A 115,343-nucleotide genomic window follows, 5' to 3' on the forward strand; every position below is an offset into this window, starting at 1 on the left:
GCTCCTTCCCCCTCCACTGGATGGCCGCCGACCGCTCCGTGCTGGCCACCGACTCCGCGTGGACCGACCAGGGCCGCCCGGTCCCCGCCGCGCAGCTCGTCGCCCGGCACGCCCCGGGCCTGCCCTTCCCCGAACACACCACGCTCATCCCCCTCCACCCCTGGCAGGCCCGCGAACTGCGCGGCAGGCCCGAAGTCGCCGCCCTGATCGACTCCGGCCTCCTGCACGACCTCGGCCCGTACGGCGCGCCCTGGCACCCCACCTCCTCGGTGCGCACCGTGCACCGGCCGGGCACCGACCTGATGCTGAAGCTCTCCCTCGGCGTCCGCATCACCAACTCCCGCCGGGAGAACCTCCGCAAGGAGCTCCACCGCGGCGTGGAGGTCCACCGGCTGCTGCGCACCGGGCTCGCCCGCCAGTGGCACGTGGAGCACCCCGGCTTCGACATCGTGCGCGACCCCGCCTGGCTCGCGGTCGACACCCCGGACGGCACACCGGTGCAGGGCCTCGACGTCATGCTGCGCCACAACCCCTTCGAGCGGTACGACGACGCGGTCTGCATCGCCGGTCTCACCGCGCCGCGCCCCTGGCCGGGCCGGACGGGCCTGCACTCCCGGCTCGCCGACGTCGTCCACCGCCTCGCCGCCGCCACCGGACGGACCACGACCGCGGTGGCCGCCGAGTGGTTCCTGCGCTACCTCGACCGCGTCGTGCAGCCGGTGCTCTGGCTCGACGCCCACGCCGGCGTCGCGCTGGAGGCCCACCAGCAGAACACCCTGGTCCTGCTCGACGCCGACGGCTGGCCCGCCGGCGGCCGCTACCGTGACAATCAGGGCTACTACTTCCGCGAATCCCACCGCGCCGCACTCGACCACAGGCTCCCCGGCATCGGATCGGTCAGCGACACCTTCGTCTCCGACGCCGTCACCGACGAACGCTTCGCCTACTACCTCGGCATCAACAACGTATTCGGACTGATCGGCGCCTTCGGCGCCCAGCGCCTCGCCGACGAACAGATGCTCCTCGACGCCTTCCGGCGGTTCCTGAAGTCGGCGGGCGATCTGGGCTCACCGCTCCCCGCCCACCTGCTCGACACCCCGCGCCTGCGCTGCAAGGCCAACATGCTGACCCGCCTGCACGGACTGGACGAACTCGTCGGCCCCGTGGACACCCAGTCCGTCTACGTCACCATCACCAACCCCCTGCACGGCTGAGTAAGGAGCGCCCCACCCGTGCCTCTTCCTGATGCGCACACCGGTCTCGCCCCCCGGGCGGACACGGGCGCCGAGGACACGCTCGAACTGCGGATCACCGCTGAACTCCGCGCGCTCTTCCAGGAGGAGGCACCCACGCCCCGGCACGGCGCCACCCCGCCCGAACCCCTCGGCCGGCCGGCGGACTGGCAGCCCGTCGCCACCCCGGCCGGGGCGTTCCAACTCGTCCCCGTCCGCCCGGAGCGCGACCTCGCGACGATCAGCCGCTGGATGAACGACCCCGTGGTCGCGGCCTTCTGGGAGCTCGCCGGCGACGAGAGCGTCACGGCCCGGCACCTCGCCTCCCAGCTCGACGGCGACGGCCGCAGCATCCCCTGCCTCGGGGTGCTGTCGGGTACGCCCATGAGCTACTGGGAGATCTACCGGGCCGACCTCGACCCGCTGGCCCGCCACTACCCCGCCCGGCCGCACGACACCGGCGTCCACCTCCTCATCGCCGAAGGGCACCGCGGCCGGGGCACCGGCACGACGCTGCTGCGCGCCGTGGCCGGTCTCGTGCTCGACCACCTTCCGCTCTGCACCCGGATCGTCGCCGAGCCCGACCTCCGCAACGTCCCATCCGTCTCCGCGTTCCTGAGCGCCGGATTCCGCTTCTCCGCCGAGGTCGACCTCCCCGAGAAGCGGGCCGCGCTGATGATCCGCGACCGAGCCCACCGCACCCGCCCATGAACGCTTCCCCGACCCGTCCGCACCGCTCGAACCCCATCGGTTCCATCCCGAGGAGTCCCCGTGCCGAAATACCCTGCCCATGACGACGCAACGGAGCCGCCCGCACTGCTCGATACCCCGGAGCTGAACCGGGCGGCCTGGGACCGGGCCGCCGCCCGGATGCTCGCGAAGATGCTCGGCGAGTTCGCCTACGAGGAAGTCATCGAGCCGGCCCCGCACACCTCCGACGGCTCCACCTACACGCTCGGCCTCGACGACGGCGGCAGCCTGAGCTTCACCGCCCGGCGCGGCGTCTACGGCAGCTGGCGCGTGGACCCCGACTCGATCCGCGCGGCAGAGAACCCCGGGCTCCGGGACGCGGGCAGCGTTCCCTTCCGCGATCCGCTGCTCTTCCTCACCCGGGCCCGCCGCCTCCTCGGGCTCGACGGCGCCACCCTCGGCCACCTCGTCCGCGAGCTGACCACCACGCTCACCGCGGACGCCCGCCTCGACCACACCGCGCTCACCGCCGCCGAGCTGGCCGACCTCGGCTACGCGGAACTCGAAGGCCACCAGACCGGCCACCCCTGGATCGTCGCCAACAAGGGGCGCCTCGGCTTCTCCGCCACCGACGCCTCCCGCTACACCCCCGAGGCCAGGAAACCGGTCAGGCTGCCGTGGCTCGCCGTCTCCCACCGGATCGCCGCCTACCGGGGCGTGGGCGCGGTGGCCACCCCCGGGCAGCTCTACGCACAGGAGCTGGACACCGACGTCCGCGCCTCCTTCGCCGACGCCCTGCGCGCCCGCGGCCTCGACCCGGACACCTACCACTACCTGCCCGTCCACCCCTGGCAGTGGGACGAGTGGATCGTGCCGCTGTTCGCCCCGGCCATCGCCGCCGGAGACCTCGTGCCCCTGCCCGCCGACCCGGACGTGCGGCTGCCGCAGCAGTCCATCCGCACCTTCGCCAACGTCGCGCGGCCCGACCGGCACACGGTGAAGCTCCCGCTGTCGATCCTCAACACCCTGGTCTGGCGCGGCCTGCCGACCGAGCGCACCGTCGCCGCACCCGCCGTCACCGACTGGGTGCTGGGGCTGCGCGACAACGATCCGTTCCTGCGCGACACCTGCGGCGTGATCCTGCTCGGAGAGGTCGCCTCGGTCACGGTCGAGCATCCGCTGTACGACCACCTCCCCGAGACGCCGTACCAGTTCAAGGAGATCCTCGGGGCGATCTGGCGCGAGCCCCTGCTGCCGCGTCTGGCGCCGGGGGAGCGGGCCCGTACGCTCGCCTCGCTGCTGCACACCGACCCGCGGGGGCGTTCCTTCACCGCGGAGCTGGTCGCCCGCTCCGGTCTGACGCCCACCGTCTGGCTCTCCCGGCTCTTCGCCGCGCTGCTGCCGCCGCTGCTGCACTTCCTCTACCGCTACGGCACCGTCTTCTCCCCGCACGGCGAGAACGCGATCGTGGTCTTCGACGAGCAGGACGTGCCCGTGCGCCTCGCGATCAAGGACTTCGTGGACGACGTCAACGTGAGCGCGCAGCCGCTGCCCGAGCACGGCACCATGCCGTCGGACGTGCGCCGCATCCTGCTGACCGAGGAACCCGCCTTCCTCACCCAGTTCATCCACTCCGGACTCTTCACCGGGGTCTTCCGCTTCCTCTCCCCGCTCTGCGAGGAACAGCTCGGTGTCCCCGAGGGCGAATTCTGGTCACTCGTCCGGGCGGAGATCCTGCGCCACCACGCCCGGTTCCCCGAGCTGAAGGAGCGGTTCGAGATGTTCGACATGCTGACCCCGCGGATCGAGCGCCTCTGTCTGAACCGCAACCGTCTGCATCTCGACGGCTACCGCGACCGGCCCGAGCGTCCGCACGCGGCGGTCCACGGCTCCGTGGCCAACCCGCTGCACGTCTCGGCGTGAGGCCGGGAGTGGACGTCGCTGTCAGTGGAGCCCCGTAGGCTGGCCGGGCTATGACGAAGCCATCCCTCCCCGAGCTCCTGCACGCCGCCGTGACCGCCGTCGGCGGCACGGAGAGGCCCGGCCAGGCCGCCATGGCCGCTGCCGTCGCCGAGGCGGTAGACGACCAATCCCACCTGCTCGTCCAGGCCGGCACGGGGACGGGCAAATCGCTCGGATACCTGGTGCCGGCCCTGGCGCACGGCGAGCGCGTCGTGGTGGCCACGGCGACCCTGGCCCTCCAGCGCCAGCTGGTCGAGCGCGACCTGCCGCGCACGGTGGACGCGCTGCATCCGCTGCTGCGCCGCCGCCCCCAGTTCGCCATGCTCAAGGGCCGGTCGAACTACCTCTGCCTGCACCGCCTGCACGAAGGCGTGCCGCAGGAGGAGGAAGAGGGGCTGTTCGACCAGTTCGAGGCGGCGGCGCCGTCCAGCAAGCTGGGCCAGGACCTCCTGCGCATGCGGGACTGGGCCGACGAGACGGAGACGGGCGACCGGGACGACCTCACCCCCGGCGTCTCGGACCGGGCCTGGGCGCAGATCTCGGTCTCGTCCCGGGAGTGCCTGGGCGCCAGCAAGTGCGCGTACGGGGCGGAGTGCTTCGCGGAGCAGGCCAGGGAGCGGGCCAAGCTCGCGGACGTGGTCGTCACCAACCACGCGCTGCTGGCCATCGACGCCATCGAGGGCGCCCCGGTGCTCCCGCAGCACGAGGTGCTGATCGTGGACGAGGCCCATGAGCTGGTCTCCCGGGTCACCGGTGTGGCCACCGGCGAGCTCACCCCTGGCCAGGTCAACCGCGCGGTGCGCCGCGCCGCGAAGCTGGTCAACGAGAAGGCGGCCGACGCGCTGCAGACCGCGTCCGAGGGCTTCGAGCGGGTGATGGAGCTGGCGCTCCCCGGCCGCCTGGAGGAGGTCCCGGAGGACCTGGGATACGCGCTGATGGCCCTGCGGGACGCCGCGCGCACGGTGATCTCCGCGATCGGCTCGACCCGGGACAAGTCCGTCCAGGACGAGGACGCGGTCCGCAAGCAGGCGCTGGCCGCGGTCGAGTCCGTCCACGCCGTCGCCGAACGCATCACGCAGGGGTCCGAGTACGACGTCGTCTGGTACGAGCGGCACGACCGCTTCGGCGCCTCCGTGCGCGTCGCCCCGCTCTCCGTCTCCGGGCTGCTGCGCGAGAAGCTCTTCACCGAGCGCTCCGTCGTCCTCACCTCGGCCACGCTCAAGCTCGGCGGCGACTTCAACGGCGTGGGCGCATCCCTGGGCCTCGCCCCGGAGGGCACCGCGGGCGACGACGTCCCGCAGTGGAAGGGACTCGACGTCGGCTCGCCGTTCGACTACCCGAAGCAGGGCATCCTGTACGTCGCCCGGCATCTGGCGACCCCGGGCCGGGAAGGCTCCCGTACGGACATGCTCGACGAACTCGCCGAGCTGGTCGAAGCGGCCGGCGGGCGCACGCTGGGACTGTTCTCCTCCATGCGGGGGGCCAAGGCCGCCGCCGAGGAGCTGCGGGGGCGGCTGGACAAGCCGATCCTGCTCCAGGGCGAGGAGACCCTGGGCGAGCTGATCAAGAACTTCGCGGCCGACCCGGAGACCTGCCTCTTCGGCACGCTGTCGCTCTGGCAGGGCGTGGACGTCCCCGGGCCGAGCTGCCAGCTGGTGGTCATGGACCGCATCCCGTTCCCCCGGCCCGACGACCCGCTGATGAGCGCGCGCCAGAAGGCGGTCGAGGAGGCGGGCGGCAACGGCTTCATGGCGGTGGCGGCCACGCACGCCGCGCTGCTGATGGCCCAGGGCGCCGGCCGTCTCGTACGGGCCACGGGGGACAAGGGCGTCGTCGCGGTGCTCGACCCGCGCCTCGCCAACGCCCGCTACGGCAGCTATCTGCGGGCCTCGCTCCCCGGCTTCTGGTACACGACCGACCGCAACCAGGCCCGCCGCTCCCTCGCCGCGATCGACGCCGCGGCGAAGGCCGACGGACGGTAGCCCCGCGGGGACGTACACAAGAAACCCGCAGGGACGTACACAAAAAAGGGGCCCCGACACCGGCGCGAAGCCGGGCTCGGGGCCTGCCCACAGATCGTGGGGCGCGGGTCTCAGACTCGGCGCAGCACCGCGACGACCTTGCCGAGGATGGTGGCCTCGTCGCCGGGGATCGGCTGGTACGCGGCGTTGTGGGGGAGGAGCCAGACGTGGCCGTCCTCCCGCTTGAAGCGCTTCACGGTGGCCTCGCCGTCCAGCATGGCGGCCACGATGTCGCCGTTCTCCGCGACGGGCTGGCGTCGCACGGTGACCCAGTCGCCGTCACAGATCGCCGCTTCGATCATCGAGTCGCCGACGACCTTCAGCACGAAGAGCTCACCGTCACCGACCAGCTGGCGGGGGAGCGGGAAGACGTCCTCGACGGACTCCTCGGCGAGGATCGGTCCACCGGCCGCGATCCGGCCCACCAGCGGCACGTACGAGGCGGCGGGCTTGCCCGTGGTGTCCGTCGGCTGCGTGCTCGGCTGGTCCGAGCCGCGTACCTCGTACGCCCGGGGGCGGTGGGGGTCGCGGCGCAGGAAGCCCTTGCGCTCCAGGGCCATCAACTGGTGGGCGACCGAGGAGGTGCTGGAAAGGCCCACCGCCTGACCGATCTCCCGCATCGACGGCGGATAGCCACGCCGCTGCACGGAGTCCCGGATGACCTCGATCACGCGTCGCTGCCGGTCCGTGAGTCCCGAGCTGTCCGCCCGGATTCCAGGAGGTCGTCCGGGGAGCGAGCGCGCTGGACGCCCGGGCTCCGGCCCCTCCGTGTTCGTGACTGAGTCATTCATGGCATGCACCGGCTCGAGTCGGCTCTGGGAGCGGTCCTGGGCAGTGATGATGGCACTGTCTGCGGTGGTGGTCACGTCGGCGGCCCCTCTCGAATGGTCTCCCTAGCTGGACAACGGTAGTAGCTTTCGAAAGGTTGCGCCAAACACACGTTCGAGTGAAAAACGAATGAAAGTCGGTCCAGCGTTCACTGCTGGGTGTATGAGGCTGCGTATGCGACCCACGCCGCGAGAGCCGGGCGACCGGCGGCGGCGACCCCTCGACCGTAACGTTCCGTGCCGTGCCGACCGCGCGCGGGGGTACCCGCCCGGTCGTCCGCCGTCCGGGCGCTTCCCGTACCCTCTTGGTCGGCCGTACGCTGCCTCCCGGCCGCCCTCCCGGCGCGACACGCTCCAGGGCCAAATGCGCGGCCAAACCCAAGATCTAGTGGTTGGATTGTTCCGGCCGCCCAGAAGTTGTGGTCCCCGTCAGTCGGGGGTGCGGTCATCGCCTATGCTTGAGACCGCTTCGAGGGCCCCTCACCGGGCCTGAAGAGGCTATTCAGTCGTGCTGTGAAGGAGGGTTGGGAGCCATGCACTGCCCCTTCTGCAGGCACCCCGACAGCCGGGTCGTCGACAGTCGCACCACCGACGACGGGACCTCGATCCGCCGGCGCCGCCAGTGCCCCGACTGCTCCCGCCGTTTCACGACGGTGGAGACCTGTTCGCTCATGGTGGTCAAGCGCAGCGGTGTGACCGAGCCCTTCAGCCGCACCAAGGTCATCTCCGGGGTGCGCAAGGCGTGCCAGGGGCGGCCCGTCACCGAGGACGCCCTCGCCAAGCTCGGCCAGCGGGTCGAGGAGGCGGTGCGTGCGACCGGCAGCGCCGAGCTGACCACCCACGACGTGGGCCTGGCCATCCTCGGCCCCCTGCAGGAACTCGACCTCGTCGCCTACCTGCGGTTCGCGTCCGTGTACCGGGCGTTCGACAGCCTCGAAGACTTCGAGGCCGCCATCACGGAACTCCGTGAGCGGCGGCCCTCCGCGCAAGAACGCGGGGGCGGCGAGACCCTGGAGGTCCCCGTTCCCTCCGTCGCCGCCGACTGAGCGGCAGCCGCCGGCCGCGCCGATCCGGGGATCGGGCGCGGGCCAGCACCTGGACCTTGCTCCGGGCGACGTATGACGAGTACGGCGGCCGAAGCATCAGACACACACTGTGCCCGGGGAAGTTCTCGGCACTTCAGGGCGTTTTTGCCCACATATGGGAGGCGGCATGACAGAGACGGCGAGCGGCCCGGCACGAGGTTCCCGCAAGGGCACCAAGTCGACTGCGTCCAAGCAGGGCCTGCGTATCGAGCGCATCCACACCACCCCCGGCGTGCATCCGTACGACGAGGTTTCCTGGGAGCGCCGTGACGTCGTCATGACCAATTGGCGCGACGGCTCGATCAACTTCGAGCAGCGTGGCGTCGAGTTCCCCGACTTCTGGTCGGTGAACGCGGTCAACATCGTCACCAGCAAGTACTTCCGGGGCGCCGTCGGCACCCCGCAGCGTGAGACCGGTCTGCGGCAGCTGATCGACCGGATCGTCAAGACGTACCGGAAGGCCGGCGAGGACTACCACTACTTCGCCTCCCCCGCCGACGCGGAGATCTTCGAGCACGAGCTGGCGTACGCCCTCCTGCACCAGATCTTCAGCTTCAACTCCCCGGTCTGGTTCAACGTCGGCACGCCCCAGCCGCAGCAGGTCTCCGCCTGCTTCATCCTGGCCGTCGACGACTCCATGGAGTCGATCCTCGACTGGTACAAGGAAGAGGGCATGATCTTCAAGGGCGGCTCCGGCGCCGGCCTGAACCTCTCCCGTATCCGTTCCTCCAAGGAACTCCTCTCCTCCGGCGGCAACGCCTCCGGCCCCGTCTCCTTCATGCGCGGCGCCGACGCCTCCGCCGGAACGATCAAGTCCGGTGGCGCCACCCGCCGTGCGGCCAAGATGGTCATCCTCGACGTCGACCACCCCGACATCGAGAACTTCATCGAGACCAAGGTGAAGGAGGAGGAGAAGATCCGCGCCCTGCGCGACGCGGGCTTCGACATGGACCTGGGCGGGGACGACATCACGTCCGTCCAGTACCAGAACGCCAACAACTCGGTCCGGGTGAACGACGAGTTCATGAAGGCCGTCGAATCCGGGGGGAAGTTCGGGCTGCGCGCCCGGATGACCGGCGACGTCATCGAAGAGGTCGAGGCCAAGTCCCTCTTCCGCAAGATGGCCGAGGCCGCCTGGGCCTGTGCCGACCCGGGCATCCAGTACGACGACACGATCAACCACTGGCACACCTGCCCCGAGTCCGGCCGCATCAACGGCTCGAACCCGTGCAGCGAGTACATGCACCTGGACAACACCTCGTGCAACCTCGCCTCGCTGAACCTGATGAAGTTCCTCAAGGACGACGGCAAGGGCAACCAGTCCTTCGAGTCCGAGCGCTTCGCCAAGGTCGTCGAGCTGGTCATCACCGCGATGGACATCTCCATCTGCTTCGCCGACTTCCCGACCGAGAAGATCGGGGAGAACACCCGCGCCTTCCGCCAGCTCGGCATCGGCTACGCCAACCTCGGCGCCCTGCTGATGGCGACCGGCCACGCGTACGACAGCGACGGCGGCCGCGCGCTCGCCGGCGCCATCACCTCGCTGATGACCGGCACCTCGTACCGGCGCTCCGCCGAGCTGGCCGCAGTCGTCGGCCCGTACGACGGCTACGCCCGCAACGCCGAGCCGCACCAGCGCGTCATGAAGCAGCACGCCGACGCCAACGCCGTGGCCGTGCACGCCGACGACCTGGACAACCCGATCTGGGCCGCCGCGACGGAGGCATGGCAGGACGTGATCCGGCTCGGTGCGAAGAACGGTTTCCGTAACGCGCAGGCGTCGGTCATCGCGCCCACCGGCACCATCGGTCTCGCCATGTCCTGCGACACCACCGGCCTTGAGCCCGACCTCGCCCTGGTCAAGTTCAAGAAGCTGGTCGGCGGCGGCTCGATGCAGATCGTCAACGGCACCGTCCCGCAGGCCCTGCGCCGCCTGGGCTACCAGGAGGAGCAGATCGAGGCGGTCGTCGCCCACATCGCCGAGAACGGCAATGTGATCGACGCCCCCGGCCTGAAGGCCGAGCACTACGAGGTCTTCGACTGCGCGATGGGCGAGCGTTCCATCTCCGCGATGGGCCACGTGCGGATGATGGCGGCCATCCAGCCGTGGATCTCCGGCGCGCTCTCGAAGACGGTCAACCTGCCGGAGACGGCCACCGTCGAGGACGTCGAGGAGGTCTACTTCGAGGCGTGGAAGATGGGCGTCAAGGCGCTCGCGATCTACCGCGACAACTGCAAGGTCGGCCAGCCCCTCTCCGCGAAGACCAAGGAGAAGGAGAAGGAGGCGGTCACCGCCAAGGCCGAGGACACCATCCGTACCGCGGTCGAGAAGGTCGTCGAGTACCGCCCGGTCCGCAAGCGCCTGCCCAAGGGCCGGCCCGGCATCACCACCTCGTTCACGGTGGGCGGCGCCGAGGGTTACATGACCGCCAACTCCTACCCGGACGACGGTCTCGGTGAGGTCTTCCTGAAGATGTCCAAGCAGGGCTCGACCCTCGCGGGCATGATGGACGCCTTCTCCATCGCCGTCTCGGTCGGTCTGCAGTACGGCGTCCCGCTGGAGACGTACGTCTCGAAGTTCACCAACATGCGCTTCGAGCCGGCCGGCATGACGGACGACCCGGACGTGCGGATGGCGCAGTCGATCGTGGACTACATCTTCCGCCGCCTGGCGCTGGACTTCCTGCCCTTCGAGACCCGCTCGGCCCTCGGCATCCACTCCGCCGAGGAGCGCCAGCGCCACCTCGACACCGGTTCCTACGAGCCGACGTTCGAGGAGGAGCAGCTGGAGGCCGAGACCCTGGCCCAGTCCGCCCCGGTGCGGACGGAGCCGCTGAAGGCGGTCGCCCCGGTCCAGGAGACCGAGAAGGCCGAACCGAAGACGGCGCACACCTCGGCGGAGCTCGTCGAGATGCAGCTCGGCATCAGCGCGGACGCGCCGCTCTGCTTCTCCTGCGGTACGAAGATGCAGCGCGCGGGCTCCTGCTACATCTGCGAGGGCTGCGGCTCGACCAGCGGCTGCAGCTGACCGGTGGGCCCGGTGTCCTGAGACACCACGGGTGACATGACAGCGGGTGCGGGCAGGTCTTCACGGAAGACCTGCCCGCACCCGTTCGCCGTTGCGGACGTCAGGCGCCGAAGGAGCGGCTGCCCATGGCCGCGGCGAACGCCTCCGGGTCCCCGTCGAAGCCCCGTACGGTCCCGTGGAAGCGCCAGCCGCCGGCGGAGTCGCGTACGAATTCGGCCACGACGGCCGCGGTGGCGGTGCCCACCGCGGAGAAGTCGTCCTCGGCCAGCGTCGCGTAGCCCTCGCGGATCTGGACCCTGGTGTTCTCTATGGCGCCGAACGTCTTGTGTCCGTCGCGCTGCTGGATGGCCACGCCGACGACGACCCGGCCGTACTCGTCGGAGAGCCGGTCCAGTTCGAGTGTCATCTCCTCGTCGTAGCCCAGCCCCTGCCCCGTCCTGCTGTCGCGGTTCAGCGTGATGGTGCCGTCGGGTGCCCGGCTGTCGAAGTGCACGAGATACGCCGGGCTGCCGTACGGCTCGTCCGCCGGGTAGGTCGCCGCGATGATGTCGAGGTCGTTGGGGGCTTCACCCTGGTCGCTGGGGTCCCACTTGATCCTCACCTCGACCTTTTCGAGGTCCTTGTTGGGAGTGCTCATCGGACTTCCCTCCTGCGCGCGGGGGCGTCGCCGCGCTTCTGTCCTCCGATCATGTCCTTAACCGCCCGCGGAACCAACCGGCTTGGACACGACCGGCTGAAACGGGCCACGATCCGGCGAGAGAAGGCCGGTTCCGGCGGACTGGCCCGGAGCGTGACCCACGCCACGCCCGGCGGCCGTACGATGGCGCCGTGCTGGTCAAGTGGATTCGCTGCAGTGTGACGGACCGTCGAGGTTTCGAACGGGGGCAGCGGAAATGGGCGGGGCTGCTGGGTGAGCCGGGGTTCAGGGGGCAGGGCGGCGGCTGGAGCCGGAGCCGGCCCGAGGTGGCGCACGTCTTCGCCTTCTGGGAGAACCGGGTCTTCTACGACTCGTTCATGGCGCGTGGCCATGACGCGCTGGCGGCCGGGCAGGCCGGCACGTACAACGACCTCCAGGTCAAGCTCTTCGAGTACCGCTTCGACGTGAAGACCGGCTTCGAGCCCCGCTTCACGGACGCGGACGTGCTCAGGGTGGCCCACAGCCAGGTGCACGAGGACCGGGTCGAGCACTTCGCGCTCATGCAGCAGCGGGTGTGGAACCCGGCGATGGCGGGCTCGCCCGGGATGCTGCGCGGCATCTTCGGGGAGGCGCCGGGGCACGAGTTCCTCGTCCTGTCGATGTGGCAGTCCAGCGCCGAGCGCGGAAAGTACCGGCCGGGCAGCGTGGACCGGCTCTCGCAGCGCGCGCAGACCGAACAGGACGTGGCCGCGCTCGCCGGGGACGTGGTGCAACTCGAACCGTCCTGGACGGTGTGACGGCCCGGGAAGCGGGGTAGCTCCGGCGACATGCACCGACGATTTCCGGACAACTGCTCGAACGGCGGCAACTCGATCTAGGGTCGATGCATGGCACGACCGCAACGCATCGTCCTTGTCCGGCACGGGGAGTCCGAGGGCAACGCCGACGACACCGTGTACGAGCGCGAGCCCGACCACGCGCTGAGACTCACCCCCACAGGGCTGCGCCAGGCCCGCGAGACGGGGGAGCGGCTGCGCGAGCTCTTCGGCCCGGAGCGGGTCAGCGTGTACGTCTCCCCCTACCGGCGCACCCACGAGACCTTCGCCTCCCTCGGCCTGGACGCCCGGCGTGTACGGGTCCGCGAGGAGCCCCGGCTGCGCGAGCAGGACTGGGGGAACTGGCAGGACCACGACGACGTCAGGCTCCAGAAGGCATACCGGGACGCCTACGGGCACTTCTTCTACCGCTTCGCGCAGGGCGAGTCCGGGGCGGACGTGTACGACCGGGTCGGCGCCTTCCTGGAGAGCCTGCACCGCAGCTTCGAGGATCCCGACCACCCGCCGAACGTCCTGCTCGTCACGCACGGACTCACCATGCGGCTGTTCTGCATGCGCTGGTTCCACTGGTCCGTGGCCGAATTCGAATCGCTTTCCAACCCCGGGAACGGGGAATCGCGGACGCTGGTACTCGGCAAGGACGGGCGGTACACGCTCGACCGGCCCTTCGAGCGCTGGCGTACCCCTGAGCCGTACGGCATCACCGGATAGAGTGGAAGGGATGACCGAATCCGCTTCCGACCAGCGCCTCGAACGCGCCCTCGCCAGCCTGCGCGGCCTGTCCGTGGGAGACGCCCTGGGCTCCCAGTTCTTCGTGCCCGCCAACTACCCGCTCCTGAAGGACCGGGCCCTGCCCCCCGGGCCGTGGCAGTGGACCGACGACACGGAAATGGCCTGTTCCGTCCTGGCCGTGCTCCGCGACCACGGCCGTATCGACCAGGACGCCCTGGCCCACTCGTTCGCCGAGCACCACGATTTCGACCGGGGATACGGCCCCGCCGTGAACCGGCTGCTCCGCCTCGTGCGCGAGGGCGGGGACTGGCGGGAGCTCGCCTCCTCGCTGTTCAAGGGCCAGGGCTCGTGGGGCAACGGCTCGTCGATGCGCATCGCGCCGCTCGGCGCCTGGTACGCGGACGACCCCGAGCAGGCCACGCACCAGGCCGAGATCTCCTCGTACACCACGCACCAGCACCGGGAAGCCGTCGTGGGCGCGATGGCCGTGGCGGCGGCGGCCGCGCTCGCGGCCTCGCCCACCGGGCCCCCCGCCCCGGCGGACCTGCTGGACGGCGTCGTCGCGCTCGTCCCGCGCAGCGCGGTCGGCGCCGGGCTGCGGCGCGCCCGCGACATGCTGGACTACGAGGACGCGGGCACCGTGGCGGCGGTTCTCGGCAACGGGCGCCGCACCAGCGCGCACGACACCGTCCCGTTCGCCCTGTGGTCGGCGGCACGCAGCCTCGGCGACTTCGAGCAGGCATTCTGGGTGACCGCACAGGCCGGCGGCGACGTCGACACGACCTGCGCGATCGTCGGTGGAGTGGTCGCGGCGAGCCCTGCGGGAGCCCCGCCGGAGCACTGGACGGCGCAGACCGAAGAACTGCCGCACTGGTCGGCGCGGTAGCCGCCGCCACCCCGACTTGTCACGGTCCTGCCACAGCAGAGCCCTGTACGGCTGACAGCCGTCGCACGGGGTTACTCTTTCGGCCACGCCGCCCTCGGTGATCATGACGACGGGTGCGCACCGAATGAGACGCCGGGGGCCGTGCGCCGCCCCAGGGCTCGTGTGAGCGGACCCCGGTGGGGAGGGGTCCCATGTCCGAAGAACCGTCAGATTCATCTCGGCCCAAGTCCGCGCCGGCCGCGTCCGCAGCGCCCCGGCCCGGGCCGGCCGCGTCCGGGCCGGCACCGTCCGAAGCCGGGACACCCGCGCAGGCGTCCGGGGCGTCCGACACATCCGAGCCAGGGGCCGAGCAGGCCGAGCAGGCCGAGCAGGCCGAGCAGGCCGAGCAGGCCGAGCAGGCCGAGGGGCGGATACCCGCGCCCGCCGTGACACCGGCGGGCTCCGCCGAACACGGCACGGGACAGGGCGGCGCCCCGGAGCCGCCGAAGGTGCCTGCCTATGCGCAGCAGCGGCCGGGACAGCTCACTCGGACCAACCCGTGGGGCAAGCCCCCGCCCTCGGCGGTCTCCCGCCTCCGCTCGGTGAAGCCCGGACCCGTCCACACCGGCACCCTCTGGGCGGTCCTCGCCACCGCACTGCTCAGCACGGTCCTGCTGGGCGACGGCATCGGCCTGAACGTGCTCATCGTCGCGCTGCCCGCGGCGGCCGGGGCGTACATCGCCGCCCGGGCGGCCGGTCGCCGGCTGCGTCCGTGGAGCGTCGCGTGGGGGACCGGTGGACTGGCCCTGCTGGTCGTCCCGGCGCTCCGGGACGCGGGCTGGCCGACGTTCCTCGCTCTCGTGTCCGCTCTGGCGCTCGGCTCGCTGGCGCTGCACGGCAGCCGCAGCTGGCTCGGCGTGTTCCTCGGCTCGCTCGGTGTGTTCACCTCCGTCTTCGAGTCGCTGGGCTGGGGCGCCCGGGGTGTGCGCGAGCGCATGTCGGGGTCCCGGGGCCGGTTCGGCGTCGTCTTCCGGTCCGCGGCCGTGGCCGTCGTCCTGCTCGTCGTGTTCGGGGCGCTCTTCGCGAGCGCCGACGCGGCCTTCGCCGACCTGCTCGGCAGCCTGACCCCCGATGTGTCGGTCGGCGACAGCCCGTGGCGGATCTTCCTGGGCGTGATCGGCCTGGTCGGCGCCCTCGCCGCCGCGTACACCGCCGCGGCCCCGGTCCGCTGGGACAGGGCGACCGTACGCCCGGGCAAGGCGCGCGGGCGGCTGGAATGGGCCCTGCCGCTGGTCGTCCTGAACCTGCTCTTCGCCGTCTTCCTCGCCATTCAGCTCACGGTGCTGCTCGGCGGATACGACAAGGTGATGACCGAGACCGACCTCAGCTACTCCGAGTACGCCCGCCAGGGCTTCTGGCAGCTGCTCTGGGCCACGGTGCTCACGCTCGGGGTCATCGCGCTCGCCCTGCGCTGGGCCCCTCGCGGCGGCGCCCGCGACCGTACGCTCGTACGCGGCGTGCTCGGCACGCTGTGCCTGCTCACACTCGTCGTGGTGGCCTCCGCGCTGCGGCGCATGGACCTCTACGTCGACGCGTACGGCCTGACCCGGCTGCGCATCTCGGTGGCCGCGGTGGAACTGTGGTTCGGCGTGATCCTCGTACTGATCATGGCGGCCGGGGTGTTCGGCCCACGGCTGCTGCCGCGCGCCGTCGCGGCGAGCGCGGCCGTCGGCGTACTGGCCTTCGGGCTCGTCTCGCCCGACGGCCTGATCGCCGAACAGAACGTCCAGCGCTACCGCAATGACCACTCCATCGACATCGAGTACCTCAAGGGGCTGTCGGCCGATGCCGTACCCGCCCTCGACACCCTGCCGGAACCCTTGCGCTCCTGTGCGCTGGCGGACATCCAGCGGGGACTGCGGGGCTCGGACGAGCCCTGGTACGCGACGAGCTGGGGGGAGAAGCGCGCCCGGGACATCCTCGGCGACTGGGACCCCGGCTACCGCACACTCGAGTGCCGGGGCCTGGGATCGGGCGACAACGGCGACGAGCGCGACACCGGGACGGACGACCCGTACGACCCCTACGACCCGTACTGATCCATTCCATAGGCACCTCGCGTCACCGGCCTCCCGTGCGGGCACGCCGCACGTGCGGGCCGTCCCCTCGGGGGCGGCCCGCAACCGGCATCGCGACCGCGCGTGCCAGGCGTCGTGAGGCAGAGAGGAGTTTGAAGACAACAGGCTCTAGGCCGCCGGCCCCCCGGCCTTGCCGCTCAGCGCGTCCAGGTCGCTCTTGCGCACCCGGATGACCAGCAGCGCGGTCAGCAGGGCGAGGCCGGCCATGGCCACCGCCGCGAGGAACGCGGTGGATATGCCCTCGGCGAGCACCGCGTGACCCCAGCTCCCGGGCAGTTCCCGTGTCTTGGCGAACTGCGCCTTCTGCTCCGCAGATGCCTGCGCCAGGAACTTCGGCACCTGCTTCTCGGCCTCGCTGCGGCCGGCCGTGCCGAACACCGTGACCAGGATGGACAGACCCAGCGAACCGCCCACCTGCTGGCTCGCGTTGAGCAGGCTGGAGGCGGCACCCGCCTCGTGCTGCGCCACTCCGGAGACCGCGGTCAGCGTGAGTGTCACGAAGTTCAGCCCCATGCCGAAGCCGAACACGAGCATCGGGCCGAGGACTCCGGCCGGGTAGGAGCTGTCGGAGGAGATGAACGTGAGCCAGAACACGCCGAGGCCGGCGAGCGCCGAACCCGTGACCATGAACGGCTTCGGCCCGAGGACCGGGAGGAACCGCTGCGAGAGCCCGGCTCCCATGATGATCGCGACGGTCACGGGCAGGAAGGCCAGGCCGGACTCGATGGGGCTGTAGGCCAGGACGTTCTGCACGAACAGCACGATGAAGAAGAACATGCCGAACATGGCCGCGGCCAGGCTGAGCATGATCACGTACGTCCCCGAGCGGTTGCGGTCGGCGAACATCCGCAGGGGGGTGATCGGCTCCTTGGCCTTCATCTCCACGAGCACGAAGGCGGCGAGCAGAACCAGCGCGGCACCGAACGACGCCAGGGTGAGCGAGTCCCGCCAGCCCTCCTCGGACGCCCGGATGAACCCGTACACCAGCGAGGCCATGCCGAGCGTCGAGGTCAGGGCGCCGGATATGTCGAAGCGGCCCGGATGCCTCTCGGACTCGTTGATGTACATCGGAGCCAGGACGGCGATCAGCACACCGATCGGCACGTTGACGAAGAAGACCCAGCGCCAGTCGAGCCATTCGGTGAGCATCCCGCCCGCCAGCAGGCCGATCGCGCCACCGCCCGCGGACACCGCGGCGAAGACGCCGAAGGCGCGGTTGCGCTCGGGGCCTTCGGGGAAGGTGGTGGTGATCAGCGCGAGGGAGGTCGGTGAGGCGATGGCGCCGCCGATGCCCTGGAGCGCGCGGGCGGTGAGCAACTGCCAGGGCTCCTGGGCGAATCCGCCCAACAGCGAGGCGAGGGTGAAGATCAGGATGCCGGCCATGAACACGCGGCGCCGGCCGAGGACGTCTCCGGCCCGGCCGCCGAGCAGCAGCAGCCCGCCGAAGGTGAGCGTGTAGGCGCTGAGGACCCAGGACAGATCCGTGGTCGAAAAACGCAGGGCTTCCTGGATGTGCGGGAGGGCGATGTTGACGATTGTGGAGTCGAGCACAACCATCAACTGGCAGGCGGCGATGACGGCCAGGGCGATCCCCGGTCGGCCCTGCCGGCGCGCCGCTCCCGGCGCACTCGGTGCGTCTAACTGAGAGGTGGTCACTGGAAGTCCCCCACAAGTGAATTAGTGAACGGTTCCGTTCACTGTGCCGTCGACATTAGTGAGTCCCCTCCAGTGAACGCAAGCGTTCACTGGATCCGTCGTTGCCGGTTCCGCCCGGAACCGCCGTCCCGGCCGGGAACTGCTCTGTCCCGTGCCGCCCACCGCCCCAGTACCTGCCGACTCCCAACCACCGGCAGGTTCGCAGGGGCGAACCCCACCTGTTCGATGGAGAGAAGCTCATGGCTACTTCGCGATCGGCTGCCGCCGCCCGGCAGCCGGTGGTGCCCCTTCGCCGCCGGGGGTCCGTGCTGGAACGCGCGATCCTCGAAGCGGCACTGGAAGCACTCAGTACGGTCGGCTGGAACGGGCTGACGATGGAAGGGGTCGCCGCCGGTGCGCAGACGGGCAAGGCCGCCATCTACCGCCGCTGGTCCTCCAAGGAGGAGCTGGTCGCCGAGGCGCTGCGCACCGCGCTGCCGGCGCTGGGCCGGGCGCCCGACTCGGGCAACGTCCGCGACGATCTCTACCAGCTGTGCCGTGCCATGCGCGACGCGATGCTCTCCACGTCCGGCTCCGCCCTGCGCTCGGTCATTCACGAATGCGACGGGGGTGCGGCGGAGCGCTTCCAGTCGGTGATCCTCAACGGTGTGATCCGGCCCTCGACCGATCTCATCAGGGAAGTGGTGAGCCGGGGGGTCGAACGCGGCGAGGTGCGCGCCGGCGCCCTGCGGGAGCTGGCCTTCGACGTCATCCCGGCGATGATGATGTACCGCACCAAGGTGTGCGGCAGCGAGTGGGACGACCAGGAGATCGAGGCGCTGATCGACCAGGTCGCGGTCCCGTTCTTCCGCTCCGACCCCTCCTGAGGGCGCCGCCTCCCCTTCTGCGGCGGCCCGCCCGGCGTCACGGCGCCGGTGCGGGCGGCCGAGGGGCGCCCCCGGGGTGTTCCCGGCGTTCCCTTCGGCGTACGCTGACAGACGCCATGCCGTACGAACCACCCACGCACACCGTCGAGCGCTCACTGCGCGCCACCACCGGTGCCAAGATCGTCGCCGGTGTCGACGAGGTCGGACGCGGAGCGTGGGCGGGGCCCGTCACCGTGTGCGCCGCGGTCACCGGTCTTCGCAAGGCTCCCGCCGGACTCACCGACTCCAAGCTGATCAGCCCGAAGCGCCGCGCGGAGCTCGCGCCGCTGCTGGAGAGCTGGGTCACCGCCTACGGGCTCGGCGACGCCTCGCCGCAGGAGATCGACGAGCTCGGGATGACCGCCGCGCTCCGGCTCGCCGCCGTGCGCGCCCTGGAGGCGCTGCCGGTACGCCCCGACGCGGTGATCCTGGACGGCAAGCACGACTACCTGGGCACCCCCTGGCAGGTCCGTACCGTGATCAAGGGCGACCAGTCCTGCATCGCGGTGGCGGCGGCCTCGGTGATCGCGAAGGTCCGCCGGGACGCCATGATGGCCGAACTCGGCGCGGAGACCGCCGAGTACGCGGACTTCGCGTTCGACGCCAACGCCGGTTACCCGTCCCCCGTGCACAGGGCCGCACTCGAGGAACGTGGGCCCACCGCCCACCACCGTCTCTCGTGGTCCTATCTCGACGCGCTGCCCAGGTGGCAGCACCTGAAGAAGGTCCGTTTCTCCGCCGAGGCGGCCGCACTGGAAAGCGGGGGCCAGCTCGGCTTCGACTTCTGATCGCGCACATGTGCCCACCCGCCGATGCCCGACGCGTCGGCGTTTGATAGACAACCACCCATGCCTCTCATCCCCGAGGAGCCTCAGATTCACGAGAGCGCCCAGGGTCCCCGCGCCACTCCGGCCACCGGCCGCGCCGCGTCGACCCCTCGTCCCGTACCCGGGCCGCGTACAGCGGCCATGCCGCGCCCCGGTCGTCCGGGTCCCGGCCCGCGGCCTGCGCCCCCGGCGCAGCGCCAGCACTCCACCTCCGGCCGTCCCCAGGCGGCGCGGCCGGAGAATCGTTCCGCACCGCAGCTCCAGGTGATCCCGGCATCGGCCGACGGCGCACTCGACGCCGCCGACGAGGCAGTGGACCTGCTGCTCGACTCGGGCCGTGCGCCCGGCGACATCCTGGTGCTGACCACGGGCGGCCAGCACCCGTGGGCGACGCACGAGCTGTCCTTCGGCGAGGCCGCCTACTGGGCCCAGCACGAAGCGGGCGACGACGTCTTCTTCGCCGCTGCGGCCGCCGCGGCGCGGGTCAAGCCCCGGCCCGTGGTGATCGTCGCGGTCAACGGGCCGGTCGACGACGTGGCCACGCGCGCGCTGACCACGGCCCGCGAGCGTGCCGGCGTGCTGCTGATCGTCTGCGGTGACCCGCAGCGGATCAACACCGCGCTCGGCGCAGGCGTCTGAGCCGTAGCTCCAGCCGGGTCGCCAGGGGGCCGGCCGCCCGGCCCCCTGGCGACCCGGCTGCCCGCGAGGGCGGCCGGGCCCGGGGTGTGCTCAGCGAGCGGCGGAGCGGTGCAGTGCCTGCGCCGCGCCTCCGCCCGTGCGCGACGGCACCTGATCGAGGTCGAGCGCGGTGTCGGCGAGCGCGGCGGGCTGCGAGGTGGAGTTGGGGCGACGGCCGCCCCGGCCCTCGCCCAGCACCTGCCAGCCGCCGCGGGTGAGCGTGATGTACGCGCCGCACCGCAACCCGTGCAGCGTGCAGGCATCGCGCAGCCCCCACATCCAAGCCCCGTCCTCCTCCGTCCAACGTTCGTCCCCCTCACGGCAGTAGAGCAGCACCGCGGTACGGACGGGCGTACGGCGGCGAAGGTCGTGCGGGATCACCCGGCGCAGGTGCGCCAGCAGCGAGTTCCGGAATTCCCAGCCGTCCGCGCTCACCGAGCGGCGGGCGAACGAGGCGCTGGCCGTCAGGCGTTCCTCGTGGTCCAGCACGGCCACCACGGCGGTGGCCGGGGTCGGCCGGTGCCGGGCGTGCAGCCCGCTGACCACCTCACGCGGGCTGCGCAGCAGGGGTATGCCCGCCGCCGCCCACTCGGCCGGTTCGAGCATTCTGGCAAGGCGGTTGGCGGAGTCGGTGGCTGTCGACATCGAAGTGGCTGCGGACGGAGCGAATCCGAAGGTCACGGTCCTCCCTTCGCATACGCGCCCACGATGCGGGCAGGGTCGGGTGAGGGCGCGCCGCGGCACAGCCCTTTCGGGCCCGCGAGAGGACCGTGCGGGGAGCGAGTCCAATTCTTCCTGGCGTATCGGCAGGCGGCAACGAGCAATTGGCGAGGCTGACGGTAATCAGCTGGAATGACACGGATATCCCTGCCCAGTCCGGCCCCGGCTGACGCCTTCTGTCACGCCTGAACGGCGAGGACCAGCGGAAACACCGCTTGCGCCCCGGCCCGCCGCAACAGCCTGGCCGCCACGGCGAGCGTCCAGCCCGTGTCCGACAGATCGTCCACGAGCAGCACCGGCCCGTCTGCCGACGCGAGGGCCTCGGCGAGCTCGGGCCCCACGGCCAGCCTCTCGTGCAGCGCCCGTACCCGCTGAGCACTGTTGGTCTGCGAGATCCGGACGTCCTCGGCGCCCGGAGCAAGGCCGACGCGCCCCAGCAGCGGCATCCGCCCCACCTCGGCGATGTGCCTGCCGAGGGATTCGACGAGCTGCGGTCTGCGCTGTGAGGCCATGGTGACGACACCGACCGGCCGCGGCACCGCATCGACGGCGTCCGGGGCCCAGCCACCGGGCCCCCGGGCCCAGTCGGCCAGCACGGTCACCACCGCGGCGGCCGCATCCTCCGGCACCGGACCGTCGGGGGCCTGCGCCGCCAGCATCGGACGCAGCCTGTTGCCCCACCCGATGTCGGAGAGCCGGCCCAGCGCCCGGCCCGTCCCGGAGAGCTCTCCCGCCGGAATCCGCCCCTTGAGATCGACACCGACCGACGCCAGACCGGTCGGCCACATCTTCCGCGGCTCCACCTCCACACCCGGCCTGCCCAGCTCACCCTTCGCGGTGTCCAGCGCGGCGTCGGAGACGCTCTCGTCGAACCGCGCCCCGGCACAGTTGTCGCAGCGCCCGCACGCGGACGCCTCCTCGTCGTCCAGCTGACGGCGCAGGAACTCCATCCGGCAGCCGTCCGTCGTCGCGTAGTCGCGCATCGCCTGCTGCTCCGCCGCCCGTTGGCGGGCCACCCAGGCGTAGCGCTCGGCGTCGTAGACCCAGGGCTCACCCGTCGCGGTCCAGCCGCCCTTCACCCGCCGGACCGCCCCGTCGACGTCGAGCACCTTGAGCATGGTCTCCAGCCGGGTGCGCCGCAGGTCGACCAGGGGCTCCAGGGCGGGCAACGACAGCGGCCGGCCGGCCTGGGCGAGCACGTCGATGGTGCGCCGGACCTGCTCCTGGGGCGGGAAGGCGACCGACGCGAAGTACTGCCAGATCGCCTCGTCCTCCTTGCCCGGCAGAAGCAGCACCTCGGCGTGCTCGACACCGCGGCCCGCGCGGCCCACCTGCTGGTAGTAGGCGATGGGGGAGGAGGGCGAGCCCAGGTGCACGACGAAGCCGAGGTCGGGTTTGTCGAAGCCCATGCCGAGCGCGGAGGTCGCCACCAGCGCCTTGACCCGGTTGGCCAGCAGGTCGTCCTCCGCCTGCTGCCGTTCGGCGTTCTCCGTGCGGCCGGTGTACGAGGCGACGGTGTGCCCGCACTGACGGAGGTAGGCCGTGACCTCTTCCGCCGCCGCGACCGTCAGTGTGTAGATGATCCCCGAGCCCGGAAGCTCCTTGAGATGGTCACCGAGCCACGCCAGCCGGTGCGCGGCGTTGGGCAGCCGCAGTACACCGAGGCTCAGGCTCTCGCGGTCAAGCGGGCCCCGCAGGACGAGCGCGTCCGTACCGACGCCGGTGCCCAGCTGCTCCGCCACGTCGGCGGTCACGCGCGCATTCGCCGTGGCGGTGGTCGCGAGCACCGGCACACCGGCGGGGAGGTCGGCGAGCATGGTGCGCAGCCGCCGGTAGTCGGGGCGGAAGTCGTGACCCCAGTCGGAGATGCAGTGCGCCTCGTCGACGACGAGCAGCCCGGTCGCCGCGGCGAGCCGGGGCAGCACCTGGTCCCGGAAGTCGGGATTGTTCAGCCGCTCCGGGCTGACCAGCAGCACATCGACCTCACCGGCGGCCACTTCGGCCTGGATGGTGTCCCACTCCTCCGTATTGGACGAGTTGATCGTGCGCGCGCTGATGCCGGCCCTGGCCGCCGCCGAGACCTGGTTGCGCATCAGCGCCAGCAGCGGCGAGACGATGACGGTCGGCCCGGCGCCCCGGGCGCGCAGCAGGGAGGTCGCGACGAAATACACGGCGGACTTGCCCCATCCGGTCCGCTGGACGACCAGCGCCCTGCGCTTGTCCGCGACGAGCGCTTCGATGGCCCGCCACTGGTCCTCGCGCAGCCGGGCGGTGCCGGAGGCGTCGCCGACGAGTCGGGCCAGTACGGAATCGGCCGAAGCCCTGAGTTCTGCGCGGTCTGCGTTGGTCATGCCCCCATGCAACCCGATGGGTCCGACAACCGCGAACGCCTAGTCACACACTGTGGATAAGTTATCCACAGGGGGTAGCGAAGATCGGCGGACCGCGAGACGGTCGTGCCATGAACAAGCACCACGAATCCACCGGCCCGTCCGACGAACAGCAGATCACCCTGCGAGGCCCGGCCGAGCTGGCCGACGCCCTCCCGTACCTCATGGGCTTCCATCCGAACGACAGCGTGGTCATGGTCGCCCTGCACGGTGGCCGCGGCCGGTTCGGAGGGCGCCTCAGGCTCGGCATCCCGCAGTCCGCGCAGGAATGGCCGTCGGTGGCCGAGCAGCTCGCCGAATGCCTCGTCAAGGGGAGCGAACGGCGCGGCGAGCGGCCCGACGCCATCGTCATCTTCCTCTGCCAGGACCCGGCCGACGGAGAGACAGGCAACCAGACGATGGAACGGCTGCGACCGTTCGCGCAGCGACTGCGTACGGCCTGCGGCGCACTGGACGTGCCCGTGCTCGAAGCGCTCTGCATCTCCGGCAACCGCTACTGGTCCTACGTCTGCCCCGACGCCCGCTGCTGCCCGGCCGAGGGCAACCCGCTGGCCATGCCCGGGACTTCGGTGATGGCGGCGGCGGCCACCTACGCCGGGATCCAGGTGCGCGGGTCGCTGCGCGAGATGGAGGCGAGGCTCACACCGCTCACCCGCACGGCCGGCGAGGGCCAGCAGAGTGCCCTGGACGCGGCGGGGAGCGCGATGGTGCCCAAGCTGCTCGATCAGGAGGGCCGCAAGGAGGTCGGCAGTGCCACGCTGGAGCTCGCCCGCCGGCTCATGGACCGCCTCGGTCGGGCGGCCGCCACCGCGCCCTCGCTGGCGGACATCAACGACGACCGGCTGATCAGCGACGAGGAGGCCGCATCGGTGATCCTCGGACTCCAGGACCGGGAGACCCGCGACCGGGCCGCGGAGTGGATGGAAGGACCCGAGGCGGACCCCGCGTTGAGGCTGTGGCGGGCACTGGCCCGCCGCTGCGTCGCACCGTACGAGGAACACGCCGCGGCCCCGCTCACCCTGGCGGGATGGGTTTCCTGGTCCACCGGTGACGAACCTGCCGCGCGCGTGGCGCTGGGGCTCGCCCTCCGCCTCGATCCGGGCTACACCTTCGCCCAGCTCCTCCACGAGGCGTGCAACCAGGGCCTCGACCCCGAGACGCTGCGGCGCTGCCTGCGCGGTGAGCGCGGCGCCCGGGCGGCCCGGCACAGCCGGCGTACGGAACGGGTCGCGGGGGCCCGTCCCGTACGCCTGCGGCCGGCCGGGCGCGCCCGCACGCGCGCCGGTTCCACCCGGCCGGGCCCGGGCACGACGGCGGGCCGCCGCCGGGCGGGCCGCCCCGGTCTCCAGGGCCGCCGAGGCACCGGGACCCGTCGTTGATCCGTGTGCGGCGCCGGCCCCCGGCGCCGCACGCCAGGGAGGACCGCACTCGCGCTCCGGAGCCCTCGGTGCGGGTTCCGCGAGCTCGTGAAGAGACCCGGGGAAGGGAGTGTTTATCGTCAGGAAGACGACTATGATCGCGGCATGCCGCCCTACGACCCGTCGACCTTCCCGCCGTTCGCCGTCACCGTCGACCTGGTCGTGCTCACGGTGCGTCGGCACGCCCTCTGTGCGCTGGTGGTACGCCGAGGCGAGACCCCGTTCCAGGGCAGGTGGGCCCTACCCGGCGGCTTCGTCAAAGCCGACGAGGACCTCGGGGCCGCGGCGGCTCGGGAGCTCGTCGAGGAGACCGGCCTGTGCGCACAGGACCCGGCCGCCCCGGCCGTCGGCAACGGCGCCCATCTCGAACAGCTCGCCACCTACGGCGACCCGGCGCGCGATCCGCGGATGAGGGTCGTCAGCGTCGCCCATCTCGCGCTGGCTCCGGACCTGCCCGCTCCCAGGGCAGGCGGCGACGCGAACAGCGCACGGTGGGCGCCGGTCGAGGACCTGCTCGGCCCGGAGGCCGGCTACGGCCCGGACGGTGAGCACCAGGCCCCGTTGGCCTTCGACCACGCGAGGATCCTCGCCGACGGAGTGGAGCGAGCCCGCTCCAAGATCGAGTACTCCTCGCTGGCCACCGCCTTCTGCCCGCCCGCGTTCACGGTCGGGGAGCTGCGCCGGGTGTACGAGGCGGTATGGGGTGTCGTGCTCGATCCGAGGAACTTCCACCGCAAGGTGACGGGTACGCCGGGCTTCCTGGTCCCGGCCGGCGGTACGACCACCAGGCAAGGGGGCCGGCCCGCCCAGCTGTTCAGGGCCGGTGCGGCGACGGTGCTCAACCCGCCGATGCTGAGGCCCGAGGTCTGACGGGTAGGAGGTAGCAGGCGGGGGCGGGGGTGGGGGTGGAGGGGCGGAACTCGGCCGGCGCGTCGTAGGGCATCCGAAGCGCCGCGCATCCCGCGCTACGCGAAAAGTCCTATATGTCGGGTTATCGTGCTGCGGTACTCACTCGCCGCCGGGCGGCCTCGCCTTCGCCGTCCCATTCCCTGCGAGAGAAGCGATGCTCCAGGCCATCGGACTCACCAGCACCCGCCCCCGTGGACAGACGCCCGCCGTGGACGACCTCACGTTCGACGCGGAGCCCGGCTGCGTCACCGCGCTTCTGGGGGCGCCGGGTTCCGGCAAGACCGCGGCCCTGCGGCTGATGCTCGAACTCGAACCCGGCCGGGGGATCACCTACTTCCGGGGACGCCCGCTGCACCGCGTCCCGCGCCCGGCCGGTGAGGTGGGCGTGGTGCTGGGAGACGTGCCGGGGCACCCCGCGCGGACCGTTCGGGGGCAGCTTCGGATGCTCAGCGCCGCGGCCGGAGTGCCCGCCTCCAGGGCGGACGAGCTGCTCGACGAAGTGGGGCTGGCGGGTCTCGGGGACCAGCGCATCGGTGCGCTCTCGCTCGGCATGGACCGCCGACTGGGGCTCGCCTGCGCGCTGCTCGGTGACCCGCACACGCTTCTCCTGGACGACCCCGCGGAAGGGCTGGCCCCGCGGGAGGCCGAGTGGCTGCACGGGATGCTGCGTTCCCACGCCGAGCGGGGCGGAACCGTCCTGTTCACCACCAGCGACCCCAAGGAGGCCGCGCGCTCGGCCGGTCATGTGGTGACCATCGACGGCGGACGCCTGATGGCCGACCAGGACGGCGCGGCCTTCGCCCGTACCCGGCTGCGGCCCCGGGTGGCCGTCCGCTCCCCGCACGCCGCCCGCCTCGCCTCGATCGTGAGCCGGGAGGCGCGGGCCGCCCGCAGGCACGTCGAAGTCGTCGCCGAGGAGGGCGGCAGACGGATCTCCGTGTACGGCAGCAGCTGCGCGGAGGTCGGTGACACGGCGTTCCGCCATGGGCTCCCCGTCCACCAGCTCGCCGACGAGGTCGGCGACACGGGGTCCGTCGGCGGGTCCGCCGGCTCTGCGTTCCGAGTCGGCGCCCCCTCGCTCGATGCCGATGCCGATGCCGATGCCGATGTCGATGTCGATGTCGGCGTCGACGTCGATGCCGAGGCCCTGGCGCGTACCGGTACCGACGTCGATGCCGAGGCACCCGGGGTCGGAGCGCCCGCCGCCGCCGAGCCGCGCCCCGCTGAGCCGCGTCCCGCTGAGCCGCGCCCCGCGCCGCCCGTCACCGTGCCCCGCCGCGTCGCGGCCGCCACGCGCGGTGAGCTGCCGCCCCCGATCCGGCGGCGCCCGGCCCGTGGGCCGCTGCGGCCGGTGCGCTACGAATTGCGCCGCTTGTTCGGCGTGCGGATCACGACGACGGTCATGGCCGTCGTCCTGGCCGCCTCCGTCGGGCTCTCCGTACTGCTGGGCCGCGACGGCCGTACCCCGCTGCCCGACGTACTCGCCGCCTGGCCCTCCTTGCTGCCGTTGCCGCCCGCCGCGCTCGGGGCGGGACTGCTCGGCGCCCTTTCCTTCGGCGACGAGTTCCGGTATCCGGCGCTCGCCGCGGGCCGGGGCACGGTGCCCCGCAGGCTCGGACTGCTCCTGGCCAAGCTGGCCGTGTCCGGGGGCGTCGCGCTCCTGCTGGCGCTGGTCGTCGTGCTGGCCTCGGCGGAGTCCCTTCGTCTCGTCTACGGCGGCAACTTGTTCCGGGTCCCGTCGAATGCGGTCTTCCTGGCCGCGAGTTGGTCCGGCCTGACCGTCGGATGCGCCTGGGCCGGACTGCTGGCCGCCGGCATCTTCCGGGTGACGGCCGCGGGGATCGCCGCCGTACTCGCCGTACCCGTACTGATGGTGCCGCTGATCGAGCGGATGCCCAAGGGGGCGACCGCGCGTTCGGTGACCGGACTCCCGGGTCGGCTGCGGGAGCTGGCCTGGCTCCAGTGGCCGCGGGAGGCGGACCGGTGGCTGCTGGCCGCGGTGCGAGTGGTGGCACATCCGGTGGGGGCGGCCCTGGCCGTGTCGTTGTCCGTCCTCGTCTGCGCGTATCTGTTCACCAGCCTCCGCGGAAGGGTTCGTTGGTGATCGTTGAGTGCGCAGGGACGCGGGGGGTCCTCGTAACTCATTTTGAAATGCCCGGTTTATACCAGTAAGGCGTCAATTGAGGGGCGAGTGCCGATCACCCTTTCGTGTGCTTTTCAGCAAAGACCTCAAGGGGCGGCTGAGACCCGCCGACAAAGGATGCGTGAGTACCCTTGCGCACACCATGATGACCACCGCCCGCTCCGCCGATTCCGGCGTCACCGGCCCGGGCGAACTCGACCGTTACCCCTACGCGGAGGCGCCGGCCGGCGAGCGCGCCGCCGCGCGGTCCTGGGACGGTCCCGATGCCGAGCTCGGCCGGGTGGGCCGACGAGGATCGGCCAGCCGTGGCCGCGGGCTGCACGGCCAACTTGTTCAGCAGCTGGGGCAGATGATCGTTTCCGGCGACCTCGGTGCGGACCGACCCCTGGTGCCGGAGGAGATCGGCCAGCGTTTCGAGGTTTCCAGGACCGTCGTGCGGGAATCCCTCCGCGTGCTCGAGGCCAAGGGGCTGGTCAGCGCCCGCCCGAATGTGGGCACGCGGGTGCGGCCGGTCAGTGACTGGAATCTGCTCGATCCCGACATCATCGAATGGCGTGCCTTCGGTCCGCAGCGCGACGACCAGCGTCGCGAGCTGGGTGATCTCCGGTGGACGATCGAACCGCTCGCCGCCCGCCTGGCCGCCGGTCACGGGCGCGAGGATCTTCAGCAGCGTCTTGGTGACATGGTCGAGATCATGGGGCACGCGCTCGGGCAGGGCGACATGATCACGTGTGCCCGCGCCGACGCGGAGTTCCACTCCCTGCTCATCCAGGCCGCGGGCAACCGCATGCTGGAGCACCTTTCCGGAATCGTTTCCGCCGCCCTGCAGGTTTCCGGGGGCCCGGCCACCGCTTGTGACCGCCCCAGCGACGCGTCCGTCGCCCTGCACGCGCGCATCGTCGACGCCCTCGCGTCCGGCGACTCCGCGGGCGCCGAGGCTGCCATGCGCCAGTTGCTGGTGGGCCACCACGAGGTGGAGCGAGTGGTGCCGGCGCCGCGCGAGCACTGATCGCGGCACGGGCAGGGTGTACGCGCCACGTGCCGCCGGACCCCGGGGTCCGGCGGCACAGGGGCGAAGAGATGTCGCCTTGGTCGTGTTCATCGCAAATGGGGTGTGACTCGGGCCACGCGGAACGGACGTAACACTCCTCGAAACAGCGCGATGACTTAAGAGGTGACCGTCGCAGAAGGAATACAGCAGCCGTTCAGGGCGCTGTGCAGTTCTGTGGCCTAGCCCGCGCCGTCGGTGCATTCCCCGCCCGGCGGTCGTCGGTTCCAGCCCTCTCCGGGCCGGGCCGGAAGCCGTTTCCATCGTTCCGAGAGGTTGTTCGTGTCGGCCAGCACATCCCGTACGCTCCCGCCGGAGATCGCCGAGTCCGAATCTGTGATGGCGCTCATCGAGCGGGGAAAGGCTGATGGGCAGATCGCCGGCGATGACGTGCGTCGGGCCTTCGAGGCTGACCAGATTCCGCCAACCCAGTGGAAGAACGTTCTGCGCAGCCTCAACCAGATCCTCGAGGAAGAGGGTGTGACGCTGATGGTCAGTGCCGCGGAGCCGTCGAAGCGCGCCCGCAAGAGCGTTGCAGCGAAGAGCCCGGCCAAGCGCACCGCCACCAAGACCGTCGCGGCCAAGACGACGGTGACGCGGACCGTCGCGGCGCCCGCCGCCCCGTCCGCCGAAGCCGCGGACCCGGCGGATGAGGCCCCCGCGGCCGCGCCCGCGAAGAAGGCGGCTGCCAAGAAGACGGCCGCCAAGAAGACCGCCGTGAAGAAGACGGCCGCCAAGAAGACGGCCTCGAAGAAGGCCGGCAAGCAGGACGAGGAGATTCTCGACGGCGACGACGTCGTCGAGGAGGTCAAGGCCGGCAAGGGCGAGGAAGAGGAGGGCGAGGGCGAGAACAAGGGCTTCGTCCTCTCCGACGACGACGAGGACGACGCGCCCGCGCAGCAGGTCGCCGTCGCCGGTGCCACGGCCGACCCGGTCAAGGACTACCTGAAGCAGATCGGCAAGGTCCCGCTCCTCAACGCCGAGCAGGAGGTCGAGCTCGCCAAGCGCATCGAGGCGGGCCTGTTCGCCGAGGACAAGCTGGCGAACTCCGACAAGCTCGCCCCCAAGCTCAAGCGCGAGCTGGAGATCATCGCCGAGGACGGGCGCCGCGCCAAGAACCACCTGCTGGAGGCCAACCTCCGCCTCGTGGTCTCGCTGGCCAAGCGCTACACCGGCCGCGGCATGCTCTTCCTGGACCTGATCCAGGAGGGCAACCTCGGTCTGATCCGCGCGGTCGAGAAGTTCGACTACACCAAGGGCTACAAGTTCTCCACGTACGCCACCTGGTGGATCCGTCAGGCGATCACCCGCGCCATGGCCGACCAGGCCCGCACCATCCGTATCCCGGTGCACATGGTCGAGGTCATCAACAAGCTCGCGCGCGTCCAGCGCCAGATGCTCCAGGACCTGGGCCGCGAGCCCACCCCGGAGGAGCTGGCCAAGGAGCTCGACATGACCCCGGAGAAGGTCATCGAGGTCCAGAAGTACGGCCGCGAGCCGATCTCCCTCCACACCCCGCTGGGTGAGGACGGGGACAGCGAGTTCGGTGACCTGATCGAGGACTCCGAAGCGGTCGTCCCGGCCGACGCGGTGAGCTTCACGCTCCTCCAGGAGCAGCTGCACTCGGTTCTCGACACGCTGTCCGAGCGTGAGGCAGGCGTGGTCTCCATGCGCTTCGGCCTCACCGACGGGCAGCCGAAGACGCTGGACGAGATCGGCAAGGTCTACGGCGTGACGCGCGAGCGCATCCGTCAGATCGAGTCCAAGACCATGTCGAAGCTGCGTCACCCGTCGCGCTCGCAGGTCCTGCGGGACTACCTCGACTAGGTCGACGACAGCAGTACGCAGAGCGAGGGCCCGGCTCCTGAAGGAGCCGGGCCCTCGCTCTGCGCGTCTCCGGCTCGGCGCCTCCTCGTGGGGTGCGCGGAGGTGCGCGTCGGCGTCAGCGGAATGACTCTGGGTAGGCATCACCCACCACGGAGTCAGGAGTACGCATGTCCCGCACCGTCGTCCGCACCATGACAAGGGCGCTCGCCCTCGCCGCCGCCACGGCCGTCATACCGCTCGCTTCCCCCGCCACAGCGGTCGCGGACAGCATCATCATCGGAGGGCGGCCCGCGCACGTCGCGGACAGCCCGTGGGTGGTCGCCCTCTCCAGCCGTGACCGGTTCGGGGGTACCAGGGCCGGCCAGTTCTGCGGCGGCGTCGTGGTGGAGCCCAGGAAGGTGCTCACGGCCGCGCACTGCCTGAGCCGGGAGGCGCTGGGCACCGATGTGGACCAGGTGGGTGATCTGCGGATCATCTCCGGCCGCGACGAGCTGAACGGCACGGGCGGCAAGGAGATCCCGGTGAGCGGGACGTGGGTCAACCCGGGGTTCGACGCCACGACCAACAGCGGGGACGTCGCGGTGCTCACGCTCTCGGAGGCGCTGCCCGAACATGACGCGATCCCCATGGCCGAGGCCGGTGACACCGCGTACCGGGCGGGTACCTCTGCGGAGGTTTACGGCTGGGGTGACACCACCGGTTACGGCGACTACGTGACGTCACTCAGGTCCGCCCAGGTGAGCATCCTGCCCGACAGTTCCTGTGAGCAGGCATACCCGGGCGGCAGGAGCGGCACGTACGACGCCTCGTCGATGCTCTGCGCGGGCGAACCCGAGGGCGGGTACGACGCGTGCCAGGGTGACAGCGGAGGGCCCCTGGTGGCTCAGGGGCGGCTTGTGGGCCTGGTGTCCTGGGGGAACGGCTGCGGCCGCGCCGGAAGCCCCGGCGTGTACACGCGGGTCTCCGCCGCCATCGAGTGGATGGCGGCCGCCGACTGACCGGGCACACCCCGCAGATACGAGAACGGGCGGCTTCCCTCACCGGGGAAGCCGCCCGTCGGCCGGTCCGGAACCGGCCCCTGGCTCGTCGTGGATGCGAGGTGTCAGTGTTGTTCCTCTTCGGCGGCTTGGGCCTGCACGGCCGTCAGTCGGTCCGTCTCATCCTGTATTTCCGCGGCGATCTTCTTGAGTTCCGGCTCGAACTTGCGACCGTGGTGGGCGCAGAAGAGCAGTTCACCGCCGCTGATGAGCACGACGCGCAGGTAAGCCTGGGCGCCGCAACGGTCACAGCGGTCTGCTGCGGTCAGCGGGCTCGCGGGGGTCAGAACAGTAGTCACGTCGCCTCTTCTCTAGCTCGACGAGCTGTCGTACCAGGGTCAACATCCAACCAGGCCGAAAACGTTCCCGCTCGTGTGCTTTTCTTCGAAACTTCTTCTCGGGATGGCTGTCTGTTGCCGGTTCGCGGCGAATGTGCCGTATTGCGTGGCGCTACGGTTTCGCGTTGCTGGGCTTGGTCAGTCCGGGCCGGCTGGCTTGCCGGTTGTTCATGAGGACGTGCCCGGAGCCTAAATGGTTCATGCCTGGAAGGGAACGTGATGTGCACGTCACTCCAAGGAGGGATCGAACGTGTATGCGAGTCTGGTTTAGTCTGAGGGTTCTTCCTGGGTGGCGTGTCACCCGCTCTACCAGGCATCGGTACCCTCACAGCGGCACCCGAAGCCGAGCCCGTGACCCACTGGGCCCCAAATGAAATTCAGCGAGGAGCGAACCGCGTGACCGCCGATACGTCCGTGCCGTCCACTGCGCTGCTGACCGGAGCAGACCGAGACGGTTCCAACTACACCGCGCGGCACCTGCTCGTACTCGAGGGGCTCGAAGCGGTTCGTAAACGCCCTGGCATGTACATCGGATCCACCGACAGCCGCGGCCTGATGCACTGCCTCTGGGAAATCATCGACAACTCCGTCGACGAGGCCCTCGGCGGCTACTGCGACCACATCGAGGTCGTCCTCCACGACGACAACTCCGTCGAGGTCCGCGACAACGGCCGGGGCATCCCGATCGACGTCGAACCCAAGACAGGTCTGTCCGGCGTCGAGGTCGTGATGACCAAGCTGCACGCCGGCGGCAAGTTCGGCGGCGGTTCCTACGCCGCGTCCGGCGGTCTGCACGGCGTCGGCGCGTCCGTGGTCAACGCCCTGTCCGCCCGGCTGGACGTCGAGGTCGACCGCAACAGCGCGACCCACTCGATCAGCTTCCGGCGCGGGGCCCCGGGCATCTTCACCGAGCAGGGGCCGGACAGCCCGTTCGACCCGGCCAACGGGTTGCGGAAGGGCAAGCGCGTCCCGAAGGCGCGTACCGGCACGAGGGTGCGGTACTGGGCCGACCGGCAGATCTTCCTCAAGGACGCCAAGCTCAATCTCGACACGCTCCACCAGCGGGCCCGCCAGACCGCCTTCCTCGTCCCCGGCCTCACCATCGTCGTGCGCGACGAGCGGGGCCTGGAGGGAGCGGGCAAGACGGAGGAGACCTTCCGCTTCGACGGAGGCATCAGCGAGTTCTGCGAGTACCTCGCCCAGGACAAGGCCGTCTGCGACGTCCTGCGCCTGACCGGGCTGGGCACGTTCAAGGAGACCGTCCCCGTCCTGGACGAGCGCGGACACATGACGGCGACCGAGGTCACCCGGGAGCTGTCCGTCGACATCGCGATGCGCTGGGGCACCGGGTACGAGACCAACCTGAAGTCCTTCGTCAACATCATCGCCACCCCCAAGGGCGGCACGCACGTGACCGGATTCGAGCGCTCCGTGACCAAGACGGTCAACGAGGTGCTGCGCTCCGCGAAGCTGCTGCGGGTGGCCGAGGACGACATCGTCAAGGACGACGCCCTGGAGGGCCTCACCGCGGTCGTGACCGTGCGCCTGGCGGAACCGCAGTTCGAGGGCCAGACGAAGGAGGTGCTCGGCACCTCAGCGGCCAACCGGATCGTCGCCAACGTCGTGGCCAAGGAGCTGAAGGCATTCCTCACCTCCACCAAGCGGGACGCGAAGGCCCAGGCCAGGGCCGTCCTGGACAAGGCGGTGGCGGCCGCCCGCACCCGGATCGCGGCCCGCCAGCACAAGGACGCCCAGCGTCGCAAGACGGCACTGGAATCGTCCTCGCTGCCGGCGAAGCTCGCCGACTGCCGCAGCGATGACGTGGAGCGCAGCGAGCTGTTCATCGTGGAGGGCGACTCCGCGCTCGGCACGGCGAAGCTCGCCCGCAACAGCGAGTTCCAGGCGCTGCTGCCCATCCGCGGCAAGATCCTCAACGTTCAGAAGGCATCGGTTTCCGACATGCTGAAGAACGCCGAGTGCGGAGCGATCATCCAGGTCATAGGAGCCGGCTCCGGGCGGACCTTCGACATCGACGCCGCCCGGTACGGCAAGATCGTCCTGCTGGTCGACGCCGACGTCGACGGCGCCCACATCCGCATCCTGCTGCTGACGCTCTTCCAGCGGTACATGCGGCCGATGGTCGAGGCGGGCCGGGTCTTCGCCGCCGTGCCCCCGCTCCACCGGATCGAGCTGGTCCAGCCCAAGAAGGGCCAGGACAAGTACATCTACACGTACTCGGACAACGAGCTGCGCCAGCGCCTGCTGGAGCTCCAGCGCAAGAACGTCCGCTACAAGGACTCCATCCAGCGCTACAAGGGTCTGGGCGAGATGGATGCCGACCAGCTGGCCGAGACGACGATGGATCCGCGCCACCGCACGCTGCGGCGCATCAACATCGGTGACCTGGAGTCCTCCGAGAAGGTCTTCGACCTGCTGATGGGCAACGAGGTGGCTCCTCGCAAGGAGTTCATCACCAGCTCGGCGGCCACACTGGACCGCTCGCGCATCGACGTCTGAGCGTGGAGTCGTCGTCTCCACCCACGGATGGAGACGACAACTCCACCCACGATCCACCCTGGAGCCGATCTGCTGACCTGGATATTTCGGTAGCGTCGAGGTGCTGAACTTCTCGCATCTCCAAGGCGCCCATGTCCGGGCTGATCAATGTCCTGGTGATCGTCGCGGTCATCGTCCTCGTCGTGGTCCGTCAGTGTGGCGCTGCCGACGGCATTCCGATCCGGCCGGCGGAAACGGACCGCGTGTGACCCCCGCCGCCTGGACGAGCTGGCCGTCCAGGCGGTGCTCTCCGGGGAGGCCGGGCTGTCGCCCACGGTGCGGGCCCGCCTGCTGGAACAGCTCACGGCGGGGCCCTTGCCGGCCGGCGGAGAGCGGTGAGGCGGAGCTGCCGGACGGGATGACGCCCCGCGAGGCCGAGGTGCTGGTGCTGATCGCCGAAGGGATGTCCAACGGGGACATCGCCCGCAGCCTTCACATCTCGCAGGCCACGGTGAAGAGCCACATCAACAACCTCTTCGCCAAGGCGGGACTCCGCGACCGGGCCCAGGCGGTGCGCTATGCGCACATTCGAGGGCTCGCACGTCCGCCCGGGAGATCCTTCACCTGAAGGGGTGAAGTCTGGCGAATGAAGCGCCCGGGATCTTCCCGATCTGCCCATTCTTGGATATGCGGCCGAAGTGGTCCGTGGACAAGGGAGTTGTTCGGTGGACAAGGAAGCAGGGCGCGAGTCCGCAGCGATGCGGCTCGACGACCCGTGGGACGACGCGCTGGCCTCCGGATGGGAGGACCTGGAAGGTGCGGGCGGCCTCGCGCCCGCCGGGGTGCCCGGCCCCGCCGCACCGAGGGACGGCCACAGCGCGGCGGACATCTACCTGGAGGTGCAGCGCAGCGAGGCATTCCAGGAGGTCCGCCGCCGCTACCGGCGCTTCGTCGTTCCCGCCACCGCCGCCTTCTTCGTCTGGTATCTCGCCTACGTCGTCACTGCGGTCACCGCGCCCGGGCTGATGGCGCGGCCGGTGGCCGGGGCGGTCAATGTGGCGATGGTCGCCGGGCTCGGCCAGTTCATGACGACGTTCCTGCTGACCGGGGCGTACGCACGGCACGCGCGGCTGCGCAGGGACCGGGCCGCGCTCGATCTGCGCTGGGAGACCCAGGAGATGACACGGGGGGCCGGGCGTTGAGCGGCAACCACCAGACGCTGGCGCTGCTGCTGTTCAGCGTCTTCATCGCGGTCACCCTCGCCATCACGACCTGGGTGAGCCGCAACCGGCACGGTTCGGCCGAGGAGTTCTACGCCGGCGGCCGTCTGTTCTCCCCGATGGAGAACGGTTTCGCCATCGCGGGCGACTACATGTCCGCCGCGTCCTTCCTGGGTATCTCCGGTCTGATCGCCCTCTTCGGCTACGACGGCATGCTCTACTCGGTCGGATTCCTGGTCGCCTGGCTGGTCGTCCTGTTGCTCGTGGCGGAACTCGTGCGCAACTGCGGGCGGTTCACCCTTGCCGACGTGGTGGCGGCCCGGATGGCGGAGCGCCCGGTCCGGATCGCCGCGGGGACGTCCTCCGTCACCGTCTCCGTGCTCTACCTGGTGGCGCAGATGGTCGGCGCGGGCAGTCTGGTGGCCCTGCTCCTCGGCGGGACGAGCGGAGCGGCCCGGTCCTGGACCGTCATCGGCGTCGGGGCGCTCATGGTGGTGTACGTCTCGCTCGGCGGGATGCGCGCCACCACCTGGATCCAGATCGTCAAGGCCGTCCTGCTGATGGCGGGCACCATCGTGCTGACCGTCCTCGTCCTGGTCCACTTCCACGGAAACATCAACGAGCTGCTCAACTCCGCCGCCGACCGCAGCGGATACGGCAATGACTTCCTTGCGCCCGGTCTCCGCTACGGCGGGAGCTGGACGGCGCGTATCGACTTCATCAGCCTCGGTCTTGCCCTGGTGCTGGGTACGGCAGGGCTGCCGCACATCCTGTCCCGCTTCTACACCGTGCCCACCGCCCGCGCGGCCCGCCGGTCGGTCGTCTGGTCCATCGGCCTGATCGGCAGCTTCTACCTGATGACGATCGTGCTGGGGTTCGGGGCGGCGGCGCTGATCGGCACGGCGGACGTACGGGAGTCGAATCCCGCCGGGAACACCGCCGTCCCGCTGCTGGCCATGGTGCTCGGCGGCGGCGAGGGCTCCACCGGCGGGACGATCCTGTTCGCCGTGGTCGCCGCCGTCGCCTTCGCGACCATCCTGGCGGTCGTCGCCGGGATCACCCTCGCCTCGTCCGCGTCCGTCGCCCACGACCTCTACGCCTCGCTCAAGCGGCCCGGCGCCAAGCAGCGCAGCGAGGTGGCCGTGGCCCGGGCGGCGGCGGCCGGTATCGGAGTGGCCGCCATCGGGCTGGGCCTGCTGGCGCAGGATCTCAACGTGGCGTTCCTGGTGGGCCTCGCCTTCGCGGTCGCCGCCTCGGCCAACCTCCCGGTGCTGCTCTACTCGCTGTTCTGGCGGAACTTCACCACGCGCGGCGCGGTCTGGTCGGTCTACGGCGGCCTGATTCCCGCCGTGCTGCTCGTCCTGCTGTCCCCGGTCGTCTCCAGCAGCCCCACCTCGCTCTTCCCAGGTGCCGACTTCCAGCTCTTCCCCCTGGAGAACCCCGGCCTGGTCTCCATCCCGCTGGGCTTCCTCGCCGGCTGGATCGGGACCGTCACCGCGGGCGAACCGCCGGACGCGGCCAGGCACGCGGAGATCGAGGTGCGGGCGATGACGGGGGCCGGCGCAGTGTGAGCCGTAGGCGGGGGCGGGGCGCGCCGCGCCGGAGGACGCGGCCGGTCCCTCGCCTGCGGAGTACCGAACACCGGTCGGCGCCGGGCACCGAACACCGGTCGGCGCCCGGCACCGGTCGGCGCCGAGCACCGAACACCGGCGAGGAGGGGTGCTTGGGCGGTCGGTGGCGAGTACGGTGACGCACGTGGGGTCGATGGACGCCGGGCCGGTTCGAGGCGGGGTTCCGGTGGTCATGCGGTAGGGGTGGCCGGGGCCGAACGGCTCGTGCGCTCCTGTGCTTCCGAAAATCGTCTTGTTTCCTGCCCCACGCAATCTGCTTGCGTTTCTTGCGCTAATCTTGCGCGTATGACGCGACGACTTGCTCAGGTGGCACAGAAGGTTGGAGTCAGCGAGGCCACGGTCAGCCGGGTGCTCAACGGCAAGCCGGGCGTTTCCGACGCCACGCGGCAGGCCGTCCTGTCCGCGCTCGATGTCCTCGGCTACGAGCGCCCGACGCAGCTGCGCGGCGAGCGGGCCCGGCTGGTGGGCCTCGTCCTGCCCGAACTGCAGAACCCGATCTTCCCCGCCTTCGCCGAGGTGGTCGGCGGCGCCCTCGCCCAGCAGGGACTGACCCCCGTCCTGTGCACCCAGACCAAGGGCGGGGTCTCCGAGGCGGACTACGTCGAACTGCTCCTGCAGCAGCAGGTCTCGGGCGTGGTCTTCGCCGGTGGCCTCTACGCCCAGGCCGACGCCCCGCACGACCACTACAAGGTGCTGGCCGACCGCAAGATCCCCGTCGTCCTGATCAACGCGGCCATCGCCCACCTGGGCTTCCCCTGTGTCTCCTGCGACGACTCCGTGGCCGTCGAGCAGGCATGGCGCCACCTTGTCTCGCTGGGTCACGAGCGCATCGGCCTGGTGCTCGGCCCCTCGGACCACATGCCCTCGCAGCGCAAGCTGGCCGCGGCCCGCGCGCTCGCCGAGGAATCCGGTACGACCATTCCGGACGCGTGGGTGACCCGGGCGATGTTCTCGCTGGAGGGCGGGCAGGCCGCCGCCACGCGACTGCTGGACGACGGGGTCACCGGGTTCATCTGCGCCAGCGACCCGCTCGCCCTGGGGGCCGTGCGCGCGGCGCGGCGGCGGGGCCTTTCGGTCCCCGACGACGTCTCCGTCGTGGGGTACGACGACTCGGCCTTCATGAACTGCACCGAGCCTCCCCTCACCACCGTCCGCCAGCCGATCGAGGCCATGGGCCGGGCCGCCGTCGAGCTGCTCTCCGTACAGATCGGCGGACGTGCGGTGCCGTCCGACGAGCTGCTCTTCGAACCGGAACTGGTCGTGCGCGGCTCGACGGCCCAGCCTCCGCGCGGCGCTTCCCGCTGACCGTCGCAATTTTGCGGCAGTGGTACGGACTATTGCGTGAGTGGTCCATCCGGTACGGGGAGCGGCTGGGGCGGCCGGGGGCCCGTGTAGTGCCCGCTGGGGCGCATCCGCAGCGGGGGTTCTCCGTACTCCTCCAGGGCATGCGCGATCCAGCCCGCCGTACGGGAGACCGCGAACACCGTCTCTCCCGCCTCCGCCGGCATGTCCGAGGCGACCGAGAGCGCGGCCAGGGCCAGGTCGACGTTGGCGTGCAGGGTCGCGTCCCGTGCGGTGGTGGCGACCACGTCGCGGGCGGCGGCCAGGGCCGGTGCCGCGCGCGGGATGCGCGCGAGCAGGCCGAACAGGGTGCGCGCGCGGGGATCCTCGCCGGTGTAGAGCCGGTGGCCGAGCCCCGGGACCGGGCGGCCGGCCCGCAGATGGTCCGCGACCACCGGAGCCGCGCCGCCGCGCTCCAGGACCTCGGCCAGCATGCGGTGGGCCAGCCCGCTGGCCGCGCCGTGCAGGGGCCCCTCCAGCACGCCGAGACCCGCCGAGACCACCGCGTACGGATGGGCCCGGGCCGAGGCGGCGACCCTCGCCGCCAGCGTGGAGGCGGCCAGATCGTGGTCGATCAGGAGGCCGAGTGCGGCATCCAGGGCTGCTAGTGACGCCTCGTCAGGCGCGCGAGCGGTGAGTTTCGGCCACAGTTGACGGGCCAGACCCGCCGCCGCGCCCTCGCCCCCATTTCTGCCCGACGCGCCCTCGCCCCCACTTCTGCCCGCCGCGCCCTCGCCCCCACTACCGCCTGCGCCACCCTCGCCCGCGGTGTCGTCGATCCCGTCCCCGCCCACTGTCGGCAACGCCGCGACCAGTGCAGGGATCAGGCTTCTCGCGCCCCCGAGCACCGCCTCGCGCGACAGGTCGAAACGCAGCGGGTCGGCGGCAGCGGCGGCGACCACCGCTACCCGCAGTCGGTCCGTGGAACCGCAGTGCGCCGGCAGTGCGTCGACCGCCCGGCGGGCCGCGCCCACCGCCCGCGCCGGAGCCGTGAAGCGGATGCCCGGCCGCAGCTGACCGGTCCACAGCCACTCGGCGACCTCCTCGTACGTATGGCGCGCGGCCAGCTCCGTCGCGTCCACGCCCCGGAAGTAGTACCGGTCGCCGGTGATGAGGGTGATGCCGGTACGGACGGACGGTTCGCCGCTGGGGGAGGAGGGTTCCCTGCGTCCCGTCCGCCGCGCCAGCGCGTCCACCTCCGCCGCGTCGAACGTACTGCCGCGCCCGCCGGGCACGCGGCTGCTGCTCAGCTGGCCGCGGCTGACGTAGGCGTACACCGTCTCGGGCTTCACGCCCAGGCGCTCGGCCGTCTCCCGCGTGGTGAGCCGCCGCCCGCCTCCACCCGGCCGTTCCTCGCCTCCACCCGGTCGTTCCCCGGCCGCGTCCGGCCGTTCCCCGGCCACACCCGGCCGCTCCTCAGCCACACCCGGCCGTTCCCCGGCCGCGTCCGGCCGTTCCCCGCCCGCATCTGATCGATCCGTCATGCCGTCACCGTATCCAGTCCATATGCCGTCGCGGTATCCGATCCGCACATCTACATTGATTCAATCAATATTGACAGGCTTACAGTCATGCATGGACAGTCGAATCAATGTCAAGGAGTCACCGAACTGCCCACGGAGGAAGCAATGACGACCACGACCGGCGGAACACCGCTCGACGTCCCCCGAGGTCTCGCGGGTGTCGTCGTGACCGATACGGCCCTCGGCGACGTCCGGGGGCGCGAGGGCTTCTACCACTACCGGCAGTACTCGGCGGTCGAGCTGGCGCGGACCCGCGGCTTCGAGGACGTCTGGTACCTCATGACCGAGGGCGAGCTGCCCGGTCCGGCCGCCCGCGCCGACTTCCACGCCCGCACGGCCGCCCTGCGCGTACTGCCCGACGCGGTACGCGACGCCCTGCCGGCCATAGCCCGTGCGAGCGCGGTGTCAGGCCCGCTGTCCGGGCTGCGCACGGCGCTCTCCCTGCTCGGGGCCTCGGCCGGCTTCCGGCCGGTCTACGACATCGACGCGTCCCGGCGCCGCACCGACGCCCTGACCGCCTGCGCCGCCGTGCCCACCGTGCTGGCCGCCCTGTACCGCCTCGGCCAGGGGCTCGAACCGGTCGAGCCGCGCGCCGACCTGCCACACGCGGCCAACTACCTGTACATGCTGACCGGTTCCGTGCCGGACGCGGCCCGGGTCAGGGCCGTCGAGCAGTATCTGATCTCCACCGTCGACCACGGTTTCAACGCCTCGACTTTCACCGGCCGGGTCGTCGCCTCGACCGGGGCGGACGTCGCCGCATGCCTGGTGGCCGCCGTAGGAGCGCTCTCCGGACCGCTGCACGGCGGCGCGCCCAGCCGGGCCCTCGACACCCTGGACGCGATCGGCACCCCCGACCGCATCGACGGCTGGATCCGCGAGCGGGTGCTCGCCGGCGACCGGATCATGGGCTTCGGCCACCCGGTCTACCGCACCGAGGACCCCCGCTCGCGCATGCTGCGGTCCATCGCCCAGGGCTTCGGCGGCCCGCTCGTGGAGTTCGCCGTCGAGGTGGAACCCCAGGTCGAGGCGATCCTCGCCGAGCTCAAGCCGGGGCGCGAGCTGCACACCAACGTGGAGTTCTACGCCGGAGTGGTCATGGAGCTGTGCGGGCTGCCCCGCGAGATGTTCACCCCGACCTTCTGCGCGGCGCGGGTCGTGGGCTGGAGCGCCAATATCCTGGAGCAGGCGGAGGACTCGAAGATCATCCGCCCGGCGGCCCGCTACGTCGGCCCGCCCCCGCCCCAGCCGGTCCCGGCAGTCTGACCCCGCAGGAAGGCCCCCCTTGAGCTCGTCGTCGCCCCCCAGCCCCCCGATCCCGGTCGTCGTCCTCGCGGGATTCCTGGGATCCGGCAAGACGACGCTGCTCAACCACCTCCTGCTCCACCGCGCGGGGAACCGGATCGGCGTCGTCGTCAACGACTTCGGGGCCATCGAGATCGACGCCATGACCGTCTCCGGCCAGGTCGGCTCGACCGTGTCGCCGGGCGGCGGCTGCCTGTGCTGCGCGGTCGACGCGAGCGAACTGGACACCTATCTGGAGACCCTGACCCGGCCCGCCGCCCGGCTCGACGTCATCGTCATCGAGGCGAGCGGGCTCGCGGAGCCGCAGGAACTCGTCCGCATGATCCTCGCCAGCGACAACCCGCACATCGTGTACGGGGGACTGGTCGAGGTGGTCGACGCCGCCGAGTTCGAGGCCACCCGGCAACGCCACCCGGAGGTCGACCGCCATCTCGCGGTGGCCGACCTCGTGGTGCTGAACAAGACGGACCGGGCGGGGGACGAGGAGCACGCCCGCGTCCGGCAGGCCGTCGCCGACAGCGGCAGCACGGCCGCGGTCGTCCCCGCCACCTACGGCCGGATCGATCCGCAGTTGCTCTTCGACCCGGCGCTGCGGCCCGACAACGACGAGAAGGCCCGCCAGCTCACCTTCGAGGACCTGTACCTGGAGGAGCGTGTGGCGGAGGACGGCGACGGGCACGGCGCCCATCTGCACACGGCGTACGAGAGCGTCGACTTCGCCTCCGACGCGCCGATGGACCCCCGCCGGCTGCTGGACTTCCTCGACTCCCGGCCCGAAGGGCTGTACCGGATCAAGGGCTACGTCGACTTCGGCGCGGGCGACCCGGGCAACGCCTACGGGGTGCACGCCGTAGGCAGGTTCCTGCGGTTCACCCCCAGGCCCTGGACGCGCGGCGAGCCGAAGCGGACCCAGCTCGTCCTGATCGGCTCCGGCATCGACGCGCCGGCCCTGCGCAAGGAGTTGGAGAGCTGCCGCACGACGGGGGAGAAGGGCCACCGCGCGGGCCCGGAAACACCGCAGGACGCCGCACACGAGCGAGCCATGTGGGGCGTCCTGCGGTACGTGCGACAGCCTGGCGACGACGACGCGTAGCCGCGCCCCGCCGCCGCCGGGCCGGCGGCCTACACCGGGCCGGCGATCACCGCGACCGGGCTCGGCAGCGGCGTCCCCGAGCCGTCGCGCCGCGGATCGGGCTCGGGCAGCGAGGCCGGGGCGCCGTTCTTCTGCGCCGCCCTGGCCGGCGTCGTCCCCGCCCAGGCGAACACCAGCACGTCCTCGCCCTTCAGGAACCGCTGGCAGCGCACCCCACCGGTCGCCCGGCCCTTGCGCGGATACTGGTCGAACGGGGTCAGCTTGCACGTCAGCACCGAGTCGTCCAGCGTGCCGTGCGAACCCGCGACCGTGAAGACCGCGCCGTCCGCCGCCGGATCCACCGCGGCGAACGAGAGCACCCGCGCACCCGTCGCCAGCTTGACGCCCGCCATACCGCCGGCCGGCCGCCCCTGGGGGCGTACCTGCGCCGCCGGGTAGCGCAGCAGCTGCGCGTCCGAGGTGATGAAGACGAGGTCCTCCTCGCCGGTCCGCAGCTCCGCCGCGCCGACGATCCGGTCACCGTCCTTGAGGGTGATGACCTCCAGCTCGTCCTTGTTGGCCGGGTAGTCCGGCACCACGCGCTTCACGACGCCCTGCAGCGTGCCGAGGGCCAGCCCCGGCGACGTCTCGTCGAGCGTGGTCAGGCAGACGGCCTCCTCGTCCGCCTCCAGCGTCAGGAACTCCCCGATCATCGCCCCGCCCGACAGGTTGGGCGCCGCGTGCGTGTCCGGCAGCTGGGGCAGATCGATCACCGGGAGCCGCAGCAGCCGCCCGGCGGACGTCACAAGACCGACGTCACCGCGAGCCGTCGCCGCGACCGCGGAGACGATCACGTCGTGCTTGGACCGCTTGGCGCCCTCGGCGAAGACGATCGGGTCGTCGTTGGCCGTACGCGCCAGCAGACCCGTCGAGGACAGCAGCACCCGGCACGGGTCGTTCGCCACCTCCAGCGGCACCGAAGCGACCTGCGAACCGGCCGACTCCAGCAGCACCGTACGCCGGGCCGTGCCGAACTTCTTGGCGACCGCGGCCAGTTCCGAGGAGACGAGCTTGCGCAGCTCGGTGTCCGATTCGAGGATCGCCGTCAGCTCGGCGATCTCGGCGTTCAGCCGGTCCCGCTCGCTCTCCAGCTCGATCCGGTCGAACCGGGTCAGCCGGCGCAGCGGTGTGTCCAGGATGTACTGCGTCTGGATCTCGCTCAGCGAGAAGCGCTCGATGAGCCGCTCCTTCGCCTGCGCCGAATTGTCGCTGGACCGGATGAGCCGGATGACCTCGTCGATGTCGACCAGGGCGACCAGCAGGCCCTCGACCAGGTGCAGCCGGTTGCGGCGCTTGGTCCTGCGGAACTCGCTGCGCCGGCGCACCACGTCGAAGCGGTGGTCGAGATAGACCTCCAGCAGCTCCTTGAGCCCGAGCGTGAGCGGCTGGCCGTCGACCAGCGCCACGTTGTTGATGCCGAAGGACTCCTCCATCGGCGTCAGCTTGTAGAGCTGCTCCAGCACGGCCTCCGGCACGAAGCCGTTCTTGATCTCGATGACCAGGCGCAGGCCGTGCGAGCGGTCGGTGAGGTCCTTGACGTCGGCGATGCCCTGGAGCTTCTTCGCCGAGACCAGGTCCTTGATCTTGGAGATGACCTTCTCCGGGCCGACGGTGAAGGGCAGTTCGGTGACGACCAGGCCCTTGCGGCGCGGCGTGACGTTCTCCACGACGGCCGTGGCGCGGATCTTGAATGAGCCGCGGCCGCGCGCGTAAGCGTCCTTGATGCCGGCGAGGCCCACGATGCGCCCGCCGGTCGGCAGGTCGGGACCCGGGACGAACCGCATCAGGGTGTCCAGGTCCGCGCCCGGATGCTTGATCAGGTGCCGGGCCGCGGCGATGACCTCGCCCAGGTTGTGCGGCGGCATGTTGGTCGCCATGCCGACCGCGATCCCGGTCGTGCCGTTGACCAGGAGGTTGGGGTAGGCGGCCGGGAGGACGACCGGCTCCTGCTCCTGGCCGTCGTAGTTCGACTGGAAGGCGACCGTCTCCTCGTCGATCGACTCCGTCATCAGCGAGGTCGCGTCGGCCATCCGGCACTCGGTGTACCGCATGGCGGCCGGCGGGTCGTCGTTGCCCAGCGAGCCGAAGTTGCCGTGGCCGTCGACGAGGGGGAGCCGCATCGAGAACGGCTGGGCCATCCGCACCAGCGCGTCGTAGATCGACGCGTCGCCGTGCGGGTGCAGCTTGCCCATGACCTCGCCGACCACCCGGGCGCACTTCACGAAGCCCCGGTCCGGCCGCAGGCCCATCTCGTTCATCTGGTAGACGATGCGGCGGTGCACCGGCTTCATGCCGTCGCGGGCGTCCGGCAGGGCCCGTGAGTAGATCACCGAGTACGCGTACTCGAGGAAGGAGCCCTGCATTTCGTCGACGACGTCGATGTCGAGGATCTTCTCCTCGAAGTCGTCCGGCGGCGGGGTCTTCGTGCTGCGGCGGGCCATCGCTGCTGCGACTCCTTCACGGATTCTGTGCGGGCAACCTCAGGTTCCCTCAGGTTCTGACGCGCACCATTGTGGACCGCGCCACTGACATCCCCGACCTCGACCCGTCCCAAAGGGCGCTTCCCGCACGTTCCGAGGGGGCCGGAGACCTCCCTGTTCGCGCTTTCTCGCGAACTTTCGCCACAGGGGAACTTCGCCAGGTGTCTGTTCGCTTGCATACAGTGGCTGTGTCTCGAATCAACCTCTCGAAACAAGCTCGCGAAGCAACTTCTCCACCTCGACAACCAGTATCGCGATCGAAGGGACGTACATGCCCATGGGTCACACGGCCACAGCCCAGGCCGGCTCCGGCGGCTTGACAGCGACCGAGCACCGTCTGGCCAACGGCCTGCGCGTGGTGCTCTCCGAGGACCATCTGACCCCGGTCGCGGCGGTGTGCCTCTGGTACGACGTCGGCTCGCGCCACGAGGTCAAGGGGCGCACCGGTCTCGCGCACCTCTTCGAGCACCTGATGTTCCAGGGCTCCGGCCAGGTCAAGGGGAACGGCCACTTCGAGCTGGTGCAGGGCGCCGGCGGCTCGCTCAACGGCACCACCAGCTTCGAGCGGACCAACTACTTCGAGACGATGCCCACGCACCAGCTGGAGCTGGCCCTGTGGCTCGAGGCCGACCGGATGGGCTCGCTGCTCGCCGCGCTCGACGAGGAGTCCATGGAGAACCAGCGCGACGTCGTCAAGAACGAGCGCCGCCAGCGCTACGACAACGTCCCGTACGGCACCGCGTTCGAGCGGCTGACCGCCCTCGCCTACCCCGAGGGCCACCCGTACCACCACACCCCGATCGGCTCGATGGCCGACCTGGACGCGGCGACCCTGGAGGACGCCCGCGCCTTCTTCCGTACGTACTACGCGCCGAACAACGCGGTGCTGTCGGTCGTCGGCGACATCGACTCCGAGCAGACCCTCGCCTGGATCGAGAAGTACTTCGGCTCCATCCCGTCCCACGACGGCAAGCAACCGCCGCGCGACGGCGCGCTGCCCCCCGTCATGGGCGGTCAGCTGCGCGAGGAGGTCCGCGAGGAGGTGCCGGCGCGCGCCCTGATGGCCGCCTACCGGCTGCCCCACGACGGCACCCGCGAGTGCGACGCCGCGGACCTCGCCCTGACCGTGCTGGGCGGCGGCGAGTCGTCCCGGCTGCACAACCGCCTGGTCCGGCGCGACCGTACGGCCGTGGCCGCCGGGTTCGGGCTGCTCCGGCTCGCCGGCGCGCCCTCCCTGGGCTGGCTGGACGTCAAGACGTCCGGCGGGGTGGAGGTCGCCGAGATCGAGACCGCGGTCGACGAGGAGCTGGCCCGGTTCGCCGAGGAAGGCCCCACGCCCGAGGAAATGGAACGTGCTCAGGCCCAGTTGGAGCGCGAATGGCTGGACCGGCTCGGCACGGTCGCGGGCCGCGCCGACGAACTGTGCCGGTACGCCGTGCTGTTCGGCGACCCGCAGCTCGCGCTGACCGCCGTGAACCGGGTGCTCGACGTCACGGCCGACGAGGTCAAGGCGGCCGCCCGTGCCCAGCTGCGGCCCGACAACCGGGCGGTGCTGGTCTACGAACCGGTCGAGCCCGAGACCGCAGACGAGGCGGAGGCCGCCACCGACACCGACGCGCACGAAGGGGCGGACCAGTGACCGACGCTGCCGCGACTGAAGTTTCGATGCAGTACCACCCGCAGCCCGCCCCCGGCGTGGCCCGGCCCTGGGCCTTCCCCGCGCCCGAGCGGGGCTCCCTGCCCAACGGCCTCACCGTGCTGCGCTGCCACCGCCCCGGCCAGCAGGTCGTCGCCGTCGAGATCTTCCTCCAAGCCCCGCTGGACGCCGAGCCGGAGGGCCTGGACGGCGTCGCGACGATCATGTCGCGCGCCCTGTCCGAGGGCACCGACAAGCAGAGCGCCGAGGAGTTCGCCGCCGAGCTGGAGCGGTGCGGCGCCACCCTCGACGCGCACGCCGACCACCCCGGCGTCCGGGTCTCCCTGGAGGTCCCGGCCTCCCGGCTGGCCAAGGCGCTCGGCCTGGTCGCCGAGGCGCTGCGGGCTCCGGCCTTCTCCGACAGCGAGGTCGAGCGGCTGGTGAACAACCGGCTGGACGAGATTCCGCACGAGCAGGCCAACCCGGCACGCCGCGCGGCCAAGCAGCTCTCCAAGGAGCTCTTCCCGGCCTCGGCCCGCATGTCGCGCCCCCGCCTGGGCACCGAGGAGACCGTGGCCCGGATCGACGCCGCGGCCGTGCGCGCCTTCTACGACGCGCACATCCGCCCGTCCACCGCGACGGCCGTCGTGGTCGGCGACCTGACCGGCATCGACCTGGACGCGCTGCTCGCCGAAACCCTCGGCGACTGGTCGGGCAACACCGCCCAGGCCCGTCCCTTCCCGCCGATCACCGCCGACGACACCGGCCGGGTGGTGATCGTGGACCGCCCCGGCGCGGTGCAGACGCAGCTGCTCATCGGCCGCATCGGCGCCGACCGCCACGACAGCGTGTGGCCGGCCCAGGTGCTCGGCACGTACTGCCTGGGCGGCACGCTCACTTCCCGGCTCGACCGGGTGCTGCGCGAGGAGAAGGGCTACACCTACGGCGTACGGGCCTTCGCCCAGGTGTTGCGCTCCGGTGCCGTGGACTCCGCCTCCGGCGCGACGGGCGCGGCGATGCTCGCCATCAGCGGCTCCGTGGACACCGAGTCCACCGGTCCGGCGCTGGAGGACCTGTGGAAGGTCCTGCGGACGCTGGCCGCCGAGGGCCTGACGGACGCCGAGCGCGAGACGGCCGTGCAGAACCTCGTGGGCGTCGCCCCGCTGAAGTTCGAGACGGCGGCCTCCGTCGCGAGCACCCTCGCCGACCAGGTCGAGCAGCACCTCCCGGACGACTACCAGGCGACGCTGTACGCCCGCCTCGCCGAGACCGGCACGGTCGAGGCGACCGCGGCCGTGGTCAGCGCCTTCCCGGTGGACCGGCTGGTCACGGTCCTGGTCGGTGACGCCTCGCGCATCGAGGAGCCGGTCAGGGCGCTCGGTATCGGAGAGGTGACGGTCGTCGGCGGCTGACCGCTCACCCCCGCCCGCCGTGCGGGCACACGGGGAGGCTCCGGTGCGTGTGGACGCCACCGGGGCCTCCCTTATGTCTGATTAACCCCAATTGGCGCGCAAAGATCAGATCCGCCCTGTGGGATGCGCTACAAAACCTCCTGTCCGTTTGGTGGCGGGAAGTGCGGCCGCTTAGCGTCGGCTCGGCTGTCCGCCACTCGTATGCCGCATCCGCGACGTACCGGGCAGTCATCGCCGAGTCCCCGTCAGGCGCGAGCCAGGGGAGCCGGGGACCCACGCAGTCCCTGGGGTGAATCGGACGCCCGTGCCTCCCCTGGCCCGCGGCATCCGTAGGAGACCTTCCTGCTCCGAACCCGTCAGCTAACCCGGTAGGCGAGAAGGAAGGAAAGGACCAGCCACCCCATGGCGTTCACCCGTGCCACCGGGAAGCACCGTGCCCCGAGCCGTCTGACGCGTACCGGCGCCAAGGCCGCCGGCGTCGCGACTCTCGCCGCCACCGGCGTCATCGGCTCCCTGGCCTCCCCGGCCCTCGCCGCCGAGGCCGCCCCCGCCGCGGGCGAGACCGGGCTCTCCCAGATCATCTCCATCGAGAACACCCTCGCCGACCGGATCGACGCGCAGGCCGCCGAGCAGCAGCACCAGGCCGACGTCGCCCAGAAGAGGGCGGCGGCCGAGGCGAAGGCGAAGAAGCAGGCCGAGGCCAGGAAGAAGGCCGCCGTGAAGGCCGCCAAGGCGAAGGAGGCGGCCAAGAAGAAGGCGGCCGCCCGCGCCGAGGCCCGCGAAAGCGTCTCCCGCGCCGCGCGCTCCACCGCCCGCACCGCCCTGGGCGCGTCCTACCGGCTCCCCGTCGCCGGCTCCTTCGTGACCACCGGCTACGAGTCGAGCGGCTCGCTGTGGTCCTCCGGCAGCCACTCCGGCATCGACTTCCACGCCGCCTCCGGCAGCTCCGTCGTCGCCGTCGGCGCCGGCACGGTCGTCGAGGCCGGCTGGGGCGGGGCGTACGGCAACAACATCGTGCTCCGGATGACGGACGGCACGTACACCCAGTACGGCCACCTGTCCTCGATCGGTGTCTCCGTGGGCCAGAGCGTCGGCGCCGGTCAGCGGATCGGGCTCTCCGGCTCCACCGGGAACTCCACCGGCCCGCACCTCCACTTCGAGGCCCGCACCACCCCCTCGTACGGCTCCGACATGGACCCGGTCGCCTACCTGCGCGCCCACGGCGTCACCGTCTGACCCGTCGCGGACTCCACGGCGAAGGCCCCGGCACCCCTTCTTGGGTTCAAGGGGCCTTCGCCGTGTCCGCTTCCGATCCCGCCCGTGACCAGAAGATATTCATGAATTACCGCCTGGCATCGGAAACGCGAGCGTATTGCAATAGAGTCACGGCAGAGGTGTCGATCGGCCGCTGTTACGCTCGCCCAGGCGTCCGGCAGTCCCGGCCTCATCGCCCTGCTCACCCAGCTCCGGCACAAGATCGCCTGGATGTACGCGGTCGACCAGCCGGCCCGCCCGGCCGACTCCTGTGCCGAGCACGGCGCCCTCGTGGACGCCGTGGCGCGCGGGGACGCGGAGCGGGCGAGGACCCTGGCCGCGCAGCTCGCCGAGCGGGCGGGCGCCGCGCACCGGCTGCGCCGCCCCGCCCGGCCGGCCACCGTCCCCCGTGTGAGGGATGCGCAACGTGCCGTAAACACCACAGGCGGCCGGAATTAACAAAGGGCACGTACAAAGAAAGAAAGGCGTGCGTAAAAATACGTAAAAGAGGCCGCCCGATTATTCTGTGCGCGCCTCCGCCGCCATTACCCGTACGCGTGCGCGCACGAAAAAGCCGCGGCACCCGGTGAGGGGGGCCGCGGCTTTCCCGTGAGAATGCCGGCGGTCGTGGCCGTGCGGACTCAGACGGTCTCCGGAAGCTCCTCGAGCCCCTCGGCGACCAGCTTGGCCAGACGGTCCAGAGCGGCCTCGGCGTTGTCCGCGTCGGACGCGAGGACGATCTCCTCGCCGCCCTGCGCCCCGAGCCCGAGCACCGCGAGCATGGAGGCCGCGTTCACCGGGTTGCCGTCCGCCTTGGCGATGGTGACGGGAACGCCGGAAGCCGTAGCGGCACGGACGAAGATGGAAGCGGGGCGGGCGTGCAGGCCCTCGGCCCAACCGACGTTGACGCGGCGCTCAGCCATGGTTCTGCCCTTCACGAATCAATGGTTGTCTAGACCAGTCTCTCATGTGGTGCGCGATGCTCCGGGCCGACCCGCGGGCCCTCGCGCGCCCCGCGCCGTAGCGTCGTCCGGACACCCAGACTGCCCCGGCCCCGACACCCCCGCGACCGGTGGGACGGCCGTAGGCTTTGCCCATGCAGCCCTCTCCGGAGCAGAGTCCGCATCACGCCTACCCCGATCACTGGGAGGCGGACGTGGTGCTCCGCGACGGTGGCACCGCGCGGATCAGGCCGATCACCACGGACGACGCCGAACGCCTGGTCAGCTTCTACGAGCAGGTTTCGGACGAGTCGAAGTACTACCGCTTCTTCGCGCCCTACCCCCGGCTCTCGGCGAAGGACGTCCACCGCTTCACCCATCACGACTACGTCGACAGGGTGGGCCTCGCCGTCACGGTGGGCGGCGAGTTCATCGCCACCGTCCGCTACGACCGGATCGACGCGAGCGGCCGGCCCGCCTCGGCCCCCGCCGACGAGGCCGAGGTCGCCTTCCTCGTCCAGGACGCCCACCAGGGCCGCGGCGTGGCCTCGACCCTGCTCGAACACATCGCGGCCGTCGCCCGCGAGCGCGGCATCCGCCGCTTCGCCGCCGAGGTGCTGCCTGCCAACAACAAGATGATCAAGGTGTTCCGGGACGCCGGCTACACCCAGCAGCGCAGCTTCGAGGACGGCTCCGTCCACCTCACCCTGGACCTCGAACCCACCGCCGAGTCCCTGGCCGTCCAGCGCGCCCGGGAACAGCGCGCCGAGGCCCGGTCCGTGCAGCGGCTGCTCGCCCCCGGGTCCGTCGCCGTCATCGGCGCCGGCCGCAACCCCGGCGGCGTCGGCCGCACGGTCCTGCGCAACCTGCTCGGCGCGGGCTTCACCGGCCGTACCTACGCGGTGAACAGCGCCTTCGCCGCCGGCCTGGCCACCATCGACGGGGTCCCCGCACACCGCTCCCTGGGCGAGATCGGCGAACCCGTCGACCTCGCGGTCGTCGCCGTACCCGCCGACCGGGTCCCCGAAGCCGTCGCGGACTGCGGCGAACACGGCGTCCAGGGCCTCGTGGTCCTCTCCGCCGGGTACGCCGAGTGGGGCGCCGAAGGCCGCGAGCGCCAGCGCGAACTGGTGCGCCAGGCCCGTTCGTACGGCATGCGGATCATCGGACCCAACGCCTTCGGCGTCATCAACAACTCCGAAGCGGTCCGGCTCAACGCCTCGCTCGCCCCGGAACGGCCCGCCTCCGGGCGCATCGGCCTGTTCACCCAGTCCGGCGCGATCGGCATCGCCCTGCTCTCCGGCCTCTACCGGCGCGGCGCGGGCCTGTCCACCTTCATCTCGGCCGGCAACCGCGCCGACATCTCCGGAAACGACTTCCTCCAGTACTGGTACGAGGACCCGGACACCGATGTCGCCCTGCTCTACCTGGAGTCGCTCGGCAACCCCCGCAAGTTCACCCGCCTCGCCCGCCGCACCGCCGCCGTGAAGCCGGTGGTCGTGGTCAAGGGCGCCCGGCACAGCGGCTCCACCCCGCCCGGCCACGCCGTCCCGGTCAGCCGCATCCCCGACGCGACGGTCTCCGCGCTGATGCGGCAGGCGGGCGTGATCCGCGTCGACACGGTGACGGAGATGGTCGACGCGGGCCTGCTCCTCGCCGACCAGCCGCTCCCGGCGGGCGGCCGCGTCGCGATCCTCGGCAACTCCGAATCCCTCGGGCTGCTCACGTACGACGCCTGCCTGGCCGAGGGGCTCCGCCCGTGCCCGCCGATCGACCTCACCACCTCCGCGACCCCGCAGGACTTCCGGGACGCGTTGTCGGCGGCGCTGGCCGACGGGGCCTGCGACGCCGTGATCGTGACGGCCATCCCCTGGGTCGGCGAGAACGGCGAGGCGGAGTCGGGCGACGGCGAGGTCCTGGCCACCGCCCTGCACGCGGCGGCCACCGCCGGTCCCGCCAAGCCGGTCGCCGTGGTCCACGTGGAGATCGGCGGCCTGGCGGAGGCGCTGTCCGCCGCCACCAGCACCGTGGCCCAGCAGCGCCCGGCCTCCCAGCCCTTCACCGCGGCGCAGGGAGGCCCCGCGCCGACGCCCGCCACGGACGGCACCGCCCCCGAGGCCCCCGAAGGAACCCGCCCGGTCGGCCGCATCCCGGCCTACCCCGCCGCCGAACGCGCCGTCCGGGCCCTCGCCGAAGCCGTGCGGTACGCCCAGTGGCGGCGCCAGGCCGCGGTGCCCGGCAAGGTGCCCGACTTCCTGGACGACACCATCGACGCGCAGGGCGCCGCCGCCCGCATCGACGCCCTGCTCGGCCAGGACCCCGACCCGCGCGGCCGGCCGCTGGGCCACGACGAGGCCCGCGAACTGCTCGCCTGCTACGGCATCGCCGTGCGCCCCACCCTGCCGGCCCCCGGACCCGAGGAGGCGGTGGCCGCCGCCGGGCGGCTCGGCTACCCGGTGGCACTGAAGACCACCGCCCCCCATCTGCGCCACCGGGCCGACCTCGGCGGCGTACGCCTCGACCTCGACAGCGAGGCCGCACTGCGCCGCGCGTACGGCGACCTGACCGAACTGCTCGGCAAGCCCGCGGAGCTGCGGCCCGTCGTCCAGGCCATGGCCCCGCGCGGCGTCGACACCGTCGTACGGGCCACCATCGACCCGGCCGCGGGCGCCGTCCTCTCCTTCGGCCTGGCGGGCGCGCCCTCCGAACTCCTCGGCGACACCGCCCACCGCCTGGTCCCGGCCACCGACCGGGACGCCGCCGAACTGATCCGGTCCATCCGCGCCGCTCCGGTCCTCTTCGGCTGGCGCGGCTCGGCGCCGGTGGACACCGCCGCGCTGGAGGAGCTGCTGCTGCGGGTCTCCCGGCTGGTCGACGACCACCCCGAAGTGGTCTCCATCGCCCTGGAGCCCGTCGTGGTCTCGCCCCAGGGGCTCTCCGTCCTCGGGGCGAGCGTCCGCCTCTCGCCGCCCCCGGCCCGGAACGACCTCGGCCCGCGCCGCCTGTCCAACTACTGACCGGGACCGACTGGAGACCGGCTGGACCCGGCCCGCACGGGGGCGCCGCGGCGTCCCCGGCAGCCATCCGTCCCCCGTAGGATGGTCCCCATGGCTAAGACCGGTACGACCACCCAGGGGCTGCGCGCGGCGATCGAGCGCAGCGGCTACTACCCGGCCCTCGTGGCCGAGGCGGTGGAGGCCGCCGTGGGCGGTGAGCCGGTCTCTTCGTACCTGGTGCACCAGGAGACGACGTTCGACTCCAACGAGGTGCGCCGGCACGTCACGGTCCTGGTGCTCACGGACACCCGCTTCATCGTCAGCCACACCGACGAGCAGAACGCCGACACCACCTCCCCCTCGCCGTACGCCACCACCTCCACCGAGTCGGTCAAGCTCGACCGGATCTCCTCGGTCGTGGTCAGCCGGGTCGTCGCCAACCCGGAGAAGTACGTCCCGGGCACGCTGCCCCGCGAGGTCGTCCTGACCATCGGCTGGGGCGCGGTCTCCCGGATCGACCTGGAGCCCGCCGCCTGCGGCGACCCCAACTGCGAGGCCGACCACGGCTACACCGGCAGCTCCACCGCCGACGACCTGAGCCTGCGGGTCAGCGAGGCCGGCGACGGCCCGGACACCGTGCGCCAGACCCTCGCCTTCGCCCAGGCGCTCTCCGAGGCCACGGCCGTGACCGCGGCGGCCGGCCGCTGATGGACCAGCCGGCCTGGCAGGACCCCGTCCTGCTGCCCGTCGACTCGGCCCCCGTCCCGGAGTACGGCAGCGGCTCGCTCGCCGATCTGCTGCCGACGCTCCTCGCGGGCCAGGAAGTGCCCGGCTTCACCGCCGCGATCGGTGAGCTCACCCCCGCCGACCGCAACTGCGTCTTCCTGATCGACGGCCTCGGCTGGGAGCAGATCAAGGCCCACCCCGACGAGGCCCCGTTCCTGCACTCCCTGCTGCCCACCTCGCGCGGCGGCACGGGGAGCCCGATCACCGCAGGCTTCCCGGCCACCACCGCGACCTCGCTGGCCTCGGTCGGCACCGGGCTGCCCCCCGGCGAGCACGGCCTTCCCGGCTACACGGTCCGCAACCCGGAGACCGGCGAGCTGATGAACCAGCTCCGCTGGAACCCGTGGACCCCGCCGAAGGCGTGGCAGCCCTATCCCACCGTCTTCCAGCTCGCCGACGCGGCCGGAGTCCGTACCGCCCAGGTCTCCGCACCCGCCTTCGAGCAGACCCCGCTGACCAAGGTCGCGCTCAGCGGCGGCTCGTTCCTCGGCCGGCTCACCGGCGAGGAGCGGATGGACACCGCCGCCGAGCGGCTGGCCGCGGGCGACCGCTCGCTCGTCTACACGTACTACAGCGAGGTCGACGGCAAGGGGCACCGCTTCGGCACCGACTCGGACGCCTGGCGCGGACAGCTGATGTACGTCGACGGGCTGGCCCGGCGGCTGGCCGAGCAGCTTCCGCCGCGCTCCGCGCTCTACGTCACCGCCGACCACGGGATGATCGACATCCCGTTCGACGAGCAGTCCCGGATCGACTTCGACGAGGACTGGGAGCTGAGCGCGGGCGTCGCGCTGCTCGGCGGCGAGGGCCGCGCCCGGCACGTGTACGCGGTCCCGGGCGCCGAGTCGGACGTGCTCGCCGTGTGGCGCGAGGTGCTGGGCGAGCAGTTCTGGGTGGCGAGCCGGGACGAGGCCGTCGCGGCGGGCTGGTTCGGCCCCCGGATCGACGAGCGGGTGTACGGCAGGATCGGCGACGTGGTCGCCGCGGCCCACGACGACGTGGTGATCACCGCCTCCCGCAACGAGCCGAACGAGTCGGCCATGGTCGGCATGCACGGTTCGATGACCCCCGTCGAGCAGCTCGTCCCGCTCCTGGAAGTACGCTCGTAGCCCTGCCGTTCCGCCCCGCCCGCCCGCTCCGCCCGTCCCGAAAGGTGCTCAACCCCTCATGCCCGAGCTTGTGTTCTTCTCCGGAACGATGGACTGCGGAAAGAGCACGCTGGCCCTTCAGATCGGCCACAACCGCTCGGCCCGGGGCCTGCAGGGCGTGATCTTCACCCGGGACGACCGGGCGGGGGAGGGGAAGCTGTCCTCCCGGCTGGGCCTGGTGACGGAGGCGGTCGAGGCGGACGAGGGCATGGACCTGTACGCCTACCTGGTCGCCCAGCTGTCCAAGGGCGCCCGGGTCGACTACGTGATCGTGGACGAGGCGCAGTTCCTGGCACCCGCCCAGATCGACCAGCTGGCCCGGGTCGTGGACGACCTGGAGATGGACGTCTTCGCGTTCGGCATCACGACGGACTTCCGCACCAGGCTGTTCCCCGGCTCGCAGCGGCTGGTCGAGCTGGCCGACCGGATAGAAGCCCTCCAGGTGGAGGCCCTGTGCTGGTGCGGGGCCCGCGCCACCCACAACGCGCGGACGATAGACGGCGAGATGGTCGTCGAGGGCGCGCAGGTCGTCGTCGGCGACGTGAACCGCACGGCGGGCGAGGTCGGTTACGAGGTGCTCTGCCGCCGTCACCACCGCCGCCGCATGACTGCCGCGTCCGCGCAGGCGGGCGCGCTCTCCCCGGACGTCCTGCCGGTCTCCTCCGCCTGATCCCGGTCCGACGGCGGTCGCCCGCTCAGCCGGCCGCCCGCAGCGGGCATCCGGAGCCGACGCGCGCGGCGAGGTCGGCCCGCAGGGCGGCGAGGTCCGCCATCCGCGCGTCGACCAACGCGGTCTTCTCCTCGAACAGCGCGGACAGGGCCTCGGCGCTGTCGGGTGCGTCGCGCAGTTCCTCACCGGTGCGCGCGATCTCGGCCTACGCGCGAGCGCGTGGTAAGACCTCGTCGTCACCGCCGGGTCCGCCACCCCGTGGACGTACACGCTGGTCCACACCGCGCTGTCCCGGCCCGGTGACGCGATCGGGGCGGGCGCCCTGCCCGCCCTCGACCCGATAGAAACCCTCTACGCGAACCTGATGGGTTCGGTGGTGGCCGTCTGGGCGCTTTTGAGGATCGTCCGGCCACTGCCGGTGCACGGCCTGTACGACGGCCTCGCGCGCACGCTGTTCGCCCTGTGGCAGGCGTACGCGCCGGCCCACGGCGGCCCCGTACTGGCTCTGGCTGTTCATGGTGGCCGAAGTGGCCTTCGGCGCCGTCCAGCTCGTGCCCTGGCGCTGGGTGCGCACCCCCGTCAGCTCGCCGCCGACCGCTGGATCGTGAACACCGCGCCCTCCGGGTCCGCGACCGTCGCCACTCTGCCGCTCGGACTCTCTCTCGGGGGGCTCAGGAGCTGCCCGCCGAGCTCCGCGACCTGGCGTGCTGCCTCGTCGGTGTCGGCCACCTCGAAATACGTCATCCAGTGCGGGCCCCGGTCGCGCAGCAGGGCATGGCCGACGCCGTGCAGCGAGGCCACCGGGCGGCCTTCGAGGTGCAGGGTCTGGTAGTCGAAGTCGGCCGAGACGACGGCCTTGGCCTCGTAGCCGAAGACCGCCTGGTAGAACTTGGCGACCGTCGACGTCTCCCGGGTCACCAGCTCGTTCCAGACGGGCGTGCCGGGCGCCCCGGCCAGCGAGGTGCCCAGGTGCTGGGCCGCCTGCCAGATCCCGAAGACGGCGCCGCCCGGGTCGGACGCGATGGCCACCCGGCCCGCCTCGCCCGCGTCGAGCGGACCGACGCCGACCGTGCCGCCGCAGGCCCGGATCGACTCCGCCGTCTGATCGGCGTCGTCGGTGGCCAGATAGGTCGTCCAGGCGATCGGGAGGTGCCGGTCGGGCGGCAGCTGGCCGATGCCCGCGACCTCCTTCCCGTCGATCAGCGCCCGCACGTACGGGCCGAGCTGCTCGGGGCCGGGCCCGAACTCCCAGCCGAAAAGCTCGGCGTAGAAGTTCTGGGTCGTGCGCAGGCCGTGCACGATCAGACTCACCCAGCAAGGTGTTCCAGGTGTACGCCGGGCGGCAGCCTCGGTCATCGTCACTCTCCTCGGACCATCGTGGTGGCCGTACGGGGGAACGGGGCGCGCGCGCCGTGGTGCGGTGCGACCGGTGTACGCCCCGTGCAGATGTTGGCACCACCGGGCGCGGGATGCGCTCCGGCCGCGCCGTCCGTTCCGGGATCTCGACGCCGGTAGCCCGGTTTGCGGCGGTATGGGAACCTCGCCGCTGTTACGGACGGCCGGGCGTCTGCGCGAGGATGGCACGCATGAAGCCCATCATCTCCGCATCCGAATGTGCGAGCGAACTGGCGGGGCCACATCCGCCGGTGCTCCTGGACGTACGTTGGCAGCTGGGCGGCCCGCACGGCCGCCCCGACTACGAGGCGGGGCACATCCCCGGCGCGGTCTTCGTCGACCTCGACACCGAGCTGGCCGGGCCGGCGGGCGACGGAGGCCGCCACCCGCTGCCCGACCCGGCGGAGTTCGGCGCCGTGATGCGCCGCGCCGGAGTCCGTGCGGGCGCTCCGGTGGTCGTCTACGACGGCGGCCAGGGCTGGGCCGCGGCCCGCGCCTGGTGGCTGCTGCGCTGGGCGGGGCACCACGACGTCCGGCTGCTGGACGGCGGTCTGGCCGCCTGGACGGGGGAGCTGTCGAAGCAGACCCCGCAACCCGAGGAGGGCGATTTCGTGCCGGCGCCGGGGGCGCTGCCGCTGCTCGACGCGGACGGCGCCGCCGCCCTGGCCCGCTCGGGCGTGCTGCTCGACGCGCGGGCGGCCGAGCGCTACCGGGGCGATGTGGAGCCCATCGACCGGGTCGGCGGACACATCCCCGGCGCGGTCTCGGCCCCGACCGGCGAGAACGTGGACGCGGACGGACGCTTCCTGAGCCCCGAGCGCCTGGCCGCCCGGTTCGCCGGGCTGGGCGTGGGCGACGCCACCGAGGTCGGCGTCTACTGCGGCTCGGGCGTCTCCGCGGCCCAGCAGGTGCTGGCCCTGGAGCTGGCCGGTCACCGGGCCGCCCTCTTCGCGGGCTCCTGGTCGCAGTGGTCCGGCGACGCCTCGCGCCCGGTCGCCACCGGCCCCGAGCCCCGGTAAGGGGGCCTCCCCGCAGAACCGGCGCGGCCGGTCGCGTCCGTACGGCGCACGGGGGCCCGTACGCGGCTGCGTACGGGCCCCCGTCACGACCCCTGTTCCTTCTTCTCAGTCCTGCTTCTTGCGGCGCGTGCCGAAGACGATCTCGTCCCAGCTCGGCACCGCCGCCCGGCGCCCGGGCCGGACCCCGTCCGCCTCCGCCTGCCGGTCCGTCGTCCCGGTCAGCCGGTCGCGGTGGCCGGCGACCGCGCGCGGCATCAGGACGTCCGCGTACGCGGAGCCCGCGCCCGCCGAAGCGGCCGGCGGCTCCTCCGCCTCCGGCTCCTGCGCGGCCGGCTCGATGGCCGACGGCTCGGGCTGCGACGGCCGTTCCGGTACGACCATGTCGCCGCGGAAGCTCGGAACCGCCTCCAGCAGGCTGGTGAGCGAATCGCGCTCGCTCGCGGTCACCCCGCCGATCCGCTCCTCCGGCTCCGGGGGCGGCGGCGGGGCCGGGCGCTCGATCTGCCGGTCCAGCGCGCGGTCCAGCGGCCGGTCGCGCGGCAGCCGGGCGATCCGGGGGACGAACGGGAAGCTGGGCTCGGGCGCCGCGACCTCGTCCGTCTCGCCGATCAGCGAACGCGCCTCGTCGTCCACGGCCTGGACCAGCCGGCGCGGCGGGTCGTACGTCCAGCTCGCCGAGTGCGGCTCACCGGCGACCCGGTACACCAGGAGGACCTCCCAGGTGCCGTCGTCGCGGCGCCAGGAGTCCCACTGGACGGTTTCCTTGTCGGCGCCGCGCAGCAGCAGCCGCTCCTGCACCGCCTCGCCGAGCTGGGGGCCGGTGTTCTCGCCGGGACGGCGCACAGGAGTCTTCCGGGCCCGCTCGGCCATGAAGGCGCGCTCTGCGAGGACGGGGCCCTCGAAGCGGCGGACACGGTCGACGGGGATCCCGGCGAACTGGGCGACCTCCTCCGCGGAGGCGCCGGCTCGTATCCGGGCCTGGATGTCGCGGGGGCGGAGGTGGCTCTCCACCTCGATCTCGATCTGGCCGAGCCGGGCGCGGTCGTTGCGCACGGCGGCTCGCAGCCGCTCGTCGATCGGAAGCGTGTACTCCGTGCTGTCCGCAGCCTTGAGCACCAGTCGTGTGCCGTCGTTGGAGACGGCCACGACACGCAGTTCGGGCATGGGGACCTCCCGGGTGGTGCCTGCCGACGTCACGTGCGTCGCTGCTTCCGCTAGTCGAGTGTGGCCTGCCCGGGTGCAGCCTGCCACAACATTGCCGTGTTGCCCGGCGTGTCGGGCGTGAGCCCTTGCTCGCCGGTATGCCACGGTGGCCTGTGCGCAACGCAAAGTGACCGATGGTCACTCCGTGTAGCTGGCCGCCGTGCGATGCCGTGCGCCGCCGGATCGAGTGCCTCCTTCGGCCCCCTCCCGAAGGTCCCGGACGCCCACGTGGGAGTCCGGCCCCAGGGCTCGCCACAGTACTCCATTCGGGCCATGTGGGTGGACCGCCGCGCCGTCGAAGTTCTCCTCGGGTGCGGGAGTTGACCTACCCGTCCGGACGTCGATCGCCCCTGTTCCGTGTCGTGCTTCACACAATCCGCGCAACCGGAACTTTCGGCTTCGTTCGCATGTCCCTAGTTGGTGCATGGTGGGAGAGATGTCAATCAAGGGCTGGAAATGGTGCAGAAGCCGGAAAGCGACGCAGAACCCGAGGGAAAGAGGATCGATCTGAGCCTGCCCCAGGTCGCGGGCAGTGCGGTCGCGGCGGTGGCGGCGGCCGTGGCGGCTTCCCAGCTGGGCGTGTACGGAACCATCGCCGGGGCCGGCGTCATGAGCATCGTGGCCACCTGCGGCGGCTCGGTGTTCCAGCACTTCTTCCGCCGTACGGGTGAGCAGATCCGCGAGGTCACCGTTCAGGTGAAGCACCCGGGCCGCGAGGTGACGGTCCACACCCGCACAACGGCTGCGCGGCGGCCCGCCGGGGCGTCCGAGGACGACACCGCCCTGCCGGCGGCGGCGGACGACGCGACCAGGGTCCTGCGCCGGGTGGAGGCGGACGGGACGACCGTCCTGCGCCGCGTGGACGCGGACGGGACGGTCCTTCTGCCCAGGCACGACGCCACCACCGTCCTGCGGCAGGTGCCGGCCGGCCCCGGAAGCGACGAGGAGTTCTCCGAGGCGACCACGCACGGCACCCGGCTGCGCGGCTGGAAGCGCTCGGCGATCGGCGCGGCGCTGGTGTTCGTGGTCTCGATGGCCGGCATCACCACGTTCGAGCTGATCTCCGGCAACGACCTGAGCGGCGGCCGGGGCACGACAGTCGGCTCCGTCGTACGCGGCGAGCGCGACGCGGGACCGTCCACCCCCGCCCCTGCCGACAGCGCCGACCCGGACCAGGAGGGCACGGCTCCGGCCCAGCGGGACGACGGCTCGACGAGCCCGGGCACCGGCGGCCGGGACGAGCAGGGCAGCACCGGCCCGCAGCCCGACGGCTCCTCGCAGGGCCCGGCCCCCACGCCCACCCCCTCGTCCCCGGCGGGCAGCGGCGTCGAGCCGTCGCCCACACCCACCCCGGGCACCACGGACGACGGGCAGGGCACGACGCCCGGCCCGGAGGCCACGGACGGCGTTCCCGCGCCGGACGGCACCGGCACGGGGGAGTGAGCCCCGGCCTCCGGATCAGTCGCCCAGGACCCGGCGCAGGTAGTCGTTGGCGAACAGGCGGTCCGGGTCCAGCCGGTCCCGTACGGCGGTGAACTCGCCGAAGCGCGGGTACACCCCGGAGAGGTACGCGGCGTCGCGGGTGTTGATCTTGCCCCAGTGCGGGCGGCCGCCGTGCGCGGTCATGATCCGCTCGACCGCCGTGAAGTACGCCTGGTAGGGCGTGCCCCGGTACAGATGGACGGCGATGTACGCGCTCTCCCGGCCCGAGGCCGTCGAGAGCGCGATGTCGTCGGCCGGGGCGGTCCGCACCTCCACGGGGAAGCTGACCCGCAGCGGCGAGCGGTCGACCATCGCCCGGACCTCGCGCAACGCCTCGACGGCGGCCTCGCGCGGCAGCGCGTACTCCATCTCCACGAACCGCACCCGGCGCGGGCTGGTGAACACCTTGTACGGGATGTCGGTGTACGTACGCGCCGACAGGGCCCGGCTGGAGAGCTTGGCGATCGAGGGGATCGTGGCGGGCACCGCCCGGCCGAGCGAGCAGGCGACCTGGAAGACGCCGTTGGACAGCAGCTCGTCCTCGATCCAGCCGCTGACCCTTCCGGGCGGGGCGGCGGGGCCCGCGCTGCGGTTGTTGCGCTTGGTGTTGCAGTTCCCGGTGTGCGGGAACCAGTAGAACTCGAAGTGCTCGTTCTCGGCCACCAGCTGGTCGAAGTCCGCCGTGACCTTGTCGAAGGGCATCGGCTCCTCGCGGGCGGTCAGCAGGAAGACCGGCTCCACGGCGCAGGTGATCGCCGTGATGACGCCCAGCGCGCCGAGCCCGATCCGGGCGACCGCGAAGACGTCGGGGTTCTCGGTCTTGGAACAGGTCAGGACCCTGCCGTCCGCGGTGACCAGCTCCAGGGCGCGTATCTGCGCCGATATGGACGCCGAGTCGCGGCCGGTGCCGTGCGTGCCGGTGGAGGTGGCCCCGGCGACCGTCTGCTCCATGATGTCGCCCATGTTGGTGAGCGAGAGGCCCTCGCGGGCCAGCGCGGTGTTGAGCCGCTTCAGCGGGGTACCGGCCTCGACCGTCACCGTCATCGCCGTGCGGTCGATCTCGCGGATGCCCGTCAGCAGATCGGGCCGGATCAGCAGCCCGTCGGTGGCCGCGGTCGCGGTGAAGGAGTGGCCGGTACCGGCCGGCTTCACCCGCAGCCCGTCCTCGGACGCCCTGCGCAGCGCCTCGGCCAACTCGTCCACGGACGCGGGGGACACGGTCCGTGCGGGGCGGGCGGTGACGTTCCCCGCCCAGTTGCGCCACGGGCTCGTCGCCGTCCGTGCGTAGGTCTCGGTCATCTTCCCCGCGCCCTTCCCTAGGAACCGGCCCAGGGCCGGTGGTGCCCCGGACGGAACGACGGGTTACCGGCCGGTTGGAGGGGGATCATACTCACGGCCCCCGGACACACGTCCGGCGCCCGTCACAGCCCTCGCGCGGCCCGGCCGAGGACCCGGTCCGGATGTCGGTGGGACCGGCGGCAGGCGCGGGTGGCAGGATCGATGCCATGTCCGATCTGCGCGATCCCGCCCCCTACGACGCCCTGCTGCTGCTCTCCTTCGGCGGCCCCGAAGGCCCGGACGACGTGGTCCCGTTCCTCGCGAACGTGACCCGCGGCCGGGGAATCCCCGAGGAGCGGCTCAAGGAGGTCGGCAAGCACTACTTCCTGTTCGGGGGCGTCAGCCCGATCAACGCCCAGAACAGGGCCCTGCTCGACGCGCTGCGCAAGGACTTCTCCGAGCACGGGCTTGATCTGCCGGTGTACTGGGGCAATCGCAACTGGGCCCCGTACCTCACCGACACACTGCGCGAGATGGTCACCGACGGCCGCCGCCGCATCGCCGTCCTGGCGACCAGCGCCTACGCCTCGTACTCCGGCTGCCGGCAGTACCGCGAGAACCTCGCCGAGTCGCTGGCCGCCCTGGAGGCCGAGGGTCTTCCCGTGCCGCGCGTGGACAAACTGCGGCACTACTTCAACCACCCCGGTTTCGTGGAGCCCATGGTGGAGGGCGTCCTCGCCTCGCTGGCGGACCTGCCCGACGACGTGCGCACGGGAGCGCACCTGGCCTTCACCACGCACTCCATCCCCCTCTCGGCGGCCGACACCTCCGGCCCCGTGGAGGCGCACGGCGACGGCGGCGCCTATGTCGCCGAGCACCTGGACGTCGCCCGGCTGATCGTCGACGCGGTGCGCGAGCGCACCGGTGTGGCGTACCCCTGGCAGCTCGTCTACCAGTCGCGCAGCGGCGCCCCGCACATCCCCTGGCTGGAACCCGACATCTGCGACCACCTCGAAGCGCTCCACGGCGAGGGCGTGCCGGCCGTGGTGATGGCGCCCATCGGCTTCGTGTCGGACCACATGGAGGTCCTGTACGACCTCGACACCGAGGCCACCGCCAAGGCCGCGGAGCTCGGCCTGCCGGTGCGCCGGTCCGCCACGGTCGGCGCCGACCCGAGGTTCGCCGCGGCCGTGCGCGACCTCGTCCTCGAACGGGCCGCCGCCGAACAGGGCCCCCCGCCGCAGCGGTGCGCGCTCGGCACGCTCGGCGCGAGCCACGACCTGTGCCCGGTGGGCTGCTGCCCGGCCCGGGCCCCCGAGCCCGCCGCCGCGGGCGCCGACAGCCCCTACGCGTAGTAGTGACCGACCCCGCCCTTCTCACCCCTTTGGGAGCGCCGTGACCGACCCCCTCGACGTGTCGTACTCACTGCTCGATCTCGCCATGGAAGCCGCGGAGCTGGCCGGCCGGCTGCTGCGCGACGGGCGCCCCGCCCACCTCGGCGTTGCCGCGACCAAGTCCAGCCCGGTGGACGTCGTCACCGAGATGGACATCGCCGCCGAGAAGCTGATCACCGGATACCTGGCCGAGCGCCGCCCCTACGACGGCTTCCTCGGCGAGGAGGGCGCCACCGCCGAGGGCAGGAGCGGCGTGCGCTGGGTGATCGACCCGCTCGACGGCACGGTGAACTATCTCTACGGGCTGCCGACCTGGGCCGTCTCCATCGGCGTGGAACTGCACGGCGAGCGGGTCGCCGGGGTGGTGGCGGCCCCGATGCGCGGCGAGACGTACCACGCGGTGCGCGGCGGCGGCGCGTACGTCACCGGCGGGGCGTACGGGGACGACCCGGTCAGGCTGCGCTGCCGCCCCGCCGCGCCACTGGACGAGGCACTGGTGTCGACCGGCTTCAACTACGTCGCGAGCGTCCGGACGCACCAGGCCGAGGTGGCGCGCGAGCTGATCCCGAGGCTGCGCGACATCCGGCGCGGCGGCTCGGCCGCGATCGACCTCTGCGACGTGGCCGCGGGCCGGCTCGACGGCTACTACGAGCGCGGCCTGCACCCGTGGGACCTGGCCGCGGGCGACCTCATCGCCCGGGAGGCGGGCGCCCGCACCGGGGGACGCCCCGGCGTCCCCGCAGGCGGGGACCTGACGGTGGCCGCGTCCCCCGGCGTCTTCGAACCCCTCCAGACCCTCCTGGAGGAGCTGGGCGCCTGGCACGACTGACCCCTGGCGCGTCAGGGGGCACCTGCACGCCCCCTGACGGGCCCCGGGCACCACGAGGGCCCCGCAGCGCCGTAAGGCAGCCGCGGGGCCCTCTGGAGTCGGGTCAGGCGTTCGTCGCCGTGCTGATCTGAACACCGTGCTCGGCGGCGAGGCGATGAAGGTCGTCGAGTTCGCTCTGCTCGACGTCCGCGAGGAAATCGTCGCCCGTCTCGCGTGCTTTCGTGAGATCGGACTCGGTGGTCCTGATGCGTTGCAGCAGACCTGCGGTGAAAGCGTCCATGAAGCGCCCCCTCATCGTGGGTCGGTGGCACGGGGGTGTGCCCGGATTTCCCTCCGCCGAGGCGGTAGGGCGGGTGATCACGCACTCTCCGGGGACGGAGGGGCCTGTGGCACGCCACATAAAAGACGTGATCGCGGGGTGTGAATGCGTCCTCCCCAGCTCGAACCTCAGAGAAACCTCAACTGGCCCAAAAATCCCGTTGTTTCCTCGAAGCCGCAGGTCGGACCGCACCGTCTTACCGCCGGTTTATACGCGTTCCGGGCAGGATGGAGCCGCACGGGGTGTGCCGGGGCACGCCCGCGGCACGGGCGACCGGCCCGTTCCGGACGCCGTGAGGCCCGTGGTGAAGACCGCTTGCGAAGTTCTAAGGAAGGAAGCGCCGTGCGCGTACTCGTCGTGGAGGACGAGCAACTGCTCGCCGATGCGGTGGCCACCGGATTGCGCCGCGAGGCCATGGCCGTCGATGTCGTGTACGACGGCGCCGCGGCCGTGGAGCGCATCGAGGTCAACGACTACGACGTCGTGGTGCTGGACCGCGACCTCCCCCTGGTCCACGGCGACGACGTGTGCCGCCGGATCGTCGAGCTGGGCATGCCCACCCGGGTGCTCATGCTCACCGCATCCGGGGACGTCAGCGACCGTGTGGAGGGGCTTGAGCTGGGTGCCGACGACTATCTGCCCAAGCCCTTCGCCTTCAGCGAGCTGACCGCCCGGGTCCGGGCGCTCGGCCGCCGTACGACCGTCGCCCTGCCGCCGGTCCTGGAACGGGCCGGCATCAAGCTCGACCCCAACCGCCGCGAGGTGTTCCGGGGCGACCAGGAGGTCCAGCTCGCGCCCAAGGAGTTCGCCGTCCTGGAGGTCCTGATGCGCAGCGAGGGCGCCGTCGTCTCGGCGGAGCAGCTCCTGGAGAAGGCATGGGACGAGAACACCGACCCGTTCACCAATGTCGTCCGGGTCACCGTCATGACCCTGCGCCGCAAGCTCGGCGAGCCCCCGGTGATCGTCACCGTGCCCGGCTCCGGCTATCGGATCTGAGGCCGGTGCCCGCCGTACCGCCGCCCGTGGCGGCGCCCCCCAAACCCACCTGGGAGCCCAAGCCGCAGGAGCCCCCGTACCCCTGGCTGCGCCCGACCATCCGGATACGGCTCACCCTGCTGTACGGCGGCATGTTCCTGATCGCGGGCATCCTGCTGCTGTCGATCATCTACATGCTGGCCGCCCAGGCCCTGCACGTGGGCAGCGAGCTGCCGTTCAAGATCGTCGACGGGCACGTGTCCAGCGACGTCTGCAATCTGCTGGAGGAGGGCACCTCGCCCAGCGCAGTGAACGCGGCGATGAACTCATGCGTCAACCACCAGCGCCAGCAGGCCCTGGATACGCTGCTCAACCGCTCGCTGCTGGCCCTGGTGGGCCTGAGCGTCATCGCCTTCGCCTTCGGTTACGCGATGGCGGGACGGGTGCTCTCGCCGCTGGGCCGGATCACCCGCATCGCCCGCCGGGTGGCCGGTACGGACCTGTCCAGGCGCATCGAGCTGGACGGCCCGGACGACGAGCTCAAGGAGCTGTCCGACACCTTCGACGACATGCTGGACCGCCTGGAGCGTGCCTTCACCGCGCAGCAGCGGTTCGTGGGGAACGCCTCGCACGAGCTGCGCACCCCGCTCGCGATCAACCGCACCCTGCTGGAGGTCCACCTCTCCGATCCGCAGGCGCCGTCCGAGCTCCAGCAGCTCGGCAAGACGCTGCTGGCCACCAACGAGCGCAGTGAGCAGCTGGTCGAGGGCCTGCTGCTGCTGGCCCGCAGCGACAACCAGATCGTCGAGCGCAAACCCGTCGACCTCGCCGAGGTCGCCTCGCGCGCCGTCGACCAGGCACGCGGGGAGGCGGAGGCCAAGGGCGTGGAGATGCGCGTGGAGCTGGCCCCCGCGGTCGTCCAGGGCAACGGCGTCCTGCTGGAGCGCATCGCGCTCAACCTCGTACAGAACGCCGTGCGCTACAACGTGCCGGAGGACGGCTGGGTGGAGGTGAGCACCGAGCTCCTGCCGGGGCAGGCCGTGCTCGTCGTCGCGAACACGGGCCCCGTGGTGCCCGCCTACGAGATCGACAACCTCTTCGAGCCCTTCAGGCGGCTGCGTACCGAGCGCACGGGCAGCGACAAGGGGGTCGGGCTCGGTCTGTCGATCGCGCGGTCCGTCGCGCGCGCCCACGGAGGCCGTATCATCGCCGAGCCCCGCGAAGGCGGTGGTCTTGTGATGCGTGTCTCACTGCCTGTCTGACCGACGGGATGAGCCGTTCGAACACCGATTATTTTTTTGTTCGCTTTGAGCGGAATTTTTGGGACCTGATCCCGGAAAGTCCATGTGTGATCGATCACAGAAGCGAATAACGCCCTGTCCACGCTCCGTGACCAGGGAACCCACCGGAAATCCGGCGAATCGCTGGGTTTTCGGGGGTAGACATCACGGGAAGTACACGGGGTGGCGCCTGCGAAGGCCGCCGCCGGGACCGTGTACGGTCCCCATCGCCACCCAAGCCGATCACTCTCGAGCGGTCCTTTTGGGTGTCGATTGAGTAACAGACCTTGATGTGAGGCAAAATCTCCGCCTCAGGTCGGGCACAAGTCCGGCCTCTCACGCGTTACGAGCGCTGAGACACCGCAGACACCCAGAGGGGGAGAGCGACATGGCAACGGATTACGACACCCCACGCAAGACCGACGACGACGTCGATCAGGACAGCCTTGAAGAGCTGAAGGCGCGCCGGAGCGACAAGACGGCATCCGCCGTCGACGTCGACGAGTTCGACGCGGCCGAAGGACTGGAGCTGCCCGGCGCAGACCTGTCCAACGAGGAGCTGGCCGTACGGGTCCTGCCCAAGCAGGCCGATGAGTTCACCTGCATGAGCTGCTTCCTCGTGCACCACCGCAGCCAGCTGGCCCGCGAGAAGAACGGCCAGCCCATCTGCCGCGACTGCGACTGAGGTCCGGTCGGCCGTGGCAGGGGACACACCGTTCCGCAAGCGGCGCCCCTGGGGCAAGAAGTCGTCGGAGGCGCAACAGGGCGGTACAGGCCCGGCAGAAGGCGCGTCAGCGTCTGCCGAGCGGTCCGCCCTGCCACCCTCGCCGGACGGACAGGACGACGAGCGGGGCCTGGCGGCCTCGCTCGAAGCAGCGGAAGTGGCAGCCGAGGCAGTGCGCGAGGCTGCCGGAGTCGACACGGCCGATGGGGCCGAACAGGTCGACAGGACGGAGCCCGTGACCGGGGCAGGCCGTCTGAATGCAGTGAAACGGGGCGTACGCAAGGGCGGGGAGAGCGCCAGGGCGACGATCGGTCGTATCGCGGACCTGATCATCGCCATCGCTCCCCGCGTCCCTGTGCGCGACCTCGACACCCTGCGCAAGCACTTTCCCGGCCTCGGGCCGGAGGAGATCGCAGACCGGCTCGTCGCCGGCGCGAGCCGCGCGACCGCCACCGTCGGCGCCGGAATCGGCGCGACGGCCATGATGCCCGTACCGCCCGCCATGCTCGCCGAGCTGGCCGCGGACCTCACCGGCGTCGCCGCGATCGAGCTGAAGCTCGTCGCCGAACTGCACGAGGTGTACGGCCTGCGGCCCCCGGGCGGTGTCGGCCGGCGCTCCACCGCCTACCTCACCTCCTGGACGCAGGAACGCGGCATCGACGTCCTGCAGCCGACCACGGTCGACGCGGCGCTGGGCGGCCACATGAAGCGCGAGCTGCGCCGGCAGATCATGAAGCGCACCGTGCGCGATCTGCCGAACCTCATCCCGTTCCTGATCGGTGCCGCGGTCGGCGCGATGATGAACCGGCGCGACACCAGGAAGCTCGCCGCGCACATCAGGAAGGACCTGCGCAAGAAGCAGATCCCCTGGGACCGCCTCCCCGAGCTGCCCCCGCTGGAACAGCCGCCGTCCCACGAGGGGCCGGACACGGCCTAGTGCCGCGGCATTAGTTACGCCCGGACCGCCGCGTTCAGCGCGGCCACCAGTGCCTGCGGGTCGCGGGTCGACAGGTAGACGTACGGGGTCGGGTCCTCGGGATCGGTGACCTCCACCCGGACGGCCGTCGGGATGTAGCTGCGCAGCAGCATGAAGGCCCGGGTGTCCGCCTTGAACGTGCGCCAGGCGCGCGCCTCCTCGGCGTCCAGCGCCTCGGCCCGGCCGAGCGCCGAGACCGGAATCCGGGCGTCGCCGGCGACGAGCGCACCCGCCACCACCCGGATGCGGGCGGAGCCGTACGAGCTCACCGCGACCGCCGACAGGACCGTGCCGCCCGCCAGACCGGCGAGCAGCGGCAGGGTGCCCAGCGGCAGCAGCATCAGCGCGCACGCGATACCGATCAGGACGGCGATCAGCCACCACGAACGGGGGGCGGTGAGACGTTCGTCGAAGGGCGGGGTGGAAGGCTGCATGGCTCCAAGCTTGGCACGGCGCGACCAGCGGGTACCCGCGCGGGTAAGGTCTGCGCCTGTGAGTGGAACATCTGCGGCTCTGACGCCCCCGGCCGACGCGGTGAAACCGGTCCGGCACCCCGACGCCCCGGCCCCCGGCGAACTCCTCGGCGCGCACTACGAGCACTGTTTCGGCTGCGGCGGCGGACAGCCGCACGGGCTGCACCTCCAGGCACGGGCCGGCGAGGGCGTCTGCGTGACCGCCGAGTTCACCGTGCAGGCCGCCCACCAGGGCGCCCCGGGCCTGGCGCACGGCGGCGTGCTGGCGACCGCGCTGGACGAGACCCTCGGCTCGCTGAACTGGATGCTGCGGGTGATCGCGGTGACCGGACGGCTGGAGACCGACTTCGTGCGCCCCGTCCCCGTCGACACCGTGCTGTTCCTCGACGCCGAGATCACCGCCGTGCACGGCCGCAAGATCTACTCCCGGGCGACCGGCCGGATCGGCGGCCCGGACGGGCCCGTGGCGGTACGCGCCGAGGCCCTGTTCATCGAGGTCAAGGTCGACCACTTCATCGACAACGGCCGGCCGGCCGAGATCCGGGCCGCGATGGCCGACCCCGACCAGGTCAAGCGGGCGCGTGCCTTCGAGGTGAACCCCTGATGCGCCACCCCGTCGACGTCCTGATCCGCCGGGTCGACCCGGACGTTCCCCTTCCGGCTTACGGGCACCCCGGCGACGCCGGCGCCGACCTCGTGACGACCGAGGCGGCCGAGCTGGCGCCGGGCGAGCGGGCCGTGCTGCCCACCGGGGTTTCGATCGCCCTGCCCGACGGGTACGCCGCGTTCGTGCACCCACGATCCGGCCTCGCCGCCCGCTGCGGAGTGGCCCTCGTGAATGCCCCTGGGACGGTCGATGCCGGGTACCGTGGAGAGATCAAGGTGATCGTCATCAATCTCGACCCGCGCGAGTCCGTGCGGTTCGAGCGGTTCGACCGGATTGCCCAACTGGTCGTGCAGCAGGTCGAGAAGGTGCGCTTCCACGAGGTGTCGGAGCTTCCCGGCTCGGCGCGGGCCGAAGGGGGCTTCGGGTCCACCGGCGGCCATGCCGCCGTTGATGTTGATGGCGTCCGGGGCGGGGTTCCCCAGGGCGGGAGCAGCTACGCTTCGGTCGAATCCGACCGGGAAGGACAGTGACGTGTTCGGACGTCGCAAGAACAGTGGTTCCGCCGATGACACGGCGGACGAGGCGCGCGAGGCCGAGCAGGTCGTCGACGAGCAGGGTGACGCCGAGGGCGAATCGCGCCGGACGAACCTTCCGCCGGCGCCGCGCCCGGACGGCCCGTGGGACGTCAGCGAGGTGTCCCAGCCCGGCGAGGGCCGCGTCGACCTGGGCGGCGTCTTCGTGCCCGGTGTCGAGGGCATGGAGCTGCGCGTGGAGGTCGCCGGCGACGCGATCGTCGCGGCCACCGTCGTGATGCGTGACAGCGCGATCCAGCTCCAGGCTTTCGCCGCCCCCAAGAAGGAGGGCATCTGGGGCGAGGTCCGCGAGGAGATCGCCTCCGGCATCACCCAGCAGGGCGGCATCATCGACGAGGTCGAGGGCCCGCTGGGCTGGGAGCTGCGCGCGCAGGTCCCCGTACAGCTTCCCGACGGGACGAACGGCGTGCAGCTGGTGCGCTTCGTCGGCGTCGACGGCCCGCGCTGGTTCCTGCGCGGAGTGATCTCCGGCCAGGGCGCCGTCCAGCCGGAGGCCGCCGGCCTCCTGGAGACGGTCTTCCGGGACACCGTGGTCGTCCGCGGCGAGGGCCCGATGGCCCCCCGCGACCCGATCGTCCTCAAGCTCCCCAACGACGCCCAGATGGTCCCCGAGGGCGTCCAGCAGGAGGAGCAGGAGGGCTCGAAGTTCTCCGGTGGCATGGCCGGCCTCCAGCGCGGCCCCGAGATCACCGAGGTGCGCTGACCCGCACCCGCGGACACCGGCCGGTGGGCCGTACCCCTTCCCGGGGTGCGGCCCACCGGCCTTTTGCGCGGGTCCGGCGCGTACGGGCCGCGTATCGGGGGCGTACAGGCGCCGTCAAAGCGGTGCCCGTTCCCGTATGGAAGGCATCAACGCAGGTCACAGCGGTGTCGGCGGGCGGTTTGCTCAAGAGGTCCGATCCATCGACACCTCATCCAGGAGCACCCGATGGCCGATCTGGCCTTCGTCGTCACCACGATCGCGGTCTTCGCGCTGGTGGCACTCGTCGCCAAGGGGGTGGCGAGGCTGTGACCGCGGACAACGCGGCCGGCCTCGTCGTGGCCGCCGCCCTGCTGGGCTACCTCGTCCTCGCCCTCCTCTTCCCGGAGAGGTTCTGAGCCCGCCATGAGCCCCGTCCTCTCCGGCGTACTCCAGCTCCTCGCGCTCGTCGTGGCGCTGGGACTGGCCTACCGCCCCCTCGGCGACCACATGGCCCGCGTCTACACCTCGCCCCGCCACCTGCGGGCCGAGAGGTGGATCTACCGGGCGATCGGCGCCGACCCCGGCACACAGATGCGCCGGGCCGCCTATCTGCGCGGCGTCCTCGCCTTCTCCGTCGTCGGCGTCCTCTTCCTCTACCTGCTGCAACGGCTCCAGGGCGCCCTGCCCGGCTCGCTCGGCTTCTCCTCGATCAGCCCCGACCAGGCGTTCAACACGGCCGCCTCGTTCGTCGCCAACACCAACTGGCAGTCGTACGCCGGTGAGCAGGCCATGGGCCACGTCGTGCAGACCGGCGGCCTCGCCGTGCAGAACTTCGTCTCCGCCGCCGTCGGCATGGCCGTCGCCGTGGCCCTCGTACGAGGTTTCGCCGCCACCAGCACCGGGGAGCTCGGCAACTTCTGGGCCGACCTCGTGCGCGGGACCGTGCGCATCCTGCTCCCGCTCTCGGTCGCCGGCGCGCTCGTGCTGGTCGCCTGCGGGGCCGTCCAGAACTTCTCCGGCATCCACGAGGTCGGGCAGTTCATGGGCGGTTCGCAGCAGTGGAACGGCGGCGCGGTCGCCTCCCAGGAGGCCATCAAGGAGCTGGGCACCAACGGCGGCGGGTACTTCAACGCCAACGCGGCCCACCCCTTCGAGAACCCCGACGGCCTGTCCAACCTCTTCGAGATCTTCCTGATCCTCGTCATCCCGTTCGCCCTGACCCGCACCTTCGGCCGCATGACGGGCTCGGTCCGGCAGGGGTACGCGATCCTCGCGACGACCCTCGTCTTCTGGATCGGCTTCACCGCGCTGATGATGTGGACCGAGTCCGCCCACCACGGGCCCGCCTTCGAGATCGCGGGCGGGGCGACGGAGGGCAAGGAGACCCGGTTCGGCGTCGCGGGCTCGTCCCTGTTCGCGGTGGCCACCACGCTCACCTCGACCGGGGCGGTGAACTCCTTCCACTCCTCGTTCACCGGTTTCGGCGGCGGCATCACCCTGCTCGGCATGCAGCTCGGCGAGATCGCCCCGGGCGGCGTCGGCTCCGGGCTCTACGGGATGCTGATCATGGCGGTCGTCGCGGTGTTCATCGCCGGACTGATGGTCGGCCGCACGCCCGAATACCTGGGCAAGAAGATCGGCGCCCGCGAGATCGAACTCGCCGCCTGCTACCTCCTGGTCACCCCTGCCCTGGTGCTCGGCTTCACCGCCGCCGCCGTCGCACTGCCCACCCCGCCCGCCTCGATGGCCAACACCGGCGCGCACGGCTTCTCCGAGATCCTGTACGCCTACACCTCCGGCGCCAACAACAACGGCTCGGCCTTCGCCGGGCTCAACGCGGACACCCCGTGGTTCAACACCACGATCGGGCTCGCGATGCTGCTGGGCCGGTTCCTGCCCATGGTGTTCGTCCTGGCCCTGGCCGGCTCGCTGGCCGAGCAGCGGCCCGTACCGGCCAGCGCCGGCACCCTCGCCACGCACACACCGCTGTTCAGCGGGCTGCTGGCCGCCGCCGTCGTGATCATCGCCGGTCTGACCTACTTCCCGGCCCTCGCCCTGGGCCCGCTCGCCGAAGGGCTGGCGTCATGACCACTCGTACGCGACAGGAGCGCCCCATGCCCACCACCGCGCCCCGGCGGCGCGCCGGCGCCGGGCTGTTCGCACCGAAGGCCCTGACCGCCGCGCTCCCCATCGCCGTGCGCAAGCTCGACCCGCGGGTGATGGCCAGGACACCGGTCATGTTCGTGGTGCTGACCGGTTCCGTATTCACCACCGTGCTCGCCGTGCGGGACCCGGGCGACTGGTTCGGCTGGGCGATCACCGGCTGGCTGTGGCTGACCACGCTCTTCGCGAACCTCGCGGAGGCGGTCGCCGAGGGCCGCGGCAAGGCCCAGGCCGACACGCTGCGCCGTGCGAAGACGGACACCGTCGCCCGCCGGCTGACCGGGGCGCGCGAGGAGCGGGTCGCGGGCACCGGCCTGCGCGTCGGCGACCTGGTGGTCTGCGAGGCGGGCGACATCGTCCCCGGCGACGGGGACGTCGTCGAGGGCGTGGCCGGCGTCGACGAGTCCGCGATCACCGGCGAGTCGGCCCCCGTCATCCGCGAGTCGGGCGGCGACCGCAGCGCGGTCACCGGCGGTACGAAGGTGCTCTCCGACCGGATCGTCGTCAGGATCACCACCAGGCCCGGCGAGACGTTCATCGACCGGATGATCGCCCTGGTCGAGGGCGCCGCCCGGCAGAAGACGCCCAACGAGATCGCCCTCAACATCCTCCTGGCGTCCCTCACCGTCGTCTTCCTGCTCGCCGTCGTCACCCTCCAGCCCTTCGCCGTCCACGCGGGCGGCGAGCAGTCCATGATCGTGCTGACCGCCCTGCTGGTCTGCCTGATCCCGACCACCATCGGCGCGCTGCTCTCCGCGATCGGCATCGCGGGCATGGACCGGCTCGTCCAGCGCAACGTCCTCGCCATGTCCGGGCGGGCCGTCGAGGCGGCCGGCGACGTCTCGACACTGCTGCTCGACAAGACCGGCACCATCACCCTCGGCAACCGCCGCGCCACCGACCTGCTGCCCCTGCCCGGTGTCACCGGGGCCGAGCTCGCGGACGCCGCACAGCTCGCCTCGCTGGCCGACGAGACGCCCGAGGGCCGGTCCGTGGCCGTCCTCGCCAAGGAGCGGTACGGGCTGCGCGAACGCCGCCCCGGCGAGCTGCCCGGTGCCACCTGGATCGCCTTCACCGCCCGCACCCGGATGTCGGGCGTGGACACCGAGGGGCGCAAGGTCCGCAAGGGCGCCGCCGGGTCCGTCCTGGCCTGGGTGAAGGAGCGAGGCGGCAGCGTCCCGGACGAGGCCCGGGCGCTCACCGACCGCATCGCCGGCGCGGGCGGCACCCCGCTCCTGGTGGCCGTGGACGACGGAAGCGGGGCGCGGGTCCTGGGCGTCGTCCACCTCAAGGACGTCGTCAAGGAGGGCATGCCCGAACGGTTCGCCGAACTGCGCCGGATGGGCATTCGCACGGTCATGATCACCGGCGACAACCCGCTGACCGCGAAGGCCATCGCCCAGGAGGCGGGCGTGGACGACTTCCTCGCCGAGGCCACGCCCGAGGACAAGATGGCCCTCATCAAGCGGGAGCAGGCCCGCGGCGGACTCGTCGCGATGACCGGCGACGGCACCAACGACGCCCCGGCGCTCGCCCAGGCCGATGTCGGCGTGGCCATGAACACCGGGACCTCGGCCGCCAAGGAGGCCGGGAACATGGTGGACCTGGACTCCGACCCGACCAAGCTGATCGAGATCGTGGAGATCGGCAAGCAGCTGCTGATCACGCGCGGCGCGCTGACCACGTTCTCGCTCGCCAACGACGTCGCGAAGTACTTCGCGATCATCCCCGCGATGTTCGCCGCGGTCTATCCGGGCCTGGACAAGCTCAACATCATGGGCCTGTCCTCGCCCCGCTCCGCGATCCTCGCCGCCGTGATCTTCAACGCCCTGATCATCGTCGCGCTCGTCCCGCTGGCCCTCAGGGGCGTCCGCTACCGGCCCGGCGGCGCCGCGGCCATGCTCCGGCGCAACCTCGCCGTCTACGGCATCGGCGGGCTGATCGCCCCGTTCGCCGGCATCAAGCTCATCGACCTGCTCCTCTCCCTCGTCCCCGGAATCGGCTGACCCGCCATGAACTCATCCGTACGCAGCCCCGCCCGGCAGCTCTGGGCCGCCCTGCGCGCCCTGCTCGCCCTCACCCTGGTGTGCGGCGTCCTCTACCCGCTCGCCGTCACCGGCGTCGCCCAGGCGCTCATGCCCGGCCGCGCGGGCGGCTCCGAGATCACCGCCGACGGCGAGGTGGTGGGCTCCGCCCTCATCGGCCAGCGCTACGACCTGCCGGCCGAGGAGGGCGGCAAGAGCGCCGCCCCCGACCTCAGATGGTTCCAGCCGCGCCCCTCCCACGGCCTCGGCACCAACACCCTCAACACCCGGTACGCACTGCTCGTCTCCGGCGCGACCAACCTCTCCGGGGACAACGCGGACCTCATCGACCGGGTCACCGCCGCCAAGGCCGCCGTCGTCCGGGACAACTCGGTCCCCGGGCACCCGGTCGAGCCCGCCGACGTGCCGGCCGACGCCGTCACCTCGTCCGGCTCCGGACTGGACCCGGACATCTCCCCGGAGTACGCGCACCTCCAGGTCCGCCGCGTCGCCGCACGCAACCACCTCGCGGCCGGCCGGGTCGCCGAGCTGGTCGAGCGGCACATCGACGGGCGCGTCCTCGGCTTCATCGGGGAACCCCGCGTCAACGTCCTGCGGCTCAACCTCGCGCTGCGGCAGCTGGTGGGCGGCGCCGTGACGCGCTGACCGGTGCGCCGCGCCCGGGTCCGGCCGCCGCGGCCGCACCCGGGCACGGCCCGGTCCCGTACCACCCGCACCTACCGGCGGCCGCACCGACCGTCCGCGCGGTGGCGGCCGGGGTGCCGTATCAGGGTTGCGTCAATTCCCGCCGTTTCCCCACCCCCGCCCGATATGCCGGAAATTCGCAGGGTAGTTTCGACCACGGGCTGCCACGTCGGCAGCCGCCGGTTTCGGAAGACAATGGGGCCATGGCGCGCGGCAAACTTCGGATCTACCTCGGTGCGGCACCCGGCGTCGGCAAGACGTACGCGATGCTCGCCGAGGCGCACCGACGTGTCGAGCGGGGCACCGACTGCGTCATCGGCTTCGTCGAGCACCACGACCGCCCGCGCACCGAGACCATGCTGAACGGCCTCGAACAGGTCCCGCGCCGCGCGATCGAGCACCGCGCGGCCCTCTTCACCGAAATGGACGTCGACGCCGTCCTGGAGCGCGCCCCGGCCGTCGCCCTGGTGGACGAGCTCGCCCACACCAACGTGCCGGGCTCCCGCAACGCCAAGCGCTGGCAGGACGTCGAGGAACTCCTCCAGGCCGGCATCGACGTCGTCTCCACCGTCAACATCCAGCACCTGGAATCCCTCGGCGACGTGGTCGAGTCCATAACCGGCGTACGCCAGCGCGAGACCGTGCCCGACGAAGTGGTCCGCCGCGCCGACCAGCTGGAACTGGTCGACATGTCGCCCCAGGCGCTGCGCCGCCGCATGGCCCACGGCAACATCTACAAACCGGACCGGATCGACGCCTCCCTGTCCAACTACTTCCGCCCCGGCAACCTCACCGCCCTGCGCGAACTGGCCCTCCTCTGGGTCGCCGACCGGGTGGACGAATACCTCCAGCAGTACCGGGGCGAGCACAACATCCGCACCACCTGGCAGGCCCGCGAACGCATCGTCGTCGGCCTCACCGGGGGCCCCGAGGGCCGCACCCTCATCCGCCGCGCCTCCCGGATGGCGGCCAAGGGCTCGGGCAGCGAGATCCTCGCCGTCTACATCGCCCGCAGCGACGGACTCACCTCCGCCTCGCCCAAGGAGCTGGCCGTCCAGCGCACCCTGGTCGAGGACCTGGGCGGCACCTTCCACCACGTCATCGGCGACGACATCCCCTCCGCACTCCTCGCCTTCGCCCGGGGTGTCAACGCCACGCAGATCGTCCTCGGCTCCAGCCGCCGCAAGGCATGGCAGTACATCTACGGCCCGGGCGTCGGCGCCACCGTCGCCCGCGAGTCCGGCCCCGACCTCGACGTCCACATCGTCACCCACGACGAGGTCGCCAAGGGCCGGGGCCTGCCCATCGCCCGCGGCGCCCGGCTCGGCCGGGCCCGCATCATCTGGGGCTGGGGGGTCGGCGTCGGCGGTCCCGTCCTCCTCGCCGTGCTCCTCAAGGCCCTGGAGTCCGGCCCCGGGCTCGCCAACGACGTCCTGCTCTTCCTCTTCATGACCGTCGCCGCCGCCCTGATCGGCGGACTGCTGCCCGCCCTCGCCTCGGCCGCCGCCGGCTCACTGCTGCTGAACTACTGGTTCACCCCGCCCACCCACACCCTCACCGTCCAGGACCCGGAGAACTTCGTCGCCATCGTGATCTTCTTCGCGGTGGCGGTCGCGGTGGCCTCCGTCGTGGACCTGGCGGCCCGCCGCACCCATCAGGCAGCCCGGCTGCGCGCGGAGTCCGAGATCCTGTCGTTCCTGGCCGGCAGCGTGCTGCGCGGCGAGACCACACTCGCCGCGCTCCTGGACCGGGTCCGCGAGACCTTCGGCATGGGGTCCGTCGCCCTGCTGGAGCGGCAGAGCGACGTCGACCCGTGGACGTGCGCCGGGAGCGTCGGCCCGGCACCGGTTGCCCGCCCCGAGGACGCCGACGTGGACATGCCCGTCGGCGACCACATGGCCCTGGCCCTGTCCGGCCGGGTGCTGCCCGCCGAGGACCGCCGGGTGCTCGGCGCCTTCGCCGCCCAGGCCGCCGTCGTCCTGGACCGCCAGCGCCTGGTGGACGAGGCGGAGGAGGCCCGCAGGCTCGCCGAGGGCAACCGGATCAGGACCGCGCTGCTGGCCGCCGTCAGCCACGACCTGCGCACCCCGCTCGCCGCCATCAAGGCCGCCGTCAGCTCCCTGCGCTCCGACGACGTCGCCTGGTCCGACGACGACGAGGCGGAATTCCTCGAAGGCATCGAGGCCGGCGCCGACCGCCTCGACCACCTCGTCGGCAACCTCCTCGACATGTCCCGCCTCCAGACCGGCACCGTCACCCCGCTGATCCGGGAGATCGACCTGGACGAGGTGGTGCCCATGGCCCTGGGCGGCGTCCCCGAGGACAGCGTCGACCTGGACATCCCCGAGACGCTGCCCATGGTCGCCGTCGACCCCGGGCTCCTGGAGCGGGCCGTCGCCAACATCGTCGAGAACGCCGTCAAGTACAGCCCCGAGGGCGACCGCGTCACCGTCGCCGCCAGCGCGCTCGGCACCCGCGTCGAACTCCGGGTCGCCGACCGCGGCCGCGGCGTCCCCGACGAGGGCAAGGAGCGCATCTTCGAACCCTTCCAGCGCTACGGCGACGCCCCGCGCGGCGCCGGAGTGGGCCTCGGCCTCGCGGTGGCCCGCGGATTCGCCGAGGCCATGGGGGGCACGCTCGACGCCGAGGACACCCCCGGCGGCGGCCTCACCATGGTCCTGACCCTCCGGGCCGCCCCGGGCCACGCCCCCGTGCCCCGCGCGGACGACACCGCACTCCTGACAGGACCCACGCACAGCAGAAAGGCAGGACCTCGATGACCCGGGTGCTAGTGGTCGACGACGAGCCGCAGATCGTGCGCGCCCTCGTGATCAACCTGAAGGCGCGCACGTACGAGGTGGACGCCGCGCCCGACGGGGCCACCGCCCTCCAGCTCGCCGCCGCCCGCCACCCCGACGTCGTCGTCCTGGACCTCGGGCTGCCCGACATGGACGGCGTCGACGTGATCAGGGGCCTGCGCGGCTGGACCCGGGTGCCGATCCTGGTGCTCTCGGCCCGGCACAGCTCCGACGAGAAGGTCGAGGCGCTGGACGCGGGCGCGGACGACTACGTGACCAAGCCGTTCGGCATGGACGAACTGCTGGCCCGGTTGCGGGCGGCGGTGCGCCGCGCCGAGCCCGTGGGCCAGGACGGCGGCGACGAGGTCGTGATCGTGGAGACCGAGGGCTTCACCGTCGACCTCGCCGCCAAGAAGGTCCACCGCGACGGCCGCGACGTACGGCTCACCCCCACCGAGTGGCACCTGCTGGAGGTCCTGGTCCGCAACGGCGGCCGGCTCGTCAGCCAGCGCCGGCTGCTCCAGGAGGTCTGGGGCCCGTCGTACGGCACCGAGACCAACTACCTGCGCGTCTACATGGCCCAGCTGCGGCGCAAGCTGGAGGCCGACCCCTCCCACCCCCGCCACTTCGTCACCGAGCCCGGCATGGGTTACCGCTTCGAACGCGCCTGAAACCGGCGGCCGGGCGCGATCGCGTCCCCCCTTCGAGTGAGTTCGAGTGAGACGGCGGCCACCCGCCATGACCTCGCAGGACCGGTACCCTTCGGGTATGAGTGCTGTTCCTCGATTCGAGAAGCCCCACAAGGCCGACCGGCCGTCCGGGCGCTTCCGGCGGATGCTCGACCGGCTTTCCAGCTCCCAGGAAGACCTGGAGTGCGAGGAGCTGGCGGAGGAGTCGCAGGCGTCGGGCTGCACCCGGATCTCCGAATGCACCGACCGCCAGATCGTGAAGGTCACTGGTACCTTGCGGACGGTCACCCTGCGGCCGCGCGCCGGAGTGCCCGCCCTGGAGGCGGAGCTCTTCGACGGCACCGCACCGCTCGACGTGGTCTGGCTCGGCCGCCGCTCCATCGTGGGCATAGAGCCGGGCCGCAGGCTCATCGCCTCCGGCCGGATCGCCATGAGCCACGGCCGCCGGGTGCTGTTCAATCCCAAATACGAACTCCGACCGCTCGGCAAGGAGTAGCCGGTGACGTCTCTCGACAAGCCGACGTCCGACACGGACCGCACCACCGACCAGCAGGAGGCCGACGCAAGGGCGGTCACCGAAGCCGCGCTCTTCGAGGCATTCGGCGGCGTGAGGGGCATGGTGGAGACGGTCCTGCCCGGGCTGCTCTTCGTCACGATCTTCACCATCGACAAGAACCTCACCAACTCGGCCATCGCGGCCGTCGCGGTGTCGCTGGCGCTCGTGGCCGTCCGGCTCATCCGCAAGGACACCGTCAAGCACGCCTTCAGCGGTGTCTTCGGTGTGGCCTTCGGCGTGGTCTTCGCCAAGATGACCGGCAACGCCAAGGACTTCTACCTGCCGGGCATGCTCTACACGCTCGGTCTCGCCCTGGCCTACCTGATCAGCACCGTCGCCGGCCTCCCGCTGATCGGCCTCATCCTGGGCCCGGTCTTCAAGGAGAACCTCTCCTGGCGCACCCGCAACCCCGGACGCAAGAAGGCGTACGCCAAGGCCAGCTACGCCTGGGGACTGATCCTGCTCGCCAAGTGCGCGATCCTCTTCCCGCTGTACTGGTGGGCCGACACCACCCAGTTCGGCTGGGTGCTGGTCGCCCTGAAGATCCCGCCGTTCCTGCTGGCGGTCTACCTCACCTGGGTCTTCCTCGCCAAGGCGCCGCCGCCCATCGACGTCTTCGCCGAGATGGAGGCCGAGGAACAGGCCGAGAAGGCCCGCAAGGAAGCGGCCGCCGCCGAAGCGGCCCGGGGCCAGGAGTTCTGAACGACGCGGGAGGGGCCTGTCACCACCGGTGACAGGCCCCTCCCGCATGCTGCTGCCGCTTACTCCTCCGGATCGCCCCGGCGCACCGACAGCAGGTCCTCCAACTGCTCCTCGCGCGCCTGAGCGGCCACGAACAGCAGTTCGTCACCCGCTTCCAGGCTCTCCTCCGGGCTCGGCGTCAGCACCCGCTGGCCCCGGATGATCGTCACCAGCGAGGTGTCCTCCGGCCAGGCGACCTCCCCGACCTGCGTACCGGCGAGCGCCGACTCCGGCGGCAGCGTCAGCTCCACCAGGTTCGCGTCGCCGTGGCTGAAGCGCAGCAGCCGGACCAGATCGCCGACACTCACCGCCTCCTCCACCAGCGCCGACATCAGGCGCGGCGTGGAGACCGCCACATCGACGCCCCACGACTCGTTGAACAGCCACTCGTTCTTCGGATTGTTCACCCGGGCGACGACCCGCGGCACGCCGTACTCCGTCTTGGCGAGCAGCGAGACGACCAGGTTCACCTTGTCGTCGCCGGTCGCCGCGATCACGACGTTGCAGCGCTGCAACGCCGCCTCGTCCAGCGACGTGATCTCACAGGCGTCCGCCAGCAGCCACTCGGCCATCGGCACCCGCTCCACCGAGATGGCGGTCGGCGCCTTGTCGACGAGCAGCACCTCGTGCCCGTTCTCCAGCAGCTCGCCCGCGATGGAACGGCCCACCGCACCGGCCCCGGCAATCGCGACACGCATCAGTGACCGCCCTCCTCAGGGCCCTCGGCGAACGCCGCCTCGACCTTCGCGATCTCGTCCGTACGCATCATCACGTGGACGAGGTCGCCCTCCTGGAGCACCGTCTGCGACGACGGCAGAACGGCCTCGCTCAACCGGGTGAGGAAGGCGACGCGCACGCCCGTCTCCTCCTGCAGCGTGCTGATCTTGTGCCCGATCCAGGACGGCGTGGTGTGCACCTCCGCGAGCTGCACCCCGCCGCTCGGATCGCGCCACAGCGGCTCCGCGCCCGAGGGCAGCAGCCGGCGCAGCATCTGGTCCGCGGTCCAGCGCACGGTGGCGACCGTGGGGATGCCCAGACGCTGGTACACCTCGGCACGCCGGGGGTCGTAGATCCTGGCCGCGACGTTGTCGATGCCGAACATCTCGCGCGCCACCCGGGCCGCGATGATGTTGGAGTTGTCGCCGCTGCTCACCGCGGCGAACGCCCCGGCCTCCTCGATCCCCGCCTCACGCAGGGTGTCCTGGTCGAAACCGACCCCCGTGACGCGACGTCCGCCGAACCCGGAGCCCAGGCGCCGGAACGCCGTGGGGTCCTGGTCGATGACGGCGACCGTGTGCCCCTGCTGCTCCAGAGTCTGCGCGAGAGCGGCTCCCACTCGCCCGCAGCCCATGATGACGATGTGCACCTTGCGCCTACCTCGCAGTCCTGGTCGTCCGGCTGACCTGCGAAAACACCCTGCTCACACTCTTTCCTGGGCTGGCCGGGCAAACAACGGGGCAACGGTGTGTCCCGTCGCCCGTATACGAGCTTATGCCGCACCGGTTGCGTTACCTCATCCGAGTGTGCGCGACGCGGTTCGGCGGGGCCCCGGTGCAAGGATTTCGTTAAGGATTCCGCGTCGTTTCCGGCGGTGTGCGGAAGATTGGCGGGCCACGCGGGTGGTGCGGGGGCGGGCCCCGTACGGAACCCTTACGATCCCAGCGTGTCCAAACTGACCGACGTGCCCAAACGGATCCTGATCGGACGGGCCCTGCGCAGCGACAGGCTGGGGGAGACGCTCCTCCCCAAGCGCATCGCGCTCCCCGTCTTCGCATCCGACCCGCTGTCCTCGGTGGCGTACGCACCCGGAGAAGTCCTCCTCGTGCTGTCCATCGCGGGTGTGTCGGCCTACCACTTCAGCCCGTGGATCGCGGTCGCCGTCGTGGTCCTGATGTTCACCGTCGTCGCCTCCTACCGGCAGAACGTCCACGCCTACCCGAGCGGCGGCGGCGACTACGAGGTCGCCACCACGAACCTCGGCCCCAAGGCCGGTCTGACCGTGGCCAGCGCGCTGCTGGTCGACTACGTCCTGACCGTCGCCGTGTCGATCGCGTCCGGCGTGGAGAACCTCGGCTCGGCGATCCCCTTCGTCGTGGAGCACAAGACGGGGTGCGCGGTCGCGGCCATCGTGCTGCTGACCCTGATGAACCTGCGCGGCGTCAAGGAGTCCGGCAAGCTCTTCGCCATCCCCACGTACCTCTTCGTGGCCGGCGTCTTCATCATGATCATCTGGGGCGCCTTCCGCGGCCTGGTCCTCGGCGACACCATGCAGGCCCCGACCGCCGCGTACACGATCAGGCCCGAGCACCAGGGCCTGGCCGGTTTCGCCCTCGTCTTCCTGCTGCTGCGCGCGTTCTCCTCCGGCTGCGCGGCGCTCACCGGCGTCGAGGCCATCAGCAACGGCGTGCCCGCGTTCCGCAAGCCCAAGAGCAAGAACGCCGCGACGACGCTGGCGATGATGGGCCTGCTCGCCGTCACCATGTTCTGCGGGATCATCGGCCTGGCCATGGCCACCGACGTCAAGATGGCCGAGAACCCGGCGAGGGACCTGGTCCGCAACGGCGCCCCGGTCGGCTCCGGCTTCGTCCAGGACCCGGTCATCTCCCAGGTCGCGGCCGCGGTCTTCGGCGACGGCACGTTCTTCTTCGTGATCCTCGCCGCCGCCACCGCCCTCGTCCTCTTCCTGGCCGCCAACACCGCGTACAACGGCTTCCCGCTGCTCGGCTCGATCCTGGCCCAGGACCGCTACCTGCCCCGCCAGCTGCACACCCGCGGCGACCGGCTCGCCTTCTCCAACGGCATCGTGCTGCTGGCCGGCGCCGCGATCCTGCTGGTCGTCATCTACGGCGCCGACTCGACCCGGCTGATCCAGCTGTACATCGTCGGCGTGTTCGTCTCCTTCACCCTCAGCCAGACCGGCATGGTCCGGCACTGGAACCGCCACCTGCGCGTGGAGCGGGACCAGGCCAAGCGCCGCCACATGGTCCGCTCCCGCGCGATCAACACCTTCGGCGCCTTCTTCACCGGCCTGGTGCTCGTCGTCGTCCTCGCCACCAAGTTCACCCACGGCGCCTGGGTCGCGCTGCTCGGCATGGTGATCTTCTTCGGCACGATGACCGCGATCCGCAAGCACTACGACCGGGTCGCCGAGGAGATCTCCGCCGACGACACCGCACCGGACGAGTCCATCCGCCCCTCGCGGGTCCACGCGATCGTCCTGGTCTCCAAGCTCCACCGCCCCACCCTGCGCGCCCTCGCCTACGCCAAGCTGATCCGCACGGACCACCTGGAGGCGCTCTCCATCAGCGTGGACCCGGCCGAGACGAAGGCCCTCAGGGAGGACTGGGAGCGGCGCGGCATCAACGTACCGCTCAAGATCCTGGACTCGCCCTACCGCGAGGTGACCCGCCCGGTCATCGAGTACGTCAAGGGCCTGCGCCGGGAGAGCCCGCGGGACGTGGTGAGCGTGTACATCCCGGAGTACGTCGTCGGCCACTGGTACGAGCACCTGCTGCACAACCAGAGCGCCCTGCGGCTCAAGGGGCGGCTGCTCTTCACCCCCGGCGTGATGGTCACCTCGGTCCCGTACCAGCTGGAGTCCTCCGAGGTGGCCAAGAAGCGCGCCCGCAGGCGCGCGAACTGGACCGCTCCCGGATCGGTGCGCCGGGGCCCGGTGGAACGCAAGCACAAGGACCCGGCACCGAAGGGCTGAGGCGGCAGATCCGCGAGGGCTTCGCCGGTGGTCGGCGGCCGGACGAGACCCACGTAGACTCGTAGGTTGTTGTCCGGCCGCCGGCCACCCCCCTTCCCTTGGAGCCCGCCCCTCATGCAGAACGAATCCACGTCGCCGCAGGCCGGGGAGACGCAGCCGGAATCGCTCATCGGGCAGGAGTACGAGGTCGAGGTCGGCCCCGTCGCGCACGGCGGCCACTGCATCGCGCGGACGGACGAGGGCCGCGTCCTGTTCGTACGCCACACCCTGCCCGGCGAGAAGATCGTCGCCCGGGTCACCGACGGCGACAGCGACTCGCGCTTCCTGCGCGCGGACGCCGTACGGATCATCGAGGCGTCCAAGGACCGCGTGAAGGCCCCCTGCCCGTTCGCCGGCCCCGGCAAGTGCGGCGGCTGCGACTGGCAGCACGCAAAGCCCGGCGCCCAGCGCCGCCTCAAGGGCGAGGTCATCGCGGAGCAGCTCCAGCGCCTCGCGGGCCTCACCCCCGAGGAGGCGGGCTGGGACGGCACGGTCATGCCGGCCGAGGGCGACAAGCTCCCGGCGGGCGAGGTGCCCGCCTGGCGCACCCGCGTCCAGTACGCCATCGACGAGGACGGCCGCGTCGGCCTGCGCAAGCACCGCTCGCACGACATCGAGATCATCGACCACTGCATGATCGCCGCGCCCGGCGTCTCCGAGCTCGGCGTCGAGAAGCAGGACTGGCCCCAGATGGCCACGGTCGAGGCCATCTCCGCCACCGGCTCCCACGACCGCCAGGTCATCCTCACCCCCCGCACGGGCGGCCGCCTCCCCCTGGTCGAGCTCGACAAGCCCGTCTCGGTCCTCCGCGTCGACGAGCGCGACGGCGGCGTCCACCGCGTCCACGGCCGCGGCTTCGTCCGCGAACGCGCCGACGACCGCACCTACCGCGTCGGCTCCGGCGGCTTCTGGCAGGTCCACCCCCAGGCGGCCGACACCCTCGTCCGCGCCGTCATGCAGGGCCTGTTGCCCCGCAAGAACGACACCGCCCTCGACCTCTACTGCGGCGTCGGCCTCTTCGCCGGCGCCATCGGCCAGCGCATCGGCGAGAAGGGCGCGGTCCTCGGCATCGAGTCCGGCAAGCGCGCGGTGGAGGACGCCCGCCACAACCTCAAGGACCTCGACCGCGTCCGCATCGAACACGGCAAGGTCGACCAGGTCCTGCCCCGCACGGGCATCACCGAATGCGACCTCATCGTCCTGGACCCGCCCCGCGCGGGCGCCGGTAAGGCCACGGTGAAGCAGCTGGTGGGGCTGGGTGCGCGCCGCATCGCGTACGTGGCCTGCGACCCGGCGGCGCTGGCGAGGGACCTGGCGTACTTCCGGGAGGGCGGTTACAAGGTGCGGACGCTGCGCGCGTTCGATCTGTTTCCGATGACGTCGCACGTGGAATGCGTGGCTATTCTTGAGCCTGCGGACAAGGGCGCCTGACCTGTATTTTTGCTCCTCTGGTGGGTTTCGACCTGTTTCCCTCCGTGTAGCGGTTCGAGCGGACGGATCGCTCTTTGAGGGCTCGCTGGCCTGCGAATTCGTGAACGAGGCGCTTGCAACGGCGACGCCCTCCAGTGGCTCCTGCGGGCTTCTTGACGCTCGGATGACGCTCGAAGAGGAAGTCTTCGGGCCTCCGCGGTAGCGATGCGCATGGCCGCCTGGTCCCACGCTCCGCGGAGCCGAGCGCGGCCCGACCGCACCACTTGATACCGTCCTGGTATCATCCCTGTATGGCGATGACACTTCGACTCCCCGACGACCTTGACGCGAAGCTCACTGAGCGGGCTCGTCGGGAGGGCCGCAGCAAGCAGGAACTCGCCATTGAGGCCATCCGTGACGCCCAGGACCGGGCCGAGCTGAAGGTCGATGACGTCCTGGCCGAGCTCATGGAGAGCGATGCGGAGATCCTGGACTACCTGAAGTGACGGACGTTCGCTACATCCAGATCGACGAGATCCTGGCCATCGCTCGCACGGTCAACGGTACCGAGCACAGCGTGCGTGACATGGGACTTTTGGTGTCAGCGATCGAACGGCCCCGGACGAACGTGTTCGGGGCCGAGCTGTATCCCACGCTGCACGAGAAGGCGGCGGCACTGCTGCACTCCGTCGCTCGCAATCACGCGCTGATCGACGGCAACAAGCGCACCGCCTGGCTTGCCATGCGTGTCTTCCTGCGGTTCAACGGCGTCAGCGCCAGTACCGCCCCGCCACCCGTCTCCGTGGCCGGCCCGTTCGTCGAGGCAGTCGCGCAGGACAGCGTCGATGTACCGGCGATCGCCAAGCGCCTCGCGACCTGGTTCCCCGTTTCCTGACGTTCGACGAGGCAAGGGCGCCTCATGTGGAGAGCGTGGCGATTCTGGAGCTTCGGGCCGTGTTCGGGGCGTTAACGCCCTGGTTCTACGGAATTTGTGAACGCGGTAAGCGGATTCGAGCGTCGTGGGCCATCGCAAAGTGGTGAAAGCGCCACAGGAAACCTAGGGATGTGCTCACTCTACGGGAATCACCGCAGGTGGGCCGGGGCGACCTGTAGTGCGGCGGAGGTGTCATGGGTGGGGACCCGTATGTGTCAGCAAAAGGGGTCGGTGAAGGTGAGCGGACGGGGGTGCCGGATCCGTACGGTGACCGGGCTCTCCTGACCTCTGCCATGGCGGAGGGCTACGACGCCGTCCCCTACCAGGAACGCAGTCGGCTGCGGAGCTATCTCGAAGCCGCCGCCTCCGATGGGGATTCGCTCGCCTGCGGTGCAGGCTGCGGTACGAAGCCACTCGCCGCCCCCGTCGAGCAGACATGGAGCACCTCCCTTGCCCGGGTATGCGCCACGAACAGCGGGCACCGATCCCGCAGCAGGTCCGACGCGTGCTGCAGGGCGTCGACCGAGGCGGAGGTGGCCTCCCGTGCGAACGGCAGGGCGCTGGAGGTGATCCCCAGCACCGCCACGCAGTGAAACTCCAGCCCCTTCATCGCGTGCATCGTGGCCATCCTGACCCTGCCACGTCCGGCCCTGGGGTGTCCCGGCCCCTGGCCACCAGGATTCCGGCTGCCGCCAGCCGCTCGTACGGTCGGCCACACGTCGTAGCGTCCCACGACGGAGTGCGCGTAGGCGTTGACAGTGGTCACTTCCACCCGGTCCAGCAGCTGCTGATCCCCTTCGAGGAGCAGCGAGTCTCGCGCAGGCCGACCGTCAGGGCATTCGTTACGTGGTGAGAAGGACGCGCGAGTCGCATGAGCGCATCAGAAGGTGCTTGACGCGGTGGAGCGCCACGACCGTCGTCATCTTCCGAGCCGGAAGGACTCGCATGGTCCACCGCAACGCAGGTGAACGGCCTCTCGCCGCACCGAGAAGGCTTGGTCCCTTTTAGGTCGTATATGCGGTTTGCTCATCCTGATGTCGGGTAATCGGCAGGGGAGGCGGAATGCGGCGTTCCGCCCCGCGCGCGGTCACGATCCGCGCTGCCCCCGTCGTTCTGGAGATGTCATGTCAGGTCAGAACAAGAGTTCCTTTGCGACCGTGAATCCGTATACCGGGGAGACGCTCGCGGAGTTCCCGGTCATCGAAGGGGAAAAGGTCGACTCCGTGCTCGAAGTCGCAGGTAACGCGTTCGAAGCATGGCGGAAGCGGCCAATCGCGGAACGTGCTGCGATCGTCGGCCGCGCCTCCGGGCTGATGAAGGAACGGAAAGAGCAACTGGCCCAGATCATCACTGAGGAGATGGGGAAGCTCATCTCCGAGGCGCGCGGAGAGGTGGATCTCGCCGCATCGATTCTGGAGTACTACGCCCAGCACGGGCCGGATTTCGCCGCCGCCGAGCCGCTCGATGTGCAAGAGGGGGAGGCGTACCTCGTCAACGAGCCCCTCGGCGTGCTGCTGGGTGTCATGCCGTGGAACTTCCCGCTCTACCAGGTCGTCCGTTTCGCGGGACCGAACTTGGTGCTGGGCAACACCGTGCTGGTCAAACACGCCGGTATCTGCCCGCAGTCCGCTCTCGCCCTGGAGTCACTGTTCCGTGACGCGGAGGCCCCTGAGGGCGTCTACACGAATCTCTTCGTGAGCCACGACGAGATCTCGCGCATCATCGACAGCCCCGTCGTCCGTGGGGCCTCACTGACCGGCAGCGAAGGGGCAGGGGCCCGGGTCGCGGAACGGGCCGGGCGGAACATGAAACCCACCCTGCTGGAGCTCGGCGGCAGCGATGTCTTCATCGTTCTCGACCGTGAGGGGCTGGAGCGCACCATCGGGGCCGCGGTGGCCGGCCGGATGGCGAACACGGGCCAGAGTTGCGTGGCCGCCAAGCGGTTCATCGTGCTGGAGGACGTCTACGACGACTTCGTGGACGGGATGCGCCGCGAGTTCGAGGCGCTGAGGCCGGGCGACCCTGCGGACGAGGCGACCACCCTGGGGCCGCTCTCCTCGGAGCAGGCGGCATCGGACCTGGCCGACCAGATCCGCGAGACCCTGGACCAGGGTGCGGAACTGGTCACCGGCGGCCACCGCATCGACCGTCCGGGCGCCTTCGTCGAGCCGACGATCATCACCGGCGTCAAGCCCGGGATGCGCGCCTACGCCGAGGAGCTGTTCGGGCCGGCCGCGGTGATCTACCGGGTCGCCGACGAGGACGAGGCCATCGCCCTCGCCAACGACAGCCAGTACGGCCTCGGCGGATCCGTATTCTGCGCGGACGTGGAGCGGGGCCGACGAGTGGCGGAGCGCGTGGAGACCGGCATGGTCTGGGTGAACCACCCGACCTCGACGCAGCCCGACCTGCCGTTCGGCGGCATCAAGCGCTCCGGCTACGGGCGGGAGCTCTCGAAGCTCGGTATGCAGGAGTTCGTCAACCGCAAGCTGGTCCGGATCCTGCCGCCCGACGCGGATCTGCACGGCATCGCAGGCTGAGCGATCCGGCCGCCCTCGCGCACATCAGGGGATCGAAGCAGGCGGAAGCGGCCCGTAGGCAGTCCCGCGGTGAAAGCGAACGTGGAACAGCCGGCGCATCCGCTGCCTCCCCGAAACCGACGACACGACACCAGGAGTGACTGTGACCGCAGTGCCTGCCATCACCCTCAACAACGCAGTGCAGATCCCCCAACTCGGCTTCGGCACCTTCCAGATTCCGCCGGAGGACACCCGGGAGACGACCCTGGCCGCGCTGGAGGCCGGGTACCGGCACATCGACACGGCGGAGATGTACGGCAACGAGAAGGAGGTCGGCCAGGCGGTCCGGGACTCCGGTCTCGACCGTGCCGACGTCTTCGTGACCAGCAAGCTCAACAACGGCGCCCATGCTCACGACGACGCCCTCCAGGCGTTCGGCCGCACCATGGACGAGTTCGGCTTCGACTACCTGGACCTCTTCCTCATCCACTGGCCGCTGCCCGGCAAGGGCGACTTCGTGGAGACGTGGAAGGCTCTGGAGGAGATCTACCGCTCCGGCCGCGCCAAGGCCATCGGGGTCTCCAACTTCCAGCCCCACCACCTGCGCCGCCTGCTTGAAGGCAGCGAGGTGGTCCCCGCGGTCAATCAGATCGAGGCGCACCCCTACCTCACCCAGGACGACGTCAGGGCGTTCGGGGCCGAGCACCACATCGTCACCGAGGCATGGTCGCCCATCGCGCAGGGCAAGGTGCTCGACGATCCTGCCATCAAGCGCATCGCGGATCGGGTGGGCAAGACGCCTGCCCAGGTGACCCTTCGCTGGCACATCCAGCGCGGGGACGTCGTCTTCCCCAAGTCGGTGACCCAGAAGCGCATCGAGGAGAACTTCGACCTCTTCGACTTCGAGCTCAGCGAAGGCGACATCGGCGAGATCTCCGCGCTGGACCGCAACGAGCGGACCGGGCCCGACCCGGACCGCTTCAATGGCTGAGTGTCGTACTCCGTCAGCTCCGGCTGCCGGAGTCCCGCCGGCGGCGTGACGGTCCTCGATCGCTCTGGGAGGCGACCGGGCGCCCCGCATACCGGTGCAAACCGGGTATGCGCTCTGGTTTCTGTCCGGGAGCGCCGCCGCCACGGCACAATTACGGGTGATGACCAGCACCACCGCTCCAGGATCCGGGCAGGAGGGGTTCAGCCCCTTCGCCCACCTCACCGTGCAGAACACCGCTCTCTACCGTCAGGTGATGCGGGCGTTCGTCATGGCCAAGGAACACTTCGCCGTGCATCTGCGCCCCGAGGACGTGTACGCCGCACTGCCCGGGGAGGTGCGGCCGGGCGAGCTCGACGGGGTCGTCAAGGCATTGGACAAGCTGGTCGAGTGGGGGAATCTGCGGGCCGACCCCGACACCGGGCGGGTCAGCGCCGTCGAGGACTTCTACCGCAAACGCTTCATCTACCAGCTGACCCGGGCCGGGGAGGCGGCCGAGGAAGCCCTTGCCGCCTACGACGAGGCGCTCGGGCGGCGGGGCGCCCTTCAGGCCATCGCTCTGCACGACATCGTCACGCAGCTGCGAGCCCTTCTCGTGCTCACGGCCGACGAGCAGCCGGACCCCGGCAAGACGTACCTCGCGTTCGACGCGCTGGCGAGCCGGTTCGCCGCTCTCGCCGAGAACGCGCGCGCGTTCATGGGTTCGCTGCAGCGGACCATTGATCTGCACGAGGTGGAGGAAGCGGTCTTCCTCGCGTACAAGGACCGCCTCATCCAGTATCTGGAACGCTTCATCCAGGACCTGATCACGCTGGGCGGGCGCATCGCCCAGCTCATCCTGGAGCTGGAGGACTCGGGCAGGATCGAGGTCCTGCTCAGGGCCGCCGCCGGGCGGGAAGCGGCCGATGCCGCGCCGGAGGACGCGGAGCCCGCCGCGCAGAGGGCGTACGCCCACTGGGCGGGCCGGTGGGACGGGCTCGCGGTGTGGTTCCTCAGCCGAGACGGGCGCGAGTCGCAGGCCAGACTCCTGCGTGGCCGTGCCCTGGGCGCCATTCCGCAGATGCTGGCCGTCGTCCGTGTGCTGGGGGAACGCCGGGCCGGCCGGTCGGACCGGTCCGCCGACTTCCGTACACTCGCGCGCTGGTTCGCCGAGGCTCCCGACGACGCGTCGCGGCACCAGCTGTGGCGTGCGGCCTTCGGGCTCCACCCCGCCCGGCACCTCACGGCCGACGCGGACACTCTGGCGGCCCGCCTGGCCGTACCCGTGCCGGCCGCGACTCCCTGGGCCGCCGCGGAGCCGCTGCGGATCAGCCCTCAGCTGCGCCGCACCGGAAGCTACGAGCGGCGGGGCAAGCCCCGCAAGGTCGAGGACCGGCAGGCGCGGCGTCGCCACCTCGCCGAGCTGGCAGCCAAGCAGGTGGCCGAGACCGCCGCTGCCCGGGACCGTCTCGTCACCGACGGAACGGTCAGACTGTCCGAACTCGGCGAGCTCGACCCCGCGTCCTTCGGGCTCTTCCTCCAATTGCTCGGTGACGCACTGGCCACCTGGCGACCCGGTATGCGGCACACCGTGGCCACCAGCAACGACGGCTCCATGGAGATCAGGCTCAGTGCTCTGCCCGACGGACCCGCGGCGGAGATCCGTACGCCGTCGGGGACGTTCCACGGGCCCGATCACCTCATCGAGATCGTCGACCTGACGGATGCCGACGAGCCGATGTACGGAGGAAGCGGACGATGACCACGCCACCGGCCGAAGTGCTCGACGGGCAGCACGCCGCCGAGCTCCGCAAGGCCGCCCGCGCCCTGCTGAAACAGCCACTCCTCCTCTCGCGCGGCAAGCACGCGGACGAGTTCCGGCTCGTGCGGCGGCACGCCTCCGAGCTTCGCGAGTGGTTCGACCGCAACACCGGCTGGCCGCTCCACGTGGACGCCGAGACCGCGCGGCTGCGCAAGATCCCCGGCGTACTCCACGATCCGACGCACCCGGCACGCGAGGCGACCCGCGCTGCCGCGCCCTTCACCCGTCGCCGCTACGTCCTGCTCTGTCTGGCCCTGGCATCCCTGGAGCGCGGCGAGTCCCAGATCGCCCTCGGCCGTCTCGCCGACCAGATCGTCCTCGATGCCACCGACCCCGGGCTCGTCGCGGCGGGCATCCAATTCACCCTCGACCGCCGGGACGAGCGCCTCGACCTCGCGGCCGTCGTACGGCTCCTGCTCGGTCTCGGTGTGCTGCGCCGGGTCGCCGGAGACGAGGACGCGTACGTGAACGGTGCGGGCGACGTGCTCTACGACGTCGAACGCCGGGTACTGGCCGGGCTCCTCGCGACACGTCGTGGGCCCTCCACCGTGCAGGCCGAGGCCACCGCAGACCGGCTGGCTCAGCTCGTCGCCGAAACCGCCCTCGACAGCGAGGAGCTCCGCTTCCGCGCGATGCGGCACGCACTGACGCGCAGACTTCTGGACGATCCGGTGGTCTACTACGACGAGCTGAGCGACGCCGAACTCGGCTATCTCACCCGGCAGCGGGGGTTCCTCACGGCCCGGGTCGCCGAGCTGACCGGTCTGGTGCCCGAGATCCGGGCCGAAGGCATCGCCATGGTCGACCCCGACGACGACCTCACCGACGTACGGATGCCCGAGCAGGGCACCCACGGCCACATCACCCTGCTGCTCGCCGAGCACCTGGCGGGGGCGGGCCGCCCCGTCACCACCCACCAGCTCATCCAGCGGGTGCGGGAACTCGCCGTCGTACACGGCACGTTCTGGTCCAAGGCCGCGCGGGAGCCGGGCACGGAGGCGGAACTCGTCGAGCAGGCCGTCGCCCGGCTCGCCGCCCTCGGCCTGGTCTCCCGGACCGCCGACGGGGCCGAGCCCCGCCCCGCGCTGGCCCGCTACGCGGTCGGCGAACCCGTCGTACTCGAACCAGGCACACCCGGCAGCGCGCGCAAGCCGGCACAGCGAAAGGCCGGTCAGGCGTGACCAACCCGCTCCCCGAGCCCCTCCGCACCCGCTGGCAGCCCCTGCGCATCGGGCTCGTCGACCTCTTCCACTACGACGTGGAGGAGTTCCACTTCCGTGACGGACGACTGCTGCTGCGCGGCAACAACGGCACCGGCAAGTCCAAGGTGCTCGCGCTCACCCTGCCCTTCCTGCTCGACGGCGACCTGAGCCCGCGACGGGTCGAGCCGGACGGCGACCCCGGCAAGCGGATGGAATGGAACCTCCTCCTCGGCGGTGATCACCCGCACACCGAACGCCTCGGCTACACCTGGATCGAGTTCGGCAGACTCGACGCGAACACCGGGGGGAGCCACTTCCGTACGCTCCTGTGCGGACTGAAGGCGGTGAGCGGCCGCGGGATCGCCCGGCACTGGTACGCGGTCACCGACCGGCGCGTCCAGCACGGGTCCGGTACACCCGTGGAGGGCTTCCTCAGCCTGGTCGACGCCACCGGCACGGCCCTGACCAGGGACCGCCTCGTCGAAGCCGTCACCGGCCACGGCATGGTGTACGACCAGGCCAAGACCTACCGCAGAGCCGTGGACGAGGCCCTCTTCGGGCTCGGCGAGCAGCGGTACGGAGCCCTGGTCGACCTGCTCGTCCAGCTGCGCCAGCCACAGCTGTCCAAGCGCCCCAACGAGGCGGCCCTCTCCCGCGCACTCACCGAGGCCCTGCCACCGGTGGACCAGGCCGTGATCGCCGACGTGGCCGAGGCGTTCCGCTCACTCGACGAGGAGAAGACCGAACTGGCGGCCGCCTCCGCCGCGGAGCGTGCTGCCGCCGACTTCCTGGAGCACTACCGGCGCTACGCGCGCGTCGCCACCCGCCGCCGCGCCCGGCTGCCACGCGCCGAGCACTCCCGCTACGAGCAACGCCAACGGGACCTCGCCGAGGCACAGGCACAGCAAGCCAGGGCCGAGGAGGAGCGGCAGGCGGCGGCCGAACTCACCGCGAAGCTGGAGGAACAGCACAACCGGCTCCGCGCTCAGGACGAGGCCCTGCGGGAAAGCCCCGAGATGCGCAGCGCCAGAAGTCTTGAGCAGGCACGCCACGAGGTGGAGCGCACCGCGCGTGCGGCGGAGCGCGCGCGGAACGACCGGGAGCAGGCGGCGCGGCTGCACGACAAGCGCCTCGAACGGCTCGGCGCCGCCGAGAACCGGCTGCGCGCGGCCGACCGGCACGCCCAGGACACCTACCGGCAGGCGACCGAGGCCGCGGCGGCCGCCCGGGTGGTCCTCCCGGCGAACGGCCTGCCGGCCGGCGGGCTCCCCCCGAGCGAACTGCGCACCGCCGTCGAGGAGTCCGTGGAGCGAGGCCGACGTGCGCTCACCCATGTGACGGACCTCGCCCGGACCGCCGCCCGCGCCTCGGAGGAACGGCGCACGCACGCCGTCAGACTGGACGAAGCCGATATCGACCGGTCTGCGGCCGCGGCGGAGCTCGGCCTGGCCGAGGAGGACGTGCTGGACGCCGGTCGGGCGCTGCTGGCCGAAGTCCGCACCCGCGCCCGTGGCTGGACCGAGCTTGCCTACGCGGACGAGCCCGGCCTGCTGGACGAACTCCAGGAATGGGTGGGCCGCCTCCACGGCCCGTACCCGGCGCGGACCGAGGCCGTGCGCGCCCACAGCGCCGCATCCGCGCGACTGGCCGAGCAGGCTGCCGCCGTCGGCCGGCGCCGGACCGAACTCACCGAGCGGGCCGACGGGCTGCGGCAGGAACTGACCGCGCTGGAGGCCGGCGGGCGCCGTCCACCGCAGCCGCCGCGCACACGCACCCCCGGTCTGCGCGAGCGGATGACGGGCGCCCCCCTGTGGCGGCTGGTGGACTTCGAGAACGGGCTCTCCGATGAGGAACGCGCCGGCCTTGAGGCCGCCTTGGAGGGGTCCGGGATGCTGGACGCCTGGGTGCTGCCCAGCGGCACGGTTCTCAGGGCCGACACCCACGAGACGCTGCTCGCCCCGGACGGGGCTCCGGTACAGGGCATGTCGCTCGCGCACCTGCTGCGCCCGGCCGTGGACCACGGGGACGCGGGGGCCGCGGCCGTGGGCGAGGAGACCGTGGCCCGGCTGCTCGCCGCAATCGGCGCCGGCCCGGAAGCCGGTGCGGCGGGCGGCGAGCAGACCGGCACCGGACCGGCGGGCGGAGCCGGAACGTGGGCCGCGGTCGACGGGCGCTTCCGGATCGGTGCGCTGACCGGCCGATGGGGCAAGTCCGCCGCCGAGTACATCGGTGAGGGCGCGCGGGAGGCTGCCCGGCGGACCCGCATCCACGTCATCCGCGGCGAACTCGACGTTCTCCAGGGGGAGCTGGCGGACCTCGCCGAACTGATCGCCACGCTGGCCGCCCGCCGCGAGGTGCTGGAGGCGGAGCTGGCCGGGGTACCGGACGAGACCGCCCTCACTCGTGCGCACGCCCGCGTGGCAGCCGCCGCGGAATCCCTGCGCCGGACCGTCGAACGGTGCGAGGAGCGGTCAGCCGCGCTCCTGGAGGCGGCCGAGCGGAGCGAGTCGGCCGCGGTGGATCTCGCGCGGACCGCCGAGGACCTGAGGATGCCGGCGGACGAGGAAGGGCTGGCAGCGGTACGCGACGCACTCGGCGTACTCGCCGAGGTGCTGGCCGCCCTCTGGCCCGCCCTCCGGGAACGCCGAGAGGCGGGCGGCCAGGTCACGGAGGAGCGTACCGAGGCCGGGCAGGCCGCCGAGCGTGCCGCGGAGCTCACGGAGCGCGCGAAGGAGGCGGAGAACGAGGCGTCGGCGGCCGACGAACGCTTCAGCACCCTGCGTGCCACGGTCGGCGCCGCCGTCGACGAACTCCAGCGCCTGCTGGCGCGGACCGCGGAGGCGTCGCGTACGTGCGAGAGCGAGCAGCAGGACGCCCGCCGGCGGTACGCCGAGGCCGACCGGGCCGCGAGCAGGGCCGAAGGCCGCATCGAGCAGTTGCATGCAGGGCTCCGTGAAGCGGCCGAGGCGCGTACCGAGGCCATCGCCGCACTCCAGCGGTTCACCGGCACCGGGCTGATGGCGGTGGCTGTCCCCGACGTCGAGGCGCCCGCCGTCGACGGTGGCGCATGGGCCGCCACTCCTGCCATCGCGCTGGCCCGCGCCATCGACGCGGCGCTCGCCACCGTCGACGACTCCGACAGCGCATGGGAACGCGTGCAACGCCGGCTCAGCGAGGAGTTCAAGGCCCTGCAGGACACCCTCTCCAGGCATGGCCACCGGGCCTCCGCCCGGATGGTGGAGGACGGGATGGTCGTCGACATCACCTACCAGGGCCGTGAGCGGTCCGTACCGGACCTGGCCGCGGCACTGGCCGTCGAGGTCGGCGAGCTGGCACGCATCCTGTCCGCACGGGAGCGGGAGATCCTGGAGACCCATCTGGTCACGGAGGTCGCGGGGACGCTCCAGGAGCTGATCGGTGCGGCCGAGCGGCAGGTGCGGGACATGAACGTCGAACTGGAGGAGCGGCCGACCTCCACCGGCATGCGGCTGAGGCTGGTGTGGCGGGCGTCCCGCAAGGCCCCCGCCGGGCTCGCCCGGGCCAGGGAGCGGCTGCGCCGGTCGGCCGACGTATGGACCGCCGAGGACCGCGCGGCCGTGGGCGAGTTCCTTCAGGAGCTGATCGCCCGCCAGCACACGGAAGACGCCACGGGCAGCTGGCTCGACCACCTCACTGCCGCGCTCGACTACCGGACCTGGCACGAGTTCGGGGTCGAGCGGCACCAGCAGGGCCGCTGGATTCCGGCCACGGGACCCGCTTCCGGAGGCGAGCGGGTGCTGGCCGTGTCGGTGCCGCTGTTCGCCGCCGCATCCTCCCACTACGCGAGTGCGGGCAGCCCGTACGCACCGCGCCTGGTCACCCTCGACGAAGCGTTCGCCGGGGTGGACGACGACTCCCGCGCCAAGTGTCTGGGCCTGCTGCACGCCTTCGACCTCGATGTCGTGATGACGAGCGAGCGCGAGTGGGCCTGCTACCCGCAGGTGCCCGGCATCGCCATCGCCCAGTTGTCGCGGATCGACGAGGTCGCGGCGGTGCTCGTCACCCGGTGGGAATGGGACGGCACGCGCAGGCGGCGCGGCCCGGACCCGGCGGGGCCCGCGCACGCGGTTCCCGCGTCCCGGGCCGAGCAGGCCGACGCGTCGGAGCCGCTGTGGACCTGACCCCCGCGACGGCCGACGGCGTACGACTGCGCAGACTCCTCGGCGCACCCGGACTCGGCTGGCTGGTCGACCGGGCGCGCCGGCGCCTGGAGCGCGGGCAGCCGCTCACCGGCCCGGTATCACTGAGCTCGCCCACGGAAGACCAACGGATGGCCGCGGAAAGGCTGTTGGGCCGTGCACCAGGCGGCGGGCGGTCCTTGTCCGTGCGTCTCGACGTGGTGGACGACGTGCTGCGCCGCTCCGGCATCAGCCCGGCCGGGCTGGCCGCGGCCGTGGTGGCACTCACCGGGCCGGTCACCCTCCTCGGCGATGCCCGTGCCGAGGAGCAGCGGGCCTGGGCGCGGGCATACGTCCCGCTCGAAGCCCTGGCGGACGAGGTCCCCGCCCTCCGGGGCTGGGCCGAACGGCTCCGGAACGACGGGCTGGTACGGCGCCTCGCCGGAACACCCACCGCAGCGGCCGACCTGCTCGGCCGTGCCGCCACCGTCGTGAGGGCCCTCCCGGTGGAGCCGCCGGTGTCGCTCCCCGCGTTCGCCTCCCGGCTCCTCGGCAGTGCGCACGCGCTCGACGACGGAACCCCGCTCTGTACGCTCACCCTGTCCGGCGTCCGGGCGCTGACCGGGGCCCCTGACGCAGGCGGTGTGCAGGGGCGGCGTGAGGCGTGGGCATCGGTGGGCCTGTTGCGCGACGAGCTGTCCTCGACCGTGCTCGCCCTGAACCTGCGGGGGACTCCCGCCCTGGACTGGATGGCCGACGCGGGTGAACCCGCCGTGCTGACCCTGCGGCAACTGACGCGCTGCCCGCCCAGCTCGGCGCCACCGGTGGTCCGGATCTGCGAGAACCCGGCCGTGCTCGCCGCGGCCGCCGACACGTACGGCACGCGGTGCGCGCCGCTGGTCTGCCTCCAGGGCCAGCCGTCCGCCGCCGCCCTCGCCCTCCTGAGCCATCTCCACACGCACGGGAGCCGCTTCCACTACCACGGCGACTTCGACTGGGGAGGCATGCGGATCGCCGCCGCCCTGCTGCGGCGGGTCCCCTGGAGCCCGTGGCGCTACACCGCGGCCGACTACCGCGCCGCCGTGCACACGCTGCCCGCCGGTCCACCCCTCACCGGGACCCGGGCAGAGGCCCCGTGGGACCCCGGCCTGCCGGACGCGTTGCAGGAGGCGGGTGTGCGGGTGGAGGAGGAGGCGGTGCTGGACGATCTGCTGGGCGATCTCGGATGAGATGAGGAGAGGGCCCTCCGTCACATCCGGAAGGGGGAGCCCCGTATGTCGCGTGCACCGAGGCCGGTACGGCTGCGGGCGTTGGCCTCGGCGACGCGGGCGCTCAGCAACTCGGCGGGGTCGAGCGGCCGTAGGTCGGCCGGGTCGGCCTCCCACTCGCGGCCACCGGCGAGCGGGCGGAGCTGGAGGCAGGGACCTTCGTGGCCCATCACCAGGCCCACCCGGCCGCTTCCGGCGTCGTGCACGGCCGTCCCGACGCGAGGGACCCCGTCATCGGTCACCCGGTCGCTCCGTTCCTGATCACCTCGGCGAGGGCGTGCGCCACGGGGGCGGAGCAGACGCCGAGGTGGACGAGTGCGTAACCGGCCGGCCGTACGCCGCCGTCGCCCTCCGCGTCGCGCCACGGGGTGCGTACGTCCATCGCGGGCAGCTGGATGCCGGCGGTTGTCAGGGCGGCGGCGAGGGCGTCGCGGGCATCGACGGCCTCCTGGATCTTGGCTGTTGACGCGTTCTCCGCCTGGGGCGTCCTGCGGGGGAGGGACGGCTTCATGGGGTTTCTTCCTTCGGTTGTTCTTTCGCTGATTCCTCTGCCTGGCCACCCGCCCGGTAATACGGTGCGTGAGGGGCTCGTTACGAGGATGGCCCCGTCAGCGGTGTGACACACCGAGGGCGAAGGGTGCCTCCCCGGTGGGTGGGCCACCTTCCACACGTTCCACGGAGGGCGCGATGCCGACGAGGCGGGCGGTCACAGGCCGCAGCAGGGAACCACGGGCACGGTTCGCGGAGGAGCTGCGGCACCTGCGAACCGCGCGTGGCGACAGTCTGCGGCAGCTCGGCGAACGGCTGGGCTGGGACTGGTCGTTGTTCGGGAAGATGGAGAAGGGCGAGACGGTCGGCGGCCCCGAGGTGGTCGAGGCGCTCGACCAGTACTACGGCACACCGGGGCTGCTGTTGGCGCTGTGGGAACTGGCCATCAGCGACCAGACGCAGTTCAAGGAGCGGTACCGGCGGTACATGGCCCTGGAGGCCGAGGCGACGAGCCTGTGGCACTTCGCGGTGAGCGTCGTGCCCGGTCTGCTGCAGACACCGGGGTATGCGCGGGAGTTGCTGGCGGCAGGAGGACTACGCGGTGACGCCCTGGACCAACAGGTCGAGGCACGGATGGGGCGGCAGAATCTACTGACAGCGGATGACCCGCCGCCCTTCCGTACCATCCTGTCGGAGGCAGTGCTCCGGACGACCCTGCGAAGTGCACAGGAGTGGCGAAGGCAGCTTGAATACCTCGTCGAGGCGGGGGGCCGACCGAACCTGACGCTGCAAGTTCTGCCTCAGGCGGCCGGACTGCACGGCCTGTCGAGCACCGACGTCTGGTTTCTCCGGTTGCACGACACTCGTACGGTGGCGTACACGGAGCATGGGTACGGCGGAGAACTGCATGAGGAAAGCGCTGCGGTGGAGCGTATGCAACGTGCGTACGATGCAACGCGTGACCTGGCGCTTTCCCCGGCCGAGTCGCGAAAATTCATCTTGCGTATGTTGGAGGAACTGCCGTGCGAGCCATCGACCTGAGCGCCGCGACCTGGCACAAGAGCAGCCACAGCAACCAGGACGGTGGCGCGTGCGTCGAGGTTTCCCGCAGTTTCGCCGATGTCGTCCCGGTCCGTGACAGCAAGCACCGGGGTGGCCCCGCCCTCACCTTCACCGCGGACGGCTGGTCGTCCTTCGTGTCCGCGGTGAAAGACGGTGCCGTGGGCGCCTGAGTCGCCCCACCGCGCGAAACGGCCCTGGAGCGAGACCGAGCGGGCGGCAGGGGCGGGATGTCCACCTGGGCCCGCGACACCTTGCGTATCAGCTGGCACGGGAAGGCGAGTCCGCATCTGCCGAGGTAGTGCGTGAACCCGCCTCGATCGGGGCCGGCCGGCCCGTACGCACGAGGACTTCCGACTCCTCGTGGACCACGACGAGTCGCTGCTGCGGAGCGCGGACACGGTGGTGACCGCCACCCTGGAGCCCAGCACGGATCTGCTCGCGACGGGGACGCTGCCGGAGGGCATCGCCGCGGTACTGGATTCGATCCGTCCGCAGACCCGCATCGTGAGCCTGTGCACCTCGGCCTTTCTGCTCGCGGCGGCCGCCCTCACGCCGGTGCGTCGCAGCGCCGTGGCGTGAGGGCGGGCAGGCGCAGCTGCGTTCCGTGCGCCGCTGAACTGTTGCTTCGAGTGGTGCGCCTCGCCGAGGTGGGTGCGGGCGAGGAGGGCCCGGTCGGCGTCTCGGCGCTGGGCCGGTCATCGAGGCTCGGGCATTCGGCGCGTTCTGTCAACGGATGAGCCGGTTCCGTAACATTTCGGTCCTGCGTACACGCCCTCCTCACGTTATACCCCTAGATTCTCCGCCATTACATGAACACTTCACGCGTTCACCCATTACCTTCATGGGATCATTGAGCGGCCACAATGAGCCATCCCGGAGGCAGATGTGGCCCCTTCGATGTGTTGTTTCCGCGTGCATGGGGGGACTGGCATGAGCATCCGCATCGTCGTGGCCGGAGAGTACGCGTTGTCCGTCGAGGTGATGGCGAAGTACCTGGATACCGTGGCCGACTTCTCCGTGGTCGGGGCCGCGAAGCAGCACGGTGATCTGCTGCCGGCGGTGGCGCGGTTAGAGCCTGCCGTCGCGGTGGTCGAGACGGGCACCGTGGACGAGGACGTACTGGCCATTCTGGGGCAGTTGCGTACGACGCAGCCGCAGTGCGGGGTTGCGCTGATATCGAGCCAGTCCTCGCCGAACTTCACCGACCAGGCGATCCGGGCCGGGGTGCTGAGCGTGGTGTCCCTCCAGGTCGAACTGCAGTACCTGATAGGGGCGATACGGGGGGCGGCGGTGGGCTGTCTGACCATGGATCCCGGTCTCTTCGCCTCCCCGCCGGTGTCGCTGCACTGTCCGCTGAGCGCCCGGGAGGCCGATGTGCTCCGGCTGACCGCCTCGGGCGCCTCGCTCAAGGAGATCGCCCGGGATCTGTATCTGGCGGTCGGCACGGTACGGAACCTGGCCTCGACCGCCATCCGGAAGCTCCAGGCCCGCAACCGCTTCGACGCGGCCCGGATCGCGACCGAGCAGCGCTGGTTGTGAGGCGGGCGGGCTATGACGCCGTCTGTCCCGCTCCTTCCCGCCTCGCGGCCGCCTCCGCGTCGTGTCCGTAGAGCCAGCTCATCGCCCGCAGCCCCGCCAGGCCCCGCGGGTCCGCAGGGGCGCCGGGCCGGTGGGGGCCGGACGGTTTCGGGTGGTCGCGCAGATGCAGGAACCGGGTGCTCTCGCGCGCGCCGCGCTGGATCAGCGTGGTGCGGGGGAGGCGGAGTTCCTGGTAGCGGCGCAGCGCTGTCGGTGCGTCGGCCTTGGCGGCCCGGCCCAGGCATACGGCCAGGGTGACCGCGTCCTCGATCGCCTGGTTCGCGCCCTGGGCCAGGAACGGCAGCATGGGGTGGGCGGCGTCGCCGAGGAGGGCCACCCGGGGGGTGACCCAGTCGGGCAGGCTCTCGCGGTCGTGCAGGGGCCAGCGGCGTACCGTGTCGGCGGCGGCGATGAGGCGGGTGACCGTAGGGTTCCAGCCGCGGTAGGCGGCGGCGAGTTCGGCCGGGTCGCCCTCGGCGGTCCAGGACTCCTCGCCCGCCGTGCGTGCGGGCACGGTGGCGGTGAAGCTGATCTCCCGCCCCGCGGAGACCGGGTAGCACACCAGGTGGCGCCCCGGGCCGGGCCAGACGCGGACCTCCGGTTCGTCGGCCGGCCAGGGGAGGCGGTCGGCCGGGACCAGGCCGCGGTAGACGCTGCTGCCGGAGAATACCCGGGCGTCACCGGCCAGCCAGGAGCGGACGGCGGAGTGCACCCCGTCCGCGCCGATCACCACGTCCGCCCGAATCCGGGCGCCCGAGGCGAAGGTGAGGTGTACTCCGCCGGGGGTCTCCGTCAGGTCCGTCAGCCGGTGCCCGGGCCGGAGCTGTCCCGGGCCGACCGCTTCCCTCAGTACGCGGTGCAGTTGGGCCCGGTGGACCGTGTAGTAGGGCGCGCCGTAGCCGCGGTGGCAGGCCGCGCCCAGTGCGGTGGTGCTGAGCGGGCGGTCGTCGTCCCAGCCGCGCAGGCGCAGCGCACGGGGCAGGACCGCGATCGCGCGGAGCGCTTCGGTGAGGCCCAGCCGGTGCAGCAGGCGGGTGGCGTTGGGTGCGAGCTGGAGCCCGGCGCCCGCCCCGGCCGGTTCCGGGCTCCGCTCGAAGACGGTGCAGTCCACCCCTTCGCGCCTCAGGGCGAGGGCCAGGGTCAGCCCCGCGATGCCGCCGCCGATCACCGCCACGGCGGCGGCACGTACCTGTACGCCCTGCGTCCCGGTCACTGCTCGCGGCAGAACTCGTCGATGGGGTAGCCGACGTGCCGGTCGGCCGTGGGTACGTACCCCAGCAGCGTGTCCCCGGGGGCGAGTTCGGTGCAGTTCAGCACCACGCCGCCCGGGCCCAGCACCCGTACGTGCCAGTCGTCCTGGAGGATGAGGTTGACCCGTACCCCTTCCGGTGACACCGCGTCGACCGAGATCAGCGGTCTGGTCTCGACCTTGATCCGGCCCACCGGCACCACGCGGGTCCGGCCGGTGGCGTCCACCGCCAGCGCCGGGGCGCCCGCGTGCAGTTCGCTGAGGTAGTTGGTGCGTCCGTGCGGTGCGACGACGTACGAGTGCACCGCGCCGGCGTTCACCCGGAAGGGGCGGGTCGGCATGTACGGCAGGGGGTGCGTCTCGCTGACGCACAGCACCATGCCCTTGGAGTAGGAGCCGACCAGCAGCCCTTCGTTCTCGCCGAGCTGGCTGCAGGTGTCCACGCAGGCCCGCTCGCCCATGCCGATGTGGGTCGTCGCGGTGACGGTCAGTTCGGTGAGCGTCAGTTCACCGGCCGAGGAACGGGCCGCCTCCACCAGCGCGGTGGCGTCGCCCACGCGGTGGCCGGGCATCATCACCCCGTCCGAGCCGAGTTCCAGCACCCCGAAGGTGATCGCCGCATCCTCCGAGTCGGCGGCGGTGGTCACGATCGAGCCCTTGGAGCCCGTGGCGGCGGCGATGACGATCTCCAGCGGGATCTTGGTCGGGTCGCGGAAGTCGAGGACGCTCCAGCGCTCGGTGCGCGCCGCGTGGCACGCCTCCTCCAGGCTCGCGGCGTCGGTGATCTCCACCAGGCGGCCGAACTCCACCTCCGGATGGGCCTGTTCGAGCTCGGTGCGGCCGGTGAAGCCGGGCGGCAGGATGACGATGTCGGCCGCGCCGGGGAAGCACTCGTCCCGCCACCAGCCGTCGCCGCCGGGCAGCAGCACCTTGCGGACGGTGGGCGGGAGGCCGGCCAGGGTCTGCAGGTCTCCGGCGACGATGCCGTCGGTCCGCTGGTGCAGGGCCTCCTCGATGATCGCGGGCCGGGCGGCACCGGCACCACGGATGTCAAGCCAGCACAGCTTCTGTCCGTTCATCACACTGCCCTTCTGTCTCGTCAGCCATGTGCAGCCGCGGCTCGCCGTGCACCACGGCGGCCACCTGGGCGGCCATCCGGCGGGGATCGGCGGCCTGGAAGATGTTGCGCCCCATCGCGACCCCGGCGGCGCCGCCGAGCAGGGCGTCCCTGACGAACGCCAGCGCGTCGGTGCCCGAACCGCGGCGCGGCCCGCCCGCGCACAGCAGCGGGATCGGGCAGGCGGCGACCACGTCACGCATCTCGGCCACGCTCCCCGCGTACGGGGCCTTGACCACGTCCGCGCCGAGGTCAGCGGCGAGCGTCGCCGCGTGCACCACCAGCTCCGGGGCCTGCGGATCGCGGATGCCGGGGCCGCGCGGGTAGACCATCGCCAGCAGCGGCAGGTTCCAGCGGTCGCACAGGTCCGCCACCCGGCCCAGGTCCCCGATCTGCTGCCGCTCGTCCGCCGAGCCCATGTTGATGTGGACACTGACCGCGTCCGCCCCGAGCCGCAGCGCGTCCTCCACCGCGGTCACCAGGTACTTGGCCTCCGAATCCGGCGCGTGCCGGGTGCTCGCGCTGAGGTGCACGATGAGCGACATGCCGGCGAACCGGGCCGGGCTGATGTGCCGCAGCACGCCCTTGTGGACGACCACGGCGTCGACACCGCCCGCGGCCAGCTGGCCGGTCAGGCGGTCGATGGTGCTGCCGCGAGGCACCACCGGGCCGTCGGTGATGGAGTGGTCGAGCGGGGTGATCAGGAGCCGGCCGTCCCCGTGGCGGAACAGCCTGCCGAGCCGCATCTCACGCGCGAAATGCAGATATGACGTCATATCGCTCTCCTCTCCCCGGTGGTTTCCCGCACGCCGGGTTCGCTGTCCGCCGCCTGCGCGAGACCGCGGAGATACCGCACATCGGGCTTGCCGCCGTCGTTCAGCGGCAGCTCCGGCCACCGGCTGATGCGCACCGGCACATGCGCCGAGTCCAGCCGCGCCCCGACATGGGCCCGCAGCCGGGCGTCGTCGCCCTCGCTCCCCGGGTACAGGGACACCGCCGCGTGCACCCGCTCCACCCGGTCGCGGTCCCGCACCCCGAACACCACCGCCTGCCGCACCGCCGGATACTCGGTCAGCACCCGTTCCACGGCGACCGGGTGCACCTTCTGCCCGCCGCTCTTGATGACCTGGCCCAGGCGGCCGGTCAGCCGGAGCCTGCCGTACACATCGAGACGGCCGAGGTCACCGGTGCGCAGCCAGCCGTCCGGGGTGCTGCCCTGCGCCGGGTCGCGGCCGAGGTAGCCGTCCATGACGGTCGAGGACCGCACGCACACCTCGCCGGCCGCGCCCCGGGGAACGTCCTGACCGGTCTCCGGGTCGCGCAGGCGCAGCCCGACCCAGGGGAACGGCCGGCCCACGGTCCCCAGCAGCTCCGGTTCCTGGTGGTCCAGCCGGTCCAGGCCGCAGATGCCGCCCGCCTCGGAGGAGCCGTACAGCTGGGACAGCGGCCCCGCGAACCAGCGCAGCGCCTCGGTGATCCGGTGCGGTGCGGCCGGGGTCCCGGAGTACACCACCTGGCGCAGCGCTGACAGGTCCGGCCGGCCGCCGGCACCGAGCCGTTCGGTGAGCCGGTAGAGGTGCGGCACCGCCAGATAGGTGTCCGTCACGGCGAGGCGGCCGAAGGCGTCCAGTACCTCGTCGGCGTCGAAGTGCTCGTGCAGCACCACCGAACCGCCCGCCGCGAGCACCGCGTCCACCATGGAGCCCACCGTGTGGCTGACCGGGGTGACGGCCAGGACGCGGGCGGGCCCGCCGGGGCCGGGGGCCGAAGGGTAGACGCCGACGGTCGCGTTCCAGGTCCGGTAGGTCTGGACGATGCCCTTGGGCAGCCCGGTCGTCCCGCTGGTGAAGGTGATCCGGGCGCGGGCTCCGGGGTCGTAGGGCGCCGTCTCGCCCGGGCCGAAGCCCGCGTTCTCGGGCACCCGGGCCAGAGCGCTGCCCGCCCGGGGGGCCGTGCTGCCCGGGGCGGGCAGCAACAGGCCGCGCAGAGCGGGCGAGACCAGCGCGGCCGCGCGTACGGCCGTGGTCTCGTCGGCGACCAGGAGACGACTGCCGGTGTCCCGCAACACCTCGGCCTGGACCTCGGGCGGAAGCATCTCGGCGTCACTGCGGGGGTTGGCCGCGCGGACCGACACCACGGCCGCGCCCAGCAGGTGCGCGGCGTAGCGCGCGAAGAGCGCCGTGGGGTGGTTCGCCGCCGTGAGGAGGGCGACCGTGTCGCCCGCGGCGATACCGGAGTTACGCAGGGCGGCGGCCGTGTCGAAGACCGACGACAGGCTTTCCCGCGCGGTGAGGCGGTGCCCCGACCAGTACACCGCCGGTGCGTCCGGATGCTCCGTCCAGGTGTGCGACAGGCGGAAGGCGTAGTGCTCGTGCCGCGCCCAGGACGGGGGTATCCGCACGGGGGGACCAGTGCTCATAGGGCTCCTCTCCGGGACGTGCACGGGAACGGCCCCGCGTACCGGACCGGAAGGCGGGCCGGTACGCGGGCACCTGCGGTCAGCAGCAGCAGCAGGTGGAGGAGGAGGACGAGCAGCAGAGGCTGACGTCGGCCGCCGCCTCGGAGGCGACGCTCAGGCTCGACGAGCTCGCGCCCATCTCCGGCAGACCCACGCTGTCGGAGACCTCCAGCACCTCCAGCTCGGCGATGTCGAAGGAGGCGAAGAGGTCGCCGGCCGGGGTCTCGTTCGCGAGGGTGCTCATGATGGATCCCTTCCATTGCTTGTGCAGAGGGCTTCGATGACGCGCTGATGCTGGCAGTCGGGCGTCGGCCGGGACAACGGCCGCCCGAGCCGCCCTGACATTCATCACGTTCTTTTCCGGAGGGGGTTCCGCGGGCCTGCCCGGCGTGGAACGGGCACTAGCGTGACCACGTTTCCGGACCTTCCCGGGAAGGGAGAGAGAGTTGAGCGCTGCGCCGCCCCCGGCCTCGGAAGAGGCCCCCGCCGATGTTCTCGTCGTCGGGTTCGGCCCGGTCGGCCAGGTGTTGTCGATCCTGCTCGCCCAGCGCGGATGGCAGGTCACGGTCGTCGAACGTTGGCCCCGGCCCTACCCGATGCCACGTGCCGTCGCCTTCGACGCCGACGCCGCCCGCATCCTCCACGCCACGGGGGTCGGCCCCCACCTGAGCACGTTCGGGGAGCCCTCCGAGGACTACGTGGTGGCCGACGCCGCGGGCCGCACCCTGCTCCGTATCGGGCTGGGCCACGACCCCGCCCACCGCTGGCCCGCCTCGACCTCCATGTACCAGCCGGGCCTGGAGGAGGCGTTGGCCGGGCGCGCCGCGCGGCTCCCCAACCTGCGGCTGCTGCGCGGTCACGAGGCGGTGCGGCTGACCGCCCGGGACACCGGAGCCGACCTCACGGTGCGCCGCGCGGACGGGGGCCCCGAGCGGGTGCTGCGCGCCCGCTGGGCCGTCGGGTGCGACGGCGCCAACAGCATGGTGCGCGAGGCGATGGGCGCCGGGCTGAGCGACGGGGGCTTCGCGCTGGACTGGATGGCCTGCGATGTGACTCCGCACCGCGCGGCCGACTTCCCGCCCTGCAACGTGCAGATCGCCGACCCGGCGCGCCCCCGGGTGGCGGTCTCGGCCGGGCCGGGGCACCGGCGCTGGGAGTTCATGCGGCTGCCCGGCGAGGCCCCCGAGGCGTTCGGCATCGCCGAGAACGCCTGGCGGCTGCTCGGGCTGTTCGGTGTCGAACCGGGCAACGCCACGCTGGAACGCCACGCCGTCTACACCTTCACCGCCCGCAACGCGGACCGCTGGCGGGCCGGCCGGGTCCTGCTCGCCGGGGACGCCGCCCACCAGATGCCGCCGTTCGCCGGGCAGGGCATGTGCTCCGGCATCCGCGACGCCGACGACCTGGCCTGGAAGCTGGACCGCGTACTGGCCGGCGCCGCGCGCCCCGAGCTGCTGGACAGTTACGAGGCCGAGCGCCGCCCGCACGCCCAGGGCAGCATCGACCGCTCGGTCGCGCTCGGCCGGATGATCTGCCTGACCGATCCCATCGCCGCGGCACACCGCGACACCGCGATGGCGGCACGGCCGGACGCGGACGTCGCCCGCCCGGCACAGCCCGGCGTCCACGCCCCGGACGGGGGCCTGTACCACCGCCGGGACGACGGCACGCCCGGCCTCGGAGCGGGGCTGCCCGTCCCGCCGGCGGTGCTCGGGGCCGCCGGGCACCTCGGCCCGGACCCGGTGCTGCTCACCGCCGACGATCCGGCCGCGCTGCACGCCTCCGGCGCGTTCGAGCGCGCGGAGCGCTGGCGGCTGCGGCTGCGCCGGCTGCGGCCCGGGGACACCGCCGACGAGCTGCTGCGGGCCTGGCTGGAGTCGCTGGGCGCGACGGCGGCCGTCATCCGGCCGGACTGCCGGGTCTACGGCCTCGCCCGGAACCCGTCGGAGGCCGAGGCCCTGGTGCGGGAGCTGGCCGACCGCTACGCACCGTCCCTGGAGCCGACCGCGTAACAGCGCCGAGGGGGTGACGGTCCGCTCGGACCGTCACCCCTCCTCGACGTCCGCCCACGGGCGTCAGTGGAAGCGCTGGCCCTCGTCGCGCCGGTAGGCGTACACCGACAGCACGGCCAGGAGCACCGTCCACCCGACGAAGGAGACGGCCGCGACCGGGTTCAGGTGGTAGTCGCCCACGGCCGCCCACATCATCTCGGCGGCGCCGCGCGTCGGGGTGAAGGGCGCGATCGTCTCGATGAAGCCGGGCGCCCGGCCCGCCCCGGAGAACAGCCCCCCGGCGAAGGCGAGCGGGAAGAACGTCAGCTGCACCACCGTCAACGCCGCCCGGATCGGCAGCAGATACCCGATCGTCAGCCCCATCAGCGTGAACGGGATCGAGACCAGCACCACCACGACCACACCGGTCAGGAAGCCCAGCGGGGTGGTGGTGGCCTCCGTCGCCAGCGCGGCGATGAGCAGCAGCGGGATCATCGACAGCAGCATCGTGAGCAGCCCGGACAGCAGCCGCCCCGCGAACTTCGGGCCCGGCCCGCTGGGCAGGGTGCGGGTGTAGAGGTCCCACGGATGCTGGCGCTCCTCCGCCACACCGATGCCGTGCCCGAAGAGGTTGCTGATCATGGTCGCGAAGACCACCATCGCCGCGGTCGCGTAGGTCGCGCCCACGGGGTCGTCGCCGGCGGCCGGGACGACGAAGAACAGCATCGAAGCGCCCGGGAAGAACGCCGTGCCCACCAGCGCGATCGGGATGCGCATGGTCCGCAGCAACTGGTAGCGCGCGTGCATCAGGCTCATCCGGACCTGGGTGCGCAGCGCCGCGCGCACCCCCTGGCCGGACTCCGCCGCGCCGGGCGGCGGGCCGGCGGACGCCTCTTCGGAGCTGCTTGCCGTCTTCGGCGTGCCTATCGCCACGGGCCGCTTCCCAACTGTGTCGTCGCCGCGGGCGCGCCGGCCGGGGCGTCGTCGGCCCCGGCCTCGTCCGCGAGGGTGAGGAACGCCTCTTCCAGCGTCGCCGAGCGGACTTCGAGTCCGGAGAACGGCGCCCGGCTGTGGACCAGATCGCGCACCAGCGCGTCGGCGTCGGGGGTCAGCAGGTGCACCCGGCCGTCGACGCGCTCGGAGCTGAGGATGCCGGGCAGCGCGGGCACCTCGTCGGCCAGCAGACTGACCCGCTGGGCGCGCACCAGCCCGCGCAGCGCGTCCACCGTGTCGTCGGCGGCGACCCGGCCCCGGGCGAGTACCACCACGCGGTCGGCCAGGGTCTCGATCTCCTCCAGATAGTGGCTGGTCAGCAGCACGGTGCCGCCCTCGGCGTGGAAGGCGCGGATCACCTCCCACAGGGTGCGGCGGGTCTCCACGTCCAGTCCGGTGGTGGGCTCGTCGAGGAACACCATGCGGGGCCGCCCCACGAAGGCCAGGGCCACCGCCAGGCGGCGCTTCTCGCCGCCGGAGAGCCCACCGGTCTGGCGGCGCTCCTTGTCCAGCAGGCCGAAGCGGTCCAGGAGTTCGCCCCGGGGGACCGGGTTCTCGTAATGGGCGGCGGCGAAGTCGGCCACCTCACCGACCCGGAGCGTGGGCGGCAGCCCGGTCTCCTGCGGGGTCACCCCGATCAGCCTGCGGTGTACGGGCTTTCGCGGGTCGCCGCCGAACAGCTCGCAGTGGCCCGAGGACGGCCGGCGCAGCCCGACGAGCAGGCTGAGCAGCGTGGACTTGCCCGCGCCGTTGGGCCCCAGCAGGCCGACGAGCTCGCCGCCGCGGATCTCCAGGTCGATCGGGTGCAGCGCGGTCTTGCCGTCGTAGGAGCGGGACATCCCCACGGTCCGGACGGCCACCGGCGGTGCGGCGGCGGACGGCGTGCGCGGGGGGTCCGCCGCGGTGAGCAGGGATCGTGCCATCAGTGCTCCTCGGGTGCCGGCTGCGCGGCGGTGTCGGTGGTGCCGGGCTCGGGAAACGGGAAGAGGTGGACCAGCCGGGCGTAGGTCTGCAGCTCCTCGGCCATGGTCAGCCCGAGCCGGTTGTGCAGCATGTGGACGTGGGAGAAGAAGACCTCCCCGGGGTGTTCGGCGGTGCCTTCCGTACGGACCTGGCCGGCCAGGTCGCAGAGCAGGGTGTGCCAGGACCCGAACGGGCCGTGCTGGGCCGGGTCCACGGCGGGCGGTGCGGCGGCCGGGCGCTTCCCGGGGCCCGCGCCGGACCCGCACAGCCGGTCCAACTGCTCGGTGGAGAGCCGGAACCCGGCCCCCACCATCTGCCGCAGGGCGTCCAGTCCGCGCGCGTAGAACATGGCCTGGTCGGCCGGGCCGCCCAGCGCCGTACCGGCGGACATGGCCGCCCGCAGCGCCATCGCCGAACGCGACCGCGAGTCGGGCAGCCGGGGCAGGAAGGCGCGTACCAGTTCGCTGGAGAGCTGGAACAGCCGCTCGGTCGCGGGCATCAGGGCGGGCCCGCCGTACCGCTTTGTCTCCGGTGCATAGGTGTCCTGGTACACGCCCGGGGCCCGGGGACTGGCCAGGCGGACGCCGCGGTGCGGTTCCTCCAGCGCGGACAGCCGCCGGGCGTGCCCCAGATACGTGTCCCGGTCGACGGGGTCCTCGCCCTCCCGGAGCCGGGCCGCGCGGCCGAGCCGGTCCTGGAGCAGGCGTTCGGCGCGCGCCGTCTCGGAGGCGGTCAGCCCTCCGAGCCGCAGCCGCAGATGCGGCCCGTCCTGCCAGTAGCGGATGAAGAACCAGGGGCGGTCGGGGAACAGGTCCACCGCGGGGCCGATCACCTCGGTGACCACCCTGTCGTGCGCGGACCGCGCCATGGAGCCGAGATGGAGGTGCCAGGAACGCCACTGGACCGCGGGGCCCAGTTTCCGGGAGGCCGTCGCCTCTGGGGTCAGCCAGTGCGCTGTCCGGGACGCCGTGCTCCCGGTGGAGGGGGATTGCACCGTTGTTGTCTCCATTCTCTCGTGACTGCCGGAGGTCTCTCTCGTCACTGCCGGAGATCGAGGAGCGGGCCGCTGAACCGCGACGTCCCGCTGATCACTGCGAGTACGACCATCTCGTCGGCCGGCAGCCCGAGGAGGCGGCGCGCGGGCGCCTCACGGAACGCCCGCACCGGGCGGGCGTAGAGGCCCGCCGACGCGGCTGCCAGCGTCAGCCCGTGCACGGCCCAGCCGCAGGCGTACTGCGCCGCCGTCCAGGCACTGGTGCCGAGGTCCCCGGCCAGTTCCCGGGGCCGGAACGACAGGAACCACAGCACCGACGCGTGCCGTACGTCGCAACCGTTGCCCGGCGCCAGCGGGTAGCCGTAGATCTCCTCCAGCCGGGCCGGCACCCCGGGGCCGGTGGCGCGCGGCGTGTACGCCGCCGAGGTCACCTCGTACACCCCGTCGGCGTGGCCGGCCACCGACTGGGTGACGGCGGTGACGCGCAGCGCCCCGGCCGCCGCCCGCAGCCCGGCGCCCGGCGGAGGCGTCAGCAGCCAGTCGCGCGCGGTGTCCAGCACCGCGCCCGGTACGGTGCGCGGCCGGGCGTTGTTCCCGAACAGGCCGCGCGGCATCCGGCCCGAGGTGCGGCGCCACAGCACCTCCGCCCAGGACAGCCCGGTGTCCGGCGTGCCGGGCGGGACGGCCGTGTCCACCGGGGCCGCGGCGGCGGGGAACCGCTGGGCGCGGTTCATCTCCACCACATCGGCCATGACCGCGTCCGGCACCGCCTCGGCCGGGACCGGGCCGTGGTCCGGTCCGGCCGGGGCGTCCCCGGCCAGCTCGACCACCACGGGCAGGGTCCACTCCCAGCTGGGCGTCAGGCCGAACTCCGCCAGCCGTTCCCGGGCGCCGGGCCCCGGAAACCGCACCCGCGCCGAAATCCCCAGCAGTTGGAGGGCGACGCACACCGCGCGCAGCGCGATGCCGAGCTCCAGCTGCACCAGGGAGCCCCGGTACCAGCGGTAGGTGGCGGGCAGCCGGGTGAACCGCCCGGTGAGCAGCACCTCCCGCGCCGCCGACGGGGCCGAGGAGGCGCCGGACAGCCCGGCCAGCGCCCGCCGGTAGGGGTCGAACACCCGCCGCCTGCCCCGGTCGTTGACGAGGACCTGCACCGGGAACTTGGCGCGCACCGAGGCGTAACCCCGGTGGTCGTTGAACGGGTTCTCCGGCTCGCGGCGCTGCACCCCGAACGCCGCGACCAGCGCGTGCGCCAGCGCCCGGTCCTCCGGTACGCCGGTGACCCGGCCCGCCGGGAACGGGGCGTCCTCCAGGAGGTCGACCGTGCCCGGGGGCAGCGCGGTGAGGTCGTCGAGCCGGGCGGTGCCGGGCAGCCGGGGGGCCACCGGCAGCGCGTAGACCGGCACACCGGGCGGCGGCTCCGCGTCCGGGGGCATCGGCGGCACGGCGGGCCGGTCGGCCCCGGCGGCGTACAGGTACCACATCCGGTCGCGGGCCATGGTGTCCGCGTCCTCGGGCACCGGGCCCGCCCCCGGCGGTACGAGGGCTTCCGGTACGTTCACAGCTGCCTCCGCGGTCACGGGAACGGGTGGGGGTCGTAGGGCGCCGTGCGGTTCCCGGCCGGGGCGCCGGCGAGCGCCGCCGCCAGCCGGGGGAGTCCCGCCAGCCGCTGCTGGGGCTGGCCGAAGCACATCGGCGTGATGCCGGGCACGACCGCCTTGGCCACCGCGAGCCCCAGGTCCCGGTGCTCGCGGGTGGACTGGTCCACCGTCAGGACACGTGCGAGACCGGCGTCCGCGAAGAGCCCCGCGGTGAAGTCCAGCGCCCGGCGCACATCGCCGCGCGCCGCGTCCCGCAGCCGGTGCGGCCAGGCGGGGAAGGCGTCCCGCAGGGCGACCGCGGGCCCGCCCAGCACCGAGGTGACGCGGGGCAGCGCCTCGGGCAGCGTGTACAGCTTCAGATGGTCGTGCAGCTGGTCCACCAGCCACGGGTCGGCGAACATCGGCTCGATGTCCTCGCGGGTCCAGGTCACCGGGTCGGTGACCAGCTGGGCCAGCTCCCACAGGGCGGTACGCGCCACGGTCACCGGGTCGGAGCCGGAACCGGCGGCCGAGAAGCTGGCCGGGAAGGGCCGTTCCCGGTTCACCGCGAGCGACCAGATGACCGGGAGGTCGATGTCGTCGGTCGCCACCAGCAGATGGACGTCGAAACCGTGTGCGCCGATCAGCTCCAGCAGCCGCCGCGACGCCGGATCGGTGACGGAGGAGAGCTCGATCGACGGCAGCGGGGCCGCCCGGTGCCAGGCGTTGAGGAAGGCGTCCCGTTCCGCCAGTTCGAACAGCGAGTGCAGCACCGCCTCCTCCGGCGTCGAGCCCAGGGCGCAGCCGCTGGAGGAGTCGTGGAAGTGGAAGGTCCGTGTCCGCGAGTCGCTGCGGCGCACCGTGTCGTACGCCCGCCGGAAGCGGTGGTCGTACTGGTAGAAGCCGATCTCCGCCGGGACGAGCAGCGACGGCCCGCCGTGCAGGTCCCTGGCCCACACCCAGTCCATCGGGGTGTCCGGGGTGTACGGCGTGACCCGGCTGCCGGGGTGCGCCAGCTGTTCCGGCGTGTACTGGCCGAGGGTGCCGGGGTCCACGGCCCGGTCGGCGGTCTCGCGGTAGCTGAGGGGGCCGACGACGGCCGCCTCGTGGGGGAAGCCGCCCAGCCGCTCGTACGCCTCCAGGATGGCGACCGGCTCGGCGTCGGCGAAGGTCCCCGCCCGGGCGAAGCCCATGGCCAGGGAGTCCGGCAGGGAGGCCACGCTCATGGCGTACGGGGGCAGCGCCTCCCGCACGACCCGGTCGACCGGCCCGAACCGGGGGTCCACCGTCCGCGCGCGGAGCCGTCCGGGGGCGAGCAGCCCGGCACCGTCCGCGCCGCGCGTCGGCCCGTCCGGGGCGGCGGGTATCCGGCGGACCGGCAGCGGGGCGGGCGGGGCCGGGTCGAGCCGGTCCGGGTCGGGGGCGCAGACCCGGCAGCGGGCGCTGCGCCGTACCAGATGGCGGCGGGACGAAGGCCCGCCGAGCGCGTACAACTCACCCGCCTCCAGGGGGTGTTCCCCCAGGTTCAGGAGGACGGGGGCCAGCATCTCCAGGAGGAACGGGCGGCGCATCGCGGGGCGGGAGACCGGCCGCAGGGGATCGGCCGCCAGCGGATGGCCGGCGACCACCCGGGAGCGCAGCTCCGCGCAGCCCGCGCAGCCGCCTTCCGCCCCGGGGACCCAGTAGGGGCCGATCAGGACTTCGCCGCCGAACAGCCGGACCGACAGATGCGGCAGGCCCGAGGCGGACGCGGCGTCCACCCGCTCCTGCTCCCAGCCCGCGTTCCAGCCGCGGTTCAGGGAGAGCGAGCCGGGCCGGGCGGCGGCCAGCGGGAGCAGCGCCCGGGCCCACGGCCCGGCGGCGGGGCCGGCGAGGTCAGGACCGGTCAGCACCTCCGCGTCCGGGCCGGCGGCGGGCTGCGCCGGGGCGGGGGCCGTCATGATCTCACCGGGCATGGGCGGGCTCCTCGGCGTGCGCCGGGGCTTCGGAGGAAGCCAGGTGGGCGGGGCCCGGG

Annotated in this window: 96 protein-coding genes, 4 pseudogenes and 1 riboswitch (2 of these 101 cut by a window edge); of the genes and pseudogenes, 69 read left to right on the top strand and 31 right to left on the bottom strand. The window is 71.9% G+C overall.

The genetic code is table 11. The features are described 5' to 3' along the window. The 4 genes in view from E6R18_RS04095 to E6R18_RS04110 are tightly spaced (at most 60 nt apart) and all read left to right on the top strand, a layout consistent with a single transcriptional unit that may run on beyond the window. Positions 1-1,214 carry the 3' portion of an IucA/IucC family protein gene (locus E6R18_RS04095; protein WP_136315451.1) on the top strand. Its footprint begins 700 nt before the window's first position, so 1,214 of the gene's 1,914 nt are visible here — the last part of the coding sequence; its start codon lies off the left edge, out of view; its stop codon occupies positions 1,212-1,214. An 18-nt stretch (positions 1,215-1,232) separates the two neighbouring features. Next, positions 1,233-1,943, top strand: a complete 711-nt coding sequence (locus E6R18_RS04100; protein WP_136315452.1) for a GNAT family N-acetyltransferase — start codon at positions 1,233-1,235, stop codon at positions 1,941-1,943. Positions 1,944-2,003: 60 nt separating this feature from the next. Next, complete coding sequence (locus E6R18_RS04105) at positions 2,004-3,845, top strand: IucA/IucC family siderophore biosynthesis protein (RefSeq protein WP_136315453.1); 1,842 nt, start codon at positions 2,004-2,006, stop codon at positions 3,843-3,845. A 50-nt stretch (positions 3,846-3,895) separates the two neighbouring features. After that, positions 3,896-5,866, top strand: coding sequence for an ATP-dependent DNA helicase (locus tag E6R18_RS04110; protein ID WP_136315454.1), 1,971 nt, complete (start codon positions 3,896-3,898; stop codon positions 5,864-5,866). 110 nt (positions 5,867-5,976) lie between these two features. Here E6R18_RS04110 and lexA read toward each other — a convergent pair whose 3' ends face one another. After that, positions 5,977-6,771 (bottom strand): transcriptional repressor LexA, encoded by a 795-nt coding sequence (gene lexA, locus E6R18_RS04115; RefSeq protein WP_026171816.1) that lies wholly within the window; start codon positions 6,769-6,771, stop codon positions 5,977-5,979. A 494-nt stretch (positions 6,772-7,265) separates the two neighbouring features. Here lexA and nrdR point away from each other — a divergent pair, with 494 nt between their 5' ends. Then, positions 7,266-7,778 (top strand): transcriptional regulator NrdR, encoded by a 513-nt coding sequence (gene nrdR / locus E6R18_RS04120; protein ID WP_136315455.1) that lies wholly within the window; start codon positions 7,266-7,268, stop codon positions 7,776-7,778. Between the two features lie 166 nt (positions 7,779-7,944). Then, positions 7,945-10,845, top strand: a complete 2,901-nt coding sequence (locus E6R18_RS04125; RefSeq protein WP_136315456.1) for a vitamin B12-dependent ribonucleotide reductase — start codon at positions 7,945-7,947, stop codon at positions 10,843-10,845. 100 nt (positions 10,846-10,945) lie between these two features. Here E6R18_RS04125 and E6R18_RS04130 read toward each other — a convergent pair whose 3' ends face one another. Then, a complete protein-coding gene (locus E6R18_RS04130; protein WP_136315457.1) occupies positions 10,946-11,482 on the bottom strand; it encodes a TerD family protein in 537 nt (178 codons plus the stop codon). Between the two features lie 191 nt (positions 11,483-11,673). Between E6R18_RS04130 and E6R18_RS04135 the strand changes: the two genes are divergently transcribed. The 4 genes from E6R18_RS04135 (at position 11,674) to E6R18_RS04150 (ending at position 16,014) form a co-directional block, all read left to right on the top strand. Next, complete coding sequence (locus tag E6R18_RS04135) at positions 11,674-12,279, top strand: YdbC family protein (protein WP_136315458.1); 606 nt, start codon at positions 11,674-11,676, stop codon at positions 12,277-12,279. 90 nt (positions 12,280-12,369) lie between these two features. After that, the gene (locus tag E6R18_RS04140) at positions 12,370-13,029 is read left to right on the top strand and encodes a histidine phosphatase family protein (RefSeq protein ID WP_136315459.1); all 660 of its coding nucleotides are present in this window, start codon (positions 12,370-12,372) and stop codon (positions 13,027-13,029) included. A gap of 10 nt (positions 13,030-13,039) precedes the next feature. Beyond that, on the top strand, positions 13,040-13,936 hold the full coding sequence (locus E6R18_RS04145) for an ADP-ribosylglycohydrolase family protein (protein ID WP_136315460.1): 897 nt from the start codon (positions 13,040-13,042) through the stop codon (positions 13,934-13,936). Positions 13,937-14,127: 191 nt separating this feature from the next. Further along, positions 14,128-16,014, top strand: a complete 1,887-nt coding sequence (locus E6R18_RS04150; RefSeq protein WP_240799583.1) for a DUF4153 domain-containing protein — start codon at positions 14,128-14,130, stop codon at positions 16,012-16,014. Positions 16,015-16,161: 147 nt separating this feature from the next. Here the strand turns inward: E6R18_RS04150 and E6R18_RS04155 are convergent, their stop codons facing one another. Then, entirely contained in the window at positions 16,162-17,709 is a 1,548-nt protein-coding gene (locus E6R18_RS04155) for an MFS transporter (RefSeq protein ID WP_136315461.1), read from the bottom strand. A gap of 239 nt (positions 17,710-17,948) precedes the next feature. Between E6R18_RS04155 and E6R18_RS04160 the strand changes: the two genes are divergently transcribed. The 3 genes from E6R18_RS04160 (at position 17,949) to E6R18_RS04170 (ending at position 20,080) form a co-directional block, all read left to right on the top strand. Then, the gene (locus E6R18_RS04160) at positions 17,949-18,575 is read left to right on the top strand and encodes a TetR/AcrR family transcriptional regulator (RefSeq protein WP_136315462.1); all 627 of its coding nucleotides are present in this window, start codon (positions 17,949-17,951) and stop codon (positions 18,573-18,575) included. 116 nt (positions 18,576-18,691) lie between these two features. Then, positions 18,692-19,402: a ribonuclease HII gene (locus E6R18_RS04165; RefSeq protein WP_136315463.1), complete on the top strand. Its 711-nt coding sequence runs from the start codon at positions 18,692-18,694 to the stop codon at positions 19,400-19,402. Between the two features lie 60 nt (positions 19,403-19,462). Next, positions 19,463-20,080, top strand: coding sequence for a hypothetical protein (locus E6R18_RS04170; protein ID WP_136315464.1), 618 nt, complete (start codon positions 19,463-19,465; stop codon positions 20,078-20,080). 90 nt (positions 20,081-20,170) lie between these two features. Here E6R18_RS04170 and E6R18_RS04175 read toward each other — a convergent pair whose 3' ends face one another. Together E6R18_RS04175 and E6R18_RS04180 are read right to left on the bottom strand one after the other, a co-directional pair. Further along, positions 20,171-20,800 (bottom strand): hypothetical protein, encoded by a 630-nt coding sequence (locus E6R18_RS04175; protein WP_136315465.1) that lies wholly within the window; start codon positions 20,798-20,800, stop codon positions 20,171-20,173. 218 nt (positions 20,801-21,018) lie between these two features. Continuing rightward, positions 21,019-23,190: a RecQ family ATP-dependent DNA helicase gene (locus tag E6R18_RS04180; RefSeq protein ID WP_136315466.1), complete on the bottom strand. Its 2,172-nt coding sequence runs from the start codon at positions 23,188-23,190 to the stop codon at positions 21,019-21,021. A 110-nt stretch (positions 23,191-23,300) separates the two neighbouring features. On the opposite strand from E6R18_RS04180, the gene E6R18_RS04185 reads away from it, so the two are divergent. The 6 genes from E6R18_RS04185 to E6R18_RS04210 all read left to right on the top strand — a co-directional run bounded on the left by E6R18_RS04185 (position 23,301) and on the right by E6R18_RS04210 (position 31,572). Continuing rightward, positions 23,301-24,608: a DUF4192 domain-containing protein gene (locus E6R18_RS04185; RefSeq protein ID WP_136315467.1), complete on the top strand. Its 1,308-nt coding sequence runs from the start codon at positions 23,301-23,303 to the stop codon at positions 24,606-24,608. Positions 24,609-24,752: 144 nt separating this feature from the next. Beyond that, positions 24,753-25,517 (top strand): NUDIX domain-containing protein, encoded by a 765-nt coding sequence (locus E6R18_RS04190; protein WP_136315468.1) that lies wholly within the window; start codon positions 24,753-24,755, stop codon positions 25,515-25,517. Between the two features lie 193 nt (positions 25,518-25,710). Beyond that, a complete protein-coding gene (locus tag E6R18_RS04195) occupies positions 25,711-27,660 on the top strand; it encodes an ABC transporter ATP-binding protein (RefSeq protein ID WP_136315469.1) in 1,950 nt (649 codons plus the stop codon). A 181-nt stretch (positions 27,661-27,841) separates the two neighbouring features. Further along, positions 27,842-28,708 (top strand): FadR/GntR family transcriptional regulator, encoded by an 867-nt coding sequence (locus E6R18_RS04200; RefSeq protein ID WP_276607253.1) that lies wholly within the window; start codon positions 27,842-27,844, stop codon positions 28,706-28,708. Positions 28,709-29,029: 321 nt separating this feature from the next. Next, the gene (locus E6R18_RS04205) at positions 29,030-30,574 is read left to right on the top strand and encodes an RNA polymerase sigma factor (RefSeq protein WP_136315471.1); all 1,545 of its coding nucleotides are present in this window, start codon (positions 29,030-29,032) and stop codon (positions 30,572-30,574) included. A gap of 167 nt (positions 30,575-30,741) precedes the next feature. Further along, positions 30,742-31,572, top strand: a complete 831-nt coding sequence (locus E6R18_RS04210) for a serine protease (RefSeq protein ID WP_136315472.1) — start codon at positions 30,742-30,744, stop codon at positions 31,570-31,572. A 104-nt stretch (positions 31,573-31,676) separates the two neighbouring features. Here E6R18_RS04210 and E6R18_RS04215 read toward each other — a convergent pair whose 3' ends face one another. Further along, on the bottom strand, positions 31,677-31,910 hold the full coding sequence (locus E6R18_RS04215; RefSeq protein ID WP_024489001.1) for a hypothetical protein: 234 nt from the start codon (positions 31,908-31,910) through the stop codon (positions 31,677-31,679). 435 nt (positions 31,911-32,345) lie between these two features. Between E6R18_RS04215 and E6R18_RS04220 the strand changes: the two genes are divergently transcribed. The 5 genes and pseudogenes from E6R18_RS04220 to E6R18_RS04245 all read left to right on the top strand — a co-directional run bounded on the left by E6R18_RS04220 (position 32,346) and on the right by E6R18_RS04245 (position 38,601). Further along, a complete protein-coding gene (locus E6R18_RS04220) occupies positions 32,346-34,466 on the top strand; it encodes a DNA topoisomerase IV subunit B (protein ID WP_136315473.1) in 2,121 nt (706 codons plus the stop codon). A 261-nt stretch (positions 34,467-34,727) separates the two neighbouring features. Continuing rightward, positions 34,728-35,073: pseudogene (locus tag E6R18_RS04230) on the top strand (response regulator transcription factor); the annotation flags it as partial. 130 nt (positions 35,074-35,203) lie between these two features. Further along, positions 35,204-35,647, top strand: a complete 444-nt coding sequence (locus E6R18_RS04235; RefSeq protein WP_136315570.1) for a DUF485 domain-containing protein — start codon at positions 35,204-35,206, stop codon at positions 35,645-35,647. Beyond that, positions 35,644-37,236 carry a cation acetate symporter gene (locus E6R18_RS04240; RefSeq protein WP_136315474.1) on the top strand — a complete coding sequence of 531 codons (1,593 nt, stop codon included), beginning with the start codon at positions 35,644-35,646 and terminating at the stop codon, positions 37,234-37,236. Before E6R18_RS04235 ends, E6R18_RS04240 begins: the two co-directional genes overlap by 4 nt. A gap of 345 nt (positions 37,237-37,581) precedes the next feature. Continuing rightward, positions 37,582-38,601 carry a LacI family DNA-binding transcriptional regulator gene (locus E6R18_RS04245; RefSeq protein WP_136315475.1) on the top strand — a complete coding sequence of 340 codons (1,020 nt, stop codon included), beginning with the start codon at positions 37,582-37,584 and terminating at the stop codon, positions 38,599-38,601. A 29-nt stretch (positions 38,602-38,630) separates the two neighbouring features. Here E6R18_RS04245 and E6R18_RS04250 read toward each other — a convergent pair whose 3' ends face one another. Further along, complete coding sequence (locus tag E6R18_RS04250; RefSeq protein WP_240799584.1) at positions 38,631-40,121, bottom strand: citrate synthase; 1,491 nt, start codon at positions 40,119-40,121, stop codon at positions 38,631-38,633. Between the two features lie 144 nt (positions 40,122-40,265). On the opposite strand from E6R18_RS04250, the gene E6R18_RS04255 reads away from it, so the two are divergent. Both E6R18_RS04255 and E6R18_RS04260 read left to right on the top strand, forming a co-directional pair. Then, positions 40,266-41,426, top strand: a complete 1,161-nt coding sequence (locus tag E6R18_RS04255) for a citrate synthase/methylcitrate synthase (RefSeq protein ID WP_136315476.1) — start codon at positions 40,266-40,268, stop codon at positions 41,424-41,426. Between the two features lie 19 nt (positions 41,427-41,445). Further along, the gene (locus E6R18_RS04260; protein ID WP_136315477.1) at positions 41,446-42,558 is read left to right on the top strand and encodes a GTP-binding protein; all 1,113 of its coding nucleotides are present in this window, start codon (positions 41,446-41,448) and stop codon (positions 42,556-42,558) included. A 29-nt stretch (positions 42,559-42,587) separates the two neighbouring features. Here the strand turns inward: E6R18_RS04260 and E6R18_RS04265 are convergent, their stop codons facing one another. After that, positions 42,588-45,038: a DNA topoisomerase IV subunit A gene (locus E6R18_RS04265; RefSeq protein WP_136315478.1), complete on the bottom strand. Its 2,451-nt coding sequence runs from the start codon at positions 45,036-45,038 to the stop codon at positions 42,588-42,590. 310 nt (positions 45,039-45,348) lie between these two features. On the opposite strand from E6R18_RS04265, the gene E6R18_RS04270 reads away from it, so the two are divergent. The 4 genes and pseudogenes from E6R18_RS04270 to E6R18_RS04285 all read left to right on the top strand — a co-directional run. Continuing rightward, the gene (locus E6R18_RS04270) at positions 45,349-46,716 is read left to right on the top strand and encodes a pitrilysin family protein (protein ID WP_206308212.1); all 1,368 of its coding nucleotides are present in this window, start codon (positions 45,349-45,351) and stop codon (positions 46,714-46,716) included. Between the two features lie 26 nt (positions 46,717-46,742). Further along, a complete protein-coding gene (locus tag E6R18_RS04275) occupies positions 46,743-48,125 on the top strand; it encodes a pitrilysin family protein (RefSeq protein WP_136315573.1) in 1,383 nt (460 codons plus the stop codon). A 222-nt stretch (positions 48,126-48,347) separates the two neighbouring features. Next, positions 48,348-48,514, top strand: a riboswitch (cyclic di-AMP (ydaO/yuaA leader). Positions 48,515-48,527: 13 nt separating this feature from the next. After that, entirely contained in the window at positions 48,528-49,361 is an 834-nt protein-coding gene (locus E6R18_RS04280) for a M23 family metallopeptidase (RefSeq protein ID WP_136315479.1), read from the top strand. 177 nt (positions 49,362-49,538) lie between these two features. Beyond that, positions 49,539-49,838 (top strand): annotated as a pseudogene (locus E6R18_RS04285) (FCD domain-containing protein); the annotation flags it as partial. Between the two features lie 182 nt (positions 49,839-50,020). Here the strand turns inward: E6R18_RS04285 and E6R18_RS04290 are convergent. Then, positions 50,021-50,302 (bottom strand): HPr family phosphocarrier protein, encoded by a 282-nt coding sequence (locus E6R18_RS04290; RefSeq protein ID WP_018105371.1) that lies wholly within the window; start codon positions 50,300-50,302, stop codon positions 50,021-50,023. Positions 50,303-50,475: 173 nt separating this feature from the next. On the opposite strand from E6R18_RS04290, the gene E6R18_RS04300 reads away from it, so the two are divergent. From E6R18_RS04300 to E6R18_RS04315, 4 genes are all read left to right on the top strand, one after another. Then, entirely contained in the window at positions 50,476-53,337 is a 2,862-nt protein-coding gene (locus E6R18_RS04300; protein ID WP_136315480.1) for a bifunctional GNAT family N-acetyltransferase/acetate--CoA ligase family protein, read from the top strand. Positions 53,338-53,427: 90 nt separating this feature from the next. Continuing rightward, the gene (locus E6R18_RS04305) at positions 53,428-54,024 is read left to right on the top strand and encodes a DUF5998 family protein (protein ID WP_136315481.1); all 597 of its coding nucleotides are present in this window, start codon (positions 53,428-53,430) and stop codon (positions 54,022-54,024) included. Further along, the gene (locus E6R18_RS04310) at positions 54,024-55,211 is read left to right on the top strand and encodes a nucleotide pyrophosphatase/phosphodiesterase family protein (protein ID WP_136315482.1); all 1,188 of its coding nucleotides are present in this window, start codon (positions 54,024-54,026) and stop codon (positions 55,209-55,211) included. The genes E6R18_RS04305 and E6R18_RS04310 overlap by 1 nt, the downstream gene beginning before the upstream one ends. A gap of 58 nt (positions 55,212-55,269) precedes the next feature. Then, on the top strand, positions 55,270-55,920 hold the full coding sequence (locus tag E6R18_RS04315; RefSeq protein ID WP_136315483.1) for a thymidine kinase: 651 nt from the start codon (positions 55,270-55,272) through the stop codon (positions 55,918-55,920). A gap of 25 nt (positions 55,921-55,945) precedes the next feature. Here E6R18_RS04315 and E6R18_RS04320 read toward each other — a convergent pair. Next, a pseudogene (locus tag E6R18_RS04320) lies at positions 55,946-56,125 on the bottom strand (MerR family transcriptional regulator); the annotation flags it as partial. Here E6R18_RS04320 and E6R18_RS34650 point away from each other — a divergent pair. Further along, a pseudogene (locus tag E6R18_RS34650) lies at positions 56,126-56,528 on the top strand (hypothetical protein); the annotation flags it as partial. Here E6R18_RS34650 and E6R18_RS04330 read toward each other — a convergent pair. Continuing rightward, positions 56,500-57,276, bottom strand: a complete 777-nt coding sequence (locus E6R18_RS04330; protein WP_206308213.1) for a VOC family protein — start codon at positions 57,274-57,276, stop codon at positions 56,500-56,502. The pseudogene E6R18_RS34650 and the gene E6R18_RS04330 overlap by 29 nt on opposite strands. 230 nt (positions 57,277-57,506) lie before the next feature. Here E6R18_RS04330 and E6R18_RS04335 point away from each other — a divergent pair, with 230 nt between their 5' ends. Then, a complete protein-coding gene (locus tag E6R18_RS04335) occupies positions 57,507-58,334 on the top strand; it encodes a sulfurtransferase (protein WP_136315485.1) in 828 nt (275 codons plus the stop codon). A gap of 105 nt (positions 58,335-58,439) precedes the next feature. On the opposite strand, the gene sepH is transcribed toward E6R18_RS04335, so the two are convergent. Continuing rightward, entirely contained in the window at positions 58,440-59,498 is a 1,059-nt protein-coding gene (sepH, locus tag E6R18_RS04340; protein WP_136315486.1) for a septation protein SepH, read from the bottom strand. Positions 59,499-59,993: 495 nt separating this feature from the next. Here sepH and E6R18_RS04345 point away from each other — a divergent pair, with 495 nt between their 5' ends. Beyond that, positions 59,994-60,980, top strand: a complete 987-nt coding sequence (locus E6R18_RS04345) for a hypothetical protein (protein ID WP_136315487.1) — start codon at positions 59,994-59,996, stop codon at positions 60,978-60,980. 15 nt (positions 60,981-60,995) lie between these two features. On the opposite strand, the gene E6R18_RS04350 is transcribed toward E6R18_RS04345, so the two are convergent. Then, positions 60,996-62,318: a D-arabinono-1,4-lactone oxidase gene (locus tag E6R18_RS04350; protein ID WP_136315488.1), complete on the bottom strand. Its 1,323-nt coding sequence runs from the start codon at positions 62,316-62,318 to the stop codon at positions 60,996-60,998. Positions 62,319-62,524: 206 nt separating this feature from the next. Here E6R18_RS04350 and E6R18_RS04355 point away from each other — a divergent pair, with 206 nt between their 5' ends. Then, positions 62,525-63,652: a ferrochelatase gene (locus E6R18_RS04355; protein ID WP_136315489.1), complete on the top strand. Its 1,128-nt coding sequence runs from the start codon at positions 62,525-62,527 to the stop codon at positions 63,650-63,652. An 85-nt stretch (positions 63,653-63,737) separates the two neighbouring features. Further along, a complete protein-coding gene (locus tag E6R18_RS04360; protein ID WP_240799592.1) occupies positions 63,738-64,520 on the top strand; it encodes an inositol monophosphatase in 783 nt (260 codons plus the stop codon). 103 nt (positions 64,521-64,623) lie between these two features. On the opposite strand, the gene E6R18_RS33945 is transcribed toward E6R18_RS04360, so the two are convergent. Then, on the bottom strand, positions 64,624-64,800 hold the full coding sequence (locus E6R18_RS33945) for a hypothetical protein (RefSeq protein WP_168712273.1): 177 nt from the start codon (positions 64,798-64,800) through the stop codon (positions 64,624-64,626). Between the two features lie 381 nt (positions 64,801-65,181). Between E6R18_RS33945 and E6R18_RS04365 the strand changes: the two genes are divergently transcribed. The 4 genes from E6R18_RS04365 to E6R18_RS04380 all read left to right on the top strand — a co-directional run bounded on the left by E6R18_RS04365 (position 65,182) and on the right by E6R18_RS04380 (position 68,755). Then, a complete protein-coding gene (locus tag E6R18_RS04365) occupies positions 65,182-65,835 on the top strand; it encodes a response regulator transcription factor (protein ID WP_018520588.1) in 654 nt (217 codons plus the stop codon). A 5-nt stretch (positions 65,836-65,840) separates the two neighbouring features. After that, the gene (locus E6R18_RS04370; protein WP_136315491.1) at positions 65,841-67,076 is read left to right on the top strand and encodes an ATP-binding protein; all 1,236 of its coding nucleotides are present in this window, start codon (positions 65,841-65,843) and stop codon (positions 67,074-67,076) included. 406 nt (positions 67,077-67,482) lie between these two features. Then, positions 67,483-67,779, top strand: coding sequence for a DUF4193 domain-containing protein (locus E6R18_RS04375; RefSeq protein ID WP_003965732.1), 297 nt, complete (start codon positions 67,483-67,485; stop codon positions 67,777-67,779). Between the two features lie 13 nt (positions 67,780-67,792). Beyond that, the gene (locus tag E6R18_RS04380) at positions 67,793-68,755 is read left to right on the top strand and encodes a hypothetical protein (protein ID WP_136315492.1); all 963 of its coding nucleotides are present in this window, start codon (positions 67,793-67,795) and stop codon (positions 68,753-68,755) included. Positions 68,756-68,769: 14 nt separating this feature from the next. Here the strand turns inward: E6R18_RS04380 and E6R18_RS04385 are convergent, their stop codons facing one another. After that, positions 68,770-69,228: a DUF3093 domain-containing protein gene (locus E6R18_RS04385; RefSeq protein ID WP_136315493.1), complete on the bottom strand. Its 459-nt coding sequence runs from the start codon at positions 69,226-69,228 to the stop codon at positions 68,770-68,772. Between the two features lie 58 nt (positions 69,229-69,286). Between E6R18_RS04385 and E6R18_RS04390 the strand changes: the two genes are divergently transcribed. The 11 genes from E6R18_RS04390 (at position 69,287) to E6R18_RS04445 (ending at position 80,786) form a co-directional block, all read left to right on the top strand. Continuing rightward, on the top strand, positions 69,287-69,871 hold the full coding sequence (locus E6R18_RS04390; protein WP_136315494.1) for a PaaI family thioesterase: 585 nt from the start codon (positions 69,287-69,289) through the stop codon (positions 69,869-69,871). After that, a complete protein-coding gene (gene dut / locus E6R18_RS04395; protein ID WP_136315495.1) occupies positions 69,871-70,404 on the top strand; it encodes a dUTP diphosphatase in 534 nt (177 codons plus the stop codon). The genes E6R18_RS04390 and dut overlap by 1 nt, the downstream gene beginning before the upstream one ends. A gap of 1 nt (position 70,405) precedes the next feature. Next, complete coding sequence (locus E6R18_RS04400; protein ID WP_136315496.1) at positions 70,406-71,170, top strand: DUF3710 domain-containing protein; 765 nt, start codon at positions 70,406-70,408, stop codon at positions 71,168-71,170. Between the two features lie 305 nt (positions 71,171-71,475). After that, positions 71,476-71,565: a K(+)-transporting ATPase subunit F gene (kdpF, locus tag E6R18_RS04410; RefSeq protein WP_136315498.1), complete on the top strand. Its 90-nt coding sequence runs from the start codon at positions 71,476-71,478 to the stop codon at positions 71,563-71,565. A 7-nt stretch (positions 71,566-71,572) separates the two neighbouring features. After that, positions 71,573-73,237, top strand: a complete 1,665-nt coding sequence (gene kdpA, locus E6R18_RS04415; protein WP_136315499.1) for a potassium-transporting ATPase subunit KdpA — start codon at positions 71,573-71,575, stop codon at positions 73,235-73,237. 26 nt (positions 73,238-73,263) lie between these two features. Then, a complete protein-coding gene (gene kdpB, locus E6R18_RS04420) occupies positions 73,264-75,318 on the top strand; it encodes a potassium-transporting ATPase subunit KdpB (RefSeq protein ID WP_240799585.1) in 2,055 nt (684 codons plus the stop codon). 6 nt (positions 75,319-75,324) lie between these two features. Continuing rightward, complete coding sequence (locus tag E6R18_RS04425; RefSeq protein ID WP_136315501.1) at positions 75,325-76,002, top strand: potassium-transporting ATPase subunit C; 678 nt, start codon at positions 75,325-75,327, stop codon at positions 76,000-76,002. 242 nt (positions 76,003-76,244) lie between these two features. Further along, positions 76,245-78,821: an ATP-binding protein gene (locus E6R18_RS04430; protein WP_136315502.1), complete on the top strand. Its 2,577-nt coding sequence runs from the start codon at positions 76,245-76,247 to the stop codon at positions 78,819-78,821. After that, complete coding sequence (locus tag E6R18_RS04435; protein ID WP_136315503.1) at positions 78,818-79,510, top strand: response regulator; 693 nt, start codon at positions 78,818-78,820, stop codon at positions 79,508-79,510. The genes E6R18_RS04430 and E6R18_RS04435 overlap by 4 nt, the downstream gene beginning before the upstream one ends. Before the next feature lie 97 nt (positions 79,511-79,607). Then, complete coding sequence (locus E6R18_RS04440; RefSeq protein WP_136315504.1) at positions 79,608-80,024, top strand: OB-fold nucleic acid binding domain-containing protein; 417 nt, start codon at positions 79,608-79,610, stop codon at positions 80,022-80,024. A gap of 3 nt (positions 80,025-80,027) precedes the next feature. Further along, on the top strand, positions 80,028-80,786 hold the full coding sequence (locus E6R18_RS04445; RefSeq protein WP_136315505.1) for a DUF3159 domain-containing protein: 759 nt from the start codon (positions 80,028-80,030) through the stop codon (positions 80,784-80,786). A gap of 59 nt (positions 80,787-80,845) precedes the next feature. Here E6R18_RS04445 and E6R18_RS04450 read toward each other — a convergent pair whose 3' ends face one another. Continuing rightward, positions 80,846-81,523 carry a TrkA family potassium uptake protein gene (locus E6R18_RS04450; RefSeq protein ID WP_136315506.1) on the bottom strand — a complete coding sequence of 226 codons (678 nt, stop codon included), beginning with the start codon at positions 81,521-81,523 and terminating at the stop codon, positions 80,846-80,848. After that, positions 81,523-82,191, bottom strand: coding sequence for a TrkA family potassium uptake protein (locus tag E6R18_RS04455; RefSeq protein ID WP_136315507.1), 669 nt, complete (start codon positions 82,189-82,191; stop codon positions 81,523-81,525). Before E6R18_RS04455 ends, E6R18_RS04450 begins: the two co-directional genes overlap by 1 nt. 297 nt (positions 82,192-82,488) lie before the next feature. Between E6R18_RS04455 and E6R18_RS04460 the strand changes: the two genes are divergently transcribed. The 4 genes from E6R18_RS04460 (at position 82,489) to E6R18_RS04475 (ending at position 86,881) form a co-directional block, all read left to right on the top strand. Beyond that, positions 82,489-84,537, top strand: a complete 2,049-nt coding sequence (locus E6R18_RS04460) for an APC family permease (protein ID WP_136315508.1) — start codon at positions 82,489-82,491, stop codon at positions 84,535-84,537. Between the two features lie 114 nt (positions 84,538-84,651). Further along, on the top strand, positions 84,652-86,007 hold the full coding sequence (locus E6R18_RS04465; protein ID WP_136315509.1) for a class I SAM-dependent RNA methyltransferase: 1,356 nt from the start codon (positions 84,652-84,654) through the stop codon (positions 86,005-86,007). A gap of 290 nt (positions 86,008-86,297) precedes the next feature. Continuing rightward, positions 86,298-86,492, top strand: a complete 195-nt coding sequence (locus E6R18_RS04470; RefSeq protein WP_031080575.1) for a ribbon-helix-helix protein, CopG family — start codon at positions 86,298-86,300, stop codon at positions 86,490-86,492. Then, complete coding sequence (locus E6R18_RS04475) at positions 86,489-86,881, top strand: type II toxin-antitoxin system death-on-curing family toxin (protein ID WP_136315510.1); 393 nt, start codon at positions 86,489-86,491, stop codon at positions 86,879-86,881. Before E6R18_RS04470 ends, E6R18_RS04475 begins: the two co-directional genes overlap by 4 nt. A 385-nt stretch (positions 86,882-87,266) precedes the next feature. Here the strand turns inward: E6R18_RS04475 and E6R18_RS04480 are convergent, their stop codons facing one another. After that, positions 87,267-87,539 carry a hypothetical protein gene (locus tag E6R18_RS04480; protein ID WP_240799586.1) on the bottom strand — a complete coding sequence of 91 codons (273 nt, stop codon included), beginning with the start codon at positions 87,537-87,539 and terminating at the stop codon, positions 87,267-87,269. A 505-nt stretch (positions 87,540-88,044) separates the two neighbouring features. On the opposite strand from E6R18_RS04480, the gene E6R18_RS04485 reads away from it, so the two are divergent. The 6 genes from E6R18_RS04485 (at position 88,045) to E6R18_RS04510 (ending at position 98,816) form a co-directional block, all read left to right on the top strand. Continuing rightward, entirely contained in the window at positions 88,045-89,460 is a 1,416-nt protein-coding gene (locus E6R18_RS04485) for an NAD-dependent succinate-semialdehyde dehydrogenase (protein ID WP_136315512.1), read from the top strand. Positions 89,461-89,602: 142 nt separating this feature from the next. Then, positions 89,603-90,430, top strand: a complete 828-nt coding sequence (locus E6R18_RS04490) for an aldo/keto reductase (RefSeq protein WP_136315513.1) — start codon at positions 89,603-89,605, stop codon at positions 90,428-90,430. 160 nt (positions 90,431-90,590) lie between these two features. After that, on the top strand, positions 90,591-92,168 hold the full coding sequence (locus E6R18_RS04495; protein WP_136315514.1) for a TIGR02677 family protein: 1,578 nt from the start codon (positions 90,591-90,593) through the stop codon (positions 92,166-92,168). Then, positions 92,165-93,409: a TIGR02678 family protein gene (locus E6R18_RS04500; protein WP_136315515.1), complete on the top strand. Its 1,245-nt coding sequence runs from the start codon at positions 92,165-92,167 to the stop codon at positions 93,407-93,409. Before E6R18_RS04495 ends, E6R18_RS04500 begins: the two co-directional genes overlap by 4 nt. Next, positions 93,406-97,590: a TIGR02680 family protein gene (locus tag E6R18_RS04505; RefSeq protein ID WP_136315516.1), complete on the top strand. Its 4,185-nt coding sequence runs from the start codon at positions 93,406-93,408 to the stop codon at positions 97,588-97,590. Before E6R18_RS04500 ends, E6R18_RS04505 begins: the two co-directional genes overlap by 4 nt. Next, positions 97,581-98,816: a TIGR02679 family protein gene (locus tag E6R18_RS04510; RefSeq protein WP_240799587.1), complete on the top strand. Its 1,236-nt coding sequence runs from the start codon at positions 97,581-97,583 to the stop codon at positions 98,814-98,816. The genes E6R18_RS04505 and E6R18_RS04510 overlap by 10 nt, the downstream gene beginning before the upstream one ends. A 20-nt stretch (positions 98,817-98,836) precedes the next feature. On the opposite strand, the gene E6R18_RS04515 is transcribed toward E6R18_RS04510, so the two are convergent. Together E6R18_RS04515 and E6R18_RS04520 are read right to left on the bottom strand one after the other, a co-directional pair. After that, positions 98,837-99,097 carry a hypothetical protein gene (locus E6R18_RS04515; RefSeq protein WP_136315518.1) on the bottom strand — a complete coding sequence of 87 codons (261 nt, stop codon included), beginning with the start codon at positions 99,095-99,097 and terminating at the stop codon, positions 98,837-98,839. Next, a complete protein-coding gene (locus E6R18_RS04520) occupies positions 99,094-99,366 on the bottom strand; it encodes a hypothetical protein (RefSeq protein ID WP_136315519.1) in 273 nt (90 codons plus the stop codon). Before E6R18_RS04520 ends, E6R18_RS04515 begins: the two co-directional genes overlap by 4 nt. A gap of 176 nt (positions 99,367-99,542) precedes the next feature. On the opposite strand from E6R18_RS04520, the gene E6R18_RS04525 reads away from it, so the two are divergent. The 4 genes from E6R18_RS04525 (at position 99,543) to E6R18_RS04540 (ending at position 101,945) form a co-directional block, all read left to right on the top strand. Then, positions 99,543-100,385, top strand: coding sequence for a helix-turn-helix transcriptional regulator (locus E6R18_RS04525; RefSeq protein ID WP_136315520.1), 843 nt, complete (start codon positions 99,543-99,545; stop codon positions 100,383-100,385). Then, a complete protein-coding gene (locus tag E6R18_RS04530) occupies positions 100,367-100,576 on the top strand; it encodes a DUF397 domain-containing protein (RefSeq protein WP_136315521.1) in 210 nt (69 codons plus the stop codon). The genes E6R18_RS04525 and E6R18_RS04530 overlap by 19 nt, the downstream gene beginning before the upstream one ends. Before the next feature lie 190 nt (positions 100,577-100,766). Further along, positions 100,767-100,985: a hypothetical protein gene (locus E6R18_RS04535; RefSeq protein WP_240799588.1), complete on the top strand. Its 219-nt coding sequence runs from the start codon at positions 100,767-100,769 to the stop codon at positions 100,983-100,985. A 351-nt stretch (positions 100,986-101,336) separates the two neighbouring features. Continuing rightward, positions 101,337-101,945 (top strand): response regulator transcription factor, encoded by a 609-nt coding sequence (locus tag E6R18_RS04540; RefSeq protein WP_240799589.1) that lies wholly within the window; start codon positions 101,337-101,339, stop codon positions 101,943-101,945. A 10-nt stretch (positions 101,946-101,955) separates the two neighbouring features. Here the strand turns inward: E6R18_RS04540 and E6R18_RS04545 are convergent, their stop codons facing one another. The 5 genes from E6R18_RS04545 to E6R18_RS04565 all read right to left on the bottom strand — a co-directional run bounded on the left by E6R18_RS04545 (position 101,956) and on the right by E6R18_RS04565 (position 107,052). Then, positions 101,956-103,197, bottom strand: a complete 1,242-nt coding sequence (locus E6R18_RS04545) for an FAD-dependent oxidoreductase (protein WP_136315522.1) — start codon at positions 103,195-103,197, stop codon at positions 101,956-101,958. Then, on the bottom strand, positions 103,194-104,312 hold the full coding sequence (locus E6R18_RS04550) for a 3-dehydroquinate synthase II (RefSeq protein ID WP_136315523.1): 1,119 nt from the start codon (positions 104,310-104,312) through the stop codon (positions 103,194-103,196). The genes E6R18_RS04545 and E6R18_RS04550 overlap by 4 nt, the downstream gene beginning before the upstream one ends. Beyond that, the gene (locus E6R18_RS04555) at positions 104,284-105,126 is read right to left on the bottom strand and encodes a 2-amino-3,7-dideoxy-D-threo-hept-6-ulosonate synthase (RefSeq protein WP_136315524.1); all 843 of its coding nucleotides are present in this window, start codon (positions 105,124-105,126) and stop codon (positions 104,284-104,286) included. The genes E6R18_RS04550 and E6R18_RS04555 overlap by 29 nt, the downstream gene beginning before the upstream one ends. Beyond that, positions 105,123-106,769: a fatty acid--CoA ligase family protein gene (locus E6R18_RS04560; RefSeq protein ID WP_136315525.1), complete on the bottom strand. Its 1,647-nt coding sequence runs from the start codon at positions 106,767-106,769 to the stop codon at positions 105,123-105,125. The genes E6R18_RS04555 and E6R18_RS04560 overlap by 4 nt, the downstream gene beginning before the upstream one ends. A 79-nt stretch (positions 106,770-106,848) precedes the next feature. Then, positions 106,849-107,052, bottom strand: coding sequence for a thiazolylpeptide-type bacteriocin (locus E6R18_RS04565; protein WP_136315526.1), 204 nt, complete (start codon positions 107,050-107,052; stop codon positions 106,849-106,851). Positions 107,053-107,254: 202 nt separating this feature from the next. Here E6R18_RS04565 and E6R18_RS04570 point away from each other — a divergent pair, with 202 nt between their 5' ends. After that, on the top strand, positions 107,255-108,820 hold the full coding sequence (locus E6R18_RS04570; RefSeq protein ID WP_136315527.1) for a bifunctional 3-(3-hydroxy-phenyl)propionate/3-hydroxycinnamic acid hydroxylase: 1,566 nt from the start codon (positions 107,255-107,257) through the stop codon (positions 108,818-108,820). A 63-nt stretch (positions 108,821-108,883) separates the two neighbouring features. Here E6R18_RS04570 and E6R18_RS04575 read toward each other — a convergent pair whose 3' ends face one another. The 6 genes in view from E6R18_RS04575 to E6R18_RS04600 are tightly spaced (at most 44 nt apart) and all read right to left on the bottom strand, a layout consistent with a single transcriptional unit that may run on beyond the window. After that, entirely contained in the window at positions 108,884-109,732 is an 849-nt protein-coding gene (locus E6R18_RS04575) for an ABC transporter permease (protein WP_240799590.1), read from the bottom strand. Then, on the bottom strand, positions 109,723-110,715 hold the full coding sequence (locus tag E6R18_RS04580) for an ABC transporter ATP-binding protein (protein ID WP_206308214.1): 993 nt from the start codon (positions 110,713-110,715) through the stop codon (positions 109,723-109,725). Before E6R18_RS04580 ends, E6R18_RS04575 begins: the two co-directional genes overlap by 10 nt. Beyond that, positions 110,715-111,749, bottom strand: coding sequence for a thiopeptide-type bacteriocin biosynthesis protein (locus tag E6R18_RS04585; RefSeq protein WP_240799591.1), 1,035 nt, complete (start codon positions 111,747-111,749; stop codon positions 110,715-110,717). The genes E6R18_RS04580 and E6R18_RS04585 overlap by 1 nt, the downstream gene beginning before the upstream one ends. Positions 111,750-111,793: 44 nt before the next feature. Then, positions 111,794-113,311 (bottom strand): nitroreductase family protein, encoded by a 1,518-nt coding sequence (locus E6R18_RS04590; protein ID WP_136315529.1) that lies wholly within the window; start codon positions 113,309-113,311, stop codon positions 111,794-111,796. Between the two features lie 14 nt (positions 113,312-113,325). Next, complete coding sequence (locus E6R18_RS04595; protein ID WP_136315530.1) at positions 113,326-115,284, bottom strand: TOMM precursor leader peptide-binding protein; 1,959 nt, start codon at positions 115,282-115,284, stop codon at positions 113,326-113,328. Further along, positions 115,274-115,343: the end of a hypothetical protein gene (locus E6R18_RS04600; protein ID WP_136315531.1), read on the bottom strand. 1,727 nt of this gene lie beyond the right edge of the window; only the last 70 of its 1,797 coding nucleotides appear in the window; the start codon falls outside the window, past its right edge — the gene reads right to left on this strand; it ends in the stop codon at positions 115,274-115,276. Before E6R18_RS04600 ends, E6R18_RS04595 begins: the two co-directional genes overlap by 11 nt.

It is taken from the genome of Streptomyces sp. A1277 (genome assembly GCF_004795015.1).
GTDB lineage: Bacteria > Actinomycetota > Actinomycetes > Streptomycetales > Streptomycetaceae > Streptomyces.

Excerpts from the sequence above, each read along its gene's own strand:
- E6R18_RS04110 (WP_136315454.1), top strand. The coding sequence starts at position 3,896 with ATGACGAAGCCATCCCTCCCCGAGCTCCTGCACGCCGCCGTGACCGCC.
- nrdR (WP_136315455.1), top strand. The coding sequence starts at position 7,266 with ATGCACTGCCCCTTCTGCAGGCACCCCGACAGCCGGGTCGTCGACAGT.
- E6R18_RS04125 (WP_136315456.1), top strand. The coding sequence starts at position 7,945 with ATGACAGAGACGGCGAGCGGCCCGGCACGAGGTTCCCGCAAGGGCACC.
- E6R18_RS04130 (WP_136315457.1), bottom strand. The coding sequence starts at position 11,482 with ATGAGCACTCCCAACAAGGACCTCGAAAAGGTCGAGGTGAGGATCAAG.
- E6R18_RS04140 (WP_136315459.1), top strand. The coding sequence starts at position 12,370 with ATGGCACGACCGCAACGCATCGTCCTTGTCCGGCACGGGGAGTCCGAG.
- E6R18_RS04145 (WP_136315460.1), top strand. The coding sequence starts at position 13,040 with ATGACCGAATCCGCTTCCGACCAGCGCCTCGAACGCGCCCTCGCCAGC.
- E6R18_RS04150 (WP_240799583.1), top strand. The coding sequence starts at position 14,128 with ATGTCCGAAGAACCGTCAGATTCATCTCGGCCCAAGTCCGCGCCGGCC.
- E6R18_RS04160 (WP_136315462.1), top strand. The coding sequence starts at position 17,949 with ATGGCTACTTCGCGATCGGCTGCCGCCGCCCGGCAGCCGGTGGTGCCC.
- E6R18_RS04165 (WP_136315463.1), top strand. The coding sequence starts at position 18,692 with ATGCCGTACGAACCACCCACGCACACCGTCGAGCGCTCACTGCGCGCC.
- E6R18_RS04170 (WP_136315464.1), top strand. The coding sequence starts at position 19,463 with ATGCCTCTCATCCCCGAGGAGCCTCAGATTCACGAGAGCGCCCAGGGT.
- E6R18_RS04180 (WP_136315466.1), bottom strand. The coding sequence starts at position 23,190 with ATGACCAACGCAGACCGCGCAGAACTCAGGGCTTCGGCCGATTCCGTA.
- E6R18_RS04185 (WP_136315467.1), top strand. The coding sequence starts at position 23,301 with ATGAACAAGCACCACGAATCCACCGGCCCGTCCGACGAACAGCAGATC.
- E6R18_RS04190 (WP_136315468.1), top strand. The coding sequence starts at position 24,753 with ATGCCGCCCTACGACCCGTCGACCTTCCCGCCGTTCGCCGTCACCGTC.
- E6R18_RS04195 (WP_136315469.1), top strand. The coding sequence starts at position 25,711 with ATGCTCCAGGCCATCGGACTCACCAGCACCCGCCCCCGTGGACAGACG.
- E6R18_RS04200 (WP_276607253.1), top strand. The coding sequence starts at position 27,842 with ATGATGACCACCGCCCGCTCCGCCGATTCCGGCGTCACCGGCCCGGGC.
- E6R18_RS04210 (WP_136315472.1), top strand. The coding sequence starts at position 30,742 with ATGTCCCGCACCGTCGTCCGCACCATGACAAGGGCGCTCGCCCTCGCC.
- E6R18_RS04235 (WP_136315570.1), top strand. The coding sequence starts at position 35,204 with ATGCGGCTCGACGACCCGTGGGACGACGCGCTGGCCTCCGGATGGGAG.
- E6R18_RS04245 (WP_136315475.1), top strand. The coding sequence starts at position 37,582 with ATGACGCGACGACTTGCTCAGGTGGCACAGAAGGTTGGAGTCAGCGAG.
- E6R18_RS04250 (WP_240799584.1), bottom strand. The coding sequence starts at position 40,121 with ATGACGGATCGATCAGATGCGGGCGGGGAACGGCCGGACGCGGCCGGG.
- E6R18_RS04255 (WP_136315476.1), top strand. The coding sequence starts at position 40,266 with ATGACGACCACGACCGGCGGAACACCGCTCGACGTCCCCCGAGGTCTC.
- E6R18_RS04265 (WP_136315478.1), bottom strand. The coding sequence starts at position 45,038 with ATGGCCCGCCGCAGCACGAAGACCCCGCCGCCGGACGACTTCGAGGAG.
- E6R18_RS04270 (WP_206308212.1), top strand. The coding sequence starts at position 45,349 with ATGCCCATGGGTCACACGGCCACAGCCCAGGCCGGCTCCGGCGGCTTG.
- E6R18_RS04275 (WP_136315573.1), top strand. The coding sequence starts at position 46,743 with ATGCAGTACCACCCGCAGCCCGCCCCCGGCGTGGCCCGGCCCTGGGCC.
- E6R18_RS04280 (WP_136315479.1), top strand. The coding sequence starts at position 48,528 with ATGGCGTTCACCCGTGCCACCGGGAAGCACCGTGCCCCGAGCCGTCTG.
- E6R18_RS04290 (WP_018105371.1), bottom strand. The coding sequence starts at position 50,302 with ATGGCTGAGCGCCGCGTCAACGTCGGTTGGGCCGAGGGCCTGCACGCC.
- E6R18_RS04300 (WP_136315480.1), top strand. The coding sequence starts at position 50,476 with ATGCAGCCCTCTCCGGAGCAGAGTCCGCATCACGCCTACCCCGATCAC.
- E6R18_RS04305 (WP_136315481.1), top strand. The coding sequence starts at position 53,428 with ATGGCTAAGACCGGTACGACCACCCAGGGGCTGCGCGCGGCGATCGAG.
- E6R18_RS04310 (WP_136315482.1), top strand. The coding sequence starts at position 54,024 with ATGGACCAGCCGGCCTGGCAGGACCCCGTCCTGCTGCCCGTCGACTCG.
- E6R18_RS04315 (WP_136315483.1), top strand. The coding sequence starts at position 55,270 with ATGCCCGAGCTTGTGTTCTTCTCCGGAACGATGGACTGCGGAAAGAGC.
- E6R18_RS04330 (WP_206308213.1), bottom strand. The coding sequence starts at position 57,276 with ATGACCGAGGCTGCCGCCCGGCGTACACCTGGAACACCTTGCTGGGTG.
- E6R18_RS04335 (WP_136315485.1), top strand. The coding sequence starts at position 57,507 with ATGAAGCCCATCATCTCCGCATCCGAATGTGCGAGCGAACTGGCGGGG.
- sepH (WP_136315486.1), bottom strand. The coding sequence starts at position 59,498 with ATGCCCGAACTGCGTGTCGTGGCCGTCTCCAACGACGGCACACGACTG.
- E6R18_RS04345 (WP_136315487.1), top strand. The coding sequence starts at position 59,994 with ATGGTGCAGAAGCCGGAAAGCGACGCAGAACCCGAGGGAAAGAGGATC.
- E6R18_RS04350 (WP_136315488.1), bottom strand. The coding sequence starts at position 62,318 with ATGACCGAGACCTACGCACGGACGGCGACGAGCCCGTGGCGCAACTGG.
- E6R18_RS04355 (WP_136315489.1), top strand. The coding sequence starts at position 62,525 with ATGTCCGATCTGCGCGATCCCGCCCCCTACGACGCCCTGCTGCTGCTC.
- E6R18_RS04360 (WP_240799592.1), top strand. The coding sequence starts at position 63,738 with ATGGAAGCCGCGGAGCTGGCCGGCCGGCTGCTGCGCGACGGGCGCCCC.
- E6R18_RS33945 (WP_168712273.1), bottom strand. The coding sequence starts at position 64,800 with ATGGACGCTTTCACCGCAGGTCTGCTGCAACGCATCAGGACCACCGAG.
- E6R18_RS04375 (WP_003965732.1), top strand. The coding sequence starts at position 67,483 with ATGGCAACGGATTACGACACCCCACGCAAGACCGACGACGACGTCGAT.
- E6R18_RS04385 (WP_136315493.1), bottom strand. The coding sequence starts at position 69,228 with ATGCAGCCTTCCACCCCGCCCTTCGACGAACGTCTCACCGCCCCCCGT.
- dut (WP_136315495.1), top strand. The coding sequence starts at position 69,871 with ATGCGCCACCCCGTCGACGTCCTGATCCGCCGGGTCGACCCGGACGTT.
- kdpA (WP_136315499.1), top strand. The coding sequence starts at position 71,573 with ATGAGCCCCGTCCTCTCCGGCGTACTCCAGCTCCTCGCGCTCGTCGTG.
- kdpB (WP_240799585.1), top strand. The coding sequence starts at position 73,264 with ATGCCCACCACCGCGCCCCGGCGGCGCGCCGGCGCCGGGCTGTTCGCA.
- E6R18_RS04425 (WP_136315501.1), top strand. The coding sequence starts at position 75,325 with ATGAACTCATCCGTACGCAGCCCCGCCCGGCAGCTCTGGGCCGCCCTG.
- E6R18_RS04430 (WP_136315502.1), top strand. The coding sequence starts at position 76,245 with ATGGCGCGCGGCAAACTTCGGATCTACCTCGGTGCGGCACCCGGCGTC.
- E6R18_RS04435 (WP_136315503.1), top strand. The coding sequence starts at position 78,818 with ATGACCCGGGTGCTAGTGGTCGACGACGAGCCGCAGATCGTGCGCGCC.
- E6R18_RS04440 (WP_136315504.1), top strand. The coding sequence starts at position 79,608 with ATGAGTGCTGTTCCTCGATTCGAGAAGCCCCACAAGGCCGACCGGCCG.
- E6R18_RS04450 (WP_136315506.1), bottom strand. The coding sequence starts at position 81,523 with ATGCGTGTCGCGATTGCCGGGGCCGGTGCGGTGGGCCGTTCCATCGCG.
- E6R18_RS04465 (WP_136315509.1), top strand. The coding sequence starts at position 84,652 with ATGCAGAACGAATCCACGTCGCCGCAGGCCGGGGAGACGCAGCCGGAA.
- E6R18_RS04470 (WP_031080575.1), top strand. The coding sequence starts at position 86,298 with ATGGCGATGACACTTCGACTCCCCGACGACCTTGACGCGAAGCTCACT.
- E6R18_RS04480 (WP_240799586.1), bottom strand. The coding sequence starts at position 87,539 with ATGCACGCGATGAAGGGGCTGGAGTTTCACTGCGTGGCGGTGCTGGGG.
- E6R18_RS04485 (WP_136315512.1), top strand. The coding sequence starts at position 88,045 with ATGTCAGGTCAGAACAAGAGTTCCTTTGCGACCGTGAATCCGTATACC.
- E6R18_RS04495 (WP_136315514.1), top strand. The coding sequence starts at position 90,591 with ATGACCAGCACCACCGCTCCAGGATCCGGGCAGGAGGGGTTCAGCCCC.
- E6R18_RS04500 (WP_136315515.1), top strand. The coding sequence starts at position 92,165 with ATGACCACGCCACCGGCCGAAGTGCTCGACGGGCAGCACGCCGCCGAG.
- E6R18_RS04520 (WP_136315519.1), bottom strand. The coding sequence starts at position 99,366 with ATGAAGCCGTCCCTCCCCCGCAGGACGCCCCAGGCGGAGAACGCGTCA.
- E6R18_RS04525 (WP_136315520.1), top strand. The coding sequence starts at position 99,543 with ATGCCGACGAGGCGGGCGGTCACAGGCCGCAGCAGGGAACCACGGGCA.
- E6R18_RS04540 (WP_240799589.1), top strand. The coding sequence starts at position 101,337 with ATGAGCATCCGCATCGTCGTGGCCGGAGAGTACGCGTTGTCCGTCGAG.
- E6R18_RS04550 (WP_136315523.1), bottom strand. The coding sequence starts at position 104,312 with ATGAACGGACAGAAGCTGTGCTGGCTTGACATCCGTGGTGCCGGTGCC.
- E6R18_RS04555 (WP_136315524.1), bottom strand. The coding sequence starts at position 105,126 with ATGACGTCATATCTGCATTTCGCGCGTGAGATGCGGCTCGGCAGGCTG.
- E6R18_RS04560 (WP_136315525.1), bottom strand. The coding sequence starts at position 106,769 with ATGAGCACTGGTCCCCCCGTGCGGATACCCCCGTCCTGGGCGCGGCAC.
- E6R18_RS04565 (WP_136315526.1), bottom strand. The coding sequence starts at position 107,052 with ATGAGCACCCTCGCGAACGAGACCCCGGCCGGCGACCTCTTCGCCTCC.
- E6R18_RS04580 (WP_206308214.1), bottom strand. The coding sequence starts at position 110,715 with ATGGCACGATCCCTGCTCACCGCGGCGGACCCCCCGCGCACGCCGTCC.
- E6R18_RS04595 (WP_136315530.1), bottom strand. The coding sequence starts at position 115,284 with ATGCCCGGTGAGATCATGACGGCCCCCGCCCCGGCGCAGCCCGCCGCC.